The organism is Catellatospora sichuanensis (genome assembly GCF_007483665.1).
GTDB lineage: Bacteria > Actinomycetota > Actinomycetes > Mycobacteriales > Micromonosporaceae > Catellatospora > Catellatospora sichuanensis.
Window position 1 is genome coordinate 53,576 of record NZ_VIQO01000038.1, and the last position, 91,026, is coordinate 144,601.

Genomic DNA, 91,026 nt, shown 5'->3' on the forward strand with positions numbered 1-91,026 from the left:
CGGCGATCGGGCCGCCGTTCATCCAGGCCTGGCCGAACGTGGTGAAGCAGCCGGCCAGGATCGAGATGATGGAGAACGAGATGGCGAAGTTGGAGAAGCCGCTCCACCCGCGGTGCAGTTCCTGCTTGTAGCCGAGTTCGGCTAGTCGTGCGGAGTCGCTGTCGGTTGTCTGCGCGGGATCACTCATGGCTGCCCCTTCTGGCGCTCGACGATGCACGAGTGTCCAGCGCCATAGAGACATATGGCAATACTCCGTTGGGCCGAGCGCCGCGCCGCGAGCTATACCGCGCCGGTGATGATCAGGTTGTAGAGCTGGATGATCTTGTAGCCCAGCCAGAACGCGATCGCGACGGCCAGCAGCCACGCCACGACGGCGTACGTGCGCGGGAAGCGCCGGGACAGCCGGGGACGGTCGCGCACCGTCCGCCATACGCCGCCGCACCACCATTGCCTGCCGAGCCACTGGGTGACACGCCAATAGATCGTGGTGCGCACGGGCTCGGCGTCCTTGCGCATCCAGTCGGGCAGCGACGAGCCTTCTCTGGTCATGGCGAAGCATTCTCCCGGCCCGCGCCGTCGCCCGCTGCCCCCTCGCCCGCCACCTGCGCTTTCCCCCGGCGGCCGGGCAGGGCCCGCAGAGCTTTACGGCATTCGCCGAGAATATGCTTGCTTATCCGGCACGTCGGGGCACACCGGTGCAGTTCGCCTGGTTACCTGGAGTACCGGCTCAACAGGCTCGCAGGAGGTGCCGCATGTCGCGCGTGATCCGTGCCGCGCTGGTCCAGACGACCTGGACCGGTGACAAGGAATCCATGATCAAGGCGCATGAGGAGTACGCGCGCCAGGCCGCCGCGTTGGGCGCGAAGGTGATCTGTTTCCAGGAGCTGTTCTACGGCCCGTACTTCTGCCAGGTCCAGGACGCGCAGTACTACTCCTACGCCGAGTCGATCCCGGGCCCGACCACCGAGCGCTTCCAGGCCCTGGCCCGCGAGCTGGGCATGGTGATGGTCCTGCCGATGTACGAGCAGGAGCAGCCCGGCGTCCTGTACAACACCGCGGCGGTCGTCGACGCCGACGGCAGTTACCTGGGCAAGTACCGCAAGACCCACATCCCGCAGGTCAAGGGGTTCTGGGAGAAGTTCTACTTCCGGCCCGGCAACCTCGGCTACCCCGTCTTCGACACGGCTGTGGGCAGGGTCGGTGTGTACATCTGCTACGACCGGCACTTCCCGGAGGGCTGGCGGGCGCTCGGGCTCAACGGAGCCCAGATGGTGTTCAACCCGTCGGCGACCAGCCGCGGGCTCTCCTCGTATCTGTGGCAGCTGGAGCAGCCCGCGTCCGCGGTGGCCAACGAGTACTTCATCGGTGCGATCAACCGGGTCGGCATCGAGGACCTGGGCGACGACGACTTCTACGGCACCTCCTACTTCGTCGACCCGGAAGGGGCTTTCGTCGGTGACACCGCCGACGCACACCAGCCGGAGCTGCTCGTCCGGGATCTCGACCTGGGCCTGCTAGAGACGGTGCGCGACCGCTGGCAGTTCTACCGCGACCGCAGGCCCGACGCGTACGCCCCGCTGACCGAGGCCTGAGGAGGCGCGGCGTGTATCTGCTGATCAAAGGCGGGACGGTGGTCACCGCGACCGGCGTCCACCCCGCGGACGTGCTGGTCGAGGGCGAGAAGATCGCCGGGCTGTTCTCGCCGGACAGCACCCCGCCGGTCGAGGGCGCGCGGGTCGTCGACGCGACCGGCAAGTACGTCATCCCCGGCGCGGTCGACGTGCACACCCACATGGAGCTGCCCTTCGGCGGCACCGCCGCCTCCGACACCTTCGAGACCGGCACCCGCGCGGCCGCGTTCGGCGGCACCACCACGATCGTCGACTTCGCCGTGCAGCGCACCGGCGAGCGGGTCCCCGACGGGCTGGCCGCCTGGCACGCCAAGGCCGACGGCAACTGCCACGTCGACTACGGCTTCCACATGATCATCGGCGGGGTCGACGACGAGTCCCTGAAGGCCATGGACTCCCTCGTCGACACCGAAGGCGTGACCAGCTTCAAGCTGTTCATGGCATACCCCGGCGTGTTCTACAGCGATGACGGCCAGATCCTGCGCGCCATGCAGAAGGCCCGCGACAACGGCTCCATGATCATGATGCACGCCGAGAACGGCATCGCCATCGACGTGCTCATCGGCCAGGCCCTGTCCCGCGGCGAGACCGACCCGGTCAACCACGGCCTGACCCGCCCCGCCGAACTCGAAGCCGAGGCGACCCGCCGCGCCATCTCCCTGGCCCAGGTCGCCGGCGACACCCCGCTCTACATCGTGCACCTGTCCGCCTCCCAGGCCCTCGAAGCCGTCGCCGCAGCCCGCGACAACGGACGCAACGTCTTCGCCGAGACCTGCCCGCAATACCTGTACCTGACCCTGGAGGACCAGCTCGGCGCACCCGGCTTCGAGGGCGCGAAATGGGTCTGCTCCACCCCCCTGCGCTCCAAGCACGAGCCGCACCAGCGCGACCTCTGGCGCGGCCTGCGCACCAACGACCTCGCCGTGGTCTCCACCGACCACTGCCCGTTCTGCTTCAAGGAGCAGAAGGAACTCGGCCTCGGCGACTTCTCGAAGATCCCCAACGGCATCGGCGGGGTCGAACACCGCGTCGACCTGCTCTACCAGGGCGTCGTCGACGGCAAACTCTCCCTGTCCCGCTGGGTCGAGACCCTCGCCACCACCCCCGCCCGCATGTTCGGCCTCTACCCCCGCAAGGGCGTGCTCGCCCCCGGCTCCGACGCCGACATCGTCGTCTACGACCCGAACGGCCGCACCCGCATCAGCGTCGCCACCCACCACATGAACATGGACCACTCCGCCTACGAGGGCTACGACATCGCGGGAAAGGTCGACACCGTCATCTCCCGCGGCACGGTCCTCGTCGCCGACGACACCTTCCACGGCCACAAAGGCCACGGCCGCTACCTCCCCCGAGGCCTCTCCACCTACCTGTTGTAAGGAAGGGCATCGTCGGCTCGCGTCAGCGAGACGAGCAGCTGCGCTGTACATCGCTCTGCGTAGAGGAAGGGCACCTTCTTAACCCACCACCCCTGTCGACCAGCCAGAACGACAGCTCGAAAGGAAGCGCACAGTGGACATCGGGGTCGTGTTCCAGCTGGACCCGCCCGCGCGGCGGGTGGTCGAGCTGTCGCAGCGGGCCGAGGCGGCCGGGTTCAGCCACGTGTGGTCGTTCGACTCGCACCTGCTCTGGCAGGAGCCGTACGTCATCTACAGCGCGATCCTGGCCGCCACCGAGAAGGTCGTCGTCGGGCCGATGGTGACCAACCCCGGCACCCGCGACGTCACCGTCACCGCCAGCACCTTCGCCACCCTCAACGAGATGTACGGCAACCGCACGATCTGCGGCATCGGCCGCGGCGACTCGGCCCGGCGCACCCTCGGCCTGCCCCCGGTCGACATCGCGCACCTGCGCGAGGCCGTCGGCGTGATCCGGGCCCTGGCCAACGGGCGCGAGGCGACGCACCGCGGCATCGAGATGCAGCTGCCGTGGGTCAAGGAGTCGGCCCTGGAAGTCTGGGTCGCCGCGTACGGGCCCAAAGCGATCAAGGTGACCGGTGAGGTCGGCGACGGCTTCATCCTCCAGCTCGCCGACCTCGACATCACCGAGTGGATGATCAAACACGTGCGCAAGGCCGCCGAGCAGGCCGGGCGCGACCCGTCCGCGGTCAAGATCTGCGTCGCCGCGCCCGCGTACGTCGGCGACGACCTGGCCCACCAGCGCGACCAGGTCCGCTGGTTCGGCGGCATGGTCGGCAACCACATCGCCGACATCGTCGCCCGCTACGGCGACCACGGCGCGGTCCCGCACGCGCTGGCCGAGTACATCAAGGGCCGAGAGGGTTACGACTACGCGGAGCACGGCCGCGCCGACAACGCGCACACCGCGTTCGTCACCGACGACATCGTGGACCGGTTCTGCGTGCTCGGACCCGCGCAGGCCCACATCGAGAAGCTGACCCGGCTCAAGGAGCTGGGCGTGGACCAGTTCGCGGTGTATCTGCAGCACGACGACATGGAGCACACGCTGGCCGCGTACGGGGAGACGATCATCCCGGCGATCAAGGCGCTGGGCTGACTGTCGCGAGGATCAGCGGTCGACGAGTTGGTCCAGAAGCCGCAGACTGTAGAGCCGACGCACCATTTCCCGCATCTGTGCTGTGGTGAGCTCACCACGGGCCCACTGCTCGGTGATCGCCTCGACGTCGGATTCGACGACCAGTCCTTCGGCACGGACCGACGCAGCAGCCTGTGCGATCGATCGCGCGCGCTCGGCGATCAACTCGTCGAACACCTCAACCGGAACCATCACGGCCTCTGTCTTACGGTGCGAGCCCACCCCCACAGGCGTACGGTCACCGTTACGGAACCGCTCCAGCACTGTCGGCAATTGCTCCCTGGCCTCGCGTACCGACAACGTTTCGATCAGCATGGATCATGTGAACACGTTCGTGTACACATTTGTGCCCCCTCTGGCAGAGCACCTTGGCATCTCTCAGAGATCGGCCCCGGCAGGGCGACGTCAGCCAAGGCCCGTCGCCGGAGTCACGCCAGCTGCCCGATCAGCGTGCGGTACGCGTCCTTCATGGGCAGCTCGCGATCCACCCGGATCCGGCGGCGGGTCACGGTGACGTCGACGCCGCGCACCGGGTCGTGGCCGGGCCGCTCGTACGTCTCCCACCACAGCCCGACGCCCCGCCGCTGCCACATCGGCAGCTCGTTGAAGTTGATCCCGTGCTGGTACAGCAGCTCGTTCTTGCCCGCAGTCGTCGCGCCGTCGAGGGCAGCAGTGGCCTGTCTACGGCTCTTGCCGGCCTTGCGCAGCGTCCAGTAACACCAGCCGTTGAGGGCGCACCGGGCCGCGTCGGCCTGCCGCCAGGAGAAGTAGTCGGCCACGTCGTCGACCGAGACGCCGAGCCAGATCCGCGAGTCGAAGGTCACCGGGACACCCCCGGCGTGCGTGAACGTCGCGCTCGCCAACCCGGCCGAGATCGAGACCAGCTTCTCCACGCTGCGCCCGAACAGGTCGAAGCCGGGCGGCAGCAGCACCGAGATCTCGTCGCTCTCGGTGTACGCGTACCGTGCGCCCAGCTCGGTCAGCAACGCCTGCGCGGTGGCGATCATGTGCCCGCTGAAGCGCTCGTCGAACGGCTTGTCGAAGTGCTGCTCGGTGAACCGGGAGAATCCCCTGCCGTCCAGCCGCAGCACCGTCCACGCGCCCGGCAGCACGGTCAGCCCGTGATAGTGCTCCCGTGCCCGCTGCGCCGCCTCGAACTCGTCCGCGTCCACGGTCATGCCTCCTCGTCCAGCGCGTCGACGCGGAAGCCGCCCGCTCCGTCGAAGCCCACCGTGTACAGCCGGTCGAACCCGTCCGCCCGGCACGGGCGGCGCAGTTCACGCAGCACTGCGCGGAGCCCGGCGTCCGGCACCCGGGTGCGGTCGTCACGGGCGGCGTTGCGGGCCGCCGACCCGGCCGGGTCGGGCGGGAACCAGTAGCCGACGACCGTCGCGCCGTGTTCACGAGCCGCGTCGACGAGCGGCTGCCACTGCGCCGGGGACGGGTTGGTGTTGTCGACGACCACGCTGCGCCCGGCCACCAGTGCCTCACCGACCAGCCGCATCTGACGGCGCTGCCGGTGGCGGGCGTTGGGGAAGTCGTCCTTGCTGACCACGACCCGGCCGTCGGCGAGCACCGTCCGGCAGAAGGTGCTCTTGCCCGCCGCCTGCAACCCGATCAGCACCGCCAGCTCGACCGGCATCTCAGCGGCCCGCGACCGGATCGGGCACGGGCCGGGCCTGACGACCCCCGCCGTCAGGGGCGGTCGACACCCGCCGGTCGGCGGCGCCAGCCGAGACCTGCGGGAAAGGGGTGCACTTCACGCGCGAGAGTGTGCCCGATCGTGCCCGGACCCCGCCACCTGGTACCGCCTCGTCCGGGTCATCGCACGCCTGCGGCGTTGCGGTTGCGCGGCCGCCGGACAGGTCCGGATGCACCAGGGCCGCGCGCCCGCCGCCAGGTCGCGCCCGACCCGCGGGCGGGCACGCACCCGGCCGCGGTCGCCTCCCTCGGCAAGGGAGCGGGCGGCCTCGCCCGCCGCCGGCACCGGGTCAGCACCGCCGACGACAACAACGCGAGCAGCCCGGTCAGCAACGCGCCACACGGCATGGCGACCCCCTTCCCTCACTCGCCTGGCCACGCCGGAACGCCTCCGTCACGCGCGCCCCGGCGCGGGCCGCTCGCTGCCTCGAGGTGCACGCACCGGCCGCCTCGGCGCTCACGGCGCGACCACCACCGGCCAGCGGCCCAGCCGGACCAGTTGGGTGACGACCGATGTCAGACCTTGGCCAGCGCGGGCTCGGGCTCGGTGGCGGGCAGGTCGACACTGGATCGCAGCGTGATCTCCGTTGAGCTCGCCGACGATCCGGGGCAGCGCGGTCGACACGATGGTCGAGCTGATCATGGCGACGAACAGCACGAGCAGCAGTCCGCTCAGGGACTCCAGGATCTCGCGGTGGTTCATGCGTACGGGTGGGGACACGGTGCTCATGCGTGCGAGCCTCGCACGACCTTGCGCAGTGCGCAAAATTACACAGCACGCAACTATGCCGTGACGGCACGAATTTCTCCGATGAACGCAGCGTCCATCGCGGACCGTGCCACGCCCGCCGGAATACCGGTCACGCCGCGGGCAGCGGATACCGCGAGCGCAGCCGGGCCAGCGCCGGCGGGTGCACGTTCGCGGCGCCGAGGTCCTGGTCGTAGTGGGCCAGCACGCGCCGGTCCATGACGGCCCGCCACAGTGGCGGCAGCAATGCGACAACGATCATCGTGGCGTATCCGGCGGGCAGTTGCGGCGAGCTGTCGAAGCTGCGCAGCACCTGGTAGCGGCGCAGCGGGTTGGCGTGGTGGTCACTGTGGCGCTGCAGCTGGAACAGGAAGACGTTGGTGACGATCCGGTCGCTGTTCCAGCTGTGCCGCGCGTCGACCTTGTCGTAGCGTCCGGTGTCGTTGCGCGGGCGGGCCAGCCCGTAATGCTCCAGATAGTTCACCACCTCGAGCAGCGCGAAGCCGACCACGGCCTGCGCGGCCAGCAGCGGCAGCACCACCGGCCCGAACCAGGCGGTCAGCCCGGCGAACAGCACCACCGTCATGACCCAGGCGTTGAGCACGTCGTTGCGCCAGCTCCAAGGTGAGCGCCCGCGCAGCCGGAACCGCGCGGTCTCCAACCGCCAGGCTGAGCGCAGGCTGCCCAGCACCGTACGCGGCAGGAAGGCCCAGAAGCCCTCCCCCAGCCGGGCGCTGGCCGGATCCTCCGGGGTGGCCACCCGCACGTGGTGGCCCCGGTTGTGCTCGACGTGGAAGTGCCCGTAACCGGTCGGCGCGAGCGCGATCTTCGAGAGCCACCGTTCCAGGTGCTCGCGCTTGTGGCCCAGCTCGTGCGCGGTGTTGATGGCGATGCCGTTGACGATGCCGATGCTGAGCACCAGGCCGACGGCACCGAACGGGCTCAGCCCGCCGCGGGCCCACCCGGCGCAGCAGGCGGCCAGCGCCGCGTACTGCAGGGGCAGGTAGAGGTAGGTGAGCACGCGGTAGTAGCGCGAGCGCTGCAGCGCGGCGGTCGCCTCCTCGGGCGGGTTCTGCCGGTCGTCGCCGACGAGCAGGTCGACGAGCGGGATGAGTCCGAACACGACGGCCGGAGTCAGCCACCAGCCCCATTCGTGCCCGCCGCGGGCGATGGCCAGGCCCTGGAAGGGCAGCGTGGGCACGAGCAGCGCCGCGGGCCAGAGCCAGCGGCGGGGGTCGCGCCAGGTCGTGTCGCTCATGGTCGCCTCCGCGATGAGGGGTGTACGGCGACGATCCCACCTCCATCGACTGTTGACAATCACGAGTATTTTGTAAAGTCATGGGATGGCAACCCCGTCCAGCAGGCTCGTCCCGCCCGTCCGGCTCGACCGGGACACCACGCGGGCCGCGATCGTGGCCGCCGCCCGGGAGCTGACCGTCACCCGCGGTTGGGCCGAGGTGCGCATGGCGGGCGTCGCCGAGCGGGCCGGGGTGAGCCGGCAGACCGTCTACAACGAGTTCGGCGGCCGCGCCGGGCTGGCCGACGCCATGGCCGCCGCCGAGATCGAGCTGTTCACGGCGGGTGTGCGCGCAGCCCTGTTCGCGCACGGATCGCACGTGCGGGCGGCGGTCACCGCCGCGGTGCGGTTCGCGCTGGACGAGGCGGCCGCGAACCCGCTGATCCACGTCATCCTGACCAGCTCCCGCGGCGGCGCGGACCCGCTGCTGCCCTACCTGACCACGCGGTCCGACGTGGTCATGGCGGCCGCGGCGGTGCCGCTGCTGGAGTGGGCCGGCGCGTTTCTGCCCGCGGTCGAGCCGGCGGAGCTCGCGTTCGCCGCCGACACCGTCATCCGCCTGGTGGTCAGCCACATCGTGCTGCCGCTGCGGCCGGCCGAGCACACCGCCGACGCACTGGCCGGGCTCGTCGTGCTGCTGCTCGACGCGTCGCGGCGGCACGCGCCCCGCTGACCGCCGACCTGCGCCCAGTCGGGTACACGCCTTGGCGTTTTGTCCATGTTAGGGATACGTCGCCGGTAAACTGAGCCCGACAACTGTGCCCCGGACGGGCTACGCCCCGAACAGGACGGGGGAACGGGTGTGAAGACCTGGCACATGGTGGCGGCGCTGGCCGCCGCGGCCGTGCTCACCCTGACCATCGGGCTGTTCCCGGCCCGCGCGGCAGCCCCGGACGGCTGCCCCCAGGCGGCCTTCGGCTTCACCACCGCCGAACGCGACCGGATGCACGCCGCCGTCGACAAGACGCTCGCCGACGCGAAGGCTCCCGGGATCACCGCCGGGGTGTTCGTGCCCGGCCGCGGCACCTGGATCTGCGTGATCGGCGTGTCCGATCAGGAGACCGGCCGGGTCATGAACGCCGCCGACCGGTTCCGCGTCGGCAGCATCACCAAGACGTTCGCCGGGACCGTCGTGCTGCAGCTGGTCGACCGCGGGCTCATCGGCCTGGACGAGCCGCTCAGCCGGTACGTCGACTGGCCCGACGGCAACACGATCACGATCCGGCAGCTGCTGAACATGACCGCGGGCGTCTACAACTACACCGAGGACCCGGAGTTCCAGAAGCGCTACCAGGCCGACCCGACGGGGTCCTTCGGGCCGCGCGACGCCCTCGACATCGCCCGCAACCACGAGCCCTACTTCCCGCCGGGCCAGGGCTTCCACTACTCCGACACCAACTACATCCTGCTCGAGACGGTCGTCGAGCGGGTCACCGGCCGGGCGATCGGCGACCTGATCTCCGAGGACATCGTCGACAAGCTCGGGCTGGCCTCGACCGGCTACCCGACCACGCCCGCGCTGGAGCCGCCGTACGCACGCGGCTACGACGAGACGCCCGACCCGGGCGACGGGCAGGCGTCGCGTGACGTCACCTACTCCAACCCCGGTTACGCCGGGGCCGCCGGGGCGATGGTGTCCAACTTGCGCGACCTGCGCATCTGGGCCGCGGAACTGGCCAACGGCGCGCTGATCAGCGAGCGCCTGCAGCGCGAACGGCTGCAGACGGTGCCGCTGGCCCAGGGCGCCGAGGTGTCGTACGGCCTGGGCATCGCCGACTGGGGCGGCTGGCTCGGTCACAACGGCACCATCCTGGGTTACAACACGGCGATGTTCTACCTGCCGGACACCGGGGCGGTCATCGTGGTCGAGCTCAACCGGTCCTCCCTGGACACCGACCATGCGACGCCGCTGTTCGGCGAGCTCGCGAAGATCCTCTACCCGGACCGGTGACCCCGTGTGGCAGTCGTCGCAGGCACCCACCGCGTGGCAGGCCGTGCCGCTCGACGAGCGCATCGCGTGGGCCCGGCGCAACATGGTGCTCACCGCGCGTGCCGCGGCGCAGCTGCCGCCGATGCACGGGGTGCGGCTGGCCTGCACCGTCCACCTGGACCTGAAGATCCTGCTGGCGATCGAGGCGTTCGCGCGAGCGGGCGCGCAGGTGGCGGTCGTGCCCGCCAACCCGCACACCACGCAGTGGGACGTGGTCGGCTGGCTGCACGCGGAAGGCGTGGAGACGGCGTTCACCCGGTTCCCCGACGAGGAGCAGGCGGCCGCGGCGTGCGTGGACTGGGGGCCGACGCACGCGCTGGAGATGGGCGCGGCGGTGATGACCACGGCCGCGCGGGCCGGATACCCCGGGCTGTCGGCCGGCGTCGAGGTCACCCGCACCGGCATCGACCGGCTGTTCCGCGTCGAGGTGCGGCACCCGGTGTTCGACCTGGACGCGGTGCCGCTCAAGACGGTCCTGCACAACCGGTTCGCCGTCGGCACCAGCACCTGGGCCACCCTGACCGCGCGCACCAACGTGACCCTGCACGCCAAGTCGGTGCTGGTGGTCGGCTACGGCGAGGTGGGCGCCGGGCTGGCCCGGACGGCACGGGCCGGCGGCGCCCACGTCCTGATCGCCGAGCCCGACCCGTCCCGGCGGGCCGTCGCCTCCTACGAGGGCTACCGCGTCGGCACGGTCGACGAACTGATCGCCGACGCCGACGTCCTCGTCACCGCGACCGGCCGCCCCGGTTCGGTCCCCGCCCGGCTGCTCGGCCTGGCCAAAGACGGCTGCATCCTGCTCAACTCCGGCCACACCGACGACGAGATCGAGGTCGACGCACTCGGCCCCGGCCGCCCCGTCATCCCCCACCTCACCGCCCACCGCTACGGCGACCGCGAGCTGTTCCTGTTCGCCGGCGGCCGCATCGCCAACCTCGTCGCCGGCGACGGCGACAGCCTCAACGTCTTCGACACCACCGAAGCCCTGATGATCGCCTCCCTGGCCTGGACCATCACCGAAGGCTCCACCTACCCACCCGGCCTCCACCCCCTCCCCACCACAGCCTGGCGCTCCGCCACCCCCTGACGGGGCGGCGATCTTGCGTGGACCGTGGGGATGACACACTCGAAAGCCCCAAAAGGGCAACAGTTCGCGCAAGATCGTCGCGATCATGCGGCGGGTGATCTCAGAGCGTGGTCATGGGGGGTTGGTGAGGTCGGTGGCGGCGCATACTGGCGGCCGTGTCTGAGATCTCGCTGCCTTCTGTGATCGCACTGTCGCCGGTGGAGCAGCCGCCGGACACCACGGTGCGGCTGCCTGGCTCCAAGAGCATCACCAACCGGGCGCTGCTGTGCGCGGCGCTCGCCGACGGGACCAGCACGCTGACCGGCGTACTGTTCGCCGACGACACCCGGGCCATGCTGGGCTCGGTCGCCGCACTGGGTGCGCAGGTCACGGCCGACGAAGCCGCGGCCACGGTGACGGTGCGCGGCACCGACCCGCGCGCCGCGACCGCGCCGGTGTCGGTGTACGCCGACCAGTCCGGCACCACCTCCCGCTTCCTGCTGCCCGCGCTGGCACTGCGCCCGGCGCGCGGCGTGCTCGACGGCGACGCCCAGCTGCGCGCCCGCCCGTTCGGCCCGCTGGTCGAGGCGCTGCGCACGCTGGGCGCGCGGGTCGAGGAACCCGCCGAGGCGGGCCGGCTGCCGCTGGCCGTGTCCGGCCCGGTGCACGGCGGCCGGGTCGCGCTGCCGGGGCACCTGTCCAGCCAGTTCCTGTCCGGACTGCTGATGGCCGGTCCGCTGATGCGCGACGGGCTGGCTGTGGAGCTGACCTCGCCGCTGGTGTCGGTGCCGTACGTGACCATGACCGCCGCGGTGATGGCCGCGTTCGGCGTGCCCGCCGACGGGCTGGGTGTCGCCCCGGGCCGCTACCACGCGACGGAGTACGCGATCGAGCCCGACGCGAGCGCCGCCTCGTACTTCCTGGCCGCGGCGGCGATCACCGGTGGGCGGATCACCGTGGCCGGGCTGGGCGCGGGCAGCCTGCAGGGCGACGTGCGCTTCGCCGACGTGCTGGAGCGCATGGGCGCGAAGGTGTCGCGGTCCGCCGACGGCATCACGGTGACCGGTGGCGGCACCCTGCGCGGCGTCGACGTCGACATGGCCGACATCTCCGACACGGCGCAGACCCTGGCCGCGGTGGCGGTGCACGCCGACGGTCCGACCCGGGTGCGCGGTATCGGCTTCATCCGCGAGAAGGAGACCGACCGGCTGGCCGCGGTCGTCACCGAGCTGCGCCGGGCCGGCATCGACGCGACCGAGCACGAGGACGGCTTCACCATCCGGCCCGGGCGGCCCGCGCCGACGCGCTTCGACACGTACGGCGACCACCGGATGGCGATGAGCCTGTCCCTGCTCAGCCTGCGCTCGCCCGGCATCGAGATCGACAACCCCCGGTGCGTCGCGAAGACCTACCCGGATTTCTTCGCCGACCTGTCGCGGGTCACCGCCCGAGCGTGAAGGATCAAGCGTTATGGAGTACATGAAGCTGGGCCGCACCGGCCTGGACGTGTCCCGGCTGAGCCTGGGCTGCATGAGCTACGGCGAGCCGGGCCTGGGCAGCCACACCTGGACGCTGCCCGAGGACGAGTCCCGCCCGTTCATCAAGCGCGCGCTGGAGCTCGGGGTCAACTTCTTCGACACCGCCAACGTGTACTCGCTGGGCAGCAGTGAGGAGATCCTGGGCCGGGCGCTGCGCGACTTCGCCGACCGCGACGAGGTCGTCATCGCGACCAAGGTGTGGGGTCCGATGCGCGAGGGACCCAACGGCCGCGGCCTGTCCCGCAAGGCGATCATGACGGAGATCGACCACAGCCTGCGCCGGCTCGGCACCGACTACGTCGACCTGTACCAGATCCACCGGTTCGACCCGGCGACGCCGCTGGAGGAGACCCTGGAGGCGCTGCACGACGTGGTCAAGGCGGGCAAGGCGCGCTACCTCGGCGCGTCCTCGATGTACGCCTGGCAGTTCGCCAAGGCGCTGCACACCGCCGACGCGCACGGCTGGACCCGGTTCGCCACCATGCAGAACCACTACAACCTGATCTACCGCGAGGAGGAGCGGGAGATGCTGCCGCTCTGCCTCGACGAGGGCATCGGGGTGATCCCGTGGAGCCCGCTGGCCCGCGGCCGGCTGACCCGCGAGCCCGACGCCGTCACCGCCCGCACCAAGGACGACGCCTTCGGCGAGGGCCTCTACGCCCCGACCGAGGCGGCCGACGCCGCGGTGGTCGCCGAGGTCGGCCGGATCGCCCGCGAGCGCGGCGTGCCCCGGGCCCAGATCGCGCTGGCCTGGGTGGCGAGCCGGCCGGGCGTGGTCGCACCGATCGTCGGCGCGACGAAACCGCAGCACCTGGAGGACGCGGTGGCCGCATTGGACCTCACGCTGAGCGCGGCCGAGGTGGCCGCGCTGGAGAAGCCCTACGAGCCGCACCGGATCGCCGGGCAGTGACACGCGCGGACCGGCGTGCGAACCGGTAGCGTGTGCCCAGCCGTGGCAGGTGCCACACACAGACATGACGGTCGGCGGAGATTCGAGGACTCGTGAGCGGACAGGTGAAGGACCGGGCCGACAGCGCCCGGCGGGCGAGCAAGGCGGAGCGGCGGGAGGCCCGGGTCGCCGCGGCGCGGGCGGCCAAGCGCAGGAAGATCCTGTACGGCCTGCTCGGCACGTTCTTCGGCACGATCCTGCTGATCGGTTTCGCCTTCGTGGTGTTCAAGGACGGCGGCGGCGACAACTCGACGGCCTCGCAGCCCGACGCCTCGGCCAGCGCCGGTGCGAGCCCGGCGGCGGACCCCAACGCCGCCGACCCGAACGCCCCCGCGCCCGACGCGAAGTTCCCGCCGCTGCCCGCGGGCGCCGACCCCGCGCTGGGCACCAAGCCGGTGGTCACCAAGGGTGCGGGCACGCCGAAGGAGCTGAAGGTCACCATGCTCATCGAGGGCAAGGGCCCTGCGGTGAAGTCGGGCGAGACCATCCTGGTGAACTACGTGGGCGTCAAGTACGCCACCGGCGAGCAGTTCGACGCGTCCTGGGACAACAAGCAGGCCTACCCCGTGCCGATCGGCGCCGGCCAGGTCATCAAGGGCTGGGACCAGGGCCTCGTCGGGGTGAAGGTCGGCAGCCGCGTGCAGCTCGACATCCCGTCCGACCTGGCGTACGGCGACGGCCCGGACGCCCGGCTGCCCGGCCCGCTGCGCTTCGTCGTCGACGTGCTCGCGATCCAACCCGCCTGATCCGCGTCCCTCGCGGCACTCCGCCCCGGCTGCCCTGGCAGCCGGGGCGGAGTCGTCTGCGGCCACGAGCGCGGCGTCGCGAGCAGCCGAATGCGCAAATCACCTCATATCCGCGCCCATCGGGCTATGGTCGAGCAGCGGAACATGGTTCGCCCGGTGCGCCGCCACGCTCGCGGCTCGGCGGCCCGTCCACGTTCCGCGGGCGGCACGAAGGAGAGGGCGATGGCAACGAGCAAGATCAGCTGGATCACCGCCGGGCTGGTGTCCGCGGCGGCCGCAGGTGTGGGCGCCGTGGTGGCGTACCGGCGCCGCCGCACCCAGGCGAACGAGGACAGTTACACGGCACTGGCCGGGCTCAGCTCACACCAGAACGGCAAGCACAAGAAGGAACGGATCCCGCGCAAGCTCAAGAAGAGCCGCGCGCACGCCGACGCGCTGGCCTCCGGGCACGGCGGCCAGCACTGGTGAGGCTCAGCGGGGCGTACGCTCCCCCGCCTCCACCGCGATCGCCAGCAGGTTCTCCGGCGGCGGCAGCGGGCAGGTGCCGTATTCGGTGAACGCGCAGGGCATGTTGACGGCGCGGTTGAAGTCGACGACCACCGCGCCGTCCACGCCCGGCTCGGCCACCGACAGCGAGCGCGCCCCGCCGTGCGTCGACACGCCGCTGGTCGCGTCGCGGAACAGCACGGACAGGCTGCCGTCACCGGCGTCCATGGCGGTCAGCGCCTGCGCCACCCCGTCGACCTCGAAGCGCAGCACGCCGCGGGCGATCTGGTCGTGGGTGAGCCCCGCGATCACCGCGCCGACGGTGACCGGGCGGGGCGTCTCATAAGCCTCGAAGACCGCGTCCAGCGCCCAGCGTGCGTCGAGCGCGAACGTCGGCACGCCGGTGAAGCCGGTCCGGGTGGGCGCCCGGGGGTCGCGCACGCGCAGGGCGTACGCCCCGCCGCGTTGGATGATCTCGATGAGCCGGTCGCCGTGGTCGAGTGTGATGCCGGCGCCGCCCTCGACCGGGCTGAGCACCAGCTCACCCTCGACGGGTTCACCCGCATGGCTGAGCCCGTCGGCGGCCTCGGCCAGCAGCAGCGCGCCGTCGTCGTGCACGCTCCAGCGCCCCGGCACGCCGGGCAGCGTGACCCCCTCGGCGGGCAGCCAGTGCAGCGCGGTGAGGCTCAGCCAGCCGTGGGGTTCGCGCAGCTCCTGCTCGCGGGCGGCACGCCAGGCGTCCCACTCCTCGACCAGCGTCTGGGGGTCGACGGCCATGTCGTGCCCTCCTCCTCGGCGACGGGGCTCCCGGCAGCCTGCCACGGCAGCAGCGCTCTCGCAAGATCAGCACAGGTGCCCAACGGGTTCCCCCGAGTGACCAGACCCCCCTCAGCCGAACCGGCCATCCCGGACCCGGGCCGGACTCTCCTGCCGCAACTCTTCGCGAGTCGCGGGGTCATCCCGGCCCGGTGGCCGCAAGTCGTCAAGGGTCGCGCCGGGTGGGCGACCTTGGTCAGGGGGTGGTGGGCAGGCCCGCGACCTGCCAGGCGGCGAAGCCGCCCGCGAGGTCGGTGGCCCGGTGCAGGCCGAGGTCCTGCAGTGCCGCCGCGGCCAGCGAGGACGTGTAGCCCTCCTGGCAGAACACCACGACCGGCAGGTCGTACCGGTCGGCGACCGGCAGCCGGGCGTCGCTGCGCGGATCGAAGCGCCATTCGAGGACGTTGCGTTCGACGATCAGCGCACCGGGGATGCCGCCGTGTGCGGCACGCTGCGCGACGGGCCGGATGTCCACCAACAGGGCACCGTCCCGCTGGGCGGCTGCAGCCGTCGGCGCGTCGAGGCGGGTCAGCCGCGAGCGCGCCGCGGCGAGGATCTCGTCGATGCCGCGCGAGCCTGCGGGCGCGGTGAGGTCGGCTTGCACGCTCACCACTGTGCTCCCGCCCGGTCGACGGCCGCCACCAGCAACCGTCCACGCTGGAGCCGGTAGCGGGTCATGGTCGTCAGCTCCGGCCCGTACACGTGCACACTGACGGCCGGCACGGGGCCGGCGTTGACGATCTGGTGCACGTGGTGCTCGCCGAACTGGCGGGCCGCCCCCGCGGTCAGCACGCGGCCGGTGAGCGCGGCCGTGCCGTCGCGCGCCACGGTCACGGTCCGCTCGGTCAGCGCGCCGGAGACCACCACGAACGCGCCCGCGCTGCCGCCGTGGTCGTGCAGGTCGGTCTCCTGGCCGGGCAGCCAGGTCAGCAGCCACGCCTCGACGCCGGATCCGGCGAGCAGCCGGTGATACCAGCGCTGCGCCGGGTCGAACCGCGGCGCGACCTCCCAGTCGGCGGGGTTGTCGGCCAGGCGGCGGGCCGTGCTCAGATGGTCGGCCCGAACCCCGGTGGCGACGATCATTCAGATCACCTGCTTTTCCTAGCGGCTTTATAGGAATTACATCACCAGGTGCGGCCGGGCACAACAGGAAACGCCGGTCCGGATCGTGGCGCGTGCCACGACCCGGACCGGCGTCGGCGGGAAAGGAGGTCAGTCCTTGGCGAGGGACCGGGCGATCACCATGCGCTGGATCTGGTTGGTGCCCTCGACGATCTGCAGCACCTTGGCCTCGCGGAAGTACCGCTCGACCGGGTGGTCGGCCACGTAGCCGGCCCCGCCGAGCACCTGCACCGCGTCGGTGGCGACCTGCATGGCCATGTCCGTGGCGAACAGCTTGGTCTTGGCCGCCTCGATCGAATACGGCAGGCCCGCGTCGCGCAGCCGGGCCGCGTGCAGCATCAGCGCCCGCGCCGCGGAGATCTGCGTCGCCGCGTCGGCCAGCATGAAGCCCAGGCCCTGCAGGTCGATGATCGGCTTGCCGAACTGCACCCGCTCCCGGGCGTAGCCGACCGCGTAGTCGAGCGCGCCCTGGGCCAGGCCGATGGCACAGGCGGCGATGCCGAGGCGGCCCGAGTCCAGCGCGCCCATCGCGATCCGGAAGCCCTCGCCCTCGCCGCCGATGAGCCGCTCGGCGGGCACCACCGCGTCGTCGAACGCAAGCTGGGCGACCGGCGACGAGCGCAGGCCCATGGTCTTCTCCCGCGCCTGCGGGTGCAGGCCGGGCGTGTCCGCCGGGGCCAGCAGGCAGGAGATGCCCTTCGGGCCGGGACCGCCGGTGCGGCAGAAGACGTTGTAGAAGTCGGCCACGCCCGCGTGGGTGATCCACGCCTTGGTGCCGCTCACCCGGTAGGCGTCGCCGTCGCGTACGGCCCTGGTGGTCAGGTTCGCCGCGTCGGACCCGCCGGCGGGCTCGGACAGGCAGTACGCGCCGAGCAGTTCACCGCCGATCAGGTCGGGCAGCCAGCGCTCGCGCTGCTCCGCGGTGCCGTGATGGGCCAGCGGGTAGCAGGCGAGGGTGTGCACGCTGACCGTCTCGGCGATGGCGACCCAGCGGCTGGCCAGGATCTCCAGCACCTGCAGGTAGACCTCGTACGGCTGCTCCGCGCCGCCGTACTCGGCGGAGTAGGGCAGGCCGAGCAGGCCGGAGCGGCCCAGCGTGCGGATCAGCTCGCGGGGGAACTCCCCGCGCGCCTCGAAGTCGTCGGCGTGCGGCGCGAGCTCCTTGTCCGCGATCTCGCGGGTGAGTTCGAGCAGGTCGTGTGCTTCAGGGGTGGGAAGCAGGCGGGTAACGCTGGGCATGGAGCCAGCTTAACGGTCGTTAGGTGGTTCCGCCCGGCCGGTTCTGCTCGGCCGCCCCTGCCGTTCGCGGTCAAGATCGGCGTTTCAGGTCGAAAGGTCTGGTCAGACCGAGGTTTTGGCGTGAAACGGCGATCTTGACGGAGCAACCTGCACCGGCGGAGCGGCGGGCAGGGGCCGTTTCCGCTCAGGCGGGGGCGGGAAAGGACATAGTGGAGTTGAGCTGAGCTGCGCAGGGAGGCGGGCCATGAGCATCGGGCTGACCGGGCCGGTGGTGGTGGGCGTGGACGGCTCACCGGCCGCCACGACGGCACTGCGCTGGGCGGCCGACGAGGCAGCGCTGCGCGAACTGCCCCTGAAGATCGTTTACGTGAGCGAGGATCCCGGGCCCCGGCTCGGCGACGGCGTCGCGGAGGCGGCGCTGTCCTCGGCCGGCCACGGGATCACCGAGCACGCGATGACCGAGGTCCGGGCGATGCGGCCGGACATCACGCTCACCTCCGAGGTGCTGCGCGACGACCCGGCACACGGCTTGATCAAGGAGTCGGAGTCCGCGGCCATGGTGGTCGTCGGCAGCCGCGGGCACGGCGGATTCCACGACCTGATGCTGGGCTCGACGAGCCTGCAGGTGTCGATGCACGCCCGTTGCGCGGTCGCGGTGGTGCGCCCGCCGACCGCCCCGGAGCAGGCCGGCGTGGGCGCGGTGGGCCGGATCGTGGTCGGCGTCGACGGCTCGCCGCAGTCGGGCGCCGCGCTGGCGTTCGCCTTCGACGAGGCGCAGCGGCGCGGCTGCGGCGTCACCGCCGTGCACGCGTGGCTGGGACCGATCACCACCGGCGCGGCGGGCATGCCGTTCGTGTACGACATCGACACGCTGCGCGCCCAGGAGGAATCTGTGCTCGACACGGCCGTGGCGGGCTGGCACGACCGCTATCCGCACGTGGACCTGGAACGGATCACCATGGAGTCCTCCGCGGCGGCCGCGCTGACGGAGCAGTCCATGGGGGCGTTGCAGGTCGTCGTCGGCTGCCGTGGCCTGGGCGGGTTCACGGGCCTGCTGCTGGGCTCGGTCAGCCAGGCGCTGATCCACCACGCCGGGTGCCCGGTGGTGGTGGCGCACCTCCGCGCAGGGGCCGACAAATAATCGGGCCAAGGGTTGACATGCCGGATATGCCGGTCTAACGTGAGAAGTGAAGCCCGACCGATCTCAATTGAGATAAGCCGGGCTTCCCGTATGTCCGGGCTCAGTCGCCCGGCCGCGACGGTTTGGTGGCCAGCGGCAGCACGTACCAGAGCAGGATGTAGATCAGGGCCATGCCGCCGCCCAGGAAGCCCGCCCAGCGCACCCCCGCGACCACGTCCACCACCAGGTAGATGGCCAGCACGATCGCGGTCATCTCGAAGAACAGGCCGAACTGCGCCAGCACGTGCGCGGTCCGCACGATCTGCGGTTTGCGCCCCTCCCGGAACGACAGCCGGTGGTAGCTGACCGGCGCGATGAGCAGGGACGCGGCGAGCGCACTGCAGATGAACGTGACCACGTACAGCACCCGCTCGGTGCCGTTGATCTTCTCGAAGCCCACCGAGAACGGCAGCGTCAGCAGGAACGCGAACAGGATCTGCACGCCGGTCTGCGCCACCCGCAGCTCCTGCAGCAGCTCCGAGTAGTTGCGATTCCACCGCTCATCGGGATCCTCCCCCGACTCCTGCCGCCTGTCGCCGTCGATGTCAGTCACTGTCGTCCTCCGCATCCCCAGCGTATGCCCGGTGAAGCGGAGCTCATGCCAACTCGCGCAGCACGATTCAACCGGCGTTGGCCGCCAGGGCGTCGACCAGTCGGCGGCACGGGCTCGCCAGGTTCCACTGCTCGGCGAGCGCCAGCAGCCGATCCGGGTCGCGCGGCACCGCGGGCAGGGTCAGGTCGTGCTCGGGCAGCTTCAGGTCGGTGGCCACCCGCACCACCTTCGGCGCGACGGCCAGGTAGTCGGCGGCCGCCTCCAGCTTGGTGCGCAGCCCCGGCGCGAAGTCGGCGGCCGGGTCGGCCACCGCCGCGACGATGGCGTCCAGGGTGCCGTAGCGCTCGATCAGCCGGGCCGCGGTCTTCTCGCCCACGCCCGCCACGCCGGGCAGGCCGTCGCTCGGGTCGCCGCGCAGCGCCGCGAAGTCGGCGTAGCCGCCCGCCGGGACGCCGTACTTGGCCAGCACCGCGGCCTCGTCGCAGTCCTCGAGCTTGGCCACGCCGCGCCCGACATAGAGCAGCCGCACCCCACGCGTATCGTCGACCAGCTGGAACAGGTCACGGTCGCCGGAGACCACCTCGACCGGCGCGGTCTGGGTCGCGGCGAGCGTGCCGAGCACGTCGTCGGCCTCGTTGCCGTCCACCCCGTAGGCCACGATGCCGAACGCGTCGAGCACCTCCAGCAGCAGGTCGACCTGCGGCACCAGCTCGTCGGGCACCTCCTCGCCGCCCGCGGGCGCCACCCGGTGCGTCTTGTACGTGCCGATCAGCGCCACCCGCCAGGCAGGCCGCCAGTCGTAGTCCAGCGCGCACACCAGCCGGTCCGGCCGGCGGCCCTTCACCAGCGTGGTGACCATGTCGAGAAAGCCGCGCACCGCGTTGACCGGGGTGCCGTCCGGGGCCATCGCCGCTTTGGCGGGCACGCCGTGGAAGGCGCGGAAGTACAGGCTCGGCGCGTCGATGGCGAGCAGGGGTGCGGTCATGCTGACAGCCTGCCACAAGGCCCGGACACCCACCGCGTACGCGGTCCGGGCGCAGCTCGCCCGTGCCGCGGGGCGGCACGGGCGAGTGTCGAGATCAGCAGGAGGAGCGGTCGGTCACTTGCCGCGCGGAGTGAACGCGGTGGGACGGCGCACGGTGCCGCGCTGCTGCCCGATCGCGGCCTCTTCACGGGCGGCCTGCACCCGGTCGAGGTACTCGCGGGCGGCCATGTCCTCCTTGGTGGGGGCCGCGCCGATCGCGAAGACCAGGCCACCGATCACCAGCAGCACCAGCACGCCGATCGGCACCAGCAGGTTCGCCGCGGACGTGCCGCCGATCCCGCCGCCCAGCGTCGGCGTGGTCAGCTTCACCGACATCGCGGCCATGCCGGTGTAGTGCATGCCGCACACCGCGACGCCCATCAGCAGGGCCGCGCCGGCGATGGCCAGCGGCCGGCTCAGCACGACGGTGAACCACAGCGCCACCGTCGCGGCCACCACGGCGATGATCACCGAGGCGGCGACCAGGGCCGCGTCGTACGCCACCTCGCCGTTCAGCCGCATCGCGAACATGCCCAGGTAGTGCATGCCCGCCACGCCGACGCCGGTGAAGATGCCACCGAGGACGATGCGGCCGACGTTCGGCTTGCCGAACCCGACGATCCGCAGGCCCAGGCCGACCACGACGATCGCGACCAGCGCGCTCAGCGCCGTGCGCGGGGTGTCGTAGCGGATCTGCGCCCCGGTCACGCTGAAGCCCAGCATGGCCATGAAGTGCATGGCCCAGATCGCCGTGCCGCCGAGCGCCCACGCGGCCAGCACGATCCACCAGAACCGCTGCTTGCCGGTGGTAGCGGTACGCATACGGGCGGTACAGATCAGGCCCAGCGACGAGCCGAGGATGGACAGTGCGTACGCCACACCGGGCGTGACGAGTCCATGGGTGAAGTGATGCACGTCGGCCACGGCGGTCGACCCCTTCGGCTTGTCATACAGTGAGCGACATTCGCCTTCGTGCATGATCCCGGAAGAGTGTTTGCGCTGGCAACTCGGTCAGACAACCGCAGTATACGCAAGTACGCCTCTATTGACCGCGTCCATCGCCGTCCGCGCGGTCTCACGCAGCGACGATGGCGCGCCGGTGGCGTCGGCAATCTGTCCGAGAAGATCGATGACCTGTCTCGCCCATCGGACGAAGTCCCCGGCCGGCATGTCGCCGTCCAGGCTGTGCCCACTGGCGAGCACCTTGGCCAGCGGCTCCCCCTTGGCCCAGCGGTACATCGGCCACACGAAGCCGAGATCGGGCTCCTTGGTCTGCGTCAGGCCTAGCCGCCGCTCGTCCACGCCCAGCTGGTAGAAGGTGCGCACGGTCGCGTCGACCGCCGCGGCGACCGGGCCGCGCGGCACCGACGCCTGCTCGTCCACATCCCGGCGGGCCTCGTAGAGCACCACGGATACGGCCGCGGCCAGCTCGTGCGGTTCCAGGCCCTCCCACACGCCGGTGCGCAGGCACTCGGCCACCAGCAGGTCGGCCTCGGTCCAGATGCGCGCCAGCATCCGGCCCGGGGCGGTCACCTCGCCGTCGGCGGCCAGGTAGCCGCGCTCGGTGAGCAGCTCGCAGATGCGGTCGAAGACGCGTGCCAGCGACCCGGTGCGGTTGCTCACCTTGTCGCGCAGGTTCTCGGTGTCCCGGAACAGCCGCTGCCGCCGCTCCGCCCAGCGGGCGTGGTCCTCGCGCTCCGGGCAGGCGTGGCACGGGTGCGCCCGCATCGCCTTGCGCAGCGCCAGCAGCTCCCGGTCCTCGTGGCTGCCGTTGCCGCCGCGGCGGCGCCGCCCGGCGCCCCGGGCGACGTCCAGGTTGCGCAGCGACGAGGCCAGGTCCCGCCGCTCGGCCGGGGCACGGTGGTTGAAGTGGCGCGGCACCCGCACCCGGCCCACCACCTCGACCGTGCCGGCGAACTCGCCCGCCGAGATGCGCCCGGCCCAGCGGTCCTCGGTCAGCACCACCGGGCGCGGCTCGCCGAACCCGCCCACGCCCGGGTCGAGCACGATGGCCAGCCCCGAGTGCTTGCCGGACGGGATCTTGATCACGTCGCCGACCTTGAGCTGCTCCAGCGACTCGACCGCCGCCGCGCGACGCTCCTGCTGGCTGTTGCGGGTCAGCTGCTTCTCCCGGTCGGCGATGGCCACCCGCAGCGCGAAGTACTCGGCGAAGTCGCCGTGCTCGCAGGCCAGCTCGGTGTCGTACACCGCCAGCACCTCGTTGTTGCGCTGCACCTGGCGGGCCAGGCCGACCACCGAGCGGTCCGCCTGGAACTGCGCGAACGACGACTCCAGCAGGTCGTGGGCGCGTGCCGCACCGACCGAGCCGACCAGGTTGACCGCCATGTTGTACGACGGCCGGAAGCTCGAGCGCAGCGGATACGTCCGGGTGGAGGCCAGACCGGCCACGTGGCGCGGATCCACCTCCGGCCCCCAGACGACGACCGCGTGGCCCTCGACGTCGATGCCGCGCCGCCCGGCCCGCCCGGTGAGCTGCGTGTACTCCCCCGGCGTCAGGTCGACGTGGGCCTCGCCGTTGTACTTGACCAGCCGCTCCAGCACCACGCAGCGGGCCGGCATGTTGATGCCCAGCGCCAGGGTCTCCGTGGCGAACACGGCCTTGACCAGGCCGCGGACGAACAGCTCCTCGACGACCTCCTTGAACGCCGGCAGCATGCCCGCGTGGTGGGCGGCCAGGCCCCGCTCCAGCCCGTCCAGCCAGTCCCAGTAGCCCAGTGCGGCCAGGTCCTCGCCGGGGATGTTGGCGATGCGCCGCTCGACCACCTCGCGGATCTCGGTGCGCTCCTCGGGCGAGGTCAGCCGCAGTCCCGACTGCAGGCACTGCTGCACGGCGGCATCGCAGCCCGCGCGGCTGAACACGAACAGGATCGCCGGCAGCAGCCCTTCGCCGTCGAGCTTGTCGACGATCTCGGGCCGGTTCGGGCCCGGCCCGCGCCGACCGCGACCGCCGCGACCGCGGCGCACGTCGACCGCGTCCATCCGGCGGGCCAGCTCCCGGGTCTGCCGCAGCAGCTCAGGGTGCACCTCGTGGGCGCGGGCCGCCTCGGAGTCGTGGAACAGGTCGTACATGCGCTTGCCGACCAGCATGTGCTGCCACAGCGGCACCGGCCGGTGCTCGCTCACCACGACCTCGGTGCGGCCGCGTACGGTGACCAGCCAGTCGGCGAACTCCTCGGCATTGGACACGGTCGCCGACAGCGACACCAGCGTGACCGAGGCGGGCAGGTGGATGATGACCTCCTCCCACACCGCGCCCCGGAACCGGTCGGCCAGGTAGTGCACCTCGTCCATGACCACGTAGGACAGTCCGGCCAGCGCGGACGAGCCGACGTAGAGCATGTTGCGCAGCACCTCGGTGGTCATCACGACCACCGGCGCGTCGCCGTTGATGGAGTTGTCCCCGGTCAGCAGACCGACCTTGTCCGCGCCGTAACGCCGCACCAGGTCGTGGAACTTCTGGTTGGACAGTGCCTTGATCGGCGTCGTGTAGAAACACTTGCGACCCTGCTGCAGCGCCAGGTGCACGGCGAACTCGCCGACGACCGTCTTGCCCGCGCCGGTCGGCGCGCACACCAGCACGCCGCTGCCGCGTTCCAGCGCCGCGCACGCGGTCCGCTGGAACGGGTCGAGGGCGAAGCTGAGCCCGGCGGCGAACTCGTCGACCAGTGGAGAGGCGGCGGGGGTCTTACGGCCTTCGGCAGGGGTCGCTGGTCGGGCTGTTCCGGCGTCCGACCCGGTGCCGGGTCGCCGCTCGGCGGGGCTCGTCATACCGCAAAGGCTAGGCGAAAGAGGCCAGTCGGCGCAGGTCGGTATCCTGCTGACGTGCCCGAGTCCCCGCCGCCGCCGTACGCCCACCCGGCACGGATCGACGGTCACCGTGCCCTCGACGCCGTGTTCTTCGATTTCCACGGCACCCTGGCCACGACCGTGGACCCGGTGGCCTGGGTCAGCGCGGCGGCCGCCGACTGCGGCGTCACGCTGGACCGTGGCAAGGCCACGGTGCTGGCCGACCGGCTGGCCACGGCAGGTGCGCTGCCGGGCGTGGCGCCCCCGGTGCGGGTGCCCCCGCAACTGGCCGAGGCGTGGGCCGACCGCGACCTGTACGAGCACGCCCACCGCCACGTGTACACCGGGCTGGCCGCGACCGTGCCCAACGACGTCCCCGGGCTGTCCGACGCCCTCTACGCGCGCGTACTGACACCGGTCGGCTGGACGCCCTACCCGGACGTGATGGGCACGCTGACGACCCTGCGGGCCGCCGGGGTGCGCACCGCGGTGGTCAGCAACATCGGCTTCGACCTGCGCCCGCTGCTGGACGCCTGGGGGCTGACCGCGCTGTTCGACGCGCTCGTGCTGTCGTACGAGGTGGGCTGCACCAAGCCCGATCCCAAGATCTTCCTGCGGGCCTGCGGCATGCTGTCGGTCGACCCCGAGCGTGTCCTCATGATCGGCGACACCCCCGCCGACGCCGGCGCGGTCAACGCCGGCTGCGCCGCCCTGGTCGTCCCCGCCGCCTCCCCCGGCCGCCCCAACGGCCTGCACCGCGCCGTCTCCCTGGCCCTCCCCCGCACCTGACCTCTCCCTGCCCCGCCCCCGCGGGGCCCGCTCCCCGCAACTCTCGAAGAGTTGTGGCCTCGGGGCACCTCGGAGGCGGCAAGTCTTCAAGAGTTGCGCCGGGGGTGGATCTTCGTGTTGGCGAGATTGCCTGATTCGGGCTGATTCGGGGTGGGGGGCGCGAAGAATGAGGCCATGCGTGTGGTGGTGGATCTGACGAAGTGTCAGGGGTACGCGCAGTGTGCGTTCCTGGCTCCCGAGGCGTTCCGGATGGTCGGCGACGAGGCCCTCATGTTCGACCCGGCGCCGTCGGACGACCAGCGGGTGAAGGTGCTGCGAGCCGCGGCCGCCTGCCCGGTGCAGGCGCTCCAGGTCGACATGGCCGACCTGCCGCAGCCGCCGCCCGCGGCGACGGTCGTGGCGGCCAAGGGCGACCGGCTGCGCCGTGACGGGCGCATCGTGATCGTCGGGGCGTCACTGGCCGGGCTGAAGGCCGCCGAGCAGCTGCGCGCCGAGGGGTTCACCGGCACGCTGACGGTGATCGGCGACGAGCCGGAGGAGCCCTACGACCGGCCGCCGCTGTCCAAGCAGGTGCAGACCGGCTTCGTCGCCTCGGCCGACACCACGCTGCCCCGGCGGCGCGACATCGACGCCGACTGGCGGCTCGGGGTCGCCGCCACCAGCGTGGACCTGGACCACAAGCGCGTCGTGCTGGCCGACGGCCAGGAGGTCGAGTTCGACCGGCTGCTCGTCGCCACGGGGGTTCGCGCCCGGCCGTGGCCCGTGCCGGAGGAGGCCGCGCTGGACGGCGTGTTCACCATCCGCACCCGCGGCGACGCCGCCGGGCTGCGCGAGCGGCTGCTGGCGCACCCGCGGCGGGTGCTGGTCGTCGGCTCCGGGTTCACCGGCTCCGAGATGGCCTCGGTCTGCGTCGAGCTGGGCATCCCGGTCACCGTGGCCGAGGCCGGGCCGGCGCCGCTGGTGGGGGCGCTGGGCGGGGTGATGGGCCGGATCTCGGCGGGCATCATGCGCGAGCACGGCGTGGACCTGCGTACCCATACCAAGGTGAACTCGCTGCAGGGCGAGGACGGCAAGCTGCGCCGGGCGGTGCTGTCCGATGGCACCACGATCGAGGTGGACGTGGCCGTGGTCGCCCTCGGTGGCGTCCGCAACGTGGAGTGGCTGGAGAGCGCCGGGCTCGCCGTGGGCGTGTGGGGTCTGGCCTGCGACGCGGGCTGCCGCGCGTTCACCGCCGCGGGTCTGGTCACCGACGACGTCTTCGTCGCCGGGGACGTGGCCCGCCAGCCGCAGCCGATGTTCGGCTACCAGTTCCTGGCGATGGAGCACTGGGGCAACGCGGTCACCCAGGCCGAGGTCGCCGCGCACAACATGATCAGCAGCGAGACCGACCGCTGGCCGCACCTGGAGATGCCCGCGTTCTGGTCGCTGCAGTTCGGCCACAACATCAAGTCGGTGGGCGTGCCGCCGATCGCCGACCAGATCGCGATCACGCAGGGGTCCGTGGAGAGCCGGCAGTTCGTCGCCGCGTACGGCTACAAGGGCCGGGTCGTCGGCGCGGTCAGCTGGAACCAGGGCAAGTGGCTGGACTTCTACCAGCAGCTCATCGAGCAGGCGGCACCGTTCCCGCTGCCGTACGACATGACCAACCCGCCGGCCGACCGGGTGCCGGTGCCCGCGGAGTTCCCGGATCGAACGTACCCAGGGCGCGAGGCGACCGTCGTGGTCACCGGGCACGACCCCAGCGAGCGCCGGGCCACCCTGGTCCGCCCGTCCCGGCGGCGCTGAAGGGCCGCCATGAGGCAGGCAGTCCCCGTACCGCATGGCGGTCACGATCGAAGCGAGGAACCGTCATGACAGAACCCAGCGTGTTCGACGAGATCGTCGACTTCAACAACCGGGCCAACCCGTGGCCGCTCTACGACAAGCTGCGCACCCAGCCGGTATGGCAGGAGCCCGACGGCACCTTCGTGGTGAGCACCTTCCGGGAGATCTACGCGCTGTTCCACGACCCGCGGATCAGCTCCGACGCGGCCAACCTGCTGCCGGAGTTCGCCCACAAGGCCGGGCCGCTTTCCGAGGGCGGGGGCGCGCTGCCGCCCAGCTTCATCCGCACCGACGCGCCGCGCCACGACACGCTGCGCCGTATCGCGATGCGCCAGTTCGGCCCGCCGCACCGCCCGGACCGCATCGACAAGCTGACGCCCGCGCTGGAGGCGATCGTCACGCGGCTGATCGACGGCCTCGCCGGCAAGGGCGAGTGCGACCTCGTCGACGACATGGCGTACCCGTTCCCGGTGGCGGTGATCTGCGAGCTGCTAGGTGTGCCGGAGGAGGACGAGCCGCGCTTCAGCGCCTGGGTCGACCCGATCGTGAACTCGGCGGGCCAGCCGACGCCCGAGGCCAAGCAGCAGGCCAAGGAGGCGTTCCAGCAGCTGGGCGCGTACATGTTCGAGCTGGCGCAGCGACGGCGGGCGGACCCCGGCGACGACATGCTGTCGGGATACGTCACCGACGACGGCCCGGACGGGCAGCTGGAGGGCGGCGACCTGTTCGCGACGCTGGTCCTGCTGCTCATCGCGGGCCACGAGACGACCGTGAACCTGATCGCCAACGGCTGGCTCACCCTGCAGCGCCATCCGGAGGTGCTGGAGCGGCTGCGCACCGAGCCCGACTTCAGCATCCGCATGGTCGAGGAACTGCTGCGGTACGAGCCGTCGGTGCACTTCGTGCCCAACCGCATCGCGGTCGCCGACATCGAGATCGCCGGTGCGACGATCAGGAAGGGGCACCCGGTGGTGCTGGTGCTGGCGTCGGGCAATCGCGACGGCGAGTGCATCCCGCACGCCGACCGGTTCGACCCGGACCGTGCCGACAACGTGCACCTGGCCTTCGGCAACGGCGTGCACTACTGCTTCGGCGCCCCGCTGGCCCGGCTCGAGGCCCAGCTCGCGCTGACCCAGCTGGCCAAGCGCCTGCAGAACCCACGTCTGGTGGCCGACCCGCCGCCGTACCGCCCGAGCCCCGTACTGCGCGGCCCGATCCACCTGCCGGTGGCGTACGACGCCGTACTCCCCGCCTGAACCCGAAGGAAGGGCACCTTCCCATCGCTATGCGATGGGAAGGTGCCCTTCCCATCGCGCCGCCGCTGCCGTGCCTGGTCAGGACAGGAGGTGGACCGCCTGCGGGACGGCGGTGACGGTCACCGGCAGCGGGCCGATGCGCTCGCCGTCGGCGTAGCAGACGATGCCCTCGGCGGCGAGCGTGATCTCGCGGGCGCGCAGCGAGCGCACCTTCGGATGGGTGATGTGGGTGCCCTGGTAGACGCGCGGTTTGATGCGGATCAGGGTGGCCCGGGAGACCGGCTCGGCCCAGACCATGTCGAGCAGGCCGTCGGTGGCGTCGGCGTCGGGGCAGATGCGCATGCCGCCGCCGTACGCCGCGGTGTTGCCGACGGCCAGCAGCACGGCGTCCAGCACGCTGGTCTGCCCGTCGACGGTGACCGTGTAGCGGCGGGGCCGCAGCCGGACCAGTTCCAGCAGCACGGCGAGGTCGTAGCGGATCGGGCCGCGGGGCCAGCGCATGCGGTTGCCGCGCTCGTTGACGATGGCGTCGAAGCCGGCCGCGAGCACCGCGCCGTACCAGCGCACGGTGCCGTCGAGGCAGGTGATGCGGGCCAGGTCCAGCGCCCGGGTGCGGCCCTCGCGCAGCGCGGCGGCGATGGCGTCCGCGGCCGCGTACAGGTCGGCGGGCAGCCCGGCGCTGGTGGCGAAGTCGTTGCCGGTGCCGGCGGGGATGACGCCCAGTGGCACGCTGGTGCCGGCCACGGCCTGCTGGACCAGGTGCACGGTGCCGTCGCCGCCCATCGCGACCAGCGCTCCGGCGCCCGCGGCGACGGCGTCGCGGCAGGCCTGCTCGGCTTCGGCTGCGGTGGGCGCGTCCAGCACGCGCACCGGCCGCCCGGCCGCGCCGAGGCGTTCCAGCACTCCAGGCAGAGAACCCCGGTGCCGGCCTCTGCCGGCACCGGGGTTCCTCAGCACCACGATCTCGTCGCTCAGCTCGCTCATGCCCGCTCCTCGCTGCGCTCGTCACAGGCAGGCACCGAGCTCATGATTCGCTCGCTCAGCTCGCTCATTCCCGCCACTCCTCGCCGCGGGACGAGCCGCCGCGATCAGGTCATGTCGTCGTAGCGTCGCTCGATCGGATCCGCGGAGGCGACCGGCGCGACCGCTTCGACGCGCTCGCCGGGCGTGATGCTATCGGTGTCGTAGCCGTCGAGTGAAGACGTCTCGTCGTCCTCGAGGCCCTCGTAGATCGACTTGCCCCGGTTGCGGCGCTTGTCGTTCAGCATCGACACACCGACGACGATGAAGTACAGCACCGCCATGGCCAGCGCGAGCGCGCTCATGCCGAACGGGTCCGGCGTGGGCGTGACGATCGCGGCGAACAGGAACATCAGGAAGACGGCCACCCGCCACCAGCCGAGCATCCGCTTGCCGGTGAGCACACCCGCCACGTTGAGCATCAGCAGGACGAGCGGGAACTCGAACCCGAACCCGAAGAGCATCATGACGCCGGTGACGAAGTCGAAATACCCGGTCAGGTCGACGTTGATCTCGTAGGTGTCGGACATCTCGAGGAAGAACACGAGGCTCTTCGTCACGACGAAGAAGGCCAGGAACGCGCCCATCGCGAACAGCGGCACGGCGATCGCCGTGAACAGGTAGCTGTAGCGCTTCTCGTGCTTGTGCAGGCCGGGGGCGATGAAGGCCCACAGCTGGTAGAGCCAGATCGGCGACGCGATGATCAGACCCGCATACAGACCGATCTTCAGCTGCAGCAGGAACGGGTCGACCGGCGACGTCGAGTTGAACTGGCAGATCGCATCGCCCTTGAAATCGCAGTAGGGCGCGTTGATGAAGTTCTGGATCGGCTCCGCGAAGTACAGGCCGACCATCAGACCCGCGATGATGCCCAGCGAGGCCTTGAACAGCCGGCTGCGCAGCTCCCGGATGTGCTCGATGAGTGTCATCGAGCCGTCCGCAGCGCGCTCGCGCTGGGACGGCTCGCGACGTGCCAGGGGGTTCTTCACGTCTTCAGCCCGGGGAGGGGGTTCAGGACTGCTGGCGCTGGACCGGGTCCACGACCGGCTTGGCGGACGGCTGGCCGTCGAGCGGCTGCTGCGCCGTCACCTGGGCGTCGGCCTTCTCGGCGGTCGCGTCCTTGGCGTCCTTGCCGTCCTCGGACAGCGCCTTGGTCTCGGCCTTGAAGATGCGCATCGAGCGACCGAGCGAACGGGCCGCGTCCGGCAGCTTCTTCGAGCCGAAGAGGATCACCAGCACCACCACCACGAGGATGAGGTGCCACGGCTTAAGGGCGCCCATGATTGCTCCAGTCAGAAAGATGAGGGGGTTTAACCAACTTGTTCCGGACTAATGGTACGCGGCCCGGCGGGGTGTGCCCGCAGGTGAAGTGTCGACCATCACCGGAAGCAGCGTCAACGCGATGTGGGAGGTGCTGCAGATTCCTGCAGCAACGGTTGTGACCAGCGATCGACCGCCCGGTGAACCGGAATCAACCCCGTTTGATCTTGAGAGAGTCCTTGCTCTCCTTGATCAGGTTGATCCGCTCCTGGGCCAGCTCGGCCCGGACCTTCAGCGAGTCGCCGTGCACCTGCAGCCCTTCGGCCACCTTGGCCAGCTCCTGCGCCCGAGCCGCCACGAGCTGCAGCTCGGCTGCCGCCTCCTTGAGCCCCGCCAGGCGCCACAGCAGCACGCGCAGCACCAGCCCCAGGAACACCAGGCTCAGCAACACCACTGCCACCACGATCCACGCCACCACGCCAGCAGCCTAACGTGTGCGCCGCGCGGCGCGGACCGCCGTGCCGCGATCGACCTACGCGTACGCCGCGAGCGCCTGCACCGCGCTGTCGCGCACCGCCTCGGCCAGCTCCGCCGGGGCCACCACGGCCACCTGCGGGCCCAGCCCGAGCACGAGCCGACGTGCCCAGTCCATGTCGTTGACGCGCAGCGAGACCAGCCACTCCTCCGGCGTCACCTCGACCACCGACTCGCACGGGTAGTACTCGGTGATCCAGCGCCCACCCCGGCCCACCCGCAGGGTGACCGTCGGCGAATCCGGATCGGGCTGGAACACGCCCTCCGCGACGTCACCGGACTGCGCCTCGGCCGGCGGCGCGGCCGGCTCGTCGAGCTCGGTCAGCGCATCGATGCGGTCCACCCGGAACATGCGCACCGCGCCCGCCGAACGGCACCAGGCCTCCAGGTACGAACGCCCGGACACCGACAGCAGCCGCATCGGGTCCACGATGCGCTCGCTGGACACGTCACGCGCCGCCGAGTAGTAGCTCAACCGCAGCGCGTTGCCGCGCTCCAGCGCCGAGCGCAGGTCGGCCAGGCGGTCGTCGTTGCCGGGCAGCCGCACCGCAACCGGCGCGTCGATCTCGCCCGCGGCCTGTTCAATCTTCGTCAGAGCGCGGTGGATCGCGTCGCGGTCCGCCACGCCCGGCGTCTCGGCCAGCATGCGCAGCGCCACCACCAGGGCGGTCGCCTCGTCGGGCGTGAGCCGCAGCGGCCGGTCGATGCCCGCGTCGTAGGTGATGGTGACCCGGTCCCCGTCGAACGACATGTCGATCAGGTCGCCCGGACCGTAACCCGGCAGACCGCACACCCACAGCAGCTCGAGGTCCTCGCGCAGCTGCCGCTCGGACACGCCCAGGTCGGCGGCGGCCTCGACCAGCTCGATGCCCGGCCGGGCCAGCAGGTACGGCACCAGGTTCAGCAGCCGGGCGAGCCGGTCGGCGGACGTCTTGGCGCTGCTCATGCCTTCTCCTCGCTGCGCTCGCCGGCGGCACCACCGAGCCCGCTGACCCGCTCGCTCATGCCTTCACCCCTCGGCACCGGTCGGGCGCGGTCGCTCATGGAACGCCCGGTCATCAGGCCACCTCCGCCAGCTCCGCCGGGGCGGTCACACCGGCGATCTCGCGCAGCCGGGCGATGGTCGCCTCGCGCACCTCGGCCGGCTCCAGCACCGTCACGTCCGCGCCGTATCCGACCAGCCAGGCGGCGAAGCCGTCCGCGTCGGCGTAGCGCAGCTCCAGCACGTCGCCCTCGGGGGTCGGGGTGCAGTTGGCCGCCCAGCGGCGCACCCCCGCGGCGCGACCGGGGCGCACCAGCACGCGCGTGGTGCGGTTCCGCTCGACCGGTCCGGACCAGCGGGCCACGTAGCTGATGAGATCGAGGTCGGCCGGCGGCTCGAAGGCGCGCTCCTCGCCGATCTGGCGCACCGGGCCGACGATGCGCGACAGCCGGAAGCAGCGCGGCGCGTCCCGGACGGTGTCGTGGCCGACCACGTACCAGCGGCCGCGCCAGCAGACCACACCCCACGGCTGCAGGTGCCGGGTGGTGGGCGCGTCGTCCTCGGGCACCCGGTACGGGAAGGTCACCTCGCGACGGGCCCGGGCCGCGCCGGTGAGCGGCTCGAACGCGGCGTCGACGGCGAGCACCGGCTCGACGCCCAAGGTCGCGTGCGGGTCCACGTCCACGCCGCCGGCCCGCAGCTTCGCCAGGCCCGAGGTCGCAGCGGCGGCCAGCCCCGCGTGACGCCACAGCCGGGCCGCGACGCCGACCGCGGCGGCCTCGTCGGGCCCGAGCGGGATCGCCGGCAGCGCGTAGTCGCGCCGGGCGATGCGGTAACCGGGCTCGGTGTCGAAGACGCTGGCGGTGCCGGTCTCCAGGGGCACGCCGAGCGCGCGCAGCTCGGCCTTGTCCCGCTCGAACTTGCGCTGGAACGCCTCGTGCTCACGGGCGTCGTCGGCGTTGTGCTCGTATCCGGGCACGGTGGCGGCGATCTGCGCGGCGGTCAGGAAGCGCCGCGTGGACAGCAGACAGATCACAAGGTTGACCAGGCGTTCGGTTCGACTGCGCGACACGACCGCCACGCTAGCAGCGCGAGCGCTCGAAACGGTAACCGGCAAGCGCCTGTTCCCCCACCCGCGCACCGATTGTCCGACACCTGCTCACCCCCCGTCCCCCACCCCACACACCCCGTCACCGATCCGGCCCCAGCGTCCCCACCCAGTCCAAGATCACCCGACTCGCCAGGCAATCGTGCGTATCTTGACCGCCCATTCGCCCATGTGCCAGGCAAGTCGGGCGATCATGGAGATCCGGCACGGCGCCGCGAGGCGGGGGCGGTATGACCGGGTGCCGGCGGGCGGGCCGATAGGGTCTGGGGCGTGATTCGGTGGCGGACAGGCACGGTGGAGCGGCTCGGCCGCAGTTGGCACGGCGCGCAGGAACTCACCGTCGTGCTGGTCGCCCGCACCCCCGACGACCCCGCGTCGGTACGCGCGCTGGCCTACCCCGACCTGGTCGGACAGCCCGAGGTCGGCGACGAGGTGCTGCTGAACACCAACGCGCTCGCGCTGGGCCTGGGCACCGGCGGCTACGCCATGGTCGTCGCGCTGCCCCGGCGGCTGCCCGAGGACACTCCGGTGCCGGGCCACATCGTGAAGGCGCGCTACAGCCCGCTGCAGACGATCCGGCTGGCCGCCGACGAGGAGGCCTCACCGCACCGCGACGTGCTGGCCGCGGCACAGGACATCGGCGGCATGCCGGTGGTCGTGGCCGACCTCCACTCGGCGCTGCCCGCGATCCTGGCCGGCATCCACGCCGAAGCGCCGGCGGCCCGGGTGGCATACCTGCTCACCGACGGCGGGGCGCTGGCCGCGGGCTTCTCCCGCACCCTCGACGCGCTGCGCGACCGGCTGGCCGGCACCGTCTCGGTCGGGCAGGCCTGGGGCGGCGACCTGGAGGCCGTCAACGTGCACACCGGGCTGCTCGCCGCCCGGCACGTGCTGCATGCCGACATCACCATCCTCAGCCAGGGCCCCGGCAACCTCGGCACGGGCACCACCTGGGGATTCTCCGGCGTCGCGGCTGGTGAGGCGGTCAACGCCACGGCCGCGCTCGGCGGACGGCCCGTCGGCGCGCTGCGCATCTCCGACGCCGATCCGCGCCCCCGCCACCGCGGCGTGTCGCACCACAGCCTGACCGCGTTCGGCCGGGTCGCCCTGGCCCCCGCGGACCTGGTGGTCCCGGCGGAACTCCCCGAACCGCTGGCCGCCGCCATCGCCCACGCGCTGGAACCCCTCGCGAGCCGCCACCGCATCGTCAAGGTCGCCACCGCCGGCCTCGACGAGGCCCTCCGGGCGTCCCCTGTGAAGCTCTCCACCATGGGCCGCGACCTCGACGGCGACCACGCCTACTTCCTGGCCTGCGCCGCCGCCGGCCGCCACGCCGCCACCCTCACCACATGAAAGGAAGGGCACCTTCTTATCGCTATGCGTAGAGGAAGGGCACCTTCTTAACCACCGGAGGCGGCTGAGCTGCGCGTTTCAGTGAAGCGCGCGGGGTGGTCTGCGGCGCAGCCCGGGATCAAGCGAGACGCGGGGCGGCAGGCGGCGCTCCCGGGCTCACTTGAGGACGACCAGCGCGATCCAGCCTGCGACGAACAGGCCGAGGATCGCGGCCAGCACCCAGGTCGGCACGGTGTACTCGCCGCGCCGGTTGGCCGAGATCTCGTTGTAGATCTTGTCCCGGCGGCGCTGGACCCAGTTGCTCCGTACTTCCTCGCCGGTGCGCTCGACCGGTTCGGCCTGCGGCTCGTGGTGCTCGCTCATAGTGCAGCGAGCTTAGCCACGCCACGCCCACACCGACCACCGGCCGCCGATCCCCCTGCTCAGCCGGACGAAACGATAGGAAGGGCACCTTCTACATCGAAAAACGATAAGAAGGTGCCCTTCCTTCCCCCGCGGAGCGGGGGGTGGTTCTACATGCTGGCGATCAGCCGCTCCACGCGCTCGTCGTGGGCGCGGAACGGGTCCTTGCACAGCACGGTGCGCTGCGCCTGGTCGTTCAGCTTCAGGTGCACCCAGTCGACGGTGAAGTCGCGACGCTTCTCCTGGGCGTGCCGGATGAACTCGCCCCGCAGCCGCGCCCGGGTCGTCTGCGGCGGCGTCTCCTTCGCCTCGAACGTGCGCAGGTCGGTCACCACCCGGTCGACCTTGCCGCGCTTCTCCAGCAGCGGGTAAAGCCCCCGACCGCGGCGCAGGTCGTGGTACGCCAGATCCATCTGCGCCACCCGCGGGCTCGACAGCGGCAGATCGTGCTTGCGCTGGTACGCCTCGATGACGCGCAGCTTGGTCACCCAGTCGATCTCCCGGCCCACATCGGCCAGGTTGCCCGACTCCACCGCGGTGAGCACCCGCCCCCACAGATCGATGATCCGCTGCGCGGCCGGGTCGCCGCCGTTGCGCCGGGCCACGAACTCGGTCGCCTTCTCGTGGTAGATCCGCTGGATCTCCAGCGCACTGGCCTCCTTGCCGCTGGCCAGCCGCACCTTGCGCCGCCCGGTGATGTCGTGCGACACCTCCCGGATCGCCCGGATCGGGTTCTCCAGCGCCAGGTCGGGCATGGCCACCCCGGTCTCGATCATCCGGAGCACCAGGTCCGCGCTGCCCACCTTCAGCAGCGTGGTGACCTCGTTCATGTTCGAGTCGCCGACGATCACATGCAGGCGCCGGTAGCGCTCCGCGTCGGCGTGCGGCTCGTCCCGGGTGTTGATGATCGGCCGGGACCGGGTGGTCGCCGAGGAGACGCCCTCCCAGATGTGCTCGGCCCGCTGCGACAGGCAGTAGACCGCCCCTCGGGGCGTCTGCAGCACCTTGCCCGCGCCGCAGATCAGCTGCCGCGTCACCAGGAACGGGATCAGCACGTCCGCGAGCCGGCCGAACTCCCCGTGCCGGGACACCAGGTAGTTCTCGTGGCAGCCGTACGAGTTGCCCGCCGAGTCGGTGTTGTTCTTGAAGAGGTAGATCTCACCCGCGATCCCCTCATCGTGCAGCCGCTTCTCCGCGTCGACGAGCAGACCCTCCAGGATCCGCTCGCCGGCCCGGTCGTGCGCCACCAGATCGACCACCGAATCGCACTCGGGGGTCGCGTACTCGGGGTGGGAACCGACGTCTAGGTAGAGGCGTGCGCCGTTGCGCAGGAACACATTGCTGGACCGTCCCCATGAGACGACCCGACGGAAGAGGTAGCGCGCCACCTCATCGGGCGACAGCCGCCGCTGTCCCCGATAGGTGCAGGTGACGCCGTACTCGGTCTCGAGTCCGAAGATTCGTCGGTCCATACACAGACACTAGCCGCCAGAACGCCCAAGGTCACTCTCGTACGGTCTGACGCCGCCGGTGTAATCGCGACGGAACCCCACCCACCGCCGCAACCGCAGGTCGCACACGGGTCGCCACGGAACGTGACTTAAACTTTCGTCGTCATGAAACTTCTGGTCACCGGCGGCGCGGGCTTCATCGGCTCCCACTACGTGCGCACCCGGCTCGCCACGCCCGGCAGCCACGGCCCGCGGATCACCGTGCTCGACCGGCTCACCTACGCCGGCAACCGCGACAACCTCGCCCCCGTCGCCGCCGACCCCCGCCTCACCTTCGTCGAAGGCGACATCTGCGACCCGCTCCTGGTCGACGAGCTCGTCGCCGGGCAGGACGCGGTCGTCCACTTCGCCGCCGAGTCGCACGTCGACCGCTCCATCACCACCGCCGCCGAGTTCGTACGCACCAACATGCTCGGCACCCAGATCCTGCTCGACGCCGCCGCACGCCACCGCACCGGCCGATTCCTGCACGTCTCCACCGACGAGGTCTACGGCTCGACCGACACCGGCAGCTGGACCGAGGACCAGCCGCTCGCGCCGCGCTCGCCGTACGCCGCCGCCAAGGCCGGCTCCGACCTGCTCGCGCTGGCCGCATTCACCACCCACTGCCTCGACGTCGTGGTCACCCGTTCGAGCAACACCTACGGGCCCTACCAGTACCCCGAGAAGATCATCCCGCGGTTCACCACCAACCTGCTCGACGGGCTGCCCGTGCCGCTCTACGGCGACGGCTCGCACCGCCGCGAGTGGCTGCACGTCGACGACCACTGCGCGGGCGTCGACCTGGCGCTGCACCACGGGCGCGCCGGCGAGGTCTACCACCTCGGCGGGCGCGACGAGCTCGCCAACAGCGACCTCACCGACCTGCTCCTGACGCTGACCGGCCGCGGCCCGGAACTGGTACGCCACGTCGCCGACCGCCCAGGCCACGACCACCGGTACGCCCTGGACAGCTCGAAGATCACCGAGGAGCTCGGCTACCGGCCCACGGTGGCGCTCGCCGACGGCCTCGCCGCGACCGTCGCCTGGTATCGCGACAACCGCGCCTGGTGGGAGCCACTGATCGCCCGAAACGGCTGACGCCCGTGCCGAAGCGGCACGGGCGTCAGGCCCACTCATCGTCGACCGCGGCTACTCGGCCGTGGGCGTGTCCGGCTTCGGGGCATCGGCCTTGGGCGCGTCGGCCTTCGGTGCCGCCGCCTTGGGCGCGTCCGCCGCAGCCGGGCTCACCAGCGCCGTCAGCGCCGCGCCCGCCACGCGCCGGAACTTGCGGCCCGGCCGAGCGCGCTCCAGCACCGCGACTTCCAGCTGCTCGGGGGCCAGCGTGCGCGCCGCGCCGCCCTCGCCGCCGACGCTGCTCAGCGCCTTGACCGCCAGCTTCAGCGCGTCACCGAGGGTGTGCGACTCGCTGTGCTCGGCACGCAGGATGTTGCCGATCGCCTCCGCCTGCCCGCCCATCGCCATGAACCCAGGCTCGTCCTGCACCGAGCCGTCGTAGGTCAGCCGGTACAGCTCGTCGTGCTCCGGCGCGGACCCCACCTCGGCGACGCAGATCTCCACCTCGTACGGCTTGCCCTGCTCGCTGAAGATCGAGCCAAGGGTCTGCGCGTACGCGCTGGCCAGCGCCCGCCCGGTGACGTCCCGGCGGTCGTAGGAGTAACCCCGCAGGTCGGCCATGCGCACGCCGGCGTTGCGGAGGTTCTCGAACTCGTTGTAGCGGCCCACGGCCGCGAACCCGATCTTGTCATAGATCTCGCTCACCTTGTGCAGCGTGGTGGAGACGTTCTCCGCCACGAACAGCACACCACCGGCGTACGTCAGCACGACCACGCTGCGACCGCGGGCGATGCCCTTGCGGGCGTACTCCGAGCGGTCCCGCATGATCTGCTCAGGCGAGGCGTAGAACTGCATGGCCACGGCGTGTCTTCTCCTTATGGAGTAACGGGAGAGCGGTTGGGGGTCAGGCGCCCGGCTGCAGAGCCCGGGCCGCGATGACGGTCTGGGCCATGGCCGCCGTCTCCTCGTCGGTCAGGCGCTGCGTGCCCTCTGCGGTCGCGGTCATCACCACGGGGAAGATCTTGCGGATGACGTCGGGGCCACCGGTGGCGGTGTCGTCGTCGGCCGCGTCGAACAGCGCCTCCACCGCGAGCTGGGCGGCCTCCGCGATGCCCAGACCCTGCTTGTAGCGCTTCTTCAGCGACGACTTCGCGAACAGCGAACCGGAGCCGATCGCGTCGTAGCCGCCGTGCTCCTCGTACAGGCCGCCGGCGATGTCGAAGCTGAAGATGCGCCCGACCTTGCCGGGCGTCTTCGCGTCGAGGTCGAACCCGGCGAACAGCGGGATCACGGCCAGCCCCTGCATGGCCGCGCCGAGGTTCTGCCGGATCATCGTGGCCAGCCGGTTGGCCTTGCCGTCGAGCGAGAGCATCGCGCCCTCGATCTTCTCGTAGTGCTGCAGCTCCACCTGGAACAGCCGCATCAGCTCGATACCGACGCCGGCCGTGCCCGCGATGCCGATCAGCGAGTACGGGTCGGCGGGGTGCACCTTCTCGATGTCGCGGCTCGCGATGAGATTGCCCATGGTGGCGCGGCGGTCGCCGGCCATCACCACGCCCTCGTTCGTGCTGATCGCGACGATCGTGGTGGCGTGCGGGGCCAGGTCGGCGTTCATGCCTGCCGGCAGAGTGCGTCGGCCGGGCAGCATCTCCGGCGCGACCTGGGTCAGGAAGTCCGTGAAAGACGACGTTCCCGGCGTGGTGAAACTAGCTGGTAGACGCCCGGGTGAACCAAGACCAGCTGACACGCTGTCTCCTTCAGATACTCGATCGCCCTGGCAAGGGACTGCTCGTTGTCTTTGAACTGTCCAAGACCGCCGTTGCAGTTGAAACACAGGATGCCACGTACGTTACCGAATTCATGGTCATGGTCAACGTGCTCGGGGTCCGGTGCGCCGCAGATGGCGCACACACCACCCTGCCACGCGAGCCGCGCCTCGAAATCCTCCTGCGTCATGCCGTAACGACGCTTGAGGTGGTACTGACGCGTACTACCGTGATGCTTCTCCTTCGTCTCCACGCCTCGCCGGTTGTGGCATTCGAGGCAGTAGGAGTGCAAGCCGCTGGCTTTGGTCCGAGTCTTGGCGAACTCAGCGATCGGTTTGACCTGAGCACAGTCCGGACACCACTTGGCACCCTCGGGCACCTCATGGTCAGCCTTCTTCTGAGGAGCGACACCTTTGGCCCGACGGTAGCCCTCTAGCCGAGTGCGTGTGCACGACCGGCAGTAGTAGCTGCGACCGTCGGGACGGCTCTTGTTGCTGTAGAACTGGCTGCTCGAGAGCATCCGTTCGCACTGAGGACACTTCTTCTTCGTATCATCCGGCGAAACGGACATATGGGACTATTCCCCGCCTTTCTGGACATAGCCCCTAATGAATTCCTCGGCGTTCTCCTCGAGGACGGCGTCGATCTCGTCGAGGATGTCGTCGACGTCCTCGCCGATCTGCTCGACGCGCTCGGCAACCTCGGGGTTCACCTCGGGCGCGACCGACTCGGCTTCCTGCTCGTTCCGAGAGCGGCCCGACTGTGACTGTCCACCGTCCTGCGTGGCCATCTGCGCCTCCCTGACGTCGCCTGTGGGCCTTAAACGTAGCGCGCGGGACCGACTAAAGCGATCACCCGGCGGTGATCACTTCAAGAAGATCCTTTGCGCTGGGGCAACGGTCGAAGAGCGCGCCGACGTGTGTCTTCGTGCCGCGCTCGGGCTCCATCATGGGCACCCTGACCAGGGCCTCGCGGCCGACGTCGAAGATGACCGAGTCCCAGCTCGCGGCGACCACTTCGGACGCGTACTTGGCCAGGCAGCGACCGCGGAAGTACGCCCGCGTGTCGTCCGGCGGCTCGGTCATCGCGGCGCGGGTCGACTCGGGGTCCAGCAGCGTCTTCATCGCGCCGCGGGCCACCAGGCGGTGGTAGAGGCCCTTCTCCGGGCGTACGTCGCTGTACTGCAGGTCGACCAGCTGGAGCTTGGACGACGCCCAGCCGAGGTTCTCCCGCTCGCGGTAGCCCTCGAGCAGGCGCAGCTTGGCCACCCAGTCCAGCTCGTCGGCGAGTTTCATCGGGTCGTCGCCGAGGCGGGTCAGCACGCTCTCCCAGCGGTCGAGCACGTCGCGGGTCTGGGCGTCGGTGTCGGACCCGGTGCGCGACTCGACGAAGGCGTGGGCCCGCTCGTAGAACGCCCACTGCAGGTCGAGCGCGGTGAGCCGGCGGCCGTCGCGCAGCCGCATGGTGTGCTTGAGGCTCGGGTCGTGGCTGACCGCGCGCAGCTCGGCGACGGGGTCGGCGATGCCGAGGTCGGCGGTGAGCGCCTTCTCCTCGATCATGGTGAGGATGAGCGCGCTGGTGCCGACCTTGAGGTAGGTCGAGATCTCGGACAGGTTCGCGTCACCGATGATCACGTGCAGGCGGCGGTACTTGTCGGCGTCGGCGTGCGGCTCGTCGCGGGTGTTGATGATGGGCCGCTTCAGCGTGGTCTCCAGGCCCACCTCGACCTCGAAGAAGTCGGCGCGCTGGGTGATCTGGAAACCGGCCTGGCTGCCGTCCTGGCCGATGCCGACCCGGCCGGCCCCGCAGAAGATCTGCCGCGTCACGAAGAACGGGGTCAGGTAGGTGACGATGTCCGCGAAGGGGGTCTGCCGGCGCATGAGGTAGTTCTCGTGCGCGCCGTACGAGGCGCCCTTGTTGTCGGTGTTGTTCTTGTAGAGGTGGATCGGGTGGCTGCCCGGGATGGTCGCGGCACGGCGCGCGCCCTCGGCCATGACCTGCTCGCCGGCCTTGTCCCAGCGCACCACGTCCAGCGGGTTGGTCACCTCGGGGGTCGAGTACTCCGGGTGGGCGTGGTCGACGTAGAGCCGGGCGCCGTTGGTCAGGATGACGTTGGCCAGGCCCAGGTCCTCGTCGGCGAGCGCCTCCGCCGGGTCGTACGCCGCACCGGTGTAGCTGAATCCCCGCGCGTCGCGCAGCGGCGACTCCTCCTCGTAGTCCCAGCGGGCACGGCCGCCGCGGGCGAGTTCGGGGCGGGCCCCGTAGGCGTTCACGACCTGGGACGAGGTCACCATCGGGTTGGCCCCGGGCTGTCCCGGTACGGAGATCCCGTACTCGACCTCGGTACCCATGATCCGCCGCACGCTCATGCAACGAAGCCTCTCACACCCTGACCGGTGAGACGAGGAGAGCATCCGTGTTCGGGCCAGCCTGGGAGGTTCAGCGCCTTTCGTACACCCGCATGCCGACCTGCGATCGCGGCGCTCCCGCGCGCGGCGGCGACCGGGATAGCATCCCCGTTCTGACCCGGCGCTGCGATGAAGGACGGTGCGATGACCCCTCCGGTGCTGTCTGTCGTGATCCCCATGTACAACGAGCAGGAGGTGCTGCCCCTGCTCATCGCCCGGCTGCGCCCGCTGCTGGACGACGCCGGGCTGGACTACGAGGTCGTGGCGGTGGACGACGGCAGCTCGGACGACACCGCGCCGATGCTGCTGCTGGCCTGCCGGGAGTGGCCGCGGCTGCGGGTGGTGCGGCTGCGGCGCAACAGCGGCCACCAGGCGGCGCTGACCGCGGGCCTGCACCGGGCGCGGGGCGAGTACGTGGCGAGCATCGACGCGGACCTGCAGGACCCGCCGGAGAAGATCCTGGAGATGCTGGCGCTGGCGCGGGCCGAGTCGCTGGACATCGTGTACGGCGTGCGCGACGACCGGTCCACGGACACGGCTTTCAAGCGGCAGACCGCGCAGGCCTACTACCGGGTGATGCGCCGGCTGGTCGGTAAGAAGGTGCCGCCCAACGCGGGCGACTTCCGGCTGCTGAGCCGGGCGGCGGTGGAGGCGCTGCGGGCGATGCCGGAGCGCCAGCCGGTGTACCGGCTGCTGGTGCCGTGGCTGGGTTTCCCGAGCGGCGAGGTCCCGTACCGGCGGGAGGTGCGGGCGGCGGGCAGCACGAAGTACCCGCTGAGCAAGATGATCAAGCTGGCGTTCGACAGCGTCACGAACTTCTCCGCGGCTCCGCTGCGCCTGGCGACCTGGTCGGGGCTGGTGAGCTTCCTCGTGTGCTTCGTGCTCGGCTGCTACAGCGTGGTGCGGTTCGCGATGGGCGAGACGGTCAGCGGCTGGACGTCGCTGTTCACCGCGATCCTGTTCCTGGGCGGGGTGCAGCTGCTGTGCCTGGGCCTGCTGGGCGAGTACATGGGCCGGCTGTACGCGGAGGTCAAGGGCCGCCCGACGTACATCGTCGGGTACGACTCGGCCGAGGCGGCCGAGCCGGTCCCCGCGCGCTGACCGGGGACCTCAGACGGCGATGGCGCCCGCCCCCTGAGGGGCGGGCGCCATCTTCGATCCTGCGGTCAGAGGTACTGACCGGTGTTGCTGGCGGTCTCGATCGACCGGCCCGACTCGGTGCCCTTGCCTCCGGAGACCAGGGTGCGGATGTACACGATCCGCTCGCCCTTCTTGCCGGAGATGCGTGCCCAGTCGTCGGGGTTGGTGGTGTTCGGCAGGTCCTCGTTCTCGCGGAACTCGTCGAGGCAGGCGTCGAGCAGGTGCTGCAGCCGCAGCCCCTTCTTGCCCGAGGACAGGAACTCCTTGATCGCCATCTTCTTGCCGCGGTCCACGATGTTCTGGATCATGGCGCCGGAGTTGAAGTCCTTGAAGTACAGGACCTCCTTGTCACCGTTGGCGTAGGTGACCTCCAGGAAGCGGTTCTCCTCGGTCTCCGAGTACATCCGCAGCACCACCGAGTTGATCATCGCGTGCACGCACGCCTCGGCGGAACCACCGTGCTCGGCCAGGTCGTCCGGGGACAACGGCAGGCCGGTCAGGATGTACTTGCTGAAGATGTCCTTGGCCGCTTCGGCGTCCGGACGCTCGATCTTGATTTTGACGTCGAGCCGGCCCGGACGCAGGATCGCCGGGTCGATCATGTCCTCGCGGTTCGAGGCGCCGATGATGATGACGTTCTCCAGGCCCTCGACACCGTCGATCTCGCTGAGCAGCTGGGGAACGATGGTGTTCTCCACGTCCGAGGAGACACCCGAGCCACGGGTACGGAAGATCGAGTCCATCTCGTCGAAGAACACGATCACCGGCGTGCCTTCCGAGGCCTTCTCCCGGGCCCGCTGGAAGATCAGCCGGATGTGCCGCTCCGTCTCACCGACGTACTTGTTGAGCAGCTCCGGACCCTTGATGTTGAGGAAGTAGCTGGTCTTCTTCTCCTCGCCGCGCCGCTCGGCGATCTTCTTGGCCAGCGAGTTCGCGACCGCCTTGGCGATCAGCGTCTTGCCGCAGCCGGGAGGACCGTAGAGCAGCACGCCCTTCGGCGGGCGCAGCTGGTGCTCGCGGAACAGCTCCGCGTGCAGGAAGGGCAGCTCCACGGCGTCGCGGATCTGCTCGATCTGGGACACCAGGCCGCCGATGTCGTGGTAGTCGACGTCCGGCACCTCCTCCAGAACCAGGTCCTCGACCTCGCTCTTCGGGATGCGCTCATAGGCGTACGCGGACCGGGGTTCGATCATGAGGGAGTCGCCGGTCTTCAGCGCACCACCGATCAGGCCCTCCGCCAGGAGGACGATCCGCTCCTCGTCGGCGTGCGAGACGACCAGTGCACGGTCGCCCCCGTCGAGGATCTCCTTGAGGGTCACCACCTCGCCGGCCCGCTCGAAGCCGAGCGCGTCGACGATGTTGAGGGCGTCGTTGAGAAGCACCTCCTGTCCCCGTTGCAGCGCGTCGACGTCCAACGACGGCGACACTGCCACTCTCAGCTTGCGACCGCCCGTGAAGACGTCCACCGTGCCGTCCTCGTGCCGCGTGAGGAAGACGCCGTACCCGCTGGGCGGTTGCGCCAGCCGGTCGATCTCCTCCTTGAGCGTCACGATCTGGGCGCGTGCCTCCTTGAGGGTGGCCACCAATCGCTCGTTGTTCTCCGTGAGCCGCGACAGCTGGGCCTGGGTCGCGGCGAGCCGCTCCTCCAGTTGCCTCACATGCCGCGGGCTCTCACTCAACTTGCGCCGCAACAGGGCGAGCTCCTCTTGCAGGAACGCGACCTGAGTGGAGAGATCGTTGGCTTCCTTCTCCCACCGCGCGGCGCGCGCATCCGCGTCGTCGCTCTTTGCCACGTCCCACCTCCCCGGGGGTGTCCTCCCGCCGGTCCTACCTCGTTCGGCCGACGTTTAGGGTGCTCCTAACACTAGCGGCTGATCGCCTCAGTTGAACCCTCCCGACACCCCCGTACCCAGAACTGGATCGAGAATCTGCCCTGTCGGCCGACCTCCCCCGGATCCGCGCGGAGCGGGACGCTAGGGTCGGACACGTGAGTGAGCTGAGGGTGCGAGTGGATCAGGACCTCTGTACGGGCGACGGCCTGTGCGTGCAGTACGCCCCCGAGGTGTTCGAGTTCGACGTCGACGGCCTCGCGTACGTGAAGGGCGACGACGGGGAGCTGCAGCTCAGCCCGGGTGCGACCGTCGAGATCCCGGCCCATCTGCGCCTTGAGGTCATCGATGCCGCCCAGGAGTGTCCCGGCGAGTGCATCCACATCCAGCGCACCCATGACGGGGAACCCCTGTCCGAGGAAGAACGCGCCACCCTGCGCTGACCTTCCCGCGTCCCACCATCCGGACACCCGGGACCCCGCCGCCACCGCACCGCCCCACGGGCGTGTCCATGATCGGCGTTTCGTGGCAGAAAGTGCAGTCTGACCGGACTTTCTGCCACGAAACAGCGATCTCAGCCGCGAGGGCCGCCATCCGAGCCGCGACCACGGCGAGGGTGGGCCGTCAGAGCATGGGGCGGCCGGCGAGGGACGCCACGAGCTGGGCGAACTCCTCCAGGCGGGCGATCTGACCGGAACCTCCGTCTTCGAGCGTTTTGCCGAAGCGGAGCGCGTCCTGGCGGACGACGTGCTGCGGGTCGTCCAGCGGGTGGCCGTTGCTGGACTCGTCCAACGAGCTGAGCAGCAGGTACACGTCTACGCTGTCGACGCGCAGGTGGTTGCCGGCGGTGCGGCTGAGCCGCCGGCGGCAGCCCACCTCGGTGATGACCGAGAGCGGGACCACCCGCAGCGACGAGATCATCGAACCCGCGGGACCGTCCCCCGGCGCCGTGTCCTCGCCGTGCCACAGCAGCAGCCGGGAGCCGTCGCAGACGACGACCTCCTGCCACACGCCGTTGAACTCGTTGACGAAACGCTCCAGCGTGAACCCGAGCACCTGGGTGCCGCGCAGGACGCCCTCCAGGGCGTCCAGCGCGACCTCCGGATCACGCAGGTAGGCCCGGGCCGCGCTGTCCAGGTCCGGGTACGGCGACCAGTCGGGGAACACGGCCGGGGGCACGTTCACGGGTGTCTCTCCTACTCCCAGACCTCGTCGGCGACGGCTCCGGCATCGGGGGTCTCGGCGGGCGCCGCGGCCTTCTTGCGCAGCTCGTACGCCTCGCGGCCCTTGCTCGGCTTGCGGCGGCGCGGCGGCGCGGTGACCCCGGGGGCCAGCTTGCGGGCGCGCACCAGGAACGCGGTGTGCGCGATCATGCGGTGGTCCGGCCGCACGGCCAGGCCGTCGGCGTGCCAGTCGCGCACCAGCGACTCCCAGGCCAGCGGCTCGGTGAAGCCGCGCTCGCGCAGCGCCTCCACCAGCTCGGACAACTGCGGCGTGGTGGCCACGTAGCCGATGAACACGCCGCCCGGCAGCAGGGCCCGTTCGACCATGTCGAGGGCCGCCCACGGGGTGAGCATGTCCAGGATGATCCGGTCGAACCCGGTCTCGGTGTTGTCGGCGACGTCGCCGACGTGCAGGTGCCAAGACGGCTGCGACGGGTCGGCGGGCTTGCCGTCGGCGGCCCAGGTGCTGCCGAACCAGTTCTGCACGTTCTTGCGGGCCACCGCGGCGAAGTCGTCGCGCAGCTCGTACGACCACAGCTGCCCCTCGGCGCCTACCGCGCGCAGCAGCGAGCAGGACAGCGCGCCCGAGCCGACGCCCGCCTCCAGCACCTTGGCGCCGGGGAAGACGTCGCCCATGGCCACGATCTGCGCCGCGTCCTTGGGGTAGATCACCTGGGCGCCGCGCGGCATGGACAGCACGTAGTCGGCCAGCAGCGGGCGCAGCGCCAGGTAGGCGGTGTTGCCCGAGGAGTGCACGACGCTGCCGTCCGGCAGGCCGATGAGGTCGTCGTGGGCGAGGATGCCGCGGTGGGTGTGGAAGGCCTTCCCGGGCTCCAGCACGATGGTGTGCATGCGGTTCTTCGGGTCGGTCAGCTGCACCCGGTCGCCGGCGACGAAGTTGCCACGTCGCGCGGGCGGCGTCGGTTCGGTCATGATCCGTCAGGTTCCTGTCTCACGTCAGTTTGCGGCTTTGAGCGCCGCGGGGTCGAGCACCTGCACCACGTCCATGACGGTGAGCACGCCCACCACATTCTCCCCGTCGACCACGAGGTAAGGAGTGGCCGGGTCCCCCCGCAAGAGCTTGATCACGTCCGCACCGCGGGCGCCCGAGGGGATGGTGGCCACCGCGTCGATGGCTCTGGCCAGCGTCTCCACCGTGATCCAGGGCCGGCGCTGCTCCGGCACGGCCGCCGCGGCCTCCGGCACGACCAGCGCGATCAGTCGCCCGTCCGGGTCGGTCACGCCCAGCACCGGGGCCGTGTGCCCGGCCTCGACCGCACGCCGGGTCGCCTCGGCCAGCGAGGTGCCGCTGGGCACCGTGAACAGCGGCCGGGCCAGGCGCACCGGGTCGACCAGGGGGTAGCGCGAGCGCACCCGGGCGGTCATCACCGCGCCCGCCGCGCCCTGCCAGATGCTGAACGCGACGAACAGGCCGAACAGCACCCCGACCAGCTGATACCAGCCGGTGAAGTAGAGCCACACCGAGATCAGCACGGTGGCCACCGCGACGACCCGGCCCGACCAGCCCGCGACCAGCAGGCCCGCGTCGCGGTCGCCCTTGAGGCCCCAGACCACGGCCCGCAGCGCCCGGCCGCCGTCCAGCGGCCAGCCGGGCAGCGCGTTGTAGATCGCGACGATGATGTTGCACAGCGCGAGCTGGAAGGCGATCTGGTCGAAGATGGTGCCGTTGGGCAGCAGCACCGTGGCGATCACCGAGCCGATGCCGAGCAGCGCGGACACGGCGGGCCCGGCCAGCGCGGTGGCCAGTTCGACGCCGGGGCGCGGGGAGTCGTGGTCGAACTCGGTGTAGCCGCCGAGCAGGTCCAGGGTGATGCCCTTGACGCCGATGCCGTAGTGGCGGGCCGTCAGCGCGTGGCCGAGTTCGTGTAACAACACCGACAGCAGCAGGCAGGCCACGAAGCCGAGTCCGGCCAGGTAACGCGCCGCGCCCTCCAGGTGGAGTGTCTCGCCCAGACGGTCGGCGTACCAGACGGTGATCAGCACCGACATGATCACCCAGGAGACGCTCAGACGCAGCGGAAAGCCGAGGATGCGGCCGACCTGGAAGCCGGATTTCCGCTCGCTACGCGAAGCGGACTTGGGTGTCGAATCGGTCACGACGTCGTCTCCATCGTGACCATGCTATGTCGTGCGGCGAGCTCGGCCCCGTCGTACCGCTCCCCTAACCTGTGGGTCATGACCGAGCAGGCACGTCTCCCCCTCCCCTCGCTGTCGCCGTCCCGTGCGGCCGACTTCAAGACCTGTCCCCTGCTCTACCGGTTCCGCAGCATCGACCGCATCCCCGAGCAGCCCACCCCCGAGCAGGTGCGCGGCACGCTGGTGCACGCGGTGCTGGAGAAGTTGTTCGACTCCCCCGCGGCGCAGCGCACCCGGCCGGTCGCGGACGAGATGGTCACGCCGCAGTGGGAGCGGCTGGTCGAGGAGCAGCCCGAGCTGGCGACCCTGTTCGACGCCGAGGAGTCGATGAGCCGCGAGGAGTTCCTGTCCTCGGCCACCGACCTGCTCGGCGGCTACTTCGCCGTGGAGGACCCGCGCCGGCTGGAGCCGGCCGAGCGCGAGCAGCTCATCGAGGCCGTGCTCGGTGCCGAGGGCGAGCAGCAGCTGCTGATCCGCGGCTACATCGACCGGCTCGACGTGTCGCCCGACGGCGCGATCCGGGTGGTGGACTACAAGACCGGCGGCGCCCCGCGCGAGGCGTTCGAGGCGCGGGCGCTGTTCCAGCTGAAGTTCTACGCGCTGGTGCTGTGGCGCACCCGGGGCGTGGTGCCGCGGGTGCTGCGGCTGCTCTACCTCAAGGACGCCGAGGTGTGCGACTACACCCCGGACGCCGAGGAGCTGACCCGGTTCGAGAAGACGCTGTTCGCGCTGTGGAAGGCGATCGAGACCGCGACCGCCGCGCAGGACTTCCGGCCCAAGCCCAGCAAGCTGTGCGCGTGGTGCAGCCACCAGCAGCGCTGCCCGGAGTTCGGGGGCACCATGCCGCCGTTCCCGCAGCAGGTGACGGTGCAGACGGTGGACAGCCGGCAGGCCCGCCTGACCGCGGCCCAGCCCGAGGGGTGAGCCGGCAGGGTAGCCTGCCCGCGTGCCCCTCACCCCCCTGACGCAGCACCTGAGCTGGTGGAAGCCCGCCTGGTGGACGCCGCTGCGCGCGGACTCCGCGCTGGCCGCCGGGCTGTTCGGGGTCCAGCTGATGCTGGCGTACGCCGAGCCGGGCTGGGGGTTGCGGGTCGACCTGACCACGCTGCTGTGGAGCGCGGTCACCCTGCTGCCGGTCGTGGTACGCCGCACGCACCTGTGGCTGGGCATTGCGGCGACCGCCGCGTTCACCGCGATCGGCCTGCTGTGGCCCGAGTCGCTGCTGGGCGGTCAGGGCGTCGCGCTGTGGGTGCTGGCGTACACGGCCGCCGCCCACCAGCGGTGGTGGCGGGCGGTGCTGGCCACGCTGGCGCTGTGGCTGGTCAACGACCTGATGTGGGTGTGGGCGTACCAGCAGGACGTGATGGTCGCCTCCGCCGGCACGGAGCTGGTCACCATGTCCGCGGGGATGGTCATCAACCTCGTGGTGATGGTGATCACCTTCTTGATCGGACGCACCGTGCGGGCGCGGCGGGAGGCCGCGACGGCGCTGGCCGAGCGGGCCCTGGCGGCCGAGGCCAACCAGCAGGCGCTCGCCGAGCAGGCCGTCGCCGAGGAGCGCCGGCGTATCGCCCGGGAGCTGCACGACGTGGTGGCCCACCACGTCAGCGTGATCGGCGTGATGTCCACCGGCGCGCGGCGCATGCTGCACCGCGACCCGGCCGCCGCCGACGAGGCCCTCGCGACCATCGAGCAGACCAGCCGCACCACGCTGCGCGAGCTGCGCCGGCTGCTGTTCGTGCTGCGCTCGGAGGGCGCCCCGGGCGACGACGCGGACGGGCGCAGCCCGCAGCCGAGCCTGTCCGCGCTGCGCTCACTGGTCGAGCAGGTGTGCGAGGCAGGGCTGTCCACCTCGCTGCGGGTCGACGGCGAGCTCGGCGAGGTGGACCCGGGCGTGGCGCTCACGGTGTACCGCATCGTGCAGGAGGCGCTGACCAACGCCCTCAAGCACGCCGGACCGGCGCGGGCCGAGGTACGGCTGACGGTGAACGGCCGGCTGCTGACGATCGAGGTGTTCGACACCGGCCGGGGACCGTACGCGCGTACCCTCTCCGCAGACGGGATCACGATCGGCGCGGTCACCGGCCACGGACTGCTCGGCATGCGCGAGCGCGTCGCGGTGTACGGCGGCACCCTGCGCACCGGGCCCCGTCCCGGCGGCGGGTTCCGGGTGCACGCGCGGATCCCCATCGAACAGGCAGGGACGGCCGGCGCGGCCGTCCCCGAGGCGGAAGCGGAGGTCCCAGGGTGACGGTGGTCGCATCGTGAAGCCGATCCGGGTGCTGCTCGCCGACGACCAGCCGCTGCTGCGCAGCGGTTTCCGCATGGTGCTGGGCGCCGAGCCCGATCTCGACATCGTCGGCGAGGCCGCCGACGGCGCGGAGGCCGTGGACCTGGCCCGGCGGCTGCTGCCCGACGTGGTGCTGATGGACGTACGCATGCCGCGCCGCGACGGGGTGGCCGCCACCCGCGACATCACCGCGGCGAAGCTGCCGGTGCACGTGCTCATCCTGACCACGTTCGACCTGGACGACTACGTGGTCGGCGCGCTGCGCGCCGGGGCCAGCGGCTTCCTGGCCAAGGACGTGCCGGCCGAGGAACTGGTGGCCGCGATCCGCACCGTCGCCGCGGGCGAGGCCGTGGTCGCGCCGCGCATCCTGCGCCGGTTGCTGGACCGCTTCGCCGGGCTGCTGCCCGACCCGGACGCGACCGTGCCGCACTCGCTGGGCACGCTGACCGAGCGCGAGCGCGAGGTGCTGGTGCACGTGGCCCGCGGACTGTCCAATGCCGAGATCGCGCGGGCGCTGACGGTGAGCGAGACCACGGTCAAGACGCACGTCGGGCACATGCTGACCAAGCTGGGACTACGCGACCGGGTGCAGGCCGTGGTGCTGGCGTACGAGACGGGCCTGGTACGACCCGGCTCTACTACCTGAGGAGGAGCCCGCCGCCCGGAAGACCGTCCCGAGGTCTGAGGGAGGGGTGGACAGGCGCTGACAGCCTGTGGGCATGACTTCTCCGGTAACCGACACGCCCGTCACGGGTGCTGGCGCCGCGGCCCGCGCGGCTGATCTTTGGAAGGTGTACGGCTCGGGCGAGGCGCAGGTGATCGCCCTGCGCGGGGTGAGCGTCGAGCTCGAACGCGGCCGGTTCACGGCCATCATGGGCCCGTCCGGCAGCGGCAAGTCGACCCTGATGCACTGCATGGCGGGCCTGGACTCGGCCACCCGCGGCCAGCTCGCCATCGGCGACACGGCACTGAACGGGCTCGGCGACGCGGGCCTGACCCGGCTGCGCCGGGAGAAGGTGGGCTTCATCTTCCAGCAGTTCAACCTGCTGCCGACGCTGACCGCGGAGGAGAACATCCTGCTCCCGCTGGCCATCGCCGGGCGCAAGCCCGACCCGCAGTGGTTCAAGACCGTCATCGACACGGTGGCGCTGGGCGACCGGCTGCACCACCGCCCCAGCCAGCTCTCCGGCGGCCAGCAGCAGCGCGTCGCCTGCGCCCGCGCGCTGGTGTCGCAGCCCGAGGTCATCTTCGCCGACGAGCCGACCGGCAACCTGGACAGCCGCTCCGGCGCCGAGATCCTGACCTTCCTGCGCCGCAGCGTCACCGAGCACGGCCAGACCATCGTCATGGTCACCCACGACGCGAACGCCGCGAGCTACGCCGACCGCGTCATCTTCCTCGCCGACGGCCAGATCGTCGACGAGCTGCTCGAGCCGACGGCGGACGCGGTGCTGGACCGCATCAAGCGCCTGGACGTCGTGGGCACGGGGGCCACGGAATGATCAAGGCCAGCCTCCGCGGCCTGCTGCAGCGCAAACTGCGCCTGTCGCTGGCCGTCTTCGCCATCGTGCTGTCGGTGGCGTTCCTGTCCGGCAGCCTGGTGCTGTCGGACACCCTGAACGCGCGGTTCACCGCCCTGTTCAGCACCATCAACCAGAACGTGTCGGTGGTGGTGCAGGCGAAAGACCCGCAGGCGGTCGAGCCCGCCCGGCTGACCGACGCGCAGCTGCGCGCCCTGTCCGAGGTCGACGGCGTCAAGGCCTTCTCGCCGGACGTCAGCGCCCAGGGTGTGATCCCGTTCCGGGGCACCGACGGCGAGCCGGTCAGCGCCGACGCGGCGCTCGGCTTCGGCGTGGACGGCAAGGACGACCCGCTGGGCCTGGTCGAGCTGCGCGAGGGCCGCTGGCCCACCGCCGAGGGCGAGGTGGCGATCACCGCGCACACCGCCGAGCTGGCCAAGGTCAAGCGCGGCGACCAGCTGAAGGTGTACCTGCCGGTGCTCAACGAGCCGCGCTCGTTCACCGTCGTCGGCGTGGCCGGCTACTCCGGCGGCCGCGACAGCCTCGCCGGCGAGGTCGTGGTCATGTTCCAGCAGGCGTTCGCGCAGCAGACCTTCTACGGTGCGACGGGCCTGTACGGGGGCGCGTCGTTCGCCGCCGAGGACGGCGTCAGCGACGACGTGCTCAAGCAGCGGATCGTCGAGCAGCTGCCGGACGGGTTCAAGGCGCTGACCGGCCAGGAGAGCAGCGAGGAGCAGTCGGCGCAGGTCGGCGTGCTGTTCGACGTGTTCAAGTACATCCTGATCGGGTTCGCGGTGGTCGCGGGCGTGGTCGGCGTCTTCCTGATCTTCAACACGTTCAACATCATCGTCGCGCAGCGCACCCGCGAGCTGGCGCTGCTGCGGGCGCTGGGCGCCGGGTGGGGCCAGGTCGCCGGCTCGGTGCTGCTGGAGGCGCTGATCGTCAGCCTGGTCGGCGCGACAGTGGGCCTCGCGGCCGGCATCGGCGTCGCCGCGGCGGGCGAGGCGGCGATCACCAGCGAGGTGGCGCTGCCCAGTGCCGGGCTGGTCGTCGCGCCGCTCACGGTGATCCTGGCGTACCTGCTGGGTGTCGTGGTGACGCTGGTGGCCGCGTTCGTGCCCGCGGTGCGGGCCTCGTCGGTGCCGCCGGTGGCCGCGATGCGCGACGTGGTGCGCCCGGACAAGTCGCTGACCGCGCTGTCGATCGTGGGCGCGGTGTTCGCGCTGCCGGGCATCGGCCTGGTGCTGCTCGGCGCGTTCGCGGATCTCGGCGGCACCGCGTTCCTGGTGCTGCTCGGCGGCGCGGTGCTGGTGTTCATCGGGGCGCTGCTGCTGTCGCCACTGCTCGCCCGCCCGATCGTGCGGGGGCTCGGCGCGCTGATCGGCCGGGGTTCGGCGGGCAACCTCGGGGTACGCAACGCGGCGCGCAACCCGCGCCGCACCGCCGTCACCGCCGCCGCGATCATCATCGGCGTCACCGTGATCGGCATGACCGCGACCGTGGTCCAGTCCTTCAAGACCAGCCTGGAGGACATCATGGGCGAGAACATCGGCGTGGAGGTGATGATCCAGGCGAGCGTCACCGCCGCGCCCGACGGTCGCCAGGGCTTCAACCCGAAGGCGCTGGAGCAGGTGCGTGCCATTCCGGGCGTGAAGGAGGCCGCGGCCTGGCACTTCGACGCGCTCGGGGTGAGCGTCGCCGGGCAGCCGCAGGCGTTCGGCATCTTCGCCACCGACGTCGGCCAGGCGGCGCGCATGTTCCCGATCGACGCGACCGACGGCACGATCCGCACCCTGGCCGCGCAGGAGCTGGTGCTCGACGACAACATCGCCGAGACGCTCAAGCTCAAGGCGGGTGACCGGACTCCGGTGGCGATCGGCGGGGTGACCCGCGACTACACCGTGGTCGGCGTGTACCAGGCGACACCGATCATCCAGGGCATCCTGGTCGGCGAGGCCGCGGTCGCGGACTTCCCCGGGCCGCTGGCGTTCCAGGGCTTCGTCTCGCTGAACGACGGCGTCGACGCGGCCCCGGTGGTCGAGCGGATCGAAACGATCATGAAGGACTACCCGGGTGTGCAGGTCGGCGACCGGCAGTCCTACGTCGACCAGGCCACCGCCAGCTACGACTTCCTGCTGATCGCGGTGCAGATCCTGCTGCTGGTGGCCCTGGTCATCGCGCTGCTGGGCATCCTGAACACGCTGGTGCTCAGCATCGTCGAGCGCACCCGCGAGCTGGGCCTGGTCCGCGCGGTGGGGCTGAGCCGGTCGGGCCTGGTCTGGATGGTCACCGTCGAGTCGGTGCTGATCACGGTGTTCGGCGTCCTCCTCGGGCTGGCTCTCGGGGTCGGCCTCGGGGCCGCGTTCACCAAGGCGCTGATGACGCTGGAGTTCGCGACGGTCATCGCGATCCCGTGGCTGGAGCTGGGGCAGTACCTCCTGGCCGCGGTCGTGGCCGGGGTGCTGGCGGCGGTCATCCCGGCGCGCATGGCGGCCCGGCTCAACGTGCTGGACGCCATCTCGTACGAGTGAGCGCCCGCCCGGGTCAGGGTCGCCCCTGACCCGGGCGTGGGGCCTTCCCCGTGTGCGGAAGCCCGGGGACGCTCACCCCGCGGGCCGAGGTCCGCGAGGTCTTTCCCGCCGACGATGAGTACACCGGCCGGTCGCGTGCCCCCGCCTTGGCTTCGCGGCCGGCCGGTCCATGTCGCCGACCGGCCGAGGGAAGAACTCATGACAACAGCAGCCCCGCCCCTGATCCGCCAGCGCGTGGAGACCTCCGCGGCCCGCGCGTCCCAGGTATGGAAGGTCTACGGCACCGGCGAGGCGCAGGTGGTCGCCCTGCGCGGGGTCGACGTCGAGCTCGAGCGCGGCCGCTTCACCGCCATCATGGGCCCGTCCGGCTCCGGCAAGTCCACCCTCATGCACTGCCTCGCGGGCCTGGACTCGGTCAGCCGCGGCCAGGTGTTCGTCGGCGACACCGAGGTCACCGGCCTCAACGACGCCGGGCTGACCCGGCTGCGCCGCGAGAAGATCGGCTTCATCTTCCAGCAGTTCAACCTGCTGCCGACGCTGACCGCGCAGGAGAACATCCTGCTCCCGCTGGCCATCGCCGGGCGCAAGCCCGACCAGGAGTGGTTCAGGACCGTCATCGACACGGTGGGCCTGGGCGACCGGCTCGGCCACCGCCCGAACCAGCTCTCCGGCGGCCAGCAGCAGCGCGTCGCCTGCGCCCGCGCGCTCGTCTCCCGGCCTGAGGTCGTCTTCGCCGACGAGCCCACCGGCAACCTGGACAGCCGTTCCGGCGCCGAGGTGCTGGGCTTCCTGCGCCGCAGCGTCACCGAGTACGGCCAGACCATCGTCATGGTCACCCACGACGCCGTGGCCGCGTCCTACGCCGACCGGGTCATCTTCCTGGCCGACGGGCAGATCGTCGCGGAGCTGACCGGGCCCACCCCGGAGCGGGTGCTGGACACCCTGAAGAGCCTGGACCGCCCCGCGCAGCTCGGGACCGAACTCTGATGCTGCGCGCCACCCTGAAGAGCCTGCTCGCCCGCAAGCTGCGCCTGGTCCTGTCGGGCCTGGCCGTGCTGCTCGGCGTGATGTTCGTGTCCGGCTCGTTCGTGCTGACCGACGCGCTGGGCCGCTCGTTCGACAACATGTTCTCCTCCGCCATGGCCGAGACCGACGTGCTGGTCACCGCCCGCCCGGCGATCGACGTGTCCGAGCTGGAGGGCGAGTCGGTGCCCGGCATGCTGGCCGCCGCCGACCGCGACGCCGTGGCCGCGGTGCCCGGCGTCGCCGAGGTCGTCGGCGTGGTGCAGGCCGACGGCGCCCGCGTGATCGGCACGGACGGCAAGGTCGTCGCCTCGTTCGGCCCGCCGCGCTTCGGCGCGAACTGGACCGGCGAGACCGGCGGCCTGGAGCTGCGCGAGGGCCGTGGGCCGACCGCCGCCGACGAGATCGCGATCAACGTGACCCTGGCCGAGCTGAGCAAGCTCAAGGTCGGCGACCGGGTCGGCGTGCTCACCACCAAACCCAAGCAGCTGTTCACGCTGGTCGGCGTCTTCGGCTACGAGGGCGGCCTGCCCGGCCAGGGACCCGTGCACGAGGTCCGGTTCACCGAGCCGGTGGCCCAGGAGCTGATGCTGGGCGCGCCGGGCGCGTACACCAGTCTCGACGTGACCGCCGCACCCGGCACCGACCCCGCCGCCCTGCGCGATGCGATCAAGTCGCGGCTCGGCGACAGGTACGTCGTGCAGACCGGGCAGGAGGCCGCCGCGGCCATCGCGGGCGACTTCAAGACGATCCTGTCGCTGTTCAACAACATCCTGCTGGGCTTCGCCGGAGTGGCGCTGTTCGTCGGCACCTTCCTCATCCTCAACACCTTCTCGATCATCGTGGCGCAGCGGACCAGGGAACTGGCGCTCAGCCGGGCGCTGGGCGCGAGCCGCCGCCAGGTGATCGGCTCGGTTCTGGTCGAAGCCCTGGCCATCGGCCTGCTCGCCTCGGTCCTGGGCCTGGCCGCGGGTGTCGGTGTCGGCGCGCTGCTGGCGAAGTTCGCCGCCGACTTCAGCAGCATCGTGCTGGCCTCCATCGGCGTGCCGCTCGCCGCGGTGATCAGCGCGTTCGCCGTCGGCATCGGCGTGACGGTGGTCGCCGCGCTGCTGCCCGCGCTGCGCGCCTCCCGGGTGCCCCCGGTCGCCGCATTGCAGGAGGTCGCCACCCCGGACCGCCCGCTGACCAGGCTGACGGTCAGCGGCGCCGTGATCGGCGCACTGGGCGCGGGCGCGATCGCGTTCGGCCTCGCCACGAGCGGCGACGCGGTGATGTGGCTGCTGCTGGGCGGGGTGCTCGCCACGTTCATCGGGGTGTCGCTGCTGAGCCCGGTGCTGGCCCGCCCGGTGGTGTCGGTGCTCGGCAGGTTGTTCTCGTGGTCGGTGCCGGGACGGCTGGGCCGGCTCAACTCCGGGCGCAATCCCCGTCGCACCGCGATCACCGCGGCCGCGCTGATGGTCGGCGTGGCCCTGATCACCGGCGTGAACACCACGATCTCCTCGGCCGACCGCAGCCTGCGCGGGGATGCCGAGACCGGCTTCCAGGCCGACCTGATCATCTCGGGTCAGGAGTCGCCGGGCGTGCTGCCGACGTTCGACGAGGCGCTGCTGCCGCGGATGCGGGCGGTGCCCGGCATCGGCACGGTCACCGCCGAGTACAACGACCAGGCCCTGATCAACGAGGAGCCGAGCTGGGCGGCCGCGGTGACCGACCTGCCGGCCGTCGTGCGGGACCTGTCCCTGGTGACCGTCGCGGGCTCATTGGCCCAGCCGGGGCCGGGCGAGGTCGTCGTCGACGACCAGAACGCGACCGAGGCCGGGTTGACGGTCGGCAGCACGGTCACCGTGAAGCTGCCCAAGGGCGAGCCGGCGTCCTACCGGATCAGCGGCGTCTACCAGCGGGTGCCGTTCTACGGCGGCTTCATCTTCGGCACCGACGTGGTGCCGGGGATGCGCTTCCCGCAGCCGTCGTTCGCCTACGTCCGGCTCGCCGACGGCGCGGACGCCGCGGCGGCCCGCACAGGGCTGGAGGCGCTGCTGGTCGACAGCCCGGAGATGCTGGTCGAGGACAAGCAGCAGTATCTGGACCGGGAACTGGGCGAGGGCGCGCAGCTGCTCCTCATGATCCAGATTCTGCTGGGCCTGGCCATCGTCATCGCGGTGCTGGGCGTCATCAACACCCTGGCGCTGTCGGTGCTGGAGCGCACCCGCGAACTGGGCCTGCTGCGGGCCATCGGGCTGAGCCGGGCGGCGACCATGCGCATGATCACCGTCGAGGCCGTGGTGATCACCTTGTTCGGCGTGCTGCTCGGCGTGGCCGTCGGCGTCGGACTCGGCGCGGCCGTGGTCCAGGGCCTGGCCGACGAGGGCCTGAAGACCCTCGCCGTGCCGTGGAACGCCATCGGCCTCTACCTGGCCGCCGGTGTGGCCCTGGGCGTCCTCGCCGCCATCCTGCCCGCCATCCGCGCCTCCCGCATCAACGTCCTCACCGCCATCGCCCACGAGTAACGGAACTCAGGACAAAGGAAGGGCACCTTCTTAACGCTCCGCGTTATAGAAGGTGCCCTTCTTAACGCCTAACCACGTCTGACCGGCGCGTTCTTCTGCGGCTCGGCGCCGGCCGAGGACGGCGGGGAGGCGGGGGACCGGATGCGGCGCGGGCCGTTCGGGCGGAACGACCCCGAAGCAATTGCCAAGAAGTCTTTGCAAAGATATGTTGGCGGTCATGGCCGCTGAACGCATCACCCTCGACCCGCGAACCCTGCGCGGGCTCGCCCACCCCTTGCGCGTGCGCCTGCTGGGGCTGCTGCGCGAGCGCGGACCCTCCACCGCCACCCTGCTCGCCGCCCAGCTCGGCCTGTCCAGTGCCGCAACCAGTTACCACCTGCGCCAGCTGGCCCTCTACGGCTTCGTGACCGACGAACCGGCCCGCGGCAACGCCCGTGAACGCTGGTGGCGCGCGGCACACCGCGGCACGACCGTGGACCACGTCGATCCGGAATCCTTCGGCGACTTCGAGGCCTACCTGCGCGCCGTGGCCGCCCAATACGCCGCCCGCGTCGACCGCGCCCTCGACGAGTACGCCACCCGCCCCCCGCAGTGGCAGCGCGTCGGCACCATCAGCGACTGGGCCGGGCAACTCACCCCCGAGGAGACGAAGGAACTGCAGGCCGAGCTGTTCGCGTTGTTCGAGCGCTACCGGCGCTTCGACCTCGACGCTCCCGCGCCCGAGGGCACCGCCCGCGTCCACGTGCAGTTCCAGGTGCTGCCGTTCCCCGAGGAGACGCCGTGAAAGGCCTGGTCGGCCTGCTGATCGCGGGCACCGTCTCGAAGGTCGGCAGCGTGCTGACGTTCCTGGCCATTCCCTGGCTGGTGCTGGTCACCACGGGCAGCCCGTCCCGGATGGGCCTGGCGGCGGCGGCCGAGCTGCTGCCGTACGTCCTGATCGGACCGCTCGGCGCGCCCCTGGTCGACCGGATCGGCCCGCGCCGGGTGTCCATCGTCGCCGACCTGGCCAGCGCCGCGGTGATGGCGGCCGTGGCGTTCGGGCAGCGCGGCGGATTCGGCGTGCTGCTGGTGCTGCTCGTGCTCGCCGGGGCGCTCCGCGGGCTCGGCGACTGCGCCAAGCGGGTGCTGCTGCCCTCGACCATCGCGGCGTCCGGGGTGGACATGACCCGCGCCACCACCGTCTACGACGGGGCGAACCGGCTGGCCGGGCTGCTCGGCGCGGCCCTGGGCGGGGTGCTGATCGCCGCGGTCGGCGCACCGCGCACGGTGCTGCTCGACGGCGTCTCGTTCGTCGTGTGCGCGGTGCTGGTGGCGGCCCTCGTGCCCGCCCGCACCACGGACACTCCCGCCGACGCTCCGCCACCGGAGCCGTACCTGGCCGCGCTGCGCGGCGGCGTGGACTTCATCCGCGGCAACCGGCTGATGCTGGGCATCCTGGCCATGCTGTTCGTGACCAACCTGGCCGACCAGGCCAACGCGGCGGTGTTCGTGCCGGTCTGGGTCGACGAGGTGCTCGGCTCGCCGGAGGCGCTGGGCTGGGTGAGCGCCGCATTCGGACTCGGCGCGGTGCTGGGCAACCTGGTCTTCACCGCGCTCGCGCCACGCGCGCCACGCTACGCCGTGTTCACCATCGGGTTCCTGATCGGCGGCTCGCCCCGGCTGGCCGTGATGGCACTGTCCGACAGCCTGACGCTGGTGCTGGCCGCAGCATTCGTGTCCGGGCTGGCGATGGCCGCGGTCAACCCGATCCTCGCCGCGACCATGTTCGAGCGGGTGCCCGCGCACCTGCAGGCCCGGGTGCTCAGCCTGTCCAACGCGATCGGGTTCGCGGGCATCCCGCTGGGCAGCCTGCTCGGCGGCTGGGCGGTGGAGCACATCGGACTGACCTCGGCTCTGCTGGTCTTCGGCGCGTGCTACCTCGGCGCGACGCTGCTGCCCGTACTCTCGCCCGGCCTCTGGCGGCAGCTGGACCGCCTCCCGGCAGCCCCGCCTGCGCCCCACCCACGCGACAGGCGGCCTGCCGGGTCTGTGTCCGCCGCGGGCACGGCGGCCACAGATCCGCATTCCGCTCAGGACACGCTCAGCGCAAGCGCCCCCAGCGGGTGAGGAGCGCGAGCAACCCGGCCCCGCACAGGATGGCCGGCGGCGCGAGCAGGAACCCGGCCGTCGCGCCCCAGCCCTGGACGACCGTGCCGGCCACGGCCGCGCCCGCGCCGCTGCCCACCGCGAACGCGGTCGCGATCCAGGCGAACGCCTCGACCGCGGTGCCCGGTGGTGCGACCCGGTCGACGACCAGGAAGATGCCGGTGAGCGCGGGCGGCAGCCACAGCCCGGTGACGACCAGCGCCAGCCCGGTCAGCGGCAGCGACAGGGTGAGCGCCAGCGGCAGGTAGCTCGCGGCCAGCAGGACCACGACACCCGCCAGCCGCCCCGCTGGGTTCGCGGAGACCAGCCGGGAGAAGGCCAGGCCGCCCGCCAGCGCTCCGACCGCCTGGGCGGCAAGCAGCCAGCCACCCCAGGACGGACGACCCGCCGCGGCCGCGTACTCGGCGACCGCGACGGTCGTCGCGCCGATGCCGAACCCGATGAGCACGGTGGCGGCCAGGATCTGGAGCAGGCGGCCGGAGCGCAGCGGCCCGCTCCAGTGCCGCGCCGCGGATACCGAGCGCAGGCGGCGCACCGCGGGCGCGGTGGTGTAGAGCGCGGTGCCCGCCAGTTGCACGGCCGCGGTGGCGAGCAGCCCGGCCGGCGGACCGCCGAGAGCCACCGCCGCCATGGTCAGCAGCGGCCCCACGATGAAGATGAGTTCCTGCGCGGTGACGTCGAGGGTGTAGGCCGTCGGCACCAGCCGCTCGCCGACGACGTCCCGCCACAGGGCGCGCATGCACGCCCCGAACGGTGGCGCGCCGAGCCCCGCGAAGGCTGCGGACGCCGCGGCCACGGGCGGCGCGGGAAGCAGGGCGAGCACCGCGAACGCGATGGTGGAGACGGCGGCCGCGACCCACAGCGGCGGCCCCTGCCGGCCGCGGTCGGCGAGGCGGGCCACCAGTGGCTGACCGACGGCGCTGCCGGCGGTGTACGCGCCGACGACGACTCCGGCCCAGCCCAGGGACATGGACTCGTGCGCGGCCAGCAGCAGGGCCAGTGGCGCGGACCCCAGCGGCAGGCGGCCGAGCACGCTAGCGCCGAGGATGCGCGGCACCTGCGCGGAGCGCAACACGGACAGAAACGCCGACGAGGCCGTGGCGGACTCGCGGCGGACGGACGGGCTTTCGGGCACGGTGACGGTGGACGGTTCGACGGACACGGCAAGGGCTCCCCTGAGACGAGGCGGACGGATTCGCGAAGGGCGTGAACCGTCAGGGAGCGAGGTCACCACGCTCGTGATCGTTGCCGTAGAGCGGCAGATCAGGCATGACCCACCGGGTGTACGCGGCGGTGAGCGCGTCCAGTGTGGTCACCCGTCGCAGGTTAGCAGAAGAGATCGGCGCACGGTGATGGGTCGACCGGGCGTTCTGTCAACCAAGGTTGACGCCTTCGCGTAATGTCAACTACGGTTGACAACAACGATCGAGGGGAGGCCGGCGATGGACGCCGACGTGGTGATCTCCGGGGGCGGCCCGACCGGGCTGATGCTCGCCGCCGAGCTGCGCCTGGGCGGGGTGAGCGTGGTGGTGCTGGAACGCCGCACCGAGCCCGACCCCGTGCCGCGCGCCAACGGCCTGGTCGGCCAGGTCGTCACCGTGCTGTACCGGCGCGGGCTCTACCGCGCCCTGGCCCGCCACGACCACGGCCCCAGGGCCCTGGTCCAGCGCTGGTTCACCGGGGCGTACGGCGACCGGCCACGCCCCGTGCGCGGCTTCTCGCACGCCGGATTCCGGCTCGACCTGCGCCGCCTGCGTGACACGAACCCCCTGCACGTGCTCGCGGTGCCGCAGCGCCGGATGGAGGAGACGTTCGAGGTACACGCCCGCGCACTGGGCGCGGACGTCCGGCGTGGACACACGTGCGCCGGCCTGACCCAGGACGGCGACGGCGTGACCGTCGAGGTCGACGGCCCCGACGGCCGATACCGGCTCCGGGCGGCGTACCTCGTCGGCTGCGACGGCTCGCACAGCGCCGTACGCAAGGCCGCCGGGATCGGCTTCCCCGGCGAGACCAGCCGCGAGGTCGTCATCCGGATGGCGCACGTGGTGCTGCCCCGTGCCGCGCTCACCCCCGCCGGGGCGCTGCGCGCCGCCGACGGCACCGTGTACCGGCCCTACCAGCTGCACCGTACGGCGCACGGGGCGTTCTCGTTCGCCTCGTTCATCCCCGGCGTGCATGTGCTGAGCACCCACGAGTGGGATGCGGAGGCACCCGGCGAGCAGGTGCCGATGTCCGTCGCCGAGGCCCGGGCGAGCCTGTCCCGGGTGGTCGGCGCCGACATCCCGGTCGCGGACCCGCCCGCCGAAGGCCGCCCGTGGATCCTGCGCCGGCTCACCGACCGCAACAACCGGCTGGCCGACCCGTACCGCGCGGGCCGGGCGTTCGTGGTGGGCGACGCCGCGCACGTGTTCGCCGGGTTCGGCGGGTCCAATCTCAACCTCGGCCTGCAGGACGCGGTCAATCTGGCCTGGAAGCTGGCCCTGGTCGCCCGCGGCCAGGCCCCTGACAGCCTGCTCGACACCTACCAGTCGGAACGTGTGCCGCAGGCCCGGCAGGCCCTGGACCGCACCCGGGAGCAGGCCGAGCTGATGGCCCCCGGCGACGAGGTGACCGCCCGGCGGGAGGCGTACGCGGCGCGGCTGCGCGAACCCGGGTTCCTGCGCGAGGTCGCCGACGCCGTCGCGGGCCTGGATCTGCCGTACCCGATGGCCGATGGTCGTCCCCTGCTCGGGCGGATGTCGCCCGACCTGCGGCTGATGCACCACGGTCGGCGCATCCGCCTCGCATCACTGCAGCGCACCGCCCGCCCGCTGCTGCTCGACCTCACCGGCGGCCCGGCCCTCGCCGCCGCGGCCGCCCCCTGGCGCGACCGCGTCGACCTGGTCGCGGCCCGCCCGCGCGATCCCGGCACTCCCCCGGCGCTCCTGATCCGCCCCGACGGCTACATCGCCTGGGTCAGTCCCGCCCCCGACGACCCCACCGGCCTCCCCGACGCCCTCACCACCTGGTTCGGCCCGCCCAACACACCATGATCGCTCGACTTGCCTGGCACCCGTGCGTATCTTGGGCACGCTTTCCCACAGGTGCCAGGCAAGTCCGATGACCTTGACGGCCGCACGCGGGCCGCGGGCTCGGTCGACGGCGCACCGGGCTCCGGCACTCGCTCAGGCATTCGCGTAGGCGGCCCCGCGGGCCGGGAGCCGGGTCAGCGACGCAGTACGGCGTAGACGTCCTCGGGGGTGAGGATGCCGAGGACGTCGTTCCCGTCGCGGACCGCGACCCAGCCGGTTTCGCCCTCCAGCAGCGCGGCGAGCGCGTCGCGCAGCGAGCCGTCCACCGGCACCGACGGGGCCTCGTGGTCGCCGTCGGGCAGCGGGCGCAGGCCTTCACGCGGGATCGGGGTGACCGCCAGCAGCTTAATGCCGCGGTCCGCGCCGACGAACTCGGCGACGAACGTGTTCGCCGGCTTCGACAGCACCTCGGCCGGGGGCGCGAACTGCTCCAGCTGGCCGCCCTCGGACAACACCGCGATCCGGTCGCCGAGCCGCACCGCCTCGTCGACGTCGTGGGTGACGAAGACGATGGTCTTGCGGACCGTCTGCTGCAGGCGCAGGAACTCGTCCTGCAGCCGCCCGCGCACGATCGGGTCGACGGCCGAGAACGGCTCGTCCATCAGCAGCACCACCGGGTCGGCGGCCAAGGCCCGGGCCACCCCGACGCGCTGGCGCTGCCCGCCGGACAGCTCGTGCGGATAACGGTCGGCGTAGCGGGCCGGGTCGAGGCCGACCAGGTCCAGCAGCTCCGCGGTGCGCTCGGCGACCTGCCCCTTGGGCCAGCCGAGCAGCTTCGGCACGGTGCCGACGTTGTCGCGTACGGTCTGGTGCGGGAACAGGCCCACGTTCTGGATGACGTATCCGATGCGCCGCCGCAGCGCGATCGGGTCCACCGCGGTGATCTCGTCGTCGCCGAGCCACATCCGCCCGCCCGACGGCTCGATCAGCCGGTTGATCATCCGCAGGATGGTGGACTTGCCGCAGCCCGACGGCCCGACCAGCACGGTCAGCTCGCCGGCGGGCAGCTCCAGACTCAGCTCGCGGACCGCGACCGTGCCGCCGTCGTACTGCTTGCGTACGCCCTCCAACCTGATCGACACCGCAGCGGTACGGTTCACCTATGCCCTCCAAGGTCAACGACGCCGTGCTCGGCCTGGGCGCACCGGGCGACGATCCGCGCAACCCCTGGTTCTCCTGGAGCTACGTCAGCCAGAACACCGACACCCTGCTCGCCGCGCTACGCGAACACCTCATGCTGACCTTAGTCGCCGTGGCACTGGCGACGGTGATCGCGATCCCGCTGGCGATCCTGGCGTACCGCGTCGGCGCGCTGTCCGGGCCGATCCTCGGTTTCACCGGTGTGCTCTACACCGTCCCCTCGCTCGCGCTGTTCGCGTTCCTCGCGCCGTTCACGGGCATCGTCCAGCCCACCGCCGTGCTGATCGGACTGACGATGTACGCGCTGCTCACCATCGTGCGCAACACGTTGACCGCACTGCGCCAGGTGCCCGCCGACGTGCTCGACAGCGCCCGCGGCATGGGCTACGGCAGGCGCGCCATGCTGTGGCGCATCGAGCTGCCGCTGGCGCTGCCCGGCATCATGACCGGCCTGCGCATCGCCACGGTCTCCACGGTGGCGCTGGTCACGGTCGGCGAGATCGCCGGCTGGGGCGGCCTCGGCGAACTGATCATCGGCGGCTTCAACAGCAACTACTACCGTCCGCAGATCATGACGGCGACGCTGCTCTGCGTGGCCCTCGCCCTGGTCCTCGACCTGGTCCTGCTCGCCGTGGGCCGCGTCATCATGCCCTGGACCCGGCGGAGGACCGCATGAGCGAGCGTAAGCGAGCGAATCAGGGGCCTACCACCCATGCCGCCGACGAGCGCAGCGAGGAGAAGGCATGAGCGAGCGTAAGCGAGCGAATCAGGGGCCTACCACCCATGCCGCCGACGAGCGCAGCGAGGAGAAGGCATGAGCGTGATCGACGACGCGATCGTCTGGCTGAACGATCCGCTGAACTGGACCAATCCGGACGGGATCATCTCGCGCACGGGGGAGCACCTGTGGATCTCCGCGGCCGCGGTGGCCCTGGGCTGCGCGGTCGCCTGGCCGCTGGGCGTGTGGATGGGGCACGTCGGCCGCGGCGGCGCCGCGGTGGTGACGGTGACCAACCTCAGCCGCGCCGTGCCCACGGTCGCGCTGCTCACCATCTTCCCGCTCACCGCGATCGGCTTCGGCCCGAAGGCGATCATCCTGGCGCTGTCCCTGTTCGCGATCCCGCCACTGCTGGCCAACGCCTACCTGGGCGTGCGTGAGGTCGATCCGGAGGTGCGCGACGCGGGCCGGGGCATGGGCCTGTCCGCCTGGCAGCTGCTGCGCAAGGTCGAGCTGCCGCTCGCGGTGCCGTATCTGGCCAACGGGTTCCGCATCGCCGCGGTGCAGGTCGTGGCGACCGCCACCCTGGCGGCGTTCGTCAACGGCGGCGGCCTCGGCATGATCATCAGCCGGGGCTTCGGGCTGGGCCTGGCCTCGGGAGGCGGCCAGGTGCTGGCCGGCGGCATGCTGGTGGCGCTGCTCTGCCTGACCATCGAGGGTGTGCTCGCCCTCATCGAGAAGGCGCTGCTGCCGAAGTCGCTGCGCCGCGTCAAGCACCGTCCCCCGGCTTCGGTCGCCGACGCGCTGCCCGCCGGATCCTGAACGACCGTTGCGCGCCCGGGGCCGTTTCAGAGCAGGCCGCGGTCGCGCAGCAGCTCGAAAAGCCGGTTGTTGTCGCAGAACAGCACGCTGTCGATCCCGGCGGCCGTGCCGCCCGCGACGTAGACCGGCTTGTCGTCGACGAACAGGCATTCGTCGGGCGTACGCCCGATCTCGGCCAGGGCCCGCTCGAAGAACGCCCGCTGCGGCTTCAGAAAACCTATCTCGTACGACACCAGCACCCCGCTGATGCCGGGCCGCCCGCCCAGCAGCTCACGGATCACAGCCGCGCGGCGCGGGCTCTGATTGGTGACCAGGTACACGCCGTCGACCGCGAGCCGGGGCAGCACGGCCAGCAACTCCTCGTTGGGATCGAGGCTGCCCGCGGGCACCAGCAGCACGCCGTCCACGTCGAGCAGCAGCGTCGTCACCACGCGACCAGCCTAGGCCCGCGCAGGTCGCACCCCGCATGACGTCGATCACCCGGGGTTTCCACGCCAAGCCGCTGACCTGCGGATGTGAACGGTTTGCGAATTGTCAGGCGCGGGTAGGCGAGCGCGGTTCACGAATTCATCGCAAGGATGTCTCAGGTACGCGGTAAGAAAGACCTTTGCACATTATTTCGCAGTGAAGACGACGGAAGGCTGAATATGGCAACGCACACCCGGAGGGCGTCCGTCCTCCTGCTGGCCGGTGTCACCGCGGCGGCGTTCGCGCTGACCGGCTGCGGGCAGGCCGGTTCCTCGGGCACGGAGGCACCGGCCACCGCCTCGGGCGCCGGCTGCGCGCCGGTCGCCGGCGACCAGCTCGTGGTCCTCGACGATGACAAGCACCTGCAGAACACCGACAACGTCGTCGCCGTCGCCAACGCCAAGCGGGCCACCCCCGCACTGCTCGCGGCCGTGGACAAGGTCGCGGCGGCGCTGGACACCCCGAAGCTGATCGCGCTGAACAAGGCGGTCGAGGTCGAGCGCAAGACCTCCGAGGTCGCGGCGCAGGAGTTCGCGGCGCAGGCGGGCCTGACCACCGGCCTGTCCGGCGGCACCGGCCCGGTGGTGGTCGGCGCGGCGAACTTCCCCGAGAGCAAGACCCTCGCCGAGCTGTACAAGATCGCGCTGAACGCGGCGGGCTTCCAGGCCACCGTGCAGGTCTCGGGCAACCGCGAGCTCTACGAGCCGGCCTTGGAGCGCGGCGAGCTGACGGTGTTCCCCGAGTACGCCGCGACCCTCACCGAGTTCCTGAACCAGAAGCAGAACGGCAAGGACGCCGCAGCCAAGGCCAGCGGTGACCTCAACGCCACCGTGGCGGCCCTGAAGGAGCTGGCCACCAAGGCCGGGCTGACCGTGGGCACGCCGTCGGCCGCCGCGGACCAGAACGCGTACGCGGTGACCAAGGCGTTCGCCGACCAGCACCAGGTGAAGACGCTGTCGGACTTCGCGGCGAAGTGCTCCGGCCAGGCCACCGTGCTGGCCGGTCCGCCGGAGTGCCCGCAGCGCTCGTTCTGCAAGCCGGGCCTGGAGAAGACCTACGGCATCACGTTCGGCTCGTTCCAGCAGGCCGACGCCGGCGGCCCGCAGAGCAAGACCGCGGTGACCACCGGCAAGGCCACCCTCGGCATGGTCTTCTCGTCCGACGGCAGCCTCGCCACCAACTGACCCACCGCACCACCTCGGCGGCGGCCCGGTCCACCTGGACCGGGCCGCCCTTCGCCGCGTCGATCATGAACTTATGGCACGGCTCGACGGCATGTCACGGCCACAACTTCATGATCACTATCGGCGGGACGGTGGCGCGCGGCTCGGTGGGCGGGCTCAGCCGAACCGGAACAGGCGGCCGCCCGGGCCGAGCGGTGGCGGTACGGCGGTGAGCAGGTGCACGCCGACCGAGAACAGCACGTCGTCCGGGGCGTGGAAGGCCGTCTCGGCGAAGCCGGCCTCGGCGAACCACGTCCGGATCGACGGGGTCAGGTCGGGGGCACGCCGGGTCCGCGTCCAGATCACGGTCGCGCCGGATGCGCACAGCCGCGGCAGCGCGGCGACGGTGCGCCGCACCTCGGCGTCGCCCATGTTGCCGAAGACCCCCGCGAACAGCACCAGGTCGGCCGGGACGGCGTCGGCATAGGACTCGAGCAGTCCGGCGTCCGCACAGGTCGCCGTGACGGCCACACCGAGGCGGTCGGCCTCCGCCTGCGCCACCGCGGTGTTGCGGCTGTCGTACTCGATCAGCGTCGCGCGCACCCGGGACGCGTCGGGCCGACGGGCCAGCACCCCGAGCAGGTCCCGTCCCTGGCCCGCACATGCGCTGACCACGGTCAGCACCGGCTCCGGACGCTCGTCCAGCCAGCTGTCGACGTGGTCCTGCACCAGCCGCAAGCGGCGCGACAGCGGCGAATCCGGGTCGGTGTACGGCTGGTGCCAGTCATACCAGTCCTTCGTGGCGCTCACAGGCGACCAATCTGCCACGACCGCCCGGTTTCGGGGAGCCCGAGTGCTGCCGTTGCGGCATGATCAGTGCTCTCCCAGCCCCGGGCCCGGGGCGTCAGAGCGCCGCGGCGGCCAGCGCGGCGAGGGTGACGCCCGCAAGGGTGGTCAGCAGGGTCAGGCCGGTCATCGGCTTCAGCGAGACCGCGTTGGGCACGCCGACCACGCGGGTGCCCGCGGCCAGCGCGCTGGCCACGCCGGTAGGCGAGTCCTCGATCACCAGGCAGTCGGCGGGCTCGACGTTCAGCAGTTTCGCCGCGCGCAGGTAGGGGTCCGGGTGCGGCTTGGTGAACGCGACCTCGTCGCCGCAGACCACGGCGTCGAAGTTGTGCCTGCCGAGGGTGTCCAGGGCCACCTCGACGCACCGCCGGTTGGTCGAGGTCACCAGGGCCGTGGGCAGGCCCGCGGCGCGTACCTCGTGCAGCAGCTCCTGCGCGCCGGGCCGCCAGACCAGGTCGGTGGCGAACAGCCCGGCGACCCGGTCGTAGATCCAGGCCGCGCTGACGGCGGCGTCACGCCAGGGCTGGCCGATGCCCTCGTGGAACAGCAGCATCGACTCGTCGACGGAGCGCCCGACCATGTTCAGCCGTACCTCGACCGAGATCTCCGCGCCGTAGTCGCGGGCCAGCTCCTCGATGGCGACGTCCCACAGCGGCTCGCTGTCGAACAGGGTTCCGTCCATGTCGAAGAGCACTGCCGCCGGAGTCATGCCACGATCATCCCCGGCCGCGGCCGGGACCGCCGCCGACCGTGGCTGACATCACGCCGGATCGGGGTTCACCAGGCCGGAATGCCCTTGCCCTTGCTGCCCTTGACCGACTTTTTCAGCGTCTTGGTGCCGGTCCACACCGCGCAGCGCACCCGGTGGTCGCCGGCCGCCCAGTTCTCCTCGGTGGCCGGCCAGGCGATGACCCCCAGGCCGGCCGCCTGCGCCCGGCTGATCCCGATATACGGGGCGACGGCGTCCCGGCACTGCCGGAACAGCGCGTTCCACTCCCGATCCGACTCCGGGTAGGGCACCCCGCTCTCGGCCCGCAGGAACCCGGCGTACTCGGCGTTGTGCGCGGTGGCGCAGGGCACCTCGCGCATCCAGTCGATGCGCCGGCCCTGGGCCGCCGGCGCCTCGGCGCAGCCGACCACGAGCCCCTCCCAGAACCCGTCCTTGAGGCTGCCGGCCCGCGTGATGAAGTGCCCGTCCTTGTCGACGATGCCCACCTCGATCAGGTCGCAGCGGAACCAGCGGGCGCCGCCCTCCCACGCCGCCTCTCCCGGCAGGGTCAGGCGCAGCTCCAGGCGGCCCTCCCACCACGGCCGGCCCAGGTACGCCGCCGCTTTGGTGTCGCATTCGGTGTATGCGGCCGCCAGGTGCTCGGGTCCCGGCTTCTCGTCGCCAGGGAAGGCGCCGACGTGCGCCACCTCGGCGTAGTGGATCCGGTCGCACGTCACGGCGGGACCCGTGCTGCCCCCGGCCTCCGCGGGGCGGGTGTCGAGGCACCTGCCCACCGACGGCAGGTAGCCCGTCGCCTGCGCCACCGGCGGCCAGTCGTCGGTCAGCCGCCCGTCGGCCCCGGGCGGCAGGTCAGGGCTGACACAGCCCGCCAGCACGACGTTCAGCAGCATCGCGGCCGGCATCAGGCCGGCCGTCAGGCGTCCTCGCATCGCCCGTCCTCCCCGTTGGTCGACTGCGTCGCAGCGTAGACAACCCGCCGGGGCGGCGGATCGGCCTAACAGCCGATCATGGGATTGCCGCGCGGCGTGGTGTCGGAGGCGGCGGATACGGTGTGGCCGAAGCGCTCCCCTCCCGCGAGAGAAGGCCCCTTCCCCATGCCCGCTGAGACCACCTACCTCGAACTGTCCGAAGCCGACGGCGGCTCGCACAAGTTCTACGAGGTCGTCGTCGACGACACCGAACTGACCATCCGCTACGGACGGATCGGCGACGCCGGAGCGACGACGAAGAGCACGTTCGCCGACAACGCGAAGGCGCGCGCCGCCGCCGCGAAGAAGATCGGCGAGAAGGTGCGCAAGGGATACGCCCCCGCGGTGCCGGGCGCGCGGGGCAAGCGCGCGGTGTCGCGGCGCGCCATCGTCAGCACCCGCTCGACCGCGAAGACCGCGCCGGTGCTGTGGCGCTACCGCTCGGGCACGTCCGCGTTCGGCATCTTCGTCGACAGCAAGGTCTGCATGGTCGGCAACGAGGCCGGCGTGATCACCACGCTGACCCACGGCGCCGAGGTGGTGCAGCAGTTCAAGCTGCCCGACGGAGTCAAGTGCATCGTCGCCGACGACGCCTGGCTCTACGCCGGCTGCGACGACGGCAACGTCTACGACCTGTCCGGCAAGGTGCCGCGGCTGGCGTACCGGATCGCGCCCGACATCGACATCTACTGGCTCGACATCCACGACGGCGTGCTCGGCGTGTCCGACGCGGGCGGCGGCGTGGCCGCGATCGACCACGAGGACGAGTTCCTGTGGCGGCGCAAGAGCACCGGCTCGTCGGGCTGGATGGTCCGCTGCGACGCCGACGCCGTGCACCACGGCCACTCCGGCGGTGTGACCAGCTACGACTGGCGCACGGGTGAGCAGCGCTGGCACCAGAGCACCGGCGCGGTGCTGTTCGGCTGGCAGGAGGAGCACACGCTGTACGCGGGCACCTCCACCCGCAAGGTCGTCGAGTTGGGCAAGGACGGCTCGCCCCGACGCGAATACCAGTGCGACGCCCCCGTGTTCTCCTGCGCGACCAGCCCCGACGGCAGCTACGTCTTCGCCGGTGACAACAGCTCCTCGGTGTACTGCTTCGACAGCTCCGGCAACCGGCTGTGGAAGCTCGGCACCGGCTGCGGCTCGGCGTACTCGATGCAGTACCACGACGAGCGGCTCTACATCGTGACCACGGACGGCTCGCTGGCCTGCATCGACGCGACCGAGTCGGCGATCCGCGCGGCCGAGGGCGGTTCCGTGCCCGTCGTCGTCGACGTCAAGGCGCCGCGCATGGAGGCCGTCGCCGCGTCCACCACGGTCGAGGTCGTCACCGCCGAGGCGGGCGGCGACGGCATCGTGCTGGAGTGTTTCGAGGAGGGCGGCCGGCTGCGGGTGCGCGTGGTGTCCGAGGGCTACCAGCAGTCGTGGCAGGTGCAGTTCCCCAAGGGCATCCGCGAGGCCGGCGCGCGATACGTCGTGTCCGAGGTGCGCCAGGCCAGCCGGGGCGGCTTCTACCGCGCCTTCGGCGAGATCCGCCGCCTGGCGTAGCCCTTCAGTCTCCCGCCGCCGCGTCCGGGTGCCACCGGAACGCGGCGGCGGGCATCACCGGCTCCGGTGCCGGGGCGCGAGCAGGGCCGAGGCGGCACCTAGCGAAACCACCGGATCTTCACGATCTCACCACCGCCGGGGCCGGGACGGCTCCGTACCATCGGCGGATGCCCCGCACCGACTGGACCCGCCGCCTGCTCGCCCTCGCCGCGGCCGCCGCGGTCCTGGTCATCGCCCTGCTCATCCGGGCTGCCGCGGACGGGCCGCTCGAGCAGCACTCCGGCACCGCGCTGTACGCCTCGATGATCTACGCCGGGGTCTTCTTCCTGTGGCCGCGCACGACTCCCCTGGTCGCGGGCGCGCTCGCGACCGCGTTCTGCTGGCTGGTCGAGCTGTCGCAGCTGACCGGCGTGCCCGCGTACCTCTCGGAGCGCTCCCTGCTGGCCCGGCTGGCGCTCGGCGTCGCCTACGACCCGCTGGACATGCTCTGGTATCCGGTCGGGGTGCTGCCGCTGGTGGCGGTGCACCTGCTCCTGCGTCAGCGGCGGGCGACCGCGTGACCCCCGTCAGCCCACGCCGCCCGACCCCCGTTTTCCATGGACGTTGGCCTATCCCATCGAGAATGATCTACGATTTTTCGACGAGATAGGCCAACGTCTATCAAAGGGGGGTCGGGGTGGTCAGGACACCGATCCGCGCGGCACCACCCAGCGCGTCTGCAGGCCGGACACCGCGGCTATGTGGTCGAAGTCGGAGTCGTAGTGCAGCACGATGGCGCCGTAGTGCTCGGCGATCGCCGCGGTCAGGATGTCGGGGCAGCCCGCGGCGCGGTGCTGGCTGCGCCGGGCCAGCATCGCCTGGATCTCGCGGGCCCGCCGGGCGATCTCCGGGGTCGGTGGCAGGTCGACGAAGCCGGCCGCACGCAGCGCGGCGGTCCGCGCGTACTCGGCCGGGTTCCGGGCCGAGTACAGCACTTCGAGGTCGATGACCACGCAGGTGGCCAGCAGCCCGGCCTTGCCGAGCCGGGTCAGCTCGGCGCGCACCGGCTCGTGCTGGACCCGCGCGATCGCGCTCGTGTCGACCAGGTAGAGCCCGGCGGGGACGCCGGTCACCGGCGGGCGCTCGCCCGGACCTCGGGGTCGGCCATGTCGGGACTCCCCCACACCAGCGGGTCGTCGAACACCTCAGCCCGGCGCCGGCGCTCGGCCACGAAGGCCAGCGCGGCGTTCACCGTCTCGACCTTGGTCTTGGTGCCCAGTTCCCGGGCGGCCGCGTCGAGCTTCTCGTCGTCGATGTCGATGACAGTACGTGACATGATATCGAGTATGCGTCTGCAGATATCAAGATCGCCATAGCCGAGCCGAGCCGAGCCGAGCCGAGCCGAGCCGAGCCGAGCCGAGCCGAGCCGAGCCGAGCCGAGCCGAGCCGAGCCGAGCCGAGCCGAGCCGAGCCGAGCCGAGCCGAGCCGAGCCGAGCCGAGCCGGTGGCGGCGGGTCGGCCGCCACCGGACCTCGGATCAGACCCGGGTCACCCGGATGGCGTCGGCGATGACGTATCCGGTGCCGTTGGTCCACCGGCTGACGCCCACCTTGTTGGCGTCGCCCGCGGTGAGGTTGAAGGTGCCCAGCACCCGCCACTGACCACCGGTGACCCGCTGGTCGACGGTCACGGTCTGGTTGCCGCCACTGGTGACGACCACGTACGGCGCGGCGTTGTTGTAGCCCGGGTCGGCCGGCCACCACGCCTCGACGCGGTAGTTGCCCGTCTCCGGGATCGCGAACTTGTACCAGGCGGCGTCGCTGGCGGCGACCGGGTTGGCGAACCGGTAGTTCTCCCCGAACCGCTGCCCCGAGAACGCCGAGGTGCCCCAGTTGGTGCTGGCGGAGAACCGCCCCGCGGTCGTGTTGTCCACGGTGGACGTCCAGCCGCCGGTCGGCGGGTTCATCGCCCGCGCCACGTCGGCGCGCATCACGTTGAGGTCGATGAACGACGGGTCGATCTTGCCGGTGGTGCTGGTCTCCCGGTGGCCGCGGGCGTAGCTGGAGTCGCGGCCCAGCTGCTTGAGCACCGCCGCCGTCGCCGCGATCGAGGCGTTGTACTGCGCGGCGGTCATCGCCTGGTCGGTCGCCTGGTCGCCACCGTAGTCGATCTCCCAGCCGATCAGCATGGTGTTGCCGTCACCGGCCGGGATGGGCCCACTGGCCCGTGCGCTGCCCGCGTGGTTGCAGCGCCCGGCGGAGATGACGTGGAAGACGCCGTGGTAGTCGACGAGCGCCTGGCACAGCGGCCCGGCGAGGTCGGAGCGGCCGTTGATGCACACGTTCAGCGCCGGGTGGGGGTTGCTGGCGCTGGAGAACGCGGCGGTGTGGTGCCACAGCACGCCGATCGGGCTGAAGGAGCCGGGGCGCATCCGGTTGCGCCAGTCGCCGTGCTCGACGACCTGCACGCCGGCCGAACGGAGCACGTCGGCCAGCCAGGGAATGTTCGCCATCATGCCCCCTGGATGAGGTCGGCGACGCACTCGGGCGCCGCCGGAGCGGGCTCCTCGGCGGCATGGGCGGGACGGGCCACCAGCGCCACGGCGGCGGCGACGAGCGCGGGCACGCCGAGCAGCCGTCGGCGGCGGGCACGCAGGGATCGGATTCTGGTCACGGCACTCCTCGGGGGGTGTGGAGGGACACGAGCCCAAGCTCGCGCGCACCTGATCAGACCTCCGTCATGCCTGGCCAGGCGGCGTGACGGCACCATATATCGTCACCGCCGTCTATGTCGATACCTTGCGACATGCCATCTCTTTGCGAAGTTTTCCTTCACAGTCAAGCCATGCGAATCGCAGGTGTCCGCAATGGAGCCACCGGAACCCGCGGTGATCAGAAGAAGTCGTGCAACACCGGGACCGGACCCGCGGTCGCGGCCGCGAGGAGACCGTCGGCGACGGCGTCACCGGCCAGCAGACCGGCCCGGCGCAGCACCGCGGGCGTGGCCGCGCCCGCGTACCAGACGGCCAGTCCGCGTGGCGTGAACCGGGTGCCGCCGGAACCGCCGGGCTCCAGCCGCCCGATACCGCCGTCGAGCACCAGCCGCCAGGCGCCCGCGTTCCAGGGACACTCGGGGTCGGCGAGCGCCAGGTCGACCGCACCGCTCAGGTGTCCCGGCCAGCCGCGGGCCGCGATCGCGGCGGGCGCGTCGACCAGGCGCAGCATCCACGGCTGGCGGCTGTGCTCGGTGACCAGCGTCGTGGGGATCTCCAGCAGTGCCGGGTCCCCCGCGCCGAGCCGCAGCACGGTCACCGGCGCGACGCTCGCCCAGCCGCCGAACATGGCCAGCAGCGCGCACAGCGCCTCCTGGGTGGCGGCGACCAGGTCGTGGGCGGTCACCCGGCCGACCGGGTCGCTGTCCGGACCGCGCACCCAGGTCGCGTAGCCGTCGATGGCGCCCTCCGCGTTCACGGCGACGGTGACGCCGTCGAAGGCGGCCAGCAGCTCCTCGGGCGCGGTGTCGTACAGCAGGCCGGAGCGCTCCATCATGCCGGTACCGGCGCGCGCCCATTCACGGTAGAGACCCCGCACGGCACGCACGTCGTCGGCGGTCGCCGGGCGGAGCGTGACCCCGGGCCCCGGCCGGACCGCAGCCAGCGCCGACGTGGGCACGCTGAGGTAGGTGAGCGCGCCGACCTCCTCCCAGCCCAGCCTGCGGTACGGGTACGGAGTGGACGGAAACAGCGCGCTGATCGCCGCGCCCCGGTCGCGGGCGCCGGCCAGCAGCCGGGTCAGCACCTGGCGCCCCAGTCCCCCGCGGCGGACCTCGGGCGCGACGGCGACGCCGGCCACACCGGCCGTGGGCACGATCCGGCCGCCGAACCACTGTCCCTGCGCCCGGTCGACCGCCTTGGCGATCAGCCGGTCGCCGTCGAAGGCGCCCCAGGCGACCCGGCCGGGGGCCGTTCCGAACTTCTCCGGCATCGCGGTCGCGTGGAAGCCGAACGCGATGCTGCCCAGCCGCCAGGCGGCGGGTCCGTCCTGCTCCTGCAGCTGCCGTACCTCGTAGACCATCCGGCCATCCTAGGTATGCCTCGTGCCGCGGCTGCCGCCCGTGCGCCGACGGCGGATGTGCGAGGCTGTGCCGCATGGCGGTCTTCACCCTGACGCAGCTCGAGCAGGCGGTCCGCGCCGGCTGGGGCGTCGACACGTGCGCGCCCGAGGATGTGCCCGACTGGCATGCCGGCAACCCCGCGCGCGGTCAGTGCGGCGTCACCGCCCTGGTGGTGCACGACCTGCTCGGCGGCGACCTGATGTGCGGCGAGGTGCACGTCGGCGGCGTGCGCACCGACCACCACTGGTGGAATCGCCTGTCCGGCGGCCTGGAACTCGACCTCACCCGCGAGCAGTTCGGTCCCCACGAGACCGTCACGGCCGGCGCGGTCGTCGTACGGCCGGCAACGGTCAACCGGCTCCACGACGAGTACGAACTGCTCCGCAGCCGGGTCTTCGCCACCCTGCGCCCGGTCGACGCCTGATCCGGGCGGGCCGGTGTAGGGCCGGCCCGCCCGGACGGATGTCAGACCGTGATCCGGCCCGCGCCCGCGCCCGCGCTCACACTGGCCTTGACGCCACTGGCGCCGTCCAGGGTGTACGAGTACGGGATGCCCGACACGCTGCCCCCACCGCTCTCCGGGGTCCCGGAGCCGGTGAAGTAGTTGTTGCGCTGCACGACCGCGCCGTCGTCGGAGTCGGCGTAGCCGACCAGGGTCGGCTCGTCGACGCTCTCGAAGTAGTTGCCCTCGACGAGCACGCCCGCGCCCATGGTGGACGCGACGCCGTACTCGTTGCCCCGGTAGTAGTTGTTGTACACGTGCACCGGGTTGCCGAAGCGCACCCGCGGGTGGCGGGTGCCGGAGCCGTCGAACCAGTTGTGGTGGTAGGTCACCCGCAGGTGGCCGCGGTCCTCACTGGCGTTGTCGTCGCTGTGGCCGAGCAGCATGGACTTGTCGTGCCCGTAGACCCGGTTCCAGGAGATGGTCACGTAGTCCGAGGCCCGCTTGACGTCGACCGCGCCGTCGTAGCCGTTGGTGAAGCTGTTGTGGTCGACCCAGACGCGGGTGGAGTACTGGATGTTGATCGCGTCGTCGTTCCAGTCGCGGAACGAGATGTTGCGGATGATGACGTTGCTGGCGTTGGAGACGTTCAGGCCGCAGCCCGCGATCGCCGCGCCGGAGTTGCCGAGGATGGTCTTGTTCGACCCGACGGTGATCATGCCGGAGCAGGAGATCGTGCCGGAGATCCGCACGACCCGCGCGGTGGTGCCGGAGACGGCGCTGGACAGGGCCGAGGAGCTGGTGACCGTGGTCGCCGAGGCGCTGCCGCCGCCGGTGGTGCCGCCGCCCTGGGTGGCCCAGCCGACGAGCCCGGTCTGCGAACCGCCACCGCCGCCACCACCGCCGCCGCCGGAGCCGACCGCGACCAGCTGCCAGTGCTGGTTCCAACCGTTGAGGTCGGCGAACTGGCTGATGATTCCGCCGTCGGCGGTGGACCACTCCCACACGTCGAGGGCCTTGCTGCTGTGCCGGTTGAGGAACTTCACGTAGCCGCTGTCGGTGTCACGGACCGCGAAGTGCTGGCGCGTGGTGCCGTTGTCGGGGTTCTGCACCAGACCGGTGCCGTCGTTGGCGTTGGGCAGCTCGAGGAACTTGCCGCTCTGGCGCGAACGCAGCTTGTAGTAGCCGCTGCCCGCGTCGACGAACTGCCACTGCTGCTGGTAGCCGTCGTTGCGGGCCCACTGGACGATCGGGGCGCCGTCGGCGGTGCTGAAGTTGTACAGGTCGACGGCCTTGCCGCTGTGCCGCGACACGATGACGTACCAGGCACCGGTGTCGATGGTGACGGCCTGGGCGGGTGCCGCGACGACGGCGCCGACCGCGCCGAGCGCGAGGGTGAGCGCCGCGACGATCGCGGTGCGCAGGCGCCATAAGCGGCGGGGTGACGTCCGTGGAGTGGGTTGAGACATCGGATTAACCTCCGGGTGTGGGCACCGCGGTGGCCTGGGCGTGCCGGTCCGCGATGCAGATGAGCGGATGCGGAAAGCGCTTTCCGATTTCGAAGGTTAGTCGCGGCGTCAAACTATGTCAATCGATATGGCATGCCAGGGTGGGTGTCGACATCGGAACCGGTGCCGTCGACCGGGTGCACGCCAGGAATCACCGACGCCACGTTCGGCGGCCCGCGGTGAACGGCCGCCGCGCTCAGCCGCGCAGACCCACGCAGTCGAGCGCCCAGAACACGTCGGAGTAGACGAAGGTGCCGGTCATCCACGGCTCGTACGCCGCCAGCGGATACACCTGGAACGCCGGGTCGGGGATGCGCAGCGACGGGGAGCGCAGGTCCATGCCGCCCGCCCGGACGAAGCCGTGCCGCGCGTAATAACCCGGGTCGCCCTCCAGGAAGACCAGGGGCACCCCCTGCCCGTCGGCGGCGGCCAGCGCCGCGGCGATGAGCCGCCCGCCGAGGCCACGACCCTGATGGTCCGGGTGTACGCCCAGCGGCGACAGGCTGTGGACGTCGACCAGGCGCGCCGGGGCGTCCAGCCGGCAAGCGCTGAGCAGCACGTGCCCGACGACCCGGTCCTCGTGCGTCGCCACCAGGGAGACCACCGGCAGCGCGGCGGGAGCGGCGCGCAGCGCCTCGACCAGCGCGGGGACCCGCTCGGCGTCGCCGAAGGCGAGTGTGTGCACCGCGCGCACCGCGACGTGGTCGGCGGCCGTCTCGGCCCTGATCGCATAGTCCATGATCGCGAACCTAGGAGCCGGCGCGCGGGACCGCAACGGGTTTCCACCGCGATACGGACGCCCAGGCCGGGGACGAGTTCCCTGGCGTACGGGAAGCGCACGGGTAACATCCTTGCGTCTGTCCAACGTGCGCAAGGAGGCCACGGTGGTGCACGAGGTCCGCGGAGTCGTCGCCCGCTCTAAGAACGCGCCGGTGAACATCGAAACGGTGCTGGTGCCCGACCCCGGGCCCGGGGAAGCGCTGGTGAGGGTGCAGGCCTGCGGGGTCTGCCACACCGACCTGCACTACCGGGAGGGCGGCATCAACGACGACTTCCCGTTCCTGCTCGGCCACGAGGCCGCCGGGGTGGTGGAGGCGGTCGGCGCGGGCGTGACCGAGGTGGCCCCGGGCGACTACGTGGTGCTGAACTGGCGGGCCGTGTGCGGCCAGTGCCGGGCCTGCAAGCGGGGCCGGCCGTGGTACTGCTTCGCCACGCACAACGCCACGCAGAAGATGACACTGGCCGACGGCACGCCGCTGTCGCCCGCGCTGGGCATCGGCGCGTTCATCGAGAAGACGCTGGTCGCGGCGGGTCAGTGCACCAAGGTGGACCCGGCCGCGCCGCCGGAGGTCGCGGGCCTGCTGGGCTGCGGCGCGATGGCCGGCCTGGGCGCGGTGCTGAACACGGGCGCGGTCACCCGCGGCGACACCGTCGCGGTGATCGGCTGCGGCGGCGTGGGCAACGCGGCGATCGCGGGGGCCCGGCTGGCCGGCGCGACCACGATCATCGGGGTGGACCTCGACGAGCGCAAGCTGGCCTGGGCCAAGCAGCTCGGCGCGACGCACACCGTGCACGGCGGGCAGGCCGACGTGGTCGCGGCCATCCGGGAGCTGACCGGCGGCTTCGGCGCGGACGTGGTGGTCGACGCGGTCGGCCGCCCCGAGACCTACCAGCAGGCTTTCTACGCCCGGGACCTGGCCGGCACGGTGGTGCTGGTGGGCGTGCCCACCCCGGAGATGAGGCTGGAGCTGCCGCTGCTGGACGTGTTCGGCCGCGGCGGCGCGCTCAAGTCGTCCTGGTACGGCGACTGCCTGCCCTCGCGCGACTTCCCCACCCTGCTCGGGCTGTACCTGCAGGGGCGGCTCGAGCTGGACGCGTTCGTGTCCGAGCGGATCGGGCTGGACGACGTCGAGGAAGCGTTCGCCAGGATGGGCCGCGGCGAGGTGCTGCGTTCGGTGGTGATGCTGTGACGGGGTCCGCGCGCATCGAGCGGGTGGTCACTTCAGGCACGTTCAGCCTGGACGGCGGCACGTGGGAGGTCGACAACAACGTCTGGCTCATCGGCAACGACAACGACGTGCTGGTCGTCGACGCGGCACACGACGCGGCCGCGATCATGGCGGCGGCCGGCGAGCGGCGCGTGGTCGCGATCGTCTGCACGCACGCGCACAACGACCACATCGACGCCGCGCCGGAACTGGCGCGCCTGTCCGGTGCGCCGATCATGCTGCACCCCGACGACCGGATGCTGTGGGACATGACCCACCCGGACGTGGCGCCCGACCGGGACCTGACCGACGGCGACTGCCTGACCGTGGCCGGGGTCGAGCTGTGGGTGCACCACACGCCGGGGCACTCGCCGGGTGCGGTGTGCCTGTACGCGCCGTCGCTGTCGGCGCTGTTCTCCGGGGACACCCTGTTCCAGGGCGGGCCGGGCGCGACCGGCCGGTCCTACAGCGACTTCGACACGATCATCGGCTCGATCCGCGACCGGCTGCTGACCCTGCCGGCCGACACGGTGGTGTACACCGGGCACGGGGACACCACCACCATCGGCGCGGAGGCCCCGCACCTCGACGAGTGGCTGGCCCGCGGCCACTGAGCGACCCGTGGCACGGGGCCCGGCGGTCGCCCGCCGGGCCCCGTGCTCGGTCAGTAGCCCCAGCGGTTCTTCAGATGCCGCCAGAAGTCACGCAGCATCCACCGGTCGAACTCGGTGATGCTGGTGGCGCTGCCCGCCTTCATGATGAAGCAGCACTGGCCGGTGGGTGTCCAGTCGTAGAAGTCGTCCAGGCCGAAGGTGTGCCCGACTTCGTGCAGGAAGATGTGGATGTTCTCGGAGTTCATCGCACCGGTGAAGTATTCGCTGCTCATCCGCTGTCCCCAGTCGCCGCCGGCGCCGCCGCCGAAGCCCGAGGTCAGCCAGAGCGACATGTCGTAGTGGTGCGACGCGCCGCCGGGGCAGCCGGTGTAGTTGCCGTCCTGGTGGAAGAAGCGGCCGCACGGCTCCGAGCACTGCGGCGCGTTCTCCCGGATGTTGTTGACGTAGATGTCGACCGAGTTGTCGGTCCATTCGAGGGTCGCGCGGTCCCGCACGGCCCAGCCGACGACCTTCACCGGCACCTCGGCGTACGGCCAGCCGTTGTGCCCGGCCATGACGTCCATCCACTTCTTGAACTGCCGGGACAGCGCCGCGTGGATCTGGTCGCGCATGGCTGCGGTGACCCGGGCGCTGGAGTCCCAGCGTACGCAATAATTGATCTTTCCGCCGCCGGCCATGACCTGGTCCCAGCCGTAGTTGCGGAAGGTGAGCAGCTGCGGATACGTGGACTGGTAGTGCGACCACACCTCGTTGAGCGGTGTGACCAGATTCGCGGGCGGGTTCCAGCCGCTGGTGGGCGGGCTCGACGGGGAGGTCGACGGCCGGGGCGACGCCGAGGGCGAGACCGACGGCCGTGGGGACGCCGACGGCGAGGACGAGGGGCCGCCCGACGGTGCGGGTGACGCGCTGGACGGCGCGCCGGTGCAGGCGACGCCGTTGAGAGTGAACGCGGTCGGGATCGGATTCGCGGTCGTCCACGCTCCGTTGAAACCGATCGTGGTGCTCGCGTTCGTGCCGAGGCTGCCGTTGTAGCCGACGTCGACGGCGGTGACCTGGCTGCCGCTCTGGGTGTAGGTGGCGCTCCAGCCCTGTGTGACGGCCTGTCCGGCGGCGGGGAACGTCCACCGCAGGGTCCAGGCGGTGAGCGGGTCGCCGAGGTTCTTGATCACGATGTTGCCGGTGAACCCGCCGCCCCATTGCGACGGGACGGTGTAGGTGACCTGGCAGCCGGTGACGGCGGCCCGCGCCGCGGTGGCGACGAGGGTCCAGGCGGCCACGGCGGTCACCGCGATCACGGCGACGGCTGAGGTCAGGGCATGGCGATGTCTGATGTAGCGCACGGGAATCTCCGAGGGTGCGGGCGCGTGACGCGCCGACTCTGCAGACACGTGCCGCGGATGCCCGACGTCGGCGGCACGTTGGTACGCGGACGAGGTCCGCTCCGGCTCCCGGACACCACGATGCAGCCCGAAAAGGTTTTCGGCAACTGATGACGGACCTATCCGGACAGTTCTTGTGTCAGGCCAGGTCGTAGACCACCGTGGTCCAGGTGCGTGCCGTCAGCTCGCGGTGACGCGTCCGGCCTCGACGGTGAGCATCCGGTTGGTCTGCACGGCCTGCAGCATCTGCCGGTCGTGGGTGACCAGCAGCAGCGTTCCGGTGTACGAATCCAGCGCCTGCTCCAGCTGCTCGATCGCGGCCAGGTCGAGGTGGTTGGTGGGCTCGTCGAGCACCAGCAGGTTCACCCCCGACGCCTGTAGCAGCGCCAGCGCGGCACGGGTGCGCTCACCCGGTGACAGGGTCGCGGCCGGGCGCAGCACGTGCGCCGCGCGCAGCCCGAACTTCGCCAGCAGGGTGCGCACGTCGCCCGGGGCCAGCGCGGGCACCGCGGACTGGAACGCGTCGACCAGCGGCTGGTGGCCCAGGAAGCGGCCGCGGGCCTGGTCGATCTCGCCGACGACGACGCCGGGGCCGAGCGAGGCGGTGCCCGCGGCGAGTATGGCCCGGCCGAGCATGGCGCGCAGCAGGGTGGACTTGCCCGAGCCGTTGGGGCCGGTCACGGCGACCCGGTCGGCCCAGTCGATGCGCAGGTCGACCGGCCCGAGGGTGAAGTCGCCCTGGCGTACGACGGCGTTGTTGAGGGTGGCCACGACAGCGCCGGCGCGGGGGGCGGCGGCGATCTGCATGCGCAGCTCCCACTCCTTGCGCGGCTCCTCGACCTCGTCCATCCGCTCGATCAGGCGCTCGGTCTGGCGGGCCTTGGCGGCCTGCTTCTCGGTCGACTCGGTGCGGAACGCCCGGCCGATCTTGTCGTTGTCGGGCGACTTGCGGCGGGCGTTCTTGACGCCCTTCTCCATCCAGGAGCGCTGCATGCGGGCGCGGGCCAGCAGGTCGTCCTTCTTGTCGGCGTACTCGTCGTAGGCCTCGCGGGCGTGCTGGCGCGCGACCTCGCGCTCGGCGAGGTAGGCCTGGTAGCCGCCGCCGTACTGGCGCACCTGCTGCTGGACGAGGTCCAGCTCGACGACGCGGGTGACGGTGCGGGTCAGGAACTCGCGGTCGTGGCTGACCAGCACGGTGCCCGCGCGCAAGTCGCCGAGGAAACGCTCCAGCCGGTCCAGCCCGGCCAGGTCGAGATCGTTGGTCGGCTCGTCCAGCAGGAAGATGTCATACCGGCTGAGCAGCAGCGACGCCATACCGGCGCGGGCGGCCTGGCCGCCGGACAGCGCGGTCATCGGGTGGTCGAGGTCGACGTCGAGGCCCAGCTCCGCGGCGATCGCGGCGGCCCGCTCGGGCAGGTCGGCCCCGCCGAGTTCGAGCCAGCGTTCGAGGGCTTCGCCGTAGCGGTCGTCGGCGCCGTCCGCGCCCTCGGCCAGCGCCATCGCCGCGTCGTCCATCTCCTGCTGGGCCCGTGCCACGCCGGTGCGCCGGGCCAGGAAGTCGCGCACGTTCTCGGCGGGGCGCCGCTCGGGCTCCTGCGGCAGCAGGCCGACGTTGGCCGTGGGCGGGTTGAGGGTGACGGTGCCCTCGTCGGGGGCGGCCAGGCCGGCGAGCAGGCGCAGCAGCGTGGACTTGCCAGCCCCGTTCACGCCGACCAGGCCGACGACCTCACCGGGCGCGACGACCAGATCGAGGTCGCTGAACAGGATCCGCTCGCCGTGCCCGGCGGAAAGGCCACGGGCCACCATGGTCGCGCTCATGCCCGCTCCTCGCTGCGCTCGTCACCGGCATGCGCCGAGCCTGTGATTCGCTCGCTCATGCCTGCTCCTCGCTGCCGCTCACCCGCGAAGCGTATCCGCCGCCCCGCTCACCGGCCCCGCAGCCCTCAGCCCACGACCTCGTGCAGGTAGCACCAGCGCCAGTTCTCACCCGGTTCGAACGACTGGATGACCGGGTGCCCCACCTCGTGGAAGTGGGCGGTGGCGTGCTTGTGCGGAGAGGAGTCGCAGCAGCCGACGTGCCCGCAGGTCAGGCAGCGGCGCAGGTGCACCCAGGTGGTGCCGTCGCGCAGGCACTCCTCGCATCCGTCGGCACGGGCCGCCGGGTCATCGGCGCTCTTCAGGTCCTCACAGCTCATGCCTGCTCCTCGTATCGCTCGTCGACCGCATGCGCCCGCATCGGCCCACGCGTCAGTCCATCCGTTCCAGCATCGACTCTTCCAGGTCCATGTCGCGTTGTGCCCGGACGAGCACGTCCTCCGGGATCCGGCCCGCGTCCCGGGCCGAGCGGAACACGGTCCGCTCGGCCTCCAGCATCTCCCGGCGCAGCCGCACGTAAACGGCGGTTGGCGTTTCCCGGTCGGCGCCCAGCCGCTCCCACACCGCGTTGGAGCGCCGTTCGGTGAGGGCGCGCAGCTTCTCCACGACGTCCGGCGAGGCGGTGTCGGCCAGGCTCTCCAGCCGCTCGCGGGCCGCCTTGCTGGCCTGCTGCTGCGCTTGCGCCTCGGCGAGGATGTCGCCGGTCCGGTCGTCGGCCTGCACCTTCAGCATCCGGGCCACCATCGGCAGGGTCATGCCCTGCAGCACGAGGGTGCCGACGATGACGGCGAAGGCCAGCCAGACGAACAGCGCCCGCGGGTAGGGCATGCCGGCGGCGAGCGTGGCCGGCAGCGCCAGCGCGGTGGCCAGGGTGACCACGCCGCGCATGCCGGCCCACGAGATGACCGTCGCCCCGGTGAAGTCCAGGCCGGTGCCGTGGCGGCGCACCATGGGCAACAGCCGGACCAGGTACGCGACCGGGTACATCCAGGCGAATCGGGTGACGATCACGGTCGCGAGCACCGCCAGGGTCAACCCGACCACCTCGGCGACGGGGGTGTTCAGGCCGGTCAGCACCTCCCGCAACTGCAGCCCGACGACCAGGAACACCAGGCCTTCCAGCATGAAGGTGATCATGCGCCAGAACGCGCCCATCTGCAGGCGCGACGCCGCCGACATCAGTGTCGGCATCCGGTGGCCCAGGTAGAGACCGGCGACCACGACGGCGACCACCGCCGACGCGTGGATGACCTCCGCGATCACGGTCACCGCGAAGGGGGTCAGCAGCGAGATCGAGTTGTCGATCAGCGGGTCGCGGGTGCGCCGGTGCAGGAACGCCGCGGTGAGCGCACCCAGCGCACCGACCAGCACGCCGCCGCCGGCCGCCAGCAGCACCTGCTCGGCCACGGCCATCGGGCCGACCGCCGTGCCGATCGCGACCGCCACCGCGACCCGGAAGATCACCAGTGCGGTGGCGTCGTTGAGCAGGCTCTCGCCTTCCAGGATGGTCACCATCCGGCGCGGCAGCCCGATGCGCTTCGCGATGGCGGTGGCCGCGATGGCGTCGGGGGGCGCCACCACGGCGCCGAGGGCGAGGCAGGCGGCGAGCGGCACCTGCGGCAGCAGCGCGTGCACGAGCAGGCCGACCGCGACCGCGGTGAAGATGACCAGGCCGACCGCGAGCAGCAGGATCGAGCGGATGTTGTGCCGGAACGCCGGCACGGATGTCTCCAGCGCGGCGACGTACAGCAGCGGCGGCAGGACGCCGATGAGCACGATCTCGGGTTCGAGCACGACGACCGGGAACCCGGGCACCAGCGCCAGGCAGAGCCCGACCACCACCAGCACGATCGGATTGAGCAGGTTGTACCGGCGCGACAGCGCGGACACCGCGACGACGACCACGGTCAGCACGACCGCCACCACGAGGGCATTCACGTGTCAGAGCCTATGGTGTGGCACGCCCGCCGACGCGTTTGTCGGCGGTCACCGCACCCATCCGGCGCATCCGGGCACGAATATCCGCTGCTGACGGCGACGCCACCCCCAGCTGACCGGCCGGTAGGTAAGATTTCTCTCCCGCCCAGTGGGAAACATGCACAATAGCGCATGGGTTCACTCGATGTTCATCTTTCCTTGCCGACCGGTCAGGCAACCCCGTGCGCCGCCCGGTTACCGCCCCCGATGGGCGTTCTACCTGCCGGTCGGTAGGCAGGCTAAATGAACTCCCGGTGAAAGCACCCCTGACCTGCCGCCCGGCAAGGCGTTTGCCCAGTTCACGGCGTTGACCATGTCCTCCGGCCGGAGGTTTGATCGGCAGGTTCCGCTAAATCAGCCATCTTTGGGAGGAGGGTGTTCGATGCAGGAGACCGCTCGTGCCATCGGCCACCGGCTGCGGATCACCACCACCATGTTCAGCCTGATGCTGTTCCTGGTCGCCGGGCTCACCGTCATGGCGCAACCGCAGCGGGCGTCGGCCGCGCAGCTCACCGAACCGGTTTCGGTGTCCATGCAGGAATCGACCGCGTCCGCACTGGACGGCGGCAAGCGCTGCTGGAAGCAGACCTACCGCTGGCACCACCGCACGTACAAGAAGTGGGTCTGCAAGTACAGCCACCACTACAAGAAGCACTACAAGAAGAACTACCACCACAAGAAGCACAACAACCACGGCAACAACCACCACGGGTACAGCAACCACCGTTGAGGTGCACCCGTCCCGGGCCGGCGGCCCCGACCGCCGGCCCACCCGCGCCCCGCGCGGACCCGGTCACGATGGCACGATGGCCTGATGCCTGAGATGGACCTGCTGCCGGCCACCCGCCGCGCCCTGTTGCACCGCATCGCCACCGCCCAGACCGAGGGCCGCGCGCCGTCCCTGGTCGGCGCCGTCGTCCGCGACGGCGCCCCGGTGTGGACGCACGGCCGGGGCCTGGTCGGCGGGCAGCCGCCGACCGCCGACACGCAGTACCGCATCGGCTCGCTGACCAAGACGTTCGTCGCCGTGCTGGTGATGCGCCTGCGCGACGAGGGCCGGCTCGACCTCGCCGACCCCCTCGGCACGCACCTGCCCGCCGCGCCCCCGGACACGGCCGGGCTGACCGTCGCCCAGCTGCTCGCGCACACCGCCGGGCTGGCCTCGGAGACCCCCGCACCCTGGTGGGAGCGCACAGACGGCGGCGTACGCCCCGAGCTGGCCGACATTCTCGACGCCGACGGGATCAAGCACCCCGCAGGACGGGTCTTCCACTACTCGAACCCGGGCTTCGCGCTGCTCGGCGCACTCGTCGAGGAACTGCGCGGCAAACCGCTGGAGCAGGTGCTCGCCGAGGAGATCCTCGGGCCGCTGGGCATGACCCGCACCTCACTGCTGCCGCAGGCGCCGCACGCCCACGGCTGGGCGGTGCACCCGTGGGCCGACGTACTGCTGCCCGAACCCGCCACCGACACCGGCCGGATGGCCCCGGCCGGGCAGCTGTGGTCCACCGCCGAGGACCTCTGCCGTTTCGCCGCGTTCCTGGCCAAGGGCGACCCGGCCGTGCTGGCCGAGGCGAGCGTGGCTCAGATGCGCACCCCGGCGTCCCCGCTCGACGGCCCCGTCTGGGACCTGACGTACGGCCTGGGCATGCAGCTCAAGAACGACGGCGGCCGGCTGCTGTCCGGGCACACCGGCTCCATGCCCGGCTTCCTGTGCACGCTGTGGGTCTCCCCCGCCGACGGCCTGGGCGGCATCGTGCTGGCCAACGCCACCTCGGGGATTTCCATCGGCGCGCTCGGCGCCGACCTGGTGCGCATCATGGCCGAGCACGAGCCGCGTATTCCGGACCCGTGGACCCCGCTGGAGTCCTACGACCCGGCGCTACTGGAGCTGACCGGCCCCTGGTACGTGGGACCGACCCCGGCGCTGATCCGGCTGCGCACCGACGGTGACCTGGAGTTCGGGCCGCTGACCGGCGCGGGACGCAGCTCCCGGATGAAGGCGCGGGGCGACGGCACCTGGCTCGGCCTGGAGGGTTACTACGCGGGCGAGACGCTGCGTGTGGTACGCGACGCCGCCGGTGCGGTGACCCATCTGGACCTGGGCAGTTTCGTGCTCACCCGCCGGCCGTACGGTTCGGACACCGTCCCGGGCGGCGTCGACCCGCTGGGCTGGCGCGGCGGGCCCGCGTAGGGTCGGGGCATGGACCAGCTGGAGCCGATGCCGCAGGACTGGACCCGGGCGCTCGCCATCGCCGCCCACCCCGACGACCTCGAATACGGGGTGTCCGGGGCGGTGGCGGCATGGACCGCGGCGGGCAAGGACGTGCGCTACGCACTGGTCACGCGCGGCGAGGCCGGAATCGACACCATCCCGCCGGCCGAGTGCGGGCCACTGCGCGAGGCCGAGCAGCGCGCGGCGTGTGCCGAGGTCGGCGTGTCCGAGCTGGAGTTCCTCGGCCATGCCGACGGCGTCGTCGAGTACGGCCTGGCCCTGCGCCGGGACCTCGCCGCGGCGATCCGCCGCCACACGCCCGACCTGGTGATCACGGCGAACTTCCACGACATGTGGCCCGGCGGCGGCTGGAACTCCCCCGACCACCGCAACGTGGGCCGGGCCGTAATGGACGCGGTCGGCGACGCGGGCAACCGCTGGATCTTCCCGGAGCTAGTGGGGCAGGGGCTGGCCCCGTGGGGCGGGGTGCGCTACGTCGCCGTCGGCGGCTCGCCGCAGGCCACCCACGCCGTCGACATCACCGACACGCTGGACCGGGCGGTCGCCTCGCTCGACGCGCACCACGCCTACCTGGACGGGCTCGGTGATCACCCGATGGCCGCCACGCGCGACTTCCTGGAGTGGATGGCCGACCTGACCGCACCGCGCTTCGGGGGCCGTCGCGCGGCGGCGTTCGAGCTGTACCGCATGTGAGCTCCCGTCCCGGCCGCCCGCACCGGCACATCCGCCCATGATAGACGTTGGCCTATCTCATCGAGTTTTCGAAGATCGGACTCGATGAGATAGGCCAACGTCCATGACAGAGCGAGGCCGATCAGCGGGCGACGGTGTCCCCGTGCCGCCCGGCGTTCGCGCCGACGGAGTGACGCCGGGACCGCGCGGCGGCCAGCTGCACCGGCGCACCGGGCACGGCCAGCAGGTCCTGCTGCTGGCGCTGGTACAGGTGGGTGGACATCGCGTAGCAGAACGTGATGACGCCGAGCATCTCGCACAGCTCCTCGACGGACGCCGCGAGCAGGTACTCCATGTATCCGGTGCCCGGCGCGACGTTGCCGCTGACGTCCCGGCCGACGAACGCCCCGACGATCTCCATGCCCACCGCGCCGAGGACGAACAGCACCCCGCCGCCCGACACCAGCAGGCGCGTGCGCAGCGGCAGGTGGAAGAGGAACTTCAGGTAGGACACACAGAAGACCAGCACGAACGGGGCGGCGACCACGATCCAGGAAAGGTAGGACGCCTTGCCCAGCTCGACCAGGCCCATCTTGCGGCTCATCTCGTGCATCTGCGTGATCTCGTCCATGGACAGGAACGCGAAGACCACCGACAGGATCCGCCAGTGCTTGGCGTACTTCTCCCCCCGCCCGCTGACGTTGTTCGCGATCTCCCACAGCACGTACGCGGTGAGCAGGAGCAGGGCGCCGGAGAACCAGGTGGGGAGGTTCTTCTCCTTGTCCACGTTGAAGAACGTGGTCCACCAGGCGAACGCCGGGATCACATTGTGATGGCCCAGCCCGTGGTAGAGGTAGTTGCCGCCGAGGCTCAGCACGTGCAGGCCGGCGACGAAGCACAGCAGGAAGCGCACGAGCGTGCGGGGAGTCGGCAGGTTGATTCTCATCGCGGCTCTATTCGACGGCGGGCCGCCCGGCGCGGGCCGGGAGGCGTGGTTGCCGAATATAACGGTCTAAATCACCCAAACGACTCTTGACTTCGCAGAATTCATGCCGCGGGTGCCGGACAAGGAGGAGGCGCGGCCCGGCTTCCGCCGTGACCGCGCCTCGGTGACCGGTGATCGGGCCGTCAGGGCAGGCCGTTGCGGCCGATGACATCGGCATACCAGAGAGCGCTGTCCTTGGGCAGGCGGCGCTGGGTGTCGTAGTCGACGTGCACCAGTCCGAAGCGCTTGCCGTAGCCGTACCCCCACTCGTAGTTGTCCAGCAGCGACCAGGCGAGGTATCCACGCAGGTCGGCCCCGCCCTCGATGGCGGCATGCGCCGCCCGCAGGTGGCCGTCGAGGTACGCGATGCGCTCGTCGTCGGCGACCCGGTCGCCCTCCACCACGTCGGTGTAGGCCGCGCCGTTCTCAGTGATCATCAGCGGCACGCCGGGGTAGTCCGCGGCCAGGCGCAGCAGCAGTTCGGACAGTCCGGTCGGGTCCACCGGCCAGTCCATGGCGGTGACCGGCGCGCTCTGGGTCATGAACTCGACGCCTTCGCTGCCGGGGTGCGCCTCGCCGCTGTGCGCGCCGACCTGGGCCCGCACCAGCGCCGGCTGGTAGTAGTTCACGCCCAGCAGGTCGATCGGGGCGGCGATGAGCGCCTCGTCGCCGACTTGGATCACCCCCGCCGCGCCGAACCGCTCGAACAGCGCGAGCATGTCCTGCGGGTAGTGCCCGCGTAGCGCCGGGTCGAGGAACAGCCGGTTCTGCAGCCCGTCGATGAGCCGCGCAGCGGTCCGGTCGTGCTGGTCGGCGGGGTTGACCGGCCGCACGTCGGTGAGGTTCAGCGTCAGCGACACCTCCCGCGCCCCGCCCGCCCGCAGTGCCCGGGCAGCGAGCCCGTGCCCGAGCATCAGGTGGTGCACCGCCTCGAACGTCGCCCGGGGGTCCTGGCGGCCCGGGGCGTGCACGCCGCTGCCGTAGCCGAGGAACGCCGAGCACCACGGCTCGTTGAGCGTGGTCCAGGTGCGCACCCGGTCGCCGAGCCGCGCGATGGTGGCCGAGGCGAGGTCGGCGAGGTAGTACGCGGTGTCGCGGTTGGTCCAGCCGCCCCGGTCCTCGAGCACCTGCGGCAGGTCCCAGTGGTAGAGGGTGACCATCGGGTCGATGCCGTGGCCGAGCAGTTCGTCCACGAGGCGGTCGTAGAAGTCCAGGCCGCGCGTGTTGACCGGGCCGGAGCCGTCGGGCTTGATCCGCGGCCAGGCGATCGAGAACCGGTAGGTCCCGAGGCCGAGCCGCTTCATCAGCGCGACGTCGTCGCGGTAGCGGTGGTAGTGCTCGCAGGCGACGTCACCGGAGTGGCCCTCGAACACCTTGCCCGGCGTACGCGAGAAGGTGTCCCAGATCGACGGGGTTCGCCCGTCCTCGGTCGCCGCGCCCTCGATCTGGTAGGACGCGGTGGCCGCGCCCCAGCGGAACCCGGCCGGAAAGCGCACCGGCGCGGTTCCGGCCAGCTGCTCCTCGGTGGTGGCCAGCGTCATGACTTCACCGCTCCCTGCATGATGCCGCCGATGATGTACTTGCCGAGCAGGGCGAACACGACCAGCAGCGGCACGGTGGCGATCGCGGTGCCGGTCAGCGACAGCGAGTAGTCCTGGATGTATCCGCTGGCCAGGGTCGACAGCGCGGTCTGCA

Annotated in this window: 90 protein-coding genes and 1 pseudogene (1 of these 91 running past the window's edge); 39 read left to right on the forward strand and 52 right to left on the reverse strand. The window is 71.5% G+C overall.

From position 1 onward, the window contains the following. Both FLL47_RS37605 and FLL47_RS37610 read right to left on the reverse strand, forming a co-directional pair. A protein-coding gene (locus tag FLL47_RS37605) for an amino acid permease (RefSeq protein ID WP_144127438.1) crosses the window boundary here: on the reverse strand, positions 1-187 show its beginning. It extends 1,385 nt beyond the left edge of the window; only the first 187 of its 1,572 coding nucleotides appear in the window; the start codon lies at positions 185-187; its stop codon lies beyond the left edge, outside the window. Between the two features lie 92 nt (positions 188-279). Beyond that, positions 280-549, reverse strand: a complete 270-nt coding sequence (locus FLL47_RS37610) for a hypothetical protein (RefSeq protein WP_144127439.1) — start codon at positions 547-549, stop codon at positions 280-282. Positions 550-752: 203 nt separating this feature from the next. Here FLL47_RS37610 and FLL47_RS37615 point away from each other — a divergent pair, with 203 nt between their 5' ends. The 3 genes from FLL47_RS37615 (at position 753) to FLL47_RS37625 (ending at position 4,148) form a co-directional block, all read left to right on the forward strand. Next, positions 753-1,592, forward strand: coding sequence for a nitrilase-related carbon-nitrogen hydrolase (locus tag FLL47_RS37615; RefSeq protein WP_144127440.1), 840 nt, complete (start codon positions 753-755; stop codon positions 1,590-1,592). Positions 1,593-1,603: 11 nt separating this feature from the next. Further along, positions 1,604-3,010: a dihydropyrimidinase gene (gene hydA, locus FLL47_RS37620; RefSeq protein ID WP_144127441.1), complete on the forward strand. Its 1,407-nt coding sequence runs from the start codon at positions 1,604-1,606 to the stop codon at positions 3,008-3,010. A gap of 133 nt (positions 3,011-3,143) precedes the next feature. After that, complete coding sequence (locus tag FLL47_RS37625) at positions 3,144-4,148, forward strand: TIGR03842 family LLM class F420-dependent oxidoreductase (RefSeq protein WP_144127442.1); 1,005 nt, start codon at positions 3,144-3,146, stop codon at positions 4,146-4,148. A 12-nt stretch (positions 4,149-4,160) separates the two neighbouring features. Here the strand turns inward: FLL47_RS37625 and FLL47_RS37630 are convergent, their stop codons facing one another. The 5 genes from FLL47_RS37630 to FLL47_RS37650 form a co-directional block, all read right to left on the reverse strand. Continuing rightward, complete coding sequence (locus FLL47_RS37630; protein WP_144127443.1) at positions 4,161-4,502, reverse strand: antitoxin VbhA family protein; 342 nt, start codon at positions 4,500-4,502, stop codon at positions 4,161-4,163. Positions 4,503-4,615: 113 nt separating this feature from the next. Continuing rightward, the gene (locus FLL47_RS37635; RefSeq protein WP_144127444.1) at positions 4,616-5,365 is read right to left on the reverse strand and encodes a tRNA(His) guanylyltransferase Thg1 family protein; all 750 of its coding nucleotides are present in this window, start codon (positions 5,363-5,365) and stop codon (positions 4,616-4,618) included. Next, on the reverse strand, positions 5,362-5,829 hold the full coding sequence (locus FLL47_RS37640; RefSeq protein ID WP_144127445.1) for an ATP-binding protein: 468 nt from the start codon (positions 5,827-5,829) through the stop codon (positions 5,362-5,364). Before FLL47_RS37640 ends, FLL47_RS37635 begins: the two co-directional genes overlap by 4 nt. Before the next feature lie 516 nt (positions 5,830-6,345). Then, positions 6,346-6,618 (reverse strand): hypothetical protein, encoded by a 273-nt coding sequence (locus FLL47_RS43360; RefSeq protein ID WP_186316153.1) that lies wholly within the window; start codon positions 6,616-6,618, stop codon positions 6,346-6,348. A 130-nt stretch (positions 6,619-6,748) separates the two neighbouring features. After that, on the reverse strand, positions 6,749-7,894 hold the full coding sequence (locus tag FLL47_RS37650; protein ID WP_144127446.1) for an alkane 1-monooxygenase: 1,146 nt from the start codon (positions 7,892-7,894) through the stop codon (positions 6,749-6,751). 85 nt (positions 7,895-7,979) lie between these two features. Between FLL47_RS37650 and FLL47_RS37655 the strand changes: the two genes are divergently transcribed. The 7 genes from FLL47_RS37655 (at position 7,980) to FLL47_RS37685 (ending at position 14,690) form a co-directional block, all read left to right on the forward strand. Beyond that, positions 7,980-8,606: a TetR/AcrR family transcriptional regulator gene (locus FLL47_RS37655; RefSeq protein WP_144127447.1), complete on the forward strand. Its 627-nt coding sequence runs from the start codon at positions 7,980-7,982 to the stop codon at positions 8,604-8,606. A gap of 129 nt (positions 8,607-8,735) precedes the next feature. Continuing rightward, on the forward strand, positions 8,736-9,884 hold the full coding sequence (locus FLL47_RS37660; protein WP_144127448.1) for a serine hydrolase domain-containing protein: 1,149 nt from the start codon (positions 8,736-8,738) through the stop codon (positions 9,882-9,884). A 4-nt stretch (positions 9,885-9,888) separates the two neighbouring features. Then, on the forward strand, positions 9,889-11,010 hold the full coding sequence (locus FLL47_RS37665) for an NAD(P)-dependent oxidoreductase (RefSeq protein ID WP_186316147.1): 1,122 nt from the start codon (positions 9,889-9,891) through the stop codon (positions 11,008-11,010). 155 nt (positions 11,011-11,165) lie between these two features. Continuing rightward, the gene (aroA, locus tag FLL47_RS37670; RefSeq protein WP_246159192.1) at positions 11,166-12,446 is read left to right on the forward strand and encodes a 3-phosphoshikimate 1-carboxyvinyltransferase; all 1,281 of its coding nucleotides are present in this window, start codon (positions 11,166-11,168) and stop codon (positions 12,444-12,446) included. 13 nt (positions 12,447-12,459) lie between these two features. Further along, on the forward strand, positions 12,460-13,437 hold the full coding sequence (locus tag FLL47_RS37675; protein WP_144127450.1) for an aldo/keto reductase: 978 nt from the start codon (positions 12,460-12,462) through the stop codon (positions 13,435-13,437). Positions 13,438-13,529: 92 nt separating this feature from the next. Then, the gene (locus tag FLL47_RS37680) at positions 13,530-14,222 is read left to right on the forward strand and encodes an FKBP-type peptidyl-prolyl cis-trans isomerase (protein WP_144127451.1); all 693 of its coding nucleotides are present in this window, start codon (positions 13,530-13,532) and stop codon (positions 14,220-14,222) included. Between the two features lie 222 nt (positions 14,223-14,444). Then, positions 14,445-14,690: a hypothetical protein gene (locus tag FLL47_RS37685; RefSeq protein WP_144127452.1), complete on the forward strand. Its 246-nt coding sequence runs from the start codon at positions 14,445-14,447 to the stop codon at positions 14,688-14,690. Positions 14,691-14,693: 3 nt separating this feature from the next. Here FLL47_RS37685 and FLL47_RS37690 read toward each other — a convergent pair whose 3' ends face one another. The 4 genes from FLL47_RS37690 to FLL47_RS37705 all read right to left on the reverse strand — a co-directional run bounded on the left by FLL47_RS37690 (position 14,694) and on the right by FLL47_RS37705 (position 17,885). Next, positions 14,694-15,485, reverse strand: a complete 792-nt coding sequence (locus FLL47_RS37690) for a DUF1684 domain-containing protein (protein ID WP_144127453.1) — start codon at positions 15,483-15,485, stop codon at positions 14,694-14,696. 235 nt (positions 15,486-15,720) lie between these two features. Beyond that, entirely contained in the window at positions 15,721-16,134 is a 414-nt protein-coding gene (locus tag FLL47_RS37695) for a rhodanese-like domain-containing protein (protein WP_144127454.1), read from the reverse strand. Then, entirely contained in the window at positions 16,131-16,607 is a 477-nt protein-coding gene (locus FLL47_RS37700; RefSeq protein WP_144127455.1) for a cysteine dioxygenase, read from the reverse strand. Before FLL47_RS37700 ends, FLL47_RS37695 begins: the two co-directional genes overlap by 4 nt. A 129-nt stretch (positions 16,608-16,736) precedes the next feature. After that, a complete protein-coding gene (locus FLL47_RS37705) occupies positions 16,737-17,885 on the reverse strand; it encodes an acyl-CoA dehydrogenase family protein (protein ID WP_144127456.1) in 1,149 nt (382 codons plus the stop codon). Between the two features lie 244 nt (positions 17,886-18,129). Between FLL47_RS37705 and FLL47_RS37710 the strand changes: the two genes are divergently transcribed. Continuing rightward, positions 18,130-19,026 carry a universal stress protein gene (locus FLL47_RS37710; RefSeq protein ID WP_144127457.1) on the forward strand — a complete coding sequence of 299 codons (897 nt, stop codon included), beginning with the start codon at positions 18,130-18,132 and terminating at the stop codon, positions 19,024-19,026. 100 nt (positions 19,027-19,126) lie between these two features. Here FLL47_RS37710 and FLL47_RS37715 read toward each other — a convergent pair whose 3' ends face one another. The 4 genes from FLL47_RS37715 to FLL47_RS37730 form a co-directional block, all read right to left on the reverse strand. Continuing rightward, entirely contained in the window at positions 19,127-19,618 is a 492-nt protein-coding gene (locus FLL47_RS37715) for a DUF6328 family protein (RefSeq protein WP_246159193.1), read from the reverse strand. 67 nt (positions 19,619-19,685) lie between these two features. After that, entirely contained in the window at positions 19,686-20,603 is a 918-nt protein-coding gene (locus tag FLL47_RS37720) for a 5'-3' exonuclease (protein ID WP_144127459.1), read from the reverse strand. A gap of 114 nt (positions 20,604-20,717) precedes the next feature. Continuing rightward, complete coding sequence (locus FLL47_RS37725) at positions 20,718-21,566, reverse strand: MHYT domain-containing protein (RefSeq protein ID WP_144127460.1); 849 nt, start codon at positions 21,564-21,566, stop codon at positions 20,718-20,720. A gap of 87 nt (positions 21,567-21,653) precedes the next feature. Beyond that, positions 21,654-24,431 carry a DEAD/DEAH box helicase gene (locus FLL47_RS37730; RefSeq protein WP_144127461.1) on the reverse strand — a complete coding sequence of 926 codons (2,778 nt, stop codon included), beginning with the start codon at positions 24,429-24,431 and terminating at the stop codon, positions 21,654-21,656. A gap of 54 nt (positions 24,432-24,485) precedes the next feature. Here FLL47_RS37730 and FLL47_RS37735 point away from each other — a divergent pair, with 54 nt between their 5' ends. From FLL47_RS37735 to FLL47_RS37745, 3 genes are all read left to right on the forward strand, one after another. After that, the gene (locus FLL47_RS37735) at positions 24,486-25,238 is read left to right on the forward strand and encodes an HAD family hydrolase (RefSeq protein WP_144127462.1); all 753 of its coding nucleotides are present in this window, start codon (positions 24,486-24,488) and stop codon (positions 25,236-25,238) included. A 174-nt stretch (positions 25,239-25,412) separates the two neighbouring features. Then, a complete protein-coding gene (locus FLL47_RS37740) occupies positions 25,413-27,023 on the forward strand; it encodes an FAD-dependent oxidoreductase (RefSeq protein ID WP_144127463.1) in 1,611 nt (536 codons plus the stop codon). Positions 27,024-27,088: 65 nt separating this feature from the next. Then, positions 27,089-28,318 (forward strand): cytochrome P450, encoded by a 1,230-nt coding sequence (locus FLL47_RS37745; RefSeq protein WP_144127464.1) that lies wholly within the window; start codon positions 27,089-27,091, stop codon positions 28,316-28,318. A gap of 78 nt (positions 28,319-28,396) precedes the next feature. On the opposite strand, the gene FLL47_RS37750 is transcribed toward FLL47_RS37745, so the two are convergent. The 6 genes from FLL47_RS37750 to FLL47_RS37775 form a co-directional block, all read right to left on the reverse strand. Continuing rightward, positions 28,397-29,302, reverse strand: coding sequence for a YegS/Rv2252/BmrU family lipid kinase (locus FLL47_RS37750; protein WP_144127465.1), 906 nt, complete (start codon positions 29,300-29,302; stop codon positions 28,397-28,399). A 104-nt stretch (positions 29,303-29,406) separates the two neighbouring features. Next, complete coding sequence (gene tatC, locus FLL47_RS37755; protein WP_144127466.1) at positions 29,407-30,327, reverse strand: twin-arginine translocase subunit TatC; 921 nt, start codon at positions 30,325-30,327, stop codon at positions 29,407-29,409. Between the two features lie 22 nt (positions 30,328-30,349). Further along, the gene (tatA, locus tag FLL47_RS37760; protein WP_144127467.1) at positions 30,350-30,619 is read right to left on the reverse strand and encodes a Sec-independent protein translocase subunit TatA; all 270 of its coding nucleotides are present in this window, start codon (positions 30,617-30,619) and stop codon (positions 30,350-30,352) included. 190 nt (positions 30,620-30,809) lie between these two features. Beyond that, positions 30,810-31,076, reverse strand: coding sequence for a hypothetical protein (locus tag FLL47_RS37765; RefSeq protein WP_144127468.1), 267 nt, complete (start codon positions 31,074-31,076; stop codon positions 30,810-30,812). A gap of 54 nt (positions 31,077-31,130) precedes the next feature. After that, a complete protein-coding gene (locus FLL47_RS37770) occupies positions 31,131-32,078 on the reverse strand; it encodes a helix-turn-helix transcriptional regulator (RefSeq protein ID WP_144127469.1) in 948 nt (315 codons plus the stop codon). A 112-nt stretch (positions 32,079-32,190) separates the two neighbouring features. Beyond that, on the reverse strand, positions 32,191-33,186 hold the full coding sequence (locus FLL47_RS37775) for a helix-turn-helix transcriptional regulator (RefSeq protein WP_144127470.1): 996 nt from the start codon (positions 33,184-33,186) through the stop codon (positions 32,191-32,193). A 306-nt stretch (positions 33,187-33,492) separates the two neighbouring features. Here FLL47_RS37775 and FLL47_RS37780 point away from each other — a divergent pair, with 306 nt between their 5' ends. Then, positions 33,493-34,575, forward strand: coding sequence for a DUF3866 family protein (locus FLL47_RS37780; protein WP_144127471.1), 1,083 nt, complete (start codon positions 33,493-33,495; stop codon positions 34,573-34,575). Between the two features lie 156 nt (positions 34,576-34,731). On the opposite strand, the gene FLL47_RS37785 is transcribed toward FLL47_RS37780, so the two are convergent. Both FLL47_RS37785 and pafA read right to left on the reverse strand, forming a co-directional pair. Beyond that, positions 34,732-34,938, reverse strand: coding sequence for a hypothetical protein (locus tag FLL47_RS37785; protein ID WP_144127472.1), 207 nt, complete (start codon positions 34,936-34,938; stop codon positions 34,732-34,734). 149 nt (positions 34,939-35,087) lie between these two features. Beyond that, positions 35,088-36,449, reverse strand: a complete 1,362-nt coding sequence (gene pafA, locus FLL47_RS37790) for a Pup--protein ligase (RefSeq protein WP_144127473.1) — start codon at positions 36,447-36,449, stop codon at positions 35,088-35,090. A 144-nt stretch (positions 36,450-36,593) separates the two neighbouring features. Here pafA and rfbB point away from each other — a divergent pair, with 144 nt between their 5' ends. After that, a complete protein-coding gene (gene rfbB / locus FLL47_RS37795) occupies positions 36,594-37,568 on the forward strand; it encodes a dTDP-glucose 4,6-dehydratase (RefSeq protein ID WP_144127474.1) in 975 nt (324 codons plus the stop codon). 51 nt (positions 37,569-37,619) lie between these two features. On the opposite strand, the gene prcA is transcribed toward rfbB, so the two are convergent. The 5 genes from prcA to dop form a co-directional block, all read right to left on the reverse strand. After that, entirely contained in the window at positions 37,620-38,405 is a 786-nt protein-coding gene (gene prcA, locus FLL47_RS37800) for a proteasome subunit alpha (protein ID WP_144127475.1), read from the reverse strand. A 43-nt stretch (positions 38,406-38,448) separates the two neighbouring features. After that, complete coding sequence (gene prcB, locus FLL47_RS37805; RefSeq protein WP_186316148.1) at positions 38,449-39,291, reverse strand: proteasome subunit beta; 843 nt, start codon at positions 39,289-39,291, stop codon at positions 38,449-38,451. Next, positions 39,210-39,563, reverse strand: a complete 354-nt coding sequence (locus FLL47_RS44495) for an endonuclease VII domain-containing protein (RefSeq protein ID WP_246159204.1) — start codon at positions 39,561-39,563, stop codon at positions 39,210-39,212. Before FLL47_RS44495 ends, prcB begins: the two co-directional genes overlap by 82 nt. Before the next feature lie 324 nt (positions 39,564-39,887). Continuing rightward, a complete protein-coding gene (locus FLL47_RS37815; RefSeq protein ID WP_144127478.1) occupies positions 39,888-40,100 on the reverse strand; it encodes a ubiquitin-like protein Pup in 213 nt (70 codons plus the stop codon). Positions 40,101-40,161: 61 nt separating this feature from the next. Then, positions 40,162-41,679 (reverse strand): depupylase/deamidase Dop, encoded by a 1,518-nt coding sequence (dop, locus tag FLL47_RS37820; RefSeq protein WP_144127479.1) that lies wholly within the window; start codon positions 41,677-41,679, stop codon positions 40,162-40,164. A 183-nt stretch (positions 41,680-41,862) separates the two neighbouring features. On the opposite strand from dop, the gene FLL47_RS37825 reads away from it, so the two are divergent. After that, on the forward strand, positions 41,863-42,819 hold the full coding sequence (locus tag FLL47_RS37825; RefSeq protein WP_222106384.1) for a glycosyltransferase family 2 protein: 957 nt from the start codon (positions 41,863-41,865) through the stop codon (positions 42,817-42,819). 65 nt (positions 42,820-42,884) lie between these two features. Here FLL47_RS37825 and arc read toward each other — a convergent pair whose 3' ends face one another. After that, positions 42,885-44,651, reverse strand: coding sequence for a proteasome ATPase (gene arc / locus FLL47_RS37830; protein ID WP_144127481.1), 1,767 nt, complete (start codon positions 44,649-44,651; stop codon positions 42,885-42,887). A 194-nt stretch (positions 44,652-44,845) separates the two neighbouring features. Here arc and FLL47_RS37835 point away from each other — a divergent pair, with 194 nt between their 5' ends. Continuing rightward, positions 44,846-45,130 carry a ferredoxin gene (locus tag FLL47_RS37835; RefSeq protein WP_186316149.1) on the forward strand — a complete coding sequence of 95 codons (285 nt, stop codon included), beginning with the start codon at positions 44,846-44,848 and terminating at the stop codon, positions 45,128-45,130. Between the two features lie 181 nt (positions 45,131-45,311). Here the strand turns inward: FLL47_RS37835 and FLL47_RS37840 are convergent, their stop codons facing one another. Genes FLL47_RS37840 through FLL47_RS37850 form a run of 3 tightly spaced genes read right to left on the reverse strand, consistent with a single transcriptional unit; the run spans position 45,312 to position 48,028 of the window. After that, on the reverse strand, positions 45,312-45,866 hold the full coding sequence (locus FLL47_RS37840) for a hypothetical protein (protein ID WP_239121003.1): 555 nt from the start codon (positions 45,864-45,866) through the stop codon (positions 45,312-45,314). 17 nt (positions 45,867-45,883) lie between these two features. Then, on the reverse strand, positions 45,884-46,843 hold the full coding sequence (locus tag FLL47_RS37845) for a tRNA (adenine-N1)-methyltransferase (protein ID WP_144127483.1): 960 nt from the start codon (positions 46,841-46,843) through the stop codon (positions 45,884-45,886). 24 nt (positions 46,844-46,867) lie between these two features. Then, a complete protein-coding gene (locus FLL47_RS37850; RefSeq protein WP_246159195.1) occupies positions 46,868-48,028 on the reverse strand; it encodes a M50 family metallopeptidase in 1,161 nt (386 codons plus the stop codon). 78 nt (positions 48,029-48,106) lie between these two features. Here FLL47_RS37850 and FLL47_RS37855 point away from each other — a divergent pair, with 78 nt between their 5' ends. The 9 genes from FLL47_RS37855 to FLL47_RS37895 all read left to right on the forward strand — a co-directional run bounded on the left by FLL47_RS37855 (position 48,107) and on the right by FLL47_RS37895 (position 60,044). Then, positions 48,107-48,991, forward strand: coding sequence for a RecB family exonuclease (locus FLL47_RS37855; protein WP_144127484.1), 885 nt, complete (start codon positions 48,107-48,109; stop codon positions 48,989-48,991). Between the two features lie 22 nt (positions 48,992-49,013). After that, the gene (locus tag FLL47_RS37860; protein ID WP_246159196.1) at positions 49,014-50,318 is read left to right on the forward strand and encodes a sensor histidine kinase; all 1,305 of its coding nucleotides are present in this window, start codon (positions 49,014-49,016) and stop codon (positions 50,316-50,318) included. A gap of 10 nt (positions 50,319-50,328) precedes the next feature. Beyond that, positions 50,329-51,003 (forward strand): response regulator, encoded by a 675-nt coding sequence (locus FLL47_RS37865; protein WP_425457809.1) that lies wholly within the window; start codon positions 50,329-50,331, stop codon positions 51,001-51,003. Between the two features lie 73 nt (positions 51,004-51,076). Continuing rightward, the gene (locus tag FLL47_RS37870) at positions 51,077-51,859 is read left to right on the forward strand and encodes an ABC transporter ATP-binding protein (protein ID WP_144127485.1); all 783 of its coding nucleotides are present in this window, start codon (positions 51,077-51,079) and stop codon (positions 51,857-51,859) included. Then, entirely contained in the window at positions 51,856-54,408 is a 2,553-nt protein-coding gene (locus tag FLL47_RS37875) for an ABC transporter permease (protein ID WP_144127486.1), read from the forward strand. The genes FLL47_RS37870 and FLL47_RS37875 overlap by 4 nt, the downstream gene beginning before the upstream one ends. Positions 54,409-54,606: 198 nt before the next feature. After that, a complete protein-coding gene (locus FLL47_RS37880; protein ID WP_144127487.1) occupies positions 54,607-55,395 on the forward strand; it encodes an ABC transporter ATP-binding protein in 789 nt (262 codons plus the stop codon). Continuing rightward, a complete protein-coding gene (locus FLL47_RS37885) occupies positions 55,395-57,938 on the forward strand; it encodes an ABC transporter permease (RefSeq protein ID WP_144127488.1) in 2,544 nt (847 codons plus the stop codon). The genes FLL47_RS37880 and FLL47_RS37885 overlap by 1 nt, the downstream gene beginning before the upstream one ends. 217 nt (positions 57,939-58,155) lie before the next feature. Next, positions 58,156-58,722: a helix-turn-helix domain-containing protein gene (locus FLL47_RS37890; RefSeq protein WP_246159198.1), complete on the forward strand. Its 567-nt coding sequence runs from the start codon at positions 58,156-58,158 to the stop codon at positions 58,720-58,722. Beyond that, positions 58,719-60,044 (forward strand): MFS transporter, encoded by a 1,326-nt coding sequence (locus FLL47_RS37895; RefSeq protein WP_144127490.1) that lies wholly within the window; start codon positions 58,719-58,721, stop codon positions 60,042-60,044. The genes FLL47_RS37890 and FLL47_RS37895 overlap by 4 nt, the downstream gene beginning before the upstream one ends. Here the strand turns inward: FLL47_RS37895 and FLL47_RS37900 are convergent. Then, positions 60,019-61,245: an MFS transporter gene (locus FLL47_RS37900; RefSeq protein ID WP_144127491.1), complete on the reverse strand. Its 1,227-nt coding sequence runs from the start codon at positions 61,243-61,245 to the stop codon at positions 60,019-60,021. The two genes, FLL47_RS37895 and FLL47_RS37900, sit on opposite strands and share 26 nt — an antisense overlap. Before the next feature lie 280 nt (positions 61,246-61,525). On the opposite strand from FLL47_RS37900, the gene FLL47_RS37905 reads away from it, so the two are divergent. Beyond that, on the forward strand, positions 61,526-63,118 hold the full coding sequence (locus FLL47_RS37905) for an FAD-dependent monooxygenase (protein ID WP_144127492.1): 1,593 nt from the start codon (positions 61,526-61,528) through the stop codon (positions 63,116-63,118). Between the two features lie 173 nt (positions 63,119-63,291). Here the strand turns inward: FLL47_RS37905 and FLL47_RS37910 are convergent, their stop codons facing one another. Next, positions 63,292-64,257, reverse strand: a complete 966-nt coding sequence (locus FLL47_RS37910) for an ABC transporter ATP-binding protein (protein WP_144127493.1) — start codon at positions 64,255-64,257, stop codon at positions 63,292-63,294. A 2-nt stretch (positions 64,258-64,259) separates the two neighbouring features. Here FLL47_RS37910 and FLL47_RS37915 point away from each other — a divergent pair, with 2 nt between their 5' ends. Both FLL47_RS37915 and FLL47_RS37920 read left to right on the forward strand, forming a co-directional pair. Further along, a complete protein-coding gene (locus FLL47_RS37915; protein WP_144127494.1) occupies positions 64,260-64,973 on the forward strand; it encodes an ABC transporter permease in 714 nt (237 codons plus the stop codon). Between the two features lie 138 nt (positions 64,974-65,111). Next, positions 65,112-65,837, forward strand: a complete 726-nt coding sequence (locus FLL47_RS37920; protein ID WP_144127495.1) for an ABC transporter permease — start codon at positions 65,112-65,114, stop codon at positions 65,835-65,837. A 26-nt stretch (positions 65,838-65,863) separates the two neighbouring features. On the opposite strand, the gene FLL47_RS37925 is transcribed toward FLL47_RS37920, so the two are convergent. Beyond that, the gene (locus tag FLL47_RS37925; RefSeq protein ID WP_144127496.1) at positions 65,864-66,268 is read right to left on the reverse strand and encodes an HAD family hydrolase; all 405 of its coding nucleotides are present in this window, start codon (positions 66,266-66,268) and stop codon (positions 65,864-65,866) included. A 216-nt stretch (positions 66,269-66,484) separates the two neighbouring features. Here FLL47_RS37925 and FLL47_RS37930 point away from each other — a divergent pair, with 216 nt between their 5' ends. Next, entirely contained in the window at positions 66,485-67,489 is a 1,005-nt protein-coding gene (locus tag FLL47_RS37930; RefSeq protein WP_144127497.1) for a glycine betaine ABC transporter substrate-binding protein, read from the forward strand. 156 nt (positions 67,490-67,645) lie between these two features. On the opposite strand, the gene FLL47_RS37935 is transcribed toward FLL47_RS37930, so the two are convergent. The 3 genes from FLL47_RS37935 to FLL47_RS37945 all read right to left on the reverse strand — a co-directional run bounded on the left by FLL47_RS37935 (position 67,646) and on the right by FLL47_RS37945 (position 69,973). Then, positions 67,646-68,278 carry a class I SAM-dependent methyltransferase gene (locus FLL47_RS37935; protein WP_144127498.1) on the reverse strand — a complete coding sequence of 211 codons (633 nt, stop codon included), beginning with the start codon at positions 68,276-68,278 and terminating at the stop codon, positions 67,646-67,648. 94 nt (positions 68,279-68,372) lie between these two features. After that, the gene (locus FLL47_RS37940; protein WP_144127528.1) at positions 68,373-69,008 is read right to left on the reverse strand and encodes an HAD family hydrolase; all 636 of its coding nucleotides are present in this window, start codon (positions 69,006-69,008) and stop codon (positions 68,373-68,375) included. Between the two features lie 83 nt (positions 69,009-69,091). Beyond that, a complete protein-coding gene (locus tag FLL47_RS37945; RefSeq protein WP_144127499.1) occupies positions 69,092-69,973 on the reverse strand; it encodes a septum formation family protein in 882 nt (293 codons plus the stop codon). Positions 69,974-70,138: 165 nt separating this feature from the next. Between FLL47_RS37945 and FLL47_RS37950 the strand changes: the two genes are divergently transcribed. Together FLL47_RS37950 and FLL47_RS37955 are read left to right on the forward strand one after the other, a co-directional pair. Further along, positions 70,139-71,563, forward strand: coding sequence for a WGR domain-containing protein (locus tag FLL47_RS37950; RefSeq protein WP_144127500.1), 1,425 nt, complete (start codon positions 70,139-70,141; stop codon positions 71,561-71,563). A gap of 167 nt (positions 71,564-71,730) precedes the next feature. Further along, a complete protein-coding gene (locus tag FLL47_RS37955) occupies positions 71,731-72,123 on the forward strand; it encodes a ribosomal maturation YjgA family protein (RefSeq protein ID WP_144127501.1) in 393 nt (130 codons plus the stop codon). Positions 72,124-72,243: 120 nt separating this feature from the next. Here the strand turns inward: FLL47_RS37955 and FLL47_RS37960 are convergent, their stop codons facing one another. The 5 genes from FLL47_RS37960 to FLL47_RS37975 all read right to left on the reverse strand — a co-directional run bounded on the left by FLL47_RS37960 (position 72,244) and on the right by FLL47_RS37975 (position 75,615). Next, positions 72,244-72,675 carry a PIN domain nuclease gene (locus tag FLL47_RS37960; RefSeq protein WP_144127502.1) on the reverse strand — a complete coding sequence of 144 codons (432 nt, stop codon included), beginning with the start codon at positions 72,673-72,675 and terminating at the stop codon, positions 72,244-72,246. Continuing rightward, positions 72,672-72,878, reverse strand: coding sequence for a type II toxin-antitoxin system VapB family antitoxin (locus tag FLL47_RS37965; RefSeq protein WP_144127503.1), 207 nt, complete (start codon positions 72,876-72,878; stop codon positions 72,672-72,674). The genes FLL47_RS37960 and FLL47_RS37965 overlap by 4 nt, the downstream gene beginning before the upstream one ends. A 201-nt stretch (positions 72,879-73,079) precedes the next feature. Further along, positions 73,080-74,054, reverse strand: coding sequence for a golvesin C-terminal-like domain-containing protein (locus FLL47_RS37970; RefSeq protein WP_144127504.1), 975 nt, complete (start codon positions 74,052-74,054; stop codon positions 73,080-73,082). Beyond that, positions 74,054-74,215: a hypothetical protein gene (locus tag FLL47_RS43365; protein ID WP_186316150.1), complete on the reverse strand. Its 162-nt coding sequence runs from the start codon at positions 74,213-74,215 to the stop codon at positions 74,054-74,056. The genes FLL47_RS37970 and FLL47_RS43365 overlap by 1 nt, the downstream gene beginning before the upstream one ends. 218 nt (positions 74,216-74,433) lie before the next feature. After that, positions 74,434-75,615, reverse strand: coding sequence for a GNAT family N-acetyltransferase (locus FLL47_RS37975; RefSeq protein ID WP_144127505.1), 1,182 nt, complete (start codon positions 75,613-75,615; stop codon positions 74,434-74,436). A 74-nt stretch (positions 75,616-75,689) separates the two neighbouring features. Here FLL47_RS37975 and FLL47_RS37980 point away from each other — a divergent pair, with 74 nt between their 5' ends. Beyond that, on the forward strand, positions 75,690-76,079 hold the full coding sequence (locus FLL47_RS37980) for a YunG family protein (protein WP_144127506.1): 390 nt from the start codon (positions 75,690-75,692) through the stop codon (positions 76,077-76,079). Between the two features lie 41 nt (positions 76,080-76,120). Here the strand turns inward: FLL47_RS37980 and FLL47_RS37985 are convergent, their stop codons facing one another. Continuing rightward, positions 76,121-77,566 carry a pectate lyase family protein gene (locus FLL47_RS37985; protein WP_144127507.1) on the reverse strand — a complete coding sequence of 482 codons (1,446 nt, stop codon included), beginning with the start codon at positions 77,564-77,566 and terminating at the stop codon, positions 76,121-76,123. Positions 77,567-77,801: 235 nt separating this feature from the next. Beyond that, complete coding sequence (locus FLL47_RS37990) at positions 77,802-78,344, reverse strand: GNAT family N-acetyltransferase (protein ID WP_144127508.1); 543 nt, start codon at positions 78,342-78,344, stop codon at positions 77,802-77,804. Between the two features lie 145 nt (positions 78,345-78,489). On the opposite strand from FLL47_RS37990, the gene FLL47_RS37995 reads away from it, so the two are divergent. Beyond that, positions 78,490-79,575, forward strand: a complete 1,086-nt coding sequence (locus tag FLL47_RS37995) for an S-(hydroxymethyl)mycothiol dehydrogenase (protein WP_144127529.1) — start codon at positions 78,490-78,492, stop codon at positions 79,573-79,575. Continuing rightward, positions 79,572-80,207: an MBL fold metallo-hydrolase gene (locus FLL47_RS38000; protein WP_144127509.1), complete on the forward strand. Its 636-nt coding sequence runs from the start codon at positions 79,572-79,574 to the stop codon at positions 80,205-80,207. The genes FLL47_RS37995 and FLL47_RS38000 overlap by 4 nt, the downstream gene beginning before the upstream one ends. 50 nt (positions 80,208-80,257) lie before the next feature. Here the strand turns inward: FLL47_RS38000 and FLL47_RS38005 are convergent, their stop codons facing one another. The 4 genes from FLL47_RS38005 to FLL47_RS38020 form a co-directional block, all read right to left on the reverse strand. After that, entirely contained in the window at positions 80,258-81,547 is a 1,290-nt protein-coding gene (locus tag FLL47_RS38005; RefSeq protein WP_246159199.1) for a cellulose-binding domain-containing protein, read from the reverse strand. Positions 81,548-81,766: 219 nt separating this feature from the next. Further along, positions 81,767-83,404 (reverse strand): ABC-F family ATP-binding cassette domain-containing protein, encoded by a 1,638-nt coding sequence (locus tag FLL47_RS38010; protein ID WP_144127510.1) that lies wholly within the window; start codon positions 83,402-83,404, stop codon positions 81,767-81,769. Between the two features lie 125 nt (positions 83,405-83,529). Beyond that, positions 83,530-83,781 carry a UBP-type zinc finger domain-containing protein gene (locus tag FLL47_RS38015; protein ID WP_144127511.1) on the reverse strand — a complete coding sequence of 84 codons (252 nt, stop codon included), beginning with the start codon at positions 83,779-83,781 and terminating at the stop codon, positions 83,530-83,532. A gap of 52 nt (positions 83,782-83,833) precedes the next feature. Beyond that, complete coding sequence (locus tag FLL47_RS38020) at positions 83,834-85,399, reverse strand: Na+/H+ antiporter (RefSeq protein ID WP_144127512.1); 1,566 nt, start codon at positions 85,397-85,399, stop codon at positions 83,834-83,836. Positions 85,400-85,820: 421 nt separating this feature from the next. Here FLL47_RS38020 and FLL47_RS38025 point away from each other — a divergent pair, with 421 nt between their 5' ends. The 3 genes from FLL47_RS38025 to FLL47_RS38035 all read left to right on the forward strand — a co-directional run bounded on the left by FLL47_RS38025 (position 85,821) and on the right by FLL47_RS38035 (position 88,367). Further along, entirely contained in the window at positions 85,821-86,168 is a 348-nt protein-coding gene (locus tag FLL47_RS38025; RefSeq protein ID WP_144127513.1) for a hypothetical protein, read from the forward strand. Positions 86,169-86,252: 84 nt separating this feature from the next. Beyond that, positions 86,253-87,632 carry a serine hydrolase domain-containing protein gene (locus FLL47_RS38030; RefSeq protein WP_186316151.1) on the forward strand — a complete coding sequence of 460 codons (1,380 nt, stop codon included), beginning with the start codon at positions 86,253-86,255 and terminating at the stop codon, positions 87,630-87,632. A gap of 9 nt (positions 87,633-87,641) precedes the next feature. Beyond that, complete coding sequence (locus FLL47_RS38035) at positions 87,642-88,367, forward strand: PIG-L deacetylase family protein (RefSeq protein WP_144127514.1); 726 nt, start codon at positions 87,642-87,644, stop codon at positions 88,365-88,367. Positions 88,368-88,488: 121 nt separating this feature from the next. On the opposite strand, the gene FLL47_RS38040 is transcribed toward FLL47_RS38035, so the two are convergent. From FLL47_RS38040 to FLL47_RS44500, 3 genes and pseudogenes are all read right to left on the reverse strand, one after another. Next, positions 88,489-89,292, reverse strand: a complete 804-nt coding sequence (locus FLL47_RS38040; protein WP_144127515.1) for a hypothetical protein — start codon at positions 89,290-89,292, stop codon at positions 88,489-88,491. 182 nt (positions 89,293-89,474) lie between these two features. Continuing rightward, positions 89,475-90,872, reverse strand: a complete 1,398-nt coding sequence (locus FLL47_RS38045; RefSeq protein WP_144127516.1) for a GH1 family beta-glucosidase — start codon at positions 90,870-90,872, stop codon at positions 89,475-89,477. Then, positions 90,869-91,026: pseudogene (locus tag FLL47_RS44500) on the reverse strand (carbohydrate ABC transporter permease); the annotation flags it as partial. The gene FLL47_RS38045 and the pseudogene FLL47_RS44500, both read right to left, overlap by 4 nt.

Excerpts from the sequence above, each read along its gene's own strand:
- FLL47_RS37955 (WP_144127501.1), top strand. The coding sequence starts at position 71,731 with ATGCCCCGCACCGACTGGACCCGCCGCCTGCTCGCCCTCGCCGCGGCC.
- FLL47_RS37875 (WP_144127486.1), top strand. The coding sequence starts at position 51,856 with ATGATCAAGGCCAGCCTCCGCGGCCTGCTGCAGCGCAAACTGCGCCTG.
- FLL47_RS37915 (WP_144127494.1), top strand. The coding sequence starts at position 64,260 with ATGCCCTCCAAGGTCAACGACGCCGTGCTCGGCCTGGGCGCACCGGGC.
- FLL47_RS37675 (WP_144127450.1), top strand. The coding sequence starts at position 12,460 with ATGGAGTACATGAAGCTGGGCCGCACCGGCCTGGACGTGTCCCGGCTG.
- FLL47_RS37710 (WP_144127457.1), top strand. The coding sequence starts at position 18,130 with ATGAGCATCGGGCTGACCGGGCCGGTGGTGGTGGGCGTGGACGGCTCA.
- FLL47_RS38010 (WP_144127510.1), bottom strand. The coding sequence starts at position 83,404 with ATGAGCGCGACCATGGTGGCCCGTGGCCTTTCCGCCGGGCACGGCGAG.
- FLL47_RS37730 (WP_144127461.1), bottom strand. The coding sequence starts at position 24,431 with ATGACGAGCCCCGCCGAGCGGCGACCCGGCACCGGGTCGGACGCCGGA.
- FLL47_RS38045 (WP_144127516.1), bottom strand. The coding sequence starts at position 90,872 with ATGACGCTGGCCACCACCGAGGAGCAGCTGGCCGGAACCGCGCCGGTG.
- FLL47_RS37855 (WP_144127484.1), top strand. The coding sequence starts at position 48,107 with ATGACCGAGCAGGCACGTCTCCCCCTCCCCTCGCTGTCGCCGTCCCGT.
- FLL47_RS37985 (WP_144127507.1), bottom strand. The coding sequence starts at position 77,566 with ATGTCTCAACCCACTCCACGGACGTCACCCCGCCGCTTATGGCGCCTG.
- FLL47_RS43360 (WP_186316153.1), bottom strand. The coding sequence starts at position 6,618 with ATGAGCACCGTGTCCCCACCCGTACGCATGAACCACCGCGAGATCCTG.
- FLL47_RS37890 (WP_246159198.1), top strand. The coding sequence starts at position 58,156 with ATGGCCGCTGAACGCATCACCCTCGACCCGCGAACCCTGCGCGGGCTC.
- FLL47_RS37870 (WP_144127485.1), top strand. The coding sequence starts at position 51,077 with ATGACTTCTCCGGTAACCGACACGCCCGTCACGGGTGCTGGCGCCGCG.
- dop (WP_144127479.1), bottom strand. The coding sequence starts at position 41,679 with ATGAGCGTGCGGCGGATCATGGGTACCGAGGTCGAGTACGGGATCTCC.
- FLL47_RS38030 (WP_186316151.1), top strand. The coding sequence starts at position 86,253 with ATGCCTGAGATGGACCTGCTGCCGGCCACCCGCCGCGCCCTGTTGCAC.
- tatA (WP_144127467.1), bottom strand. The coding sequence starts at position 30,619 with ATGGGCGCCCTTAAGCCGTGGCACCTCATCCTCGTGGTGGTGGTGCTG.
- FLL47_RS37970 (WP_144127504.1), bottom strand. The coding sequence starts at position 74,054 with ATGGCGAACATTCCCTGGCTGGCCGACGTGCTCCGTTCGGCCGGCGTG.
- FLL47_RS37950 (WP_144127500.1), top strand. The coding sequence starts at position 70,139 with ATGCCCGCTGAGACCACCTACCTCGAACTGTCCGAAGCCGACGGCGGC.
- FLL47_RS37885 (WP_144127488.1), top strand. The coding sequence starts at position 55,395 with ATGCTGCGCGCCACCCTGAAGAGCCTGCTCGCCCGCAAGCTGCGCCTG.
- FLL47_RS37980 (WP_144127506.1), top strand. The coding sequence starts at position 75,690 with ATGGCGGTCTTCACCCTGACGCAGCTCGAGCAGGCGGTCCGCGCCGGC.
- FLL47_RS37750 (WP_144127465.1), bottom strand. The coding sequence starts at position 29,302 with ATGAGCGAGCTGAGCGACGAGATCGTGGTGCTGAGGAACCCCGGTGCC.
- FLL47_RS37945 (WP_144127499.1), bottom strand. The coding sequence starts at position 69,973 with ATGCGAGGACGCCTGACGGCCGGCCTGATGCCGGCCGCGATGCTGCTG.
- FLL47_RS37905 (WP_144127492.1), top strand. The coding sequence starts at position 61,526 with ATGGACGCCGACGTGGTGATCTCCGGGGGCGGCCCGACCGGGCTGATG.
- FLL47_RS38015 (WP_144127511.1), bottom strand. The coding sequence starts at position 83,781 with ATGAGCTGTGAGGACCTGAAGAGCGCCGATGACCCGGCGGCCCGTGCC.
- FLL47_RS37785 (WP_144127472.1), bottom strand. The coding sequence starts at position 34,938 with ATGAGCGAGCACCACGAGCCGCAGGCCGAACCGGTCGAGCGCACCGGC.
- rfbB (WP_144127474.1), top strand. The coding sequence starts at position 36,594 with ATGAAACTTCTGGTCACCGGCGGCGCGGGCTTCATCGGCTCCCACTAC.
- FLL47_RS37690 (WP_144127453.1), bottom strand. The coding sequence starts at position 15,485 with ATGGCCGTCGACCCCCAGACGCTGGTCGAGGAGTGGGACGCCTGGCGT.
- FLL47_RS38035 (WP_144127514.1), top strand. The coding sequence starts at position 87,642 with ATGGACCAGCTGGAGCCGATGCCGCAGGACTGGACCCGGGCGCTCGCC.
- FLL47_RS37640 (WP_144127445.1), bottom strand. The coding sequence starts at position 5,829 with ATGCCGGTCGAGCTGGCGGTGCTGATCGGGTTGCAGGCGGCGGGCAAG.
- FLL47_RS37990 (WP_144127508.1), bottom strand. The coding sequence starts at position 78,344 with ATGGACTATGCGATCAGGGCCGAGACGGCCGCCGACCACGTCGCGGTG.
- FLL47_RS38025 (WP_144127513.1), top strand. The coding sequence starts at position 85,821 with ATGCAGGAGACCGCTCGTGCCATCGGCCACCGGCTGCGGATCACCACC.
- FLL47_RS37770 (WP_144127469.1), bottom strand. The coding sequence starts at position 32,078 with ATGAGCAGCGCCAAGACGTCCGCCGACCGGCTCGCCCGGCTGCTGAAC.
- FLL47_RS37635 (WP_144127444.1), bottom strand. The coding sequence starts at position 5,365 with ATGACCGTGGACGCGGACGAGTTCGAGGCGGCGCAGCGGGCACGGGAG.
- FLL47_RS37630 (WP_144127443.1), bottom strand. The coding sequence starts at position 4,502 with ATGCTGATCGAAACGTTGTCGGTACGCGAGGCCAGGGAGCAATTGCCG.
- FLL47_RS37975 (WP_144127505.1), bottom strand. The coding sequence starts at position 75,615 with ATGGTCTACGAGGTACGGCAGCTGCAGGAGCAGGACGGACCCGCCGCC.
- FLL47_RS37655 (WP_144127447.1), top strand. The coding sequence starts at position 7,980 with ATGGCAACCCCGTCCAGCAGGCTCGTCCCGCCCGTCCGGCTCGACCGG.
- FLL47_RS37685 (WP_144127452.1), top strand. The coding sequence starts at position 14,445 with ATGGCAACGAGCAAGATCAGCTGGATCACCGCCGGGCTGGTGTCCGCG.
- FLL47_RS37965 (WP_144127503.1), bottom strand. The coding sequence starts at position 72,878 with ATGTCACGTACTGTCATCGACATCGACGACGAGAAGCTCGACGCGGCC.
- FLL47_RS37745 (WP_144127464.1), top strand. The coding sequence starts at position 27,089 with ATGACAGAACCCAGCGTGTTCGACGAGATCGTCGACTTCAACAACCGG.
- FLL47_RS37650 (WP_144127446.1), bottom strand. The coding sequence starts at position 7,894 with ATGAGCGACACGACCTGGCGCGACCCCCGCCGCTGGCTCTGGCCCGCG.
- FLL47_RS38040 (WP_144127515.1), bottom strand. The coding sequence starts at position 89,292 with ATGAGAATCAACCTGCCGACTCCCCGCACGCTCGTGCGCTTCCTGCTG.
- FLL47_RS37815 (WP_144127478.1), bottom strand. The coding sequence starts at position 40,100 with ATGGCCACGCAGGACGGTGGACAGTCACAGTCGGGCCGCTCTCGGAAC.
- FLL47_RS37920 (WP_144127495.1), top strand. The coding sequence starts at position 65,112 with ATGAGCGTGATCGACGACGCGATCGTCTGGCTGAACGATCCGCTGAAC.
- FLL47_RS37610 (WP_144127439.1), bottom strand. The coding sequence starts at position 549 with ATGACCAGAGAAGGCTCGTCGCTGCCCGACTGGATGCGCAAGGACGCC.
- FLL47_RS37705 (WP_144127456.1), bottom strand. The coding sequence starts at position 17,885 with ATGCCCAGCGTTACCCGCCTGCTTCCCACCCCTGAAGCACACGACCTG.
- FLL47_RS37825 (WP_222106384.1), top strand. The coding sequence starts at position 41,863 with ATGACCCCTCCGGTGCTGTCTGTCGTGATCCCCATGTACAACGAGCAG.
- FLL47_RS37720 (WP_144127459.1), bottom strand. The coding sequence starts at position 20,603 with ATGACCGCACCCCTGCTCGCCATCGACGCGCCGAGCCTGTACTTCCGC.
- FLL47_RS37700 (WP_144127455.1), bottom strand. The coding sequence starts at position 16,607 with ATGATCGTCGCCACCGGGGTTCGGGCCGACCATCTGAGCACGGCCCGC.
- FLL47_RS37615 (WP_144127440.1), top strand. The coding sequence starts at position 753 with ATGTCGCGCGTGATCCGTGCCGCGCTGGTCCAGACGACCTGGACCGGT.
- FLL47_RS37740 (WP_144127463.1), top strand. The coding sequence starts at position 25,413 with ATGCGTGTGGTGGTGGATCTGACGAAGTGTCAGGGGTACGCGCAGTGT.
- FLL47_RS37845 (WP_144127483.1), bottom strand. The coding sequence starts at position 46,843 with ATGACCGAACCGACGCCGCCCGCGCGACGTGGCAACTTCGTCGCCGGC.
- pafA (WP_144127473.1), bottom strand. The coding sequence starts at position 36,449 with ATGGACCGACGAATCTTCGGACTCGAGACCGAGTACGGCGTCACCTGC.
- FLL47_RS37880 (WP_144127487.1), top strand. The coding sequence starts at position 54,607 with ATGACAACAGCAGCCCCGCCCCTGATCCGCCAGCGCGTGGAGACCTCC.
- FLL47_RS37930 (WP_144127497.1), top strand. The coding sequence starts at position 66,485 with ATGGCAACGCACACCCGGAGGGCGTCCGTCCTCCTGCTGGCCGGTGTC.